This is a genomic window from Amycolatopsis sp. NPDC058340 (genome assembly GCF_042723975.1).
GTDB lineage: Bacteria > Actinomycetota > Actinomycetes > Mycobacteriales > Pseudonocardiaceae > Amycolatopsis.
The window spans coordinates 1-84,299 of sequence record NZ_JBHXIB010000004.1; the positions used below are offsets into that span (position 1 = coordinate 1).

Here is an 84,299-nt window from a genome sequence, read left to right on the forward strand (position 1 = left end):
TCCGCCGAACCCGCGATCTCCGCGGACCGGTAAAGCTCGGTGAGGGCCGTCAGTTCCGCGATCCACCGCGCGGTTTGTTCATCACTTGCCGGGGCAAACCGGCGACACTCCGACGCAGAGGGGCGGGGCTGATGACCGCGCAGCGGACGATCACGGACGAGATCGGCGAAATCGGTGTCTGGCTGATGGGCGAGTTCGGCGGCCGCTTGCCGGCGAACGTGATCAGCCGGGTGCTCAACGCGAGCAAGCGCGACCTCGAAGGCCGCATCGACCCCGAGGAGCTGGGCGAGATGTTCCATGCCCTCTGCCGGTTCCGGCTTCAGCGGATCCTGGCCTCGGACGAGCGGATCACGGTCAAGATCCCGGGCGCTCGCCTTTCGTGATGGTCTTGAGCTCGACGTACTGAGCGAGGCCCGCCGCACCGTACTCACGGCCGATGCCACTGGCCTTGTAACCGCCGAAGGGGCCGTCGAAGCCGATCGGCGCCCCGTTGACGGTCACCGTCCCGGTGCGCATCCGCCGCGCGACGGCGAGCGCCCGGTCCTCGTCGGCCGACCAGACACCGCCGGAAAGCCCGTACTCGGAGTCGTTGGCGATGCGGACCGCATCGTCCTCGTCCGTATAGGGGATGACGACCAGCACCGGCCCGAAGATCTCCTCCTTGGCGATGCGCATCGTGCTGTCGACGTCGGCGAACAACGTCGGCGTGACGTAGTTGCCCTTGTCCAGGCCCGCCGGGATCCCGGAGCCTCCGGTGACGAGGCGCGCGCCCTCGGCGACCCCGACCTCGATGTAGTCGCGCACCCGCTGTTGCTGGCCTGGCCGCACCATCGGGCCGATGAAGGTCTTCTCATCGGCCGGATCGCCGACCACGAGCGACTCCATCATCTCCTTGAGCCCGGTGACGACCTCCTCGTACCGGCCGCGCGGCGCGAGGATCCGTGTCTGCGCGATGCAGGCTTCGCCATTGTTGAGCAGCGATCCGAACTTCAGCCCGGCGATCACGTCCGCCATCACGGCGTCGGGCAGGATCACCGCCGCGGATTTCCCGCCCAGCTCCAGGCTGACCCGCTTCAGCCGCTCCCCCGCCAGCGACGCGATCCGGCGGCCGGCGGCGGTCGAACCGGTGAACGCGATCTTGTCCACGCCGGGGTGTTTCACCAGGTACTCGCTGGTCTCCCGGTCCGCGGGCAGCACGCTGATCACCCCGGACGGCAGCCCCGCCTCCGCGAGCAGGTCCGCGAGCAGGCTCATACTGAGCGAGTTCTCCGGCGAGACCTTGAGGACGACGGTGTTCCCCGCGAGCAGTGCCGGGACGATCTTGGCCATCGACGCCGAGAACGGCGAGTTCCACGGGATGATCGCGGCGACCACGCCGATAGGTTCCCGGCGCACGATCGAACGGAACGGCGCGGCAGGGTCCGAGGGCGTGAGCGTCTCTTCCCACCCGAATTCCTCCGCCGCCTTCAGGTACGAGACGGCGAGCCGTCCCACCCCGGGCTGCCCGGCCCGCGTGAACCAGAGAGCGGAGCCGTTCTCGGCCGAGATGAGCCCGGCGATCTCGTCCGCGCGGGCCTCCCTCAGCGCGTTCAGCCGCCGGAGCACCGCGATCCTTTCCTCCGGCGAGGTCCGCGGCCACGGACCTTCGTCGAAGGCGACCCTGGCCGCGGCGACGGCACGGTCGATGTCAGCGGGAAGCGCTTGGACGACGCGTCCGATCACCGACTGGTCATGCGGGGACACGATGTCCAGCCGCGTCGGATCGCTCGGCGTCGTCCACTCGCCTCCGATGAAGAGCCTGTCGTTCGTGATCACCGTTCCGCCTCTCTAACTGTCACATCAAAGTAGCACTTATGGCAGTTAACGACACAGCGGCGTGATACATTCCCGGCATGAGAGCCGATGCGACGCGCAACCTCGAAGCCGTCCTGACCACCGGCGCGCGCATGCTCGCTCACGACCCCTCGGCCAGCATCAGCGCGATCGCCACCGAAGCCGGTGTCGACAGGCGCACCGTCTATCGGCGCTTCGCCTCCCGCGAGGAACTCTTGGCCGCCATCTACGACTCGCGGCTGACCGCGGTCGAACAGGTCGTCCGCGCCGCCCGGCTCACCGAGACGGCGGTCCCCGTGGCCTTGCACCGGTACGTCGAAGGCATCATCGAAGTCAACCGCGCCTGGCCGGTCGAACTGACCCGGATGCGCGCCGAACCCTCCATCCAGGACCGACGGAACCGGCTCTCCGCCGAGGTGGACACGTTCCTCCAGCGGGCCACCGACGAGGGCTTTCTCCGCGCGGACGTCCCGGACGGCTGGGCGAGCCGTCTGCTGATCCAGCTCCTCCACCTCGCATCGAGGGAGGACATGGACGCCCCGCGCGCCGCCGATCTGCTCGTCGAGACGTTCTTGAGCGGGGTCGGTGCCCGCTAACGTTCACGCGGTTCATGCGGATTGCGTCGCGCTACTTTGCCGAGCAGCGCCGGTCCTGACCAGAGCACGAATGTTGCATGCGACGTCCTGATCAGGGCTTTCGTCATCCCGGTCCCGACCGGCCCGATACACCCGGACGTAGCGAACGTTCGACTGCTCGTCCGGCCAGGTGACCACGTCTGGACCAAGACCGAGCCGCAACCGCCTCGGCTACTCGACAGTCACCCACCCCCATGGAGCGGCGACGTCACGCAGAGTGTGCGAAGGTGGCGGCATGGCCGCTTCCCACAGGCGATTCCCCCTGTCCTGGACCACCGTCATGCCGGTCCTCGCCATAGTCGTGCTGGTGCTGAGCTGGGGCCGTGACCTGGGCGCGGTGCCGGTGATAATCGTCGCACTGGCACTCGGCGGGACGGTGCTGGCCGCGGTGCATCACGCCGAAGTGGTGGCGCATCGCGTCGGGGAACCGTTCGGCTCGCTGGTGCTGGCGATCGCGGTCACGGTCATCGAAGTCGCGCTGATCGTGACGATGATGTCCTCCGGCGGCCCCGAGGCCGGGACGCTGGCCCGCGACACGGTGTTCGCCGCGGTGATGATCACCATGAACGGCATCGCCGGTATCTCCCTCATGGTCGGCGCGCGTCGTTACGGCGAGACGCACTTCAACCCCGAAGGCAGCGGCGGCGCCCTCGCCACCGTGGCGACCTTGGCCACCGTCAGCCTCGTGTTGCCGACCTTCACCACCAGCACCCCGGGCCCGGCCTTCAACGGCACGCAGCTCACCTTCGCCGCCGTCGCCTCACTGCTGCTCTACGGCCTTTTCGTGCTCACACAGACAGTGCGCCACCGCGATTTCTTCCTGCCCGTCGACAGCGAGGGCTCGGTCAAGGAAGAGGAACACGCCGAGCCGCCGACCAACAAGGCCGCGCTCACCAGTCTCGGGCTGCTGCTCGTGGCGCTGGTCGCCGTCGTCGGCCTGGCGAAGGTCGAATCCCCCGCCATCGAAGCGGGCGTCAGCGCGGCGGGCTTCCCGCAGTCGTTCGTCGGCGTGGTGATCGCCATGCTGGTGCTGCTCCCGGAAACACTGGCCGCGACCAGGGCCGCGCGGCGCGACCGGATGCAGACCAGCATCAACCTCGCCTACGGTTCGGCGATCGCGAGCATCGGGCTCACCATCCCGACCATCGCGCTGGCGTCGATCTGGCTGGACGGGCCTCTGCTGCTCGGCCTGGGTGCGACCCACATCGTGCTGCTGGCGCTGACGATCGCGGTCAGCGTGCTCACCGTCGTCCCCGGCCGCGCGACCCGGCTGCAGGGCGGGGTGCATCTCGTCCTGCTGGCCGCGTTCCTGGTGCTCGCCATCAACCCGTGACACGTCCTCTTCGGACCGGGTTCTGTCGGAGGTCCCGGGTAATCTCAGCCCCGTGAACGCTCGGGACCGCATCCAAGAACTCGCCGATCAGATCGTCGTCCTTCGCGACGCCTACTACCGGGGCTCGCCGAAGGTGGCCGACGCCGACTACGACGCGATCGAAGACGAATTGCGCGGGCTCATCGAGGCGAATCCCGAGCTGGCACCGGAGCCGAACCCGCTCGACCAGGTCGGCGCGCCCGCCGTCCTGCACGCGCCCATCCGGCATTCGCGGCCCATGTTGTCGCTGGAGAAAGCGACCAAACCCGAGCAGGTCGAGGCGTTCTTCGCCCGGTTCCCCGGGCAGCCGGTGGTCGTCATGCCGAAGCTCGACGGCCTGTCACTCGCCCTGGTCTACGAAAACGGGCGGCTGGCCAGGGCGGTCACCCGCGGCGACGGGACCACGGGCGACGACGTGACCATGCTGGTCCGGGCGTTGACCGACGGCGTCCCGGACAAGGTCGACGCGCCCGGCCGGGTCGAGGTCCGCGGCGAGGCCGTCATGCTGCGCTCCACTTTCGCCGCCTACAACAAGGTCCACCCGGACAAGCCACTGATCAACCCGCGCAACGCCGCCGCCGGGACCTTGCGTGCGAAGGACCCGGCCACCGTCGCCGAGCGGCGTCTCCAGTTCTTCGCGTTCGACCTCTCCACCGAGCCCGACAGCGCGGAAACCGATCTCGACGGTGCGCTGCGGACGCTCGGGTTCGCGGCCGCCGACATGCGGCACTGCGAAGACGCCGAGTCGGCGCAGGCCGTCATCACGACCATCGAGCAGCAGCGCAACGACCTCGACTACGACCTCGACGGCGCGGTACTGCGCCTGGCGGATCGCGACGCCTACGCCGCCGCCGGGACCAGGTCCAGTTCCCCGCGCGGTGCGCTGGCCTTCAAGTTCGCCGCCGAGGAGAAGACCACCGTGCTCGCCGATGTCGTCTGGGACGTCGGCAAGACCGGCAAGATCGCTCCCGTCGCGTGGCTGGAGCCGGTGTTCGTCGGCGGGACCACGGTCACGCGGGCGACGCTGGCCAACCAGGAGGTCATCAAGGCCCGCGGTATCAAGATCGGCGACACCGTGCTCGTGCGCCGCGCCGGCGACGTGATCCCGTTCGTGGCCGGTGTCCTCGACGCCGCCAAGCGCACCGGCGAGGAGCGGGAGATCGTGCCGCCGTCGGTGTGCCCGTCGTGCGAAGAGCCGTTGACCGAACAGGGCAACAGCCGGGAACTGTTCTGCACCAACGTCGCCTGTCCCGCCCAGACCGTCCGGCGGCTGATCCACTGGGCGTCGCGCGCGGCCGCGGACATCGACGCGATCGGCGGCGTCTGGATCGAGCGGCTCGCCGAGGCCGGGATTCTCGAACATCCGTCGGACTTCTATCGGCTCACCAAGGAAAAGCTGCTGGAGTTCGATCGCATCGGCGACATCTCCGCCACCCGCATGATCGAGTCGATCGACGCGAGCCGTGCCGTCGGTCTGCGCCGGGCGTTGATCGGCCTCGCGATCCCGATGGCCTCCGAGGGCACCGCCGCGCGGCTGTGCCGGGCCGGGTTCGGTTCGCTGGAAGCCGTCGCGGACGCGGGCGAAGAGGGTCTCGTCGCCGTGGAGGACATCGGTCCGAAGGTCGCCGCGTCCCTGATCGAGCACCTCACCCGGCTCCGTCCCGAGCTCGAGCGGCTGCGCGAGGCCGGAGTCTCGCTGGACGTGCGCGAAGAAGACCTCCCTCCCGTCGTCGCGGCCGGCGCGCCGCTGGAAGGCAAGACGGTCGTGGTCACCGGATCGATCAGCGACCCGCGCTCCGGCGAGAAGGTGCCGCGCCCGACCTTCCAGCGGCTGTGCGAAAAGGCTGGCGCGACCATCGCGTCGTCGGTCTCGGCGAACACGGACCTGCTCATCACCGGCGCCGACGTCGGAGCGAGCAAGCTCACCAAGGCCGAGAAGCTCGAAGTCGAGGTCGTGGACCAGGGCGTGATCTGGGGTCAGTTGATCGAGGCGGGCGTCGTTTAGCGATGGGTCTCGTGAGTGGCGAGGATGGTTCTAACCGTCCTCGCCACTCACGAGACGAACGACACGCGCCGGTTCTTGGCGTCGAAACTCGGCGTGCCAGGTGGCGACGATGCAGGAATCGGGACGTTGAGTGTCCCAACTCCTGCATCGTCGAGGGGTTGCTCGGGCCCAGAAGCTTGATCACCGGAGGATTCGGGGGCGTTGCGTGCCCCGAATCCCCGCTGATCAAGGTCATGCCGAGCGGGGAAGATTCCGGACACTGAACGTCCACGACCCTCCCCACTCGCCGACATCGGCTCCGCCACGGCGCGGCAGGCCGGTGTCAAGCCGAGTGGGTAAGCAAATACCCCCCGGAAGCACTCAAATCGAGCGTTCAGTGGATTCCGTTGTCCCATGTGGACGGTGAGTTCGCGATCCGCCCGAGACCACTGCTAGTCCGCCGGCTTCGTCCGATACCGCGGGCTCGTCGAGTGCCATTCGAAACCGCCGCCCATCCAGCCCCGCAATCCGCGCATGAACCGTTGCAGTTCGGCTGACGGCACCACGCTCAACTTCTCGTGAGCGGCCTGGAAATCGCGGACGACGTCGTTGTGCAGTTCGACGGTGATCGCCGTGGCCTCTTCGATCGTGCATTTCCGGTCGTCGGCGATCAGCAGTACCGCGTTGCAGGGTGGCGACTCGTCCTCCAGATCCTTGGTCACCGAATGCACGTCGTTGACGAGCACGGCCGCCGTTCCCGCTTGGATCGCCGCCTCGCGCACCCGAGGGTCGTAGTAGAGGTTCGAGGTCAGTTCATAGCCGCCGAGGACGTCGATCAACGTCATCGACGTGTAGAAACTGTCGTGCTGCCGTGCGGCGAGATATTCCCACGCGGGCGGGTATTTCCCGCTGTGACGCCATGCCGCGTAGGCGGTCCAGCTCACGAACATCGCGAACGTCGAGTAGCAGACCCGCTGGACCTGCGCGGCCGTCCCGGATCTCCGCAGGAAGTCCGTCGCCGAGCCCAGTGCCACCAGAACCCGGTCGTTCCGCAGTGTTTCGTCGAGTTCGCGACTGAATTCGCCCAGTGACGGCACCGGGTCCATGGCGGCCATCGCCAGCGCGAGCTTCGGCGGCAGCTCGGCAGGCACGGCGCCGAGCGAGGTGTCGTCGGCGTAGAGGTCGTCGGCGGCCCACCAGGCGGCGTTGAGCTTCGCCGAGATCAACAGTCGCTCGGGATCCTCGCAGTCCGGGTGGGCGAGCATGACGAGCCTGCCGAAGCCCGCCTTCCCGATCTGCTCGCACTCCTCGTCGTCGAAACCGCACTCCCCCGCCCATCGGATCAGCCGCCGATCGACCTCCTCGGCGAGCGGGTCGTTGATCCGTTCGGTGACGGGGCAGTACAGCGGCGGCGCGGACCCGTCGCCCCACGGCCGGTACGCGTACGCCGGGTCGAGAGCGGGTTCCTCAGGTGACGGGGTCTCCTGAGGAACCGCGGTCAGCCGGGCCGCCAGCCGCGCGGCCGACGTGCCCAGCCCGCTCGGACCGGCCAGTAGCGTGGCGAGCGCACCCTGTTCGGTCATCGCTTCGCTCCGATGGTTTCGCGGGATCAGACGCGGTCCGCGGCGATCAGCAGATAGTGGAAGCTGCCTTCGCGGTACGCGTCAAGGAACGGCCCTTCGATCCCGGTCGCCACCGAAGACTTCGCCCGCAGTTCCCAGTACGGGATCGTGTCCGGCGTCAGATCCACCACCGAGATCGGCACCAGGTCGTTGGCCGTCATGGCCTTGAAGTACTCGCTGCGCGGATGGATGTTGCACGTGTAGTGCTGGTCGATCTGCGCGACGGCCTTCGACCGGCCACCGGTCACGTCGTTGTAGCACCCGGTGATGGTGACGTAGCGGCCACCGAACTCCAGCTGCCGCGCGTGCTCGGCGAACAGCTCGTGGAGGTCCACGTACATGGTGCTTTCGTTGTTCCAGATCGCCTTGCGCGAGCCGGATTCGAAGCCGGTGTCGAGCATGTTGCGGAAGTGGTAGCGCACCCGGTCGGCGACACCCCGGATATCCGCCTGGTGATTGGCGAACTCGACCTGCTTCTCCGAGATCGAGATCCCGTCGACGTGGCAGCCGAACCTCGCGTTGGCCATGATGCTGGTCCCGCCGCGCCCGCAGCCGGCGTCGAGGAGGTGGTCGTCCGGTTTGACGTCGCCGAGGTGATCGAGCAGGACGTCGGCCTGCGCCGTCTCCAGGCGATGCATTTCGGCGATGATCCGCTCGTCGCGGGTGTCTTCGGGTCCCTCCAGCACCGACCAGTCGACCTCGCCGACCCCGTAGTGGTGGTGATAGAGCCCGTCCACATCGCCCAGACGCAGGTTGACCGGGTCCTTCTCCTTGTTCCAGTACGACGCGACCGATTTCTGATACTCGGTGCGCAGAACCTTGGCGGGAGCGGGAGTACGGGCGATGGTCACGTGTGTGGTCCTTTCTGGAGCGTTGTTGTTCGTTGTCGTCGCGGGGCGAGGGATCACCGCGCGACCTCGACGTTCTCCAGTACGCCGAGCGCGTCGGGCACGAGCACGGCGGCGGAGTAGTAGGTGCTGACCAGGTAGCTGGCGACCGCCTGCTCGTTGATTCCGTCGAAGCGCACGTTCAGGCCCGGCTCGTACTCGTCGGGCAGGCCCGTCTGGTGCAGCGCGATGACGCCGTTGTCCTCCACGCCGGTCCGCATGGCGAGGATCGAGGACGTACCCCGCTCGGTGATCGGGATCTTGTCGCAGGGCAGGAGCGGCACCCCGCGCCACGCGGCGACCACCTTGCCGTCGACGGTGGTGCCCTCCGGATACAGGCTGCGGCGCGTGCATTCCCTGCCGAACGCGGCGATCGCGCGCGGGTGGGCGAGGAAGAACTTCGTCTTGCGGCGGCGGCTGACGAGTTCGTCCATGTCGTCGGGTGTCGGCGGACCGGACCGGGTCTGGAACCGCGACTTGAGATCGGCGTTGTGCAGCAGGCCGAACTCGCGGTTGTTGATCAGGTCGTGCTCCTGCCGCTCACGCAGTGCCGAAATGGTCAGCCGGAGTTGCTCCTCGAACTGGTCCATCGGCCCGTTGTAGAGATCGGTCACCCGTGTGTGCACCCGAAGCGCCGTCTGCGCGACGGCGAGGTCGTACTCGCGCGGCGAGATCTCGTAGTCGACGAACGTGCCCGGCAGCAGCGGCTCGCCGTCGTGCCCGGACGACATCCCGATCTCGGCCTCGCCCTTGGCGTTCTGTGGTTTACCCTTGTGCGCCAGCATGTCCTGCACATGGCGGCGCATCGCCTCCGACCGGCCGTTGAGATCGGCGAAGTCTTCGGCGCGAAGGGTCAGCACGATCACCGGGGTGACGGCCTTGGCGGTGAACGGCCAGTTCCGGTCGATGCCGGCGAGCATCTCGTCACCGAAATGGTCGCCATCGGCCATGCTGCCGACGGAGGCGTCGGCGCCGTACTCGCCGGGCACCACTTTGGCGATCTTGCCGTGCGCGACCAACACGACCTCATCGAGCGGAGTGCCGTGGCTGACGATCGTCTCACCGGGCTGGTACTCGTGCTGCACGAACCGGTCGGCGAGCGCGGTGAGCGTGTCCTCGTCGTCGAAACCCCGCAGCAGAGCCAATTCCGAGAGTTCCTGCGGGACGACCCGGACCTCCGTGCCGACGTTGGTGAAGCTCACCCGCCCGTCGCCGATCGCGTAGGTCAGCCGCCGGTTGACCCGGTAGGTGCCACCGGTCGCCTCGACCCAGGGAAGCATCTTCAGCAGCCAGCGCGGCGTGATGCTCTGCATCTGCGGCCGCGTCTTGGTGGTCGTCGCCAGGTTGCGCGCGGCGGCGGGGCCGAGACTGAGCCGCCGGTCGGCCTCCGGCGTCGTGGCGGTCATCCTTCGCGGCCGAGTTCGGCGGCTTCGAGGACGGCCAGCGCGTCCGGTACGAGCACGGCGGCGGAGTAGTAGGTGCTGACCAGGTAGGAGATGATCGCCTGCTCCGAGATCCCCATGAACCGGACGTTCAGCCCTGGCTCGTATTCGTCCGGCAGGCCGATCTGACGCAGGCCGACCACGCCCTGGTTCTTCTCCCCGGTGCGGATCAGCAGCACGGAGCTGGTGCTGGTCTGGCTCACCGGGATCTTGTTGCACGGCAGGATCGGGACGCCGCGCCAGGACGGCACCTTGTGCCCGCCGAGATCGGTGCCGGTCGGGTAGATGCCGCGTTTGCTGCACTCGCGGCTGAACGCGGCGATCGTGCGCGGATGCGCGAGGAAGAAGCCGGGATCCTTCCACACCAGGGCGAGCAGGTCGTCGAAGTCGTCCGGGGTGGGCGGGCCGGTGCGCGTCGCGATCCGCTGGGTGAAGTCGGCGTTGTGGAGCAGGCCGAAGTCGGTGTTGTTGATCATTTCGTGCTCTTGCCGCTCACGCAGCGCTTCGATGGTCAGCCGCAACTGCTGTTCGGTCTGGTCCATCGGCTGGTTGTAGAGATCGGACACCCGGCTGTGGACTCGGAGCACAGTCTGGGCGACGCTCAGTTCGTATTCGCGCGGAGAGGTCTCGTAGTCGACGAACGTGCCCGGCAGCAGCGGTTCGCCGTCGTGCCCGGACGAGATGTCGATCTCGGCCTCGCCGAAGTCGTTGGAGCGTCCGGAGTCCTGCGACGCCCGCTCGATCTGTGCCTGCAGCGACTCGGACTGTTCGAGGACGCGCTCGAATTCCTGGCGGGTCAGGGTGAGCACGGTGCAGGCGGTCGTCGCTTTGGCGGTGAACTCCCAGATGCCGTCATTGTCGACGAGGGCTTGCGCGCCGAAGTAGTCGCCGTCCTTGACCACGCCGAGGGCGGTCTCGTCGCCGTAGTGACCGGGGCCGGTCTTGCTGATCTTGCCGTGCGCGATGAGGAAGACCCGGTCGGCCCGGTGCCCGAATTCGACGAGCACGTCGCCTGCCGCCACTTCCTGCTGTTCGAAGCGGCGGGCGAGTTCGGCGAGGACCTCTTCGTCGTCGTATCCCTTGAGCGGTTTCAGTTCCCCGAGTTCCGCCGGGATCACACTGACCTCGGTGCCCGCCTTCGAGAAGGTCACCCGCCCGTCACCGACCGCGTAATTGAGCCGCCGGTTGACCCGGTAGGCGCCACCGTTCACCTGAACCCATTCGAGCGACTTCAGCAGCCACCGGGACGAAATTCCCTGCATCTGCGGAACGGATTTGGTCGTCGTCGCCAGGTTGCGCGCGGCGGCCCGGCCCAAGCTCAGCTGCGGATTTTCCGGCCCCTGGACACCTTCGGCGGAAGTGTCCGATTCGGTCACGGTCACAGCAAGGTCCACCCTTCGATAGTCGTGTGAACAAACAAGATCCACAAATCGCGGCGTGCCGGTCATGCCCCGAAGTGCGGCCCCGCAGGATCAACATAGCAAGGGGTTTTTCCCGCACAAGCGCACTTTCAGGTAATACGACAAGGCCACCCGAATGCCGATTTTCCCATTGCGCAGAAAAGCTTTTGTCAACGTCACCCGGCGCTTTATGGCCGCCACGCAATCGGGCCAGTAATTGTTCTGAGGTGTCACGCGGGACCGCGCCGGGACTCCCCGGCGTGCCCGCGACGCAGCCGTTGGAGTGGCCACAACGGACTCTTTCGGGTCGCCTCCGCAGCCGAGTTTGACACCGGCTTGACAGACAGCGACGAAACAGAGGGTCGCGTCCGGACACTCCGTCGGGTCATGGTTCAGCCCTTGCTGATATGTCAGCCCAGACTGTACTGTCCCGTGTGTGCTGACATGTGAGACCCAGGGTGCCGCGCTCGCCCGGCTCGGCCGTGCCCTCGCCGACCCGAACCGGTGCCGGATCCTGGTCGCCCTCCTCGACGGGGTGAGCTACCCCGGCCGGCTGGCCGATCAACTCGGCCTGAGCCGCTCGAACGTGTCGAATCACCTCGCCTGCCTGCGGGGCTGCGGGCTGGTCGTGGCGACCTACGAAGGCAGGCAGGTCCGCTACTCGCTCGCGGACGCGCATCTGGCCCGCGCGCTGCGCGAGCTCGCCCAGGTCGTACTGGCCGTCGACACCGCCGAGCCCTGTGTGGACGAGGTGCTCCGATGAGTGTCGAGAGCGGCTCCTCCGCGGACGGCTGCTGCGCCACGAACTCGACGGTGCCCCCGGATCGCCGCGCGCGGCTGTCCCGACGGGTCCGGCTCCTGGTCGCCGCGACGATCACCTACAACGTCGTCGAGGCGGTCGTCGCCATCTCGGCGGGCACCATCGCCTCGTCGACCGCCCTGATCGGCTTCGGTCTGGACTCGATCGTCGAAGTCGCCTCGGCCACGGCGGTCGCCTGGCAGTTCTCCGGCAAGGACCCGGAAGCCCGCGAACGCACCGCGCTCAAGGTCATCGCGGTGTCCTTCTTCGCGCTGGCCGCCTATGTCACCGTCGAGTCGGTACGCACCCTGTTCGGAGCCGACCCCGCCGAGCACTCCCCCGTCGGCATCGTGCTGGCGGCGGTTTCACTGCTCGTGATGCCCTTCCTCTCCTACGCTCAGCGCCGAGCCGGGCGCGAACTCGGCTCCGCGAGCGCCGTCGCCGACTCGAAGCAGACCTTGCTCTGCACCTACCTTTCCGGTGTGCTTCTCGTCGGGTTGCTGCTCAACAGCCTCTTCGGCTGGTACTGGGCAGACCCTCTGGTCGCGCTCGTCATCGCCGCCGTCGCGATCAAGGAAGGCCGCGAGGCCTGGCGCGGCGAGCACTGCTGCTGAAAGGAGCGCCATGACCCGGCCCGCGCGGTGGAACCGGTACTGGGACGGCAAATCCCGGAACTACGACCGTGAAATGCAGTTCATGGACCGGAAGCTCTTCGGCGATTCGCGGGCGTGGGCCTGCGGACAGGCCACCGGCGACGTCCTCGAGGTCGCGGTCGGGACCGGCCTGAACCTGCCGCTCTATCCCGACGGGGTCACGCTCACCGGCATCGATCTCAGTGACGGCATGCTCGCCGTCGCCCGCGGCCGCGCCGAACGGCTCGGTCATCCGGTGACGCTCCGCCGCGCCGACGCGCACGACCTGCCCTTCGACGCCGATTCGTTCGACACCGTGGTCTGCACGCTGGGGCTCTGCGCCATCCCCGACGACGGCAAGGCGTTGCGGGAGATGGCCCGGGTTCTCCGGCCCGGCGGCAGGCTCATCCTGCTCGACCACATCGTGAGTTCGTCCCGCCCGGTCCGCGGTCTGCAATGGATCGCCGAGAAGATCACCGTGCCGATGGCGGGCGAGCATTTCCTTCGGCGGCCGTCCGACAAGATCGGCGACCTCGGCCTGGCCGTCGAACAGCGGGAGCGGTTCAAACTCGGGCTGGTGGAACGGCTCGTCGCCCGCAAATGAGGCGTGTCATCGGAATTTCATCGATCCGGCCGATCCTGATGAGGTGACCTACCCCCAGCAGCAGCCGTCCATCTGGCACCAGTACCCCGTCGCGCCGCCGAAGAAGACCCTGAACACCGGACTGATCGCAGGGATCGCCGCCGCGGCGCTCGTCGTCGCCGGCGGGGCGATCGCGGTGACCGTGGCGCTCACCACCGGTGGCAGCGCTCCCGAAGTCGACCCCGACCCGTTTTCCGCGCAGGCCGGGGATTGCCTCTCGGCGGACGAAGACGCAGGCTCCAATGGCGCGTTCAGTTCCAGCGCCGTGCGGGTGCACTGTTCGGACAGCTCCGCCAACTACACGGTGATCGCACAGCTTTCGAGCGGGTCCGGCTCGGATTGCAACGCCGTGCCCGGCTACGAGTACGGCAACCCCGTCGTCTACGACTTCACGTCGGGACAGTCCCGGGAACTCTGTGTCATGCCGAAGGGTTGAGCGGCCCGGTCCCCCTGGTGAGACTCCGTACTTGCCCGGCATGCAGATCGGCCACCCACTCCCATCCGGGTTCGGCCGACGAGCCGATCCGCGGGTCGTCGGGAGTGCGGCCGTCGCGCACCGCGTGTACATAGGCCCGGTCCAGCTCGATCCGTGCGCGCGTCCGGCCTGCCCCGCCGACGGCCCCGTGGCCGGGTACGACGACGTCGATGTCGTCGGCGACCTCGTCGAGCAGGCGGAGCCCGGCGAGATAGTCGCCGATCGGGTCGGTGGTGTGGTCGAACATCGGCACCAGGACGTCGGAAAGCATGTCCCCCGCGACGAGAACCCCGCGTTCCTCGATGACCAGCGCCGCATGGCCGGGGGCATGGGCCGGATGCTCGATGACCCGCAGTTCGGGGCCGTCCCAGGGAATCCGCGTGGTTCCGGCGGGCAGAGCGGTGACGAGGCCGAACAGATCCGACGACACCTCCCCGGCGATTTCCGGCGGCAGTCCGTCGGCGAAGTCGGCCTTCCAGTTCGCCTTCGACCGCAGCTCTCGCAGGTACGCGGCGCAGCGTTCCGTGCCGTAGCGGGGAACGTCACCGAACGCGCCGTGCCAGAGCGCGTGATCCCAATCGGGATGGGTCGCGAAACCCGCCACCACGGTCCGGCCGGACTCGGCCAGGTCGTTCGCGAGGCAGGCCATTTCGTCGTCGGTGATCCCCGGATCGACGAGCAGCACACCTTTCTCGCCGTCGACGACGATCGTGTTGTTGCGGAGCAACGCGCTCTGATGGACCAGCACGCCCTCGGCGACCTGCGTCAGCATGGTCTCGTGACCTCCCAGGCCGCTTCGATCATCCGGAAGATCTCGTCCACCGCGGCCGCCGGATCGGCCGCCTCCCTGCCGAGCGAGTAGGCGTCGATCACGAACCTCGCGATCGACCGGCAGGCGGTCGCGGACCGCGCCGCCTCCGGATCGGTCGCGATGGCCGCGGCCAGGGATTCCGCGTGGCGCAGCCTCATCGAGTCCTCGTACTCCCGCAGGGCGGGCGATTCGTCGATCATGCGCCGGATCGGGGCGGCGCCGTCCGCGGTGCAATGCCGCACCATCGCGTGGATCTGACGGCGCAGCGCGGGAATGAGCGGCTCCCCCGGCGACCGTTCGGCGACCGCCCGCGTGAGACCTTGCTCGAAATCGTCGTCCTGCTCGAACACCAAAGCCTCTTTCGAAGCGAAATGGGCGAAGAGCGTCGTGACGGCGACGTCGGCCTCCGCGGCCACCTCGCGGATGCCCACCGCGTCGTACCCGCGTTCCAGGAACAGCCGCAGAGCGGTGTCGGCGATCTTCTGACGGGTCGCGGCCTTCTTCCGCTCGCGACGCCCGGTCGGCGCTGTCATGCGGTGAAGCTATCAGATAGGAAACAACAACCGTTCCAAAACACTAACCGTTAGTGCTACGGTCGGTCGCATGAAGCAAGTGATCTTCACCGAGTTCGGTGGACCGGAAGTCCTGCAGCTCGTCGACGCCGAAGAACCGCACGCGGGCCCAGGCCAGGTACGCATCGCCGTACGGGCGGCCGGGGTGAACCCCGTCGACTGGAGGATCCGCGAAGGCCAGGTCCTCGGGGCGCACCCGACCGTGCTGCCGTCCGGGGTGGGCATCGACGCCGCCGGCGTGGTGGACGAGGTGGGCGAAGGTGTCGAGGGAGTCGAGGTCGGCGATTCCGTTTTCGGCGAGGGTTCGTGCACCTATGCCGAGTTCGCCGTGCTCTCGGCCTGGGCGGGAATGCCAGCGGGGCTCACCTTCGAGGAGGCGGCCGGATATCCGTCCGTCGTCGAAACCGCGCTGCGGCTCATCCGCGAGGCCGGGGTGCGGCCCGGCGAGACACTGCTGGTCAGCGGCGCGTCCGGCGGGGTCGGATCGGCGGTGCTGCAGATCGCGCGCGAACGCGGCATCACCGTGATCGGCACGGCGAGCGCCGCGAACCAGGACTATCTGCGCGATCTGGGCGCGCTCGCCACGACCTACGGCGAAGGTTGGCCGGACCGGGTGCGGCGGCTCGGCCGGGTCGACGCCGCCCTCGATCTCGCCGGGTCAGGTGTGCTCGCCGAACTGGTCGAGCTGACCGGGGATCCGGGGAAGGTCCTCTCCATCGCCGATCTCGGCGCGCCCGAGTTCGGCGTCCGTTTCTCCGGCGTGGCCGGGAGCGTGCCGGACGCGCTGGCCGAGGCGGTCGAACTCATCTCGCGCGGGAAGCTGCACATCCCGGTCGAGAGGTCCTATTCGCTCGCCGACGCCGCGGCGGCGCACGCCGACAGCCATGCCGGGCACGCCCGCGGCCGCCGGGTGATCGTCGTGTGAGCGGGTTCAGGCGGCGGGAAGGATCACGACGCCGTCGTCGTCGGAGTAGAGCGTGTCGCCGGGGGTGAAGGTCACTCCCCCGAAGCCGACCGGGACGTCGACAGCGCCGACGCCCGCCTTGGAGCTCTTGCGCGGGTTGGTGCCGAGCGCCTTCACCCCGAGCGGGAGCCCGGCGAGCTCGGCGCTGTCGCGTACCGCGCCGTTGACGACGATGCCCGCCCAGCCGTTTTCGACGGCGGACTTCGCGATCATGTCGCCGGTGAGCGCGCTGTGCAGGGAACCACCGCCGTCGACCACCAGGACGGCGCCGTCACCCGGGGTGGCCAGGAGCTTCTTGACCAGGCCGTTGTCCTCGTGACAGGACACGGTGCGGATCGGACCTGAGAAGGACCGGTGCCCGCCGAACTGACGGAACTGGGTGTCGCAGACGCGCAGCCGATCGCCGTGTTCGTCCACGAGATCGGCGGTGGTGAAGGAATCGATCACGGCGACTGAGTGTAGGTGCCGGTCGCCTGGTTTCGCGCCTGCTCGATGAGATCCGCCACACGGCGTGCGTCCGGAATCGCCCGCAGCTCGGGTACCGGCGGCGCCCAGGCGCCACGGAGTTCGTTTTCGCTGATCCGTGAGCGGCTCCATCGGCTGCCGAAGGTGATCGTGCCGACGCCCGTCTCGTCGACCTTGACCTGCGGCGAAAGATGCAGGTACCGGACCCAGACCCAGCGGAACTCCGTGCCGCTCGGCCAGTTCGCGACGAAGATGATCCGACGGCTCGTGACCAGATAGGACAGGGCGCGGTCTCGTGCTCGCCGATCCAGCAGGCGTTGGTGAAAAAAGGCGGAGATCCCGACGAGCAAACCGATGGCCGGGAACAACGCCGCGATATGCGCACTGATGACGACGAAGAAGACGATCAGAGCCACGAGCATGATCATCTGCGTGTACTCGGGAAACCATTTTCGCGGGCGCAGCGGCGCCCCGCCCCACAGGACTTCTTCGCCCTCTTGCACCGGATACAGCTGCATCGGCCCCTCCCCAGGTGGTCACCGTGAGCACGTCCGGCCGCGGCTTTACGTTGCCTCGGAAGGGAACAAAGTGCCGAGCGCGTGGGTGAGAATGGCGGCCGGATCCGCGGCGGGGGCGACCGTCTGACGCAGCGCGAGTCCGATACCCAAGGCGCCCAGCATGACGACGGCCTGCTCCAGCGGCATGGCGGGTTCGAGACCCAGGCGCCGGGTGTGTTCGGCGAGCAGCGCGACCACCTCGTCGTCGTGGCGTCGCTGGATCGCCGCGACCAGAGCTGCGGTTTCCGGTTGCTGCGCCGTCGCGGCGAGCACTTCCGCGGCCGCCGCGCTCCACTTCGCCGCGTCCTTGTCCGCCACGTCGACGGGATTCAGCGCGGCGATCAACTCATCGCGCGAAGTGGCGTGAGCCAGCGCTTCGCGCAGTCCTCGCAGATGGCCGTCCGCGTCGGCTTCGATGATCGCCAGCCACAGCCCTTCCTTGCCGCCGAAGTGCTTGTAGACGGCGCCGCGGGTGTACCCGGCGTCGGCCGCGATCTCCTCGACAGTGGCCGCGAGGAAACCGCGTCGCAGGAAAACCTGGCGTCCGGCGGCCAGCAAGTGTTCGTGGGTGCGGCGTTGCTGCTCGGCCCGCGTCAGCCTGGTCATCGTCTCCCATTCAGTAACGATGTGTTTCTGGAAACGCGACGTTACTGTACCGTCGGCCGTATGGACCTCCTGGCACCCCTGGCGGCGTTTCTCAGCCTCCCCCTCTTTCTGGCCGGGTTCGCGTGGTACGCCGTCCGTGCCCGGCGGTGCGGTGTCAGCCAGTCCCTGCTCGCGCCGATCGAGGAGATCTGGGATCCGATCTCGCACAAGACGAATATCGAAATCCAGATCGAGGCCGAGCGGAGTCCGGAGACGCCATCCCCCGGTGACCCGCCCGACCTCAGCATCCGACGGTGAAATGCCGGTCCCGCCCCGGATTCTCGAGTTCGCCGACGATGGCGATCCTCATCGGACGGCGCTCTTCGGGGTGATCTGGCCCGCGACGATCGAGGCCAGCGCGAGCGCGAACCCGGCGAGCTGGATCAAGCCGAGCGACTGACCGAGAAGCGCGGCGCCGAGCAGCGCGGCGACCATCGGCGAGAGCAGGCCGAGCACGGCGACCGACGTGACCGGCAATGACGTGATACCGCGGAACCACAGGACATAGGCGAGCAAACCGCCGATCAGGCCGAGCCAGAGGTACCCGAGCGCGGCGTTCAGGTCGATCGCCGTCGGTGCCCCTTCGAACAGGAAGGTGACCGGCACCAGGAACAGCCCGCCCGCGGTGAGCTGCCACGAGGCGAACGCGGTCGGCCCGACGTCCGCCGGACGTCCCCACCGTTTGGTGAGCGTGACGCCGAGCGCCATCGTCGCGGCGCCGCCGAGCCCGGCGATCACACCGAGGACGTCGAAACCCGCCGCCGGCCCGAGCACCACCAGCCCGACACCCACGATCCCGACGATCCCCCAGGCGAACCGCCACGCGGACGGGCTCTGCCGCAGTACGGCCACGGCGAGGATCGCGACGAGCAGCGGCTGGGCGGCGCCGAGTGTGGCGGCGACCCCGCCGGGCAGCCGTTCGGCGGCGACGAACAGCAGCGGGAAGAACATCCCGATGTTGAGGACACCGAGCGCGCCCGCCTTCAGCCACCAGGTGCCGCGCGGGAGGGTGCGGGTGATGGCGAGCGCGATGAGTCCGGCGGGCAGGGCACGCATCAGCCCCGCGAACAACGGATGCCCCGGCGGGAGGAGTTCGGTGGTGACCACGTAGGTCGTCCCCCAGACCATGGGGGCGAAGGCGGTCAGCGCGGTACCGGCGAGACCGGCGGTGAGCGGGGTGGTCGTCAGCGTTTTCACGCTTCTCAGCTTCGGCGCTGCCGATCAATGAGTCCAACACATGTTTGTCACTTGATCCATCGTGATTCAAGATGGATCCATGGAGCTTCAGCAGATGCGGTACGTCGTGGCCGTGGCGGAGACGAACAGCTTCACGCGGGCCGCGCAACGGTGTCTCGTCGTGCAGTCGGCGCTGAGCCATCAGATCGCCCGGCTGGAACGGGAACTCGGCGCACGGCTGTTCGACCGCACGAGCCGCCGGGTGCGGCTCACCGCCGCGGGCGAGGCGTTCCTGCCCGCCGCCCGGCAATGCCTCGAGGCCGCCGAACGAGCGGGATCGGAGGTCGCCGCGGCCGTCGGCGAGATCCGCGGGCGGCTCACGGTCGGGGTCATCCCGACCGTCGCGGCGGTCGACGTCCCGGCCGCGCTGCAGACCTTCCGCGGCCGATACCCGCACGTCAGGATCGGGCTGCGGGTCGGGGCGAGCGGGCAACTGGTCGAGCAGATCAAGGACGGCGCGATCGAGGTGGCGTTCCTCGGCCTCCCGGTGACCGATCGGCCGGACGGCGTGGGCACCCGCGAACTGGGCCGCGACGATCTGATCGCCGTGGTGGCTCCCGGGCATCCGCTCGCTGTCGAGTCCGAAGTGGACTTGAAGCGGCTTTCGTCCGAAGTGTTCGTGGACTTCCCGCCGGGATCGGCGGGGCGGGCGCAGACGGACCAGGCGTTCGCTGCGGCGGGAGTGACCCGAGAGGTCGCGTTCGAGGTGACCGCCGCCGACTTCATGGCACGGCTCATCCATCAGGGACTGGGCGTGGCTCTGCTGCCGTCGAAATACGTGCCGAACCTGACCGGCGTGGTCACCGTGCCGGTGCGGGACGCGCCCGCGCGGATCGAGCACCTGGTCTGGAACCGCTTCACCGTCACTCCGGCGGCGAAGGCGTTTCTGGAGGTGCTGGGCGTCGGCGAGGAGTAAAGGACGGCAAGGTCGCATGCCGCGAGCCGGTCAAGGATCTCTACTGTCCATAAGGGACCGGAACCGCGGCCGAAGTGTCCGATTCAGGCGTTTGGCACGTCTTTGCGATCGGGTCGTGAGCGTTTGTGTCGCTCTGACACCCTTTGCTACTCACGACCCTGCGCAGCGACAGTCGGAGCCGGCAGTGTGACCGCCTCTCGCAGCTCGGCGGCGGCCTGGGTCATGAGCTGAGCGAGGGTGGTGTCCGGCTCGGCCAGCCAACGGGGCATGACGCGCCGGTGGATCGCCAGCACCACGTCGATGATGAAGCGTGCTTTGCCTGGCTCGACGCCGCGGCGCTCGAGCGCCGGCACCAGCGCGTCGGCGATGTCGGCGAGCTTGATCAGATCGCGCTCGGCCAGTGCCGGGTTGGCGGCGATCACTCTTCCCCGGCGCAGCAGGAAATCGCGTGGGCGGAAGATCTCCTCGGCGGTGCCCAGTGCGGTCAGCAGCGCCTCGATCGGAGTGAGACCCGGGTCGGCCGCCTCGACTTGGGCGACGAGGTGAGCCTCGAGTTCGTTGCCTGCGAAGAGGACTTCCCGCTTGTCGGGGAAGTAGCGATAGAAGGAGCGTTCCTTCAGACCGGCGGCGCCCGCGATCTGCGCGACCGAGGTGCGCTCGAACCCCTGCGTCTCGAACAGTTCGAGCGCCGCGCGTTCGAGCCGGCCCTGTGCGTCGGATTCCCATCGTGGCATAGCCACCAGAGTACGACAACAGAAGCTGTCATCACCTGGTACGGTCAATGACAACAGATGCTGTCATCAGCTGGGAGATCATCTTGAAGGCTCTGCAATTCGACCGGTTCGGTTCCCCGGACGTGATCGTGCTCCGCGACGTCCCACAGCCGGAGCCTGGGCCCGGCCAGATCCGGATCGCCGTGCGGGCGTGCGGCCTGACGCCTGCCGATTGGCACGTCGTCGACGGTCTCCTCGCCGACCGGCTGCCGCCGCTGCCGCGCGGGCTCGGCCTCGAGGTCGCGGGCACCGTCGACGCGCTCGGCGAGGGCGTCGACGGCGTCCAGGTCGGCGACCGCGTGTTCGGCCCGGCCACCTTCGACGGCCCGACGGCCGGCGCCGCCGAGTACGCGCTGATGCCGGCCTGGGCCCGCATTCCCGAGGGCGTCACCGCCGAGCAGGCCGCCGCGCTGCCGATGGCGGCCGAGACGGCGTGGCGCGCGCTCGACGACCTCGGCGTCCAGCCGGGCGAACTGCTGCTCGTCCACGGTGCGGGCACCACCGTGGGCGAAGCGGCGGTGCGCTTCGCGCTGCACCGGGGTATTCGGGTGATCGCCACAGCCGGGCCGACTCGGGCCGCCGTCCTGGAAGGGATCGGTGCCCAGGTGACCGCCTACGGCGAGGGCATGGCCGAGCGCGTCGGCGCACTGACCGAAGGCCCCGTGGACCGCGCCCTGGACGCCGCGCCGACCGGTGGCCGGATCGACCGCGCCGACCAGCCCAGCCCGGCAGGCGGCTCGCTACCGACCTTGATCGAGCTGACCGGGGATCCCGACCGTGTCCTCACCGTCTCGGATTTCGCCGCCGCGGCCGAACTGGGCGTCCGGATCACCACCGAGATCCGCTACGACCAGATGAACGAGTTCGCCAGGCTCGCCGGCGAAGGCGTCCTGGTCGTACCGGTCGCCCGCACCTACACACTCGACCAGATCCAGGAAGCGGCCGAGCTCAGCCGATCCCGCCGGCCCGGCGGCAAACTCATGCTCGTCCTGTGATCGGGCCCGTTCGGCAGAGCCAAGTACATGAAGGACCCCTTCCTGTTCCTAGGCGCAAGGAAGGGGTCCTTCATGTACTGGAGAGGCGAGCCAGGGGCCTTACTTGCCGTCCGCCTTGATGATTTCGAACAGGCTGGTCCACGAACTACGCCCATGCCCTGCCGCGATCGCCCGGTCGTAATGCGATTTGATCGCCTCCGGCAGGGCCAGGTCGACGCCGGCGTCCCGGCTCGCCTGGACGATGTGGTCGGCCGTCGCACCCATCATCGTGACGTTCGCGTCGTCGCCGGGGTGGTCGCCCTTCTCGATCTGCTCGGCCGCGGCGTCCAGGTAGTAATCGATCGTCTTGAAGTTGTCCTTGGCATACGGGACGAACTTCTCCACCGAAACCCCCGCCGACCGAATCAGCGCACCGGCGTGCAGGAACACCGAAAGCGAGGTCAGGAAGATGTCCAGCTGCGCCTGGTAGAACAGCTGCGCCAGCCGGACGTCCTCGCCGAGGAAATCCGGCCGCCCGATCAGCGCCAGGGTTTCGCGGTGCTTCTCGAACACCTCGGTGGGACCGCTGAAGAAGACGTACGCACCCTCCTTGCCCACCAGTTCGGCGGGCACCATCACGCCGCCGGAGACGAACCGCGCGCCGCGGGCCTCGACCCATTCGGCGGCTTCGCGGGTCTTCTCCGGGGTGTCCGAGCTGAGGTTGACGATCACCTTGCCCGCCAAGGCGTCCTCGGCCTTACCGAGGATGTCGTACATCGCGGCGTAGTCGGTGAGGCTCAGCAGCACCAGCTCCGACGCCGACACCGCGTCCGCCGGTGTCTCGGCACGCACGGCACCGGCGGCGACGACGCCGTCCGCCCGTGCGGCCGTGCGGTTCCAGACGGTCACTCCGTGGCCGTTCTCCAGGAGCACCCGGACCATGGCCTGTCCCATCGGGCCGAGCCCGATCATTGTGATCATTGTGTTTTCCCTTACTTCTTGAGGAGTTCGATGACGCCGATCAGGTCTTCGGCGCCGTGTCCGTCGGCGACCCGCTTGTCCATCAGCGACTGGAGCGGCGTGAGCAACTCGGCGCTGATGCCCTGGTCGTTCGCCGCCCGCGCCAGGTTGGGGTAGGCGGCCGCCTGCATCCCGATGTTCGACACGACATCGGTCAGGTAGTCGCCGTCGTCGATCTGTTCGGCCGAGCGCTCCAGGAAGCCGCCCATCGCGTCCAGCCAGCCGCGGAGCAACGGCGCGAATTCCCGTGCCTTGACCCCGGCGGAGCCGACCAGCGCGTACGCCTGGATGACGCCGACGAAGTACCCGTACATCCCGCTGAGCAGCGCGATGTCGTGCAGTGGCGCCAGTCCGGGGTCTGCGCCGAGGTAGTTGACGCCGCCGAAGGTGTCGAGCGCGGTGCGGGCCCGGCCGAAGACGGTGCCCGATCCGCTGTAGAAGATGAACGCCGCGGGCGTGCCGATCATCGGCGGGACGGCCATGATCCCGCCGTCCAGGTAAGCCGCGCCGTGCTCCTCCGCCCAGGCGCTCATTTCACGCGCCTGGCCGGGGGTGCCGTTGGTCAGGTTGATCAGCTGCCGTCCCTTGAGCTCGGCCGCCACCGGGTCCAGGACCTCGTGCACCGAGTCGTAGTCGAGCAGGCAGGCGATCACGATCGCGTTCTCGTCCGCCGCGAGGGCCTCCGAGACCGTCGAGGCGACCGAAGCACCCTTCGCCGCCACTGCCTCGGCCCGGCTCGCGGTCCGGTTCCACCCGGTGACCGGATGGCCTGCGGTGAGTAGTGCTTCTACGAGCGCGCTTCCCATCGCGCCCAGCCCCAGTACCGTCACCGGGGTCTTGCCGTGTTCGCTCATGGGACCACCGTGACGCGGCCCGCGCACGAATCGCTGCGGGTTCACGCACGGTCTTGTCGGTGGTCCGCGCTAACGTCGGTTTCGTGCGATTCGGAGTGCTCGGGCCGCTCGCCGCGTGGACGACCGCGGGCGAGCCCGTCGTCGTGCCCGAGGCGAAGGTCCGCCTCCTGCTCGCCGCGCTGTTGTCCCGCGAGGGCAGGGCGGCGTCGGTGTCGTCGTTGACCGACGATCTCTGGGGCGAGCACCCGCCGGGCAATCCGGGCAACACCCTGCAGACCAAGGTCTCCCAGTTGCGCCGCGCCCTGGACAAGGCCGAGCCGGGCGCCAGGGAGCTCGTGACGTACCAACCGGCCGGCTACGTCCTCGCCGTCGAGCCCGGCGAGCTGGACGTCCATCGGTTCCGCGCGCTCACCGCCCGCGCCCGCGACGCGGTCGACCCGCGCGCTCGCGCGGCGCTGCTGGCGGACGCGCTGGCGTTGTGGCGAGGGACTGCCTATGCCGGCTTCGAGGACGAGCCCTTCGCCGTCGCCGCCGCTCAGCGGCTGGAGGAGGAAAGGCTGCTCGCCGAGGAGGAGCGCGCCGAAGCCCGGCTGGCGCTCGGCGAACACGGCGTCCTCACCGGGGAACTGGCCGGTCTGGTCTCGCGGAATCCGCTGCGAGAGCGGCTGCGCGGCCTGCTGATGCGCGCGTTGTACGCGGCCGGACGGCACAGCGAAGCGCTCGAAACCTATGCCGAGCTGCGCACCCGGCTGCGTGACGAGTCCGGGCTCGAACCGGGCCCGGACCTCGCGGCCCTGCACCAGGCGATCCTCACCCGCAGCCCGGAGCTGGAGCCGGATCGCGCCGCCGAGCCGGTGCGCGGAAACCTCCCCGAGGCGCTGACCGAGCTGATCGGCCGCACGACCGCGGTCAAGGAGGTCGGTGCGCTCGTCACCGACGCGCGGCTGGTCACCCTCACCGGCCCCGGCGGCGTGGGCAAGACCCGGCTCGCCATCGAGGCCGCGTCGAAGCTCGCGATGGCCGACGGCACCTGGCTCGTCGAGCTGTCGGGCCTGGACGTCGTCGAGTGCCCGACGTGCCCGCCCGAGGATCTCGTCGCCGTCGTCGTCGCGGCCGTGCTGGATCTCCGAGAGGAGGCGACGTCCACCGGAACGCTGACCCAGTCGATGGCCGCGGCCTTACGGGACAAGGAGATCCTGCTCGTACTGGACAACTGCGAGCAGGTCGTCGAGCCGGTCGCGGCGCTGGTGGAACGGCTGCTCGCGGCGGTACCGCGGTTGCGTGTGCTCGCCACCAGCCAGGAACCGCTCGGGTTGCCAGGGGAGAACGTCTGGGCGGTACCGCCGCTCGAACTGCCCGATCAGCCGGATTTCGCCGCCGTGCGGGAGTCGAGCGCGGTCCGGTTGTTCACCGCCCGTGCCGCGGCGGCCGCGCCGGGGTTCGCGCTCGACGCGGAGAACGCGGCGGTGGTCGCCCGGATCTGCCGCACCCTCGACGGAATCCCGCTGGCCCTCGAACTCGCCGCCACCCGGGTCCGCACACTCGGCGTGCACGAACTCCTCGCCCGCCTGGACGACAGGTTCGGCCTGCTGTCCTCGGGCAGACGAGGCGGGCCGCGCCGCCAGCAGACCCTCCGCGCGATGATCGACTGGAGCTGGAGCCTCCTGAGCGAGCCCGAACAGATCGTGCTGCGCAGGCTCGCCGTCCACGCCGAGGGGTGCGGGCTCGACGCCGCCGAGTCGGTCTGCGCGGGCGGCGAGATCGCCGCCGGAGACGTCTTGGATCTGTTGTCCCGGCTCGTCGACAGGTCGCTGGTGGTCAGCAGGCCGGGCAGGTCCGGCGAACCGCGGTTCCGGCTGATGGAGTCGGTCGCGGCGTACGCCTTGGACCAAGCCGGGCGAGCGGGAGAACTCGACGACCTGTACTTGCGGCACGCCCGCTTCCACGTCGAGCTGGCCGAACGTGGCGACGCGGGATTGCGCGGCCGGGAACAGCGTCGCTGGCTCGACAGGCTGGACGCCGAAGGCGCCAACACCCGCCGAGCGCTGGAAACGCTGCTGAGACAAGGAGAACAACGGCTCGCGGCGCGGCTGGTGAACGCGACGACCTGGTTCTGGTTCCTGCGCGGACGGCTCACCGAGGCCCGGCGCTCGCTGGACCTCGTGCTCGGCACGGAGGTCGGCGCCGGCGACGAGTACGCGCAGGCGCTCGGCTGGCGCACCGGGATCGCCGTGCTCGACGGCACCGGAACGGACGCCGCCGTGGAGGACGCCGTTCGGGCCATCGCCGATCCCGGTGTCCGGGCGCGGATGTCGTGGTTCCTCGGCTACGCGTGGTCGACGGTCGGCGACCTGTGCCGGGCGGAGAAGCTCACGCTCGACGCGCTGGAAACCGCCCGCGACATCGGTGACGACTGGAGCGCGGCGGCCGCGCTGAGCGAGCGGGCGTCCCATCTGATCTCCGGTGGCGACCTCACCGGAGGTGGCAGGCTCGCCGCGCAGAGCGCCGACGTCTTCGACGGACTCGGCGAACGCTGGGGCTGGCTGCAGGCGTCGTTCGTCCTCGGCATGCTGGCGTCGATCGCCGGGGACTACGAACACGCCGCCCGCGTCCATCGGGAAAGCCTCCGCCGCGCGGAGGAGCTCGAGCTGTGGCCGGAAGTCGCCTACAAACTGTCCTGGCTGGGCCGGACAGCGCTGCTCACCGGCGACTTCGAGGAAGCGGACAAGTTCCACGAGCGGGCGAGGGTGCTGGCTGTCGAACACGGCTTCAAACCCGGTGAGGTCTACGCCGAAACAGGGCTCGCGCTCGGCGCGCGACGCCAGGGACGGTTCGACGAGGCCGAGCAGCGCCTGCTGTCCATACTGGACTGGCATCGCCGGGTGGAGTCGGAAGCGGGCAGCACCCTGGTCCTCGCCGAGCTCGGGTTCATCGCCGAACAGCGCGGAGACACGGTCGCGGCGAAACGTCTCCAGCTCGACGGCCTCGCGATCGCACGCCGCAGTGAGGATCCCCGCGCGATCGCGCTCGGTCTCGAAGGTCTCGCCGGCGCGGAAGCGGCGGCGGGCTCGTATCGCCTGGCCGCACGGCTGCTGGGGGCGGCCGCCGCTTCCCGCCGCTCGGTGGGTGCTCCCCTGCCGAAGGCCGAACGCGGCGACGTCGACCGGATCACCGGTGTCGTGGTCGCGGCGCTCGGAGAAACCGCATTCTCGGCGGAGAGCGAGGCGGGTGAGGCCACGACGATCGATCAGTTGGTGACGGACAGTCAGTAGTCATGCACCCGTATCACCACAATGGACCATGCCTTACTTCACGTCAGCAACAAACGGTGATTTCTTTCTGTTGCCCAGGCGCCTCGACCGGTAGCGTGCGTATCCATGCGGGTGAGGTGGGGGGCTCCCGGCGGGCCCAGGGTGACAATGCCGTGGCGAGCTGCTCCGAAGGCGGCACTGACCAGTCCTCTGACCTTGATCATCGCCGCGGTGACCGCGTTGCTGGCCTGTTTCCTCGGCACCGCCGCCGTCCTGCAGGCATCGGCCGCGGGCGGCGCGGCCGTCACGTACCAGTCCGAGATCGTGTGCCCGGACTACTACGGGCCCGTGTTCAGCAAGGACAACGTCCCCGCCGCGGTCGCTCCGCAGGTGATCGACTCGGTCCGCCGCAACGCGCCGGCGCACGGCTTCCCCGCGCCGGTCACCTCCCGCTACACGCCGTTCCTCTTCGGCACCGAGTTCAACGGCGACCCCAACTACAAAGTCGTCCTCGCTCACCGGGACCAGGCTCTTGAGGGCCATCTCGATCTGGCGGGCGGATCGACGGGCGCCGGATTCCTGCTCGGCACCGTCGTGGCCGGGGCCGAGCACATCAAGGCCGGCACCACCCCGAGCATCAAAGGCACCCAGATCCCCCCGGTGACCGGGCTGTACCGCGATCTTCCCGACCCCGCGCCGCGCTGGTGGTGCTCGCAACAGCGGAACGCCGTCGTCAGCAGGCTCGCCAACGACCCGCTCGACTCGGTCATGTTCGCCAACGACGGCAAGACCTTCGACGACACGATCCGCGCGCTGAACGTCCCGACGATCAAGACGCTCCACTTGTCGTTCTACGAGGCCCCGCCCAAGACGGTGAGCGAGGCCGAGGACCGGCAGGAACGCGGCAAAGCCCTCATCGCCGCCGTCAAGGCGGACCTGGGTTCCCGCGGCCTCGGCGACGCGATCATCGGCTCGCTGCCGTTCGAGCGGTCCGTGGAGATCAGCAACCAGGCGGAATCGAACGTCCTGATCTCGATCCTGCCGCTCGCGGCCATCAGCATCCTGGTCGGCTGCGCCGGGATCGGCACAGTCGCCCTGCAGTGGTACCAGCGGCGTCATCCGCAGCTGCGGTTGCTGTCGGCCCGCGGCAGCGGTCCGGGAGCGCTCGGGCTGCTCGCGGTGGCAGAGCTCGGGCTCCCGATCGTCGCGGGCGGCGTGGCGGGCGGGGTGCTGGCCCGGCTGTTGCTCGGCGTATACGGGCCACCGGGTGAACTGAACGACGGGGCGACACTGTGGGGGTCGCTCGTCGCGGCCGCGATCCTGCTCGTCTCGCTCGCGCTGCTCGCCGGCGTGATCTCCGTGCGCACCCATCGGGAGTTCGAACTCGGCCGGGTCCGCTCCGGACGCCGCAAGAAGGTGCGGCTCCTGGCGTTCTTCCCGTGGGAGCTGCTCACCGCCGGTGTCGCCCTGCTCGGCTGGAACCGGCTCGTCGACTACAGCAAGGGATCGCGGATCGGCAACCCGCTCCCCCAGGTCGATCCGCTCGCGCTCACGTACCCGGTGTTCGTCGTGCTCACCGTCGGGCTCGTCGCCGCACGGCTGGCCTGGCTCGCCCTGCACGCGTCGCATCGCGCCCGGCTGTGGTCCCGTCCCGCGCTGCAACTGGCCATCCGGCGGCTCGCCAGCGCCCGCGCCCCGGTCACCGGCGTACTCGTGATCGGCACGCTGGCCATCGGGACACTGGCCACGGGGATCGGCATCGCCCGAGGCCAGGAAGAGGCGCTGCAGACGAAGTCCGCCATCTTCGTCGGGGCCGAGACCAGGGTCGACACCGAAAGCGTCGTCGGCACCGGGAAGGTCGCGCTGCCCGCCTCGATCAGCGACAGCACCGCGATCGTCGGCGAGCTGACCGGTTCCGGCAACGTCGTACTGGTCGTGGATCCGCGGACCTTCCGGCACGCGGCCACGCTCGGCCCGCTCGACGACGCGGAGGTCGACCGGCTGCTGGGCGGTCTGTCGAGCCCCGGCGCCGGTGTCCCGGCGATCCGGATCGGGAACGACCCGGCGCAGAAAGCCACCTTGCCGTCAGGTCTCGGGGACGCCAGGGCGATCGGCGAACTGCCGATGTTCCCGATCATCGGCACCAAGGCCGGGTACGTGGTCTCCCGGGATTCGCTCAGCGAGGCGCAGCTGCGCACCGTGCCCAAGTGGAGCCTGCTGTCCAGCTCGTCGATGACACAGGTGACCGAGGCGCTGGCCTCGGTGGGGGTGATGACCGCGGTCAACCGCGTCACCCGCGAGTCCGCGCTCGACGCGCTCCCGTTCTACGTGGTGTCGTGGACGTTCTCGTTCATGGCCCTGCTCGGTGCCGTGCTCGGTGTGGTGGCGGTGCTGTCGCTCCTGGTCGCGGTCGAAGTCCGCCGTCGCCAGAACGCGCTGGCCGGGGCGCTGGTGCTGCGGATGGGGATGCGGCCGCGTGCCCTGCTGGCGAGTCACCTGATGGAACTGGGCGCGCTCAGCGGGCTCGCCGTGGTGATCGGCGTCGTCTGCGGTGTGTCGGTCGCGGGGCTTTCGGTGCCGCGCTTCGACCCGGCGACGTTCCTCCCGCCGCAGTCGGCACTGCCCGACCCGACCCCGCTCGCCCTGACCGTACTCGCCGTCGGTGTGCTCGTCGTGGCGCTGGCGGGCTGGATCGCGATGCGCTCGGTGCGCACCGCCCGGACCGCGGAGTTGATCCGTGCCTGAGAAACCGATCTTCCGGCTGCGTGGGATCGGCGTCGACTACCAGACGCCGGCGGGTACGGTCACCGGCGTCGACGACGTCACCATCGACATCCCGGCGCGCGGGATCACCGTGCTGGCGGGACCGTCCGGCTCCGGGAAGTCCACCCTCCTGCGGACGCTCGGCCTGTTCGAGCAGCCCGTACGGGGAACGATCTCCTTTCAGGGCACCGAAACCGGAAAGCTGCGGCATCGTGACCGGCGGGCGCTGCGACGGACGCACCTCGGCCTGGTGTTCCAGAACCCGACCGACAACCTGCTCGCGTATCTGAGCGTCGCCGACAATCTCCGCGCAGCGGCGGAATCGGCCGGAACCGAATGCCTTCCCGACGACATCCTCGATCAGCTGGGGCTCGGCGGAACGGGTAGCTGGCGGATCTCCGCGCTGTCGGGCGGGCAGCAGCAACGCCTCGCGTTCGGCTGCACCCTCGCCCGCCGCTCGACCGTCGTGCTCGCCGACGAGCCGACGTCCCAATTGGACGAAGCCTCGGCCGACCGGGTGCTCGACACCCTGAAATACCTGGCGGGTCAGGATTTCGCCGTCATCGTCGCCTCGCACGACGACCGGCTCATCGAACTCGGCAGCCGGGTGGCCCGGATGCACAAGGGCAGACTGGAAAAGGTCGAAGAACGGGAGGTCGTGCCGTGACGGCGGAACCCGCCCTCGAGGCCGTCGGGTTACGCCGCCGGTTCCCCCATCCCAGCGGGGACGTCGAAGTCCTGCGCGGGCTCGAACTGCAGGTGGCCGCGGGCGAGCTGGTCACCGTGTCCGGCCGGTCCGGCTCCGGCAAGAGCGCGTTGCTGGCCCTGCTGTGCGGTTTCGACTCGCCGGATTCCGGCAGCGTCCTGCTGGACGGCGTCCCGATAGCGGGCGCGCCGCCATGGCACACCTGCGCCGTCCTGCCGCAGGCGCTCGGCCTGGCGAACGAACTGACGATCGCGGAGAACGTGGCGCTACCGTTGCGGCTCCGGTCCGACGTCCCCAAACCCAGCGCGAAGGACATCCACACGCGCGTTTCGGAACTGCTGGAGGAACTCGGGATCGGCGACCTCGGCGACCGCTACCCGCTCGAGGTCTCGTTCGGGCAGCAGCAGCGGGTCGCGCTCGCCAGGGCGGTCAGCGGGCGGCCCCGGGTCCTGCTCACCGACGAGCCGACGGCGCATCTGGACGCGGGGAGCACGCCACGGGTGCTGCGGCTGTTGCGGCGCTGCGCCGAAGAGGGCGCCGCGGTCATCGTGGCGACGCACGACGACGAGGTGCACCGGATAGCGGACCGGCGGGTCCGGCTGCTGGACGGCGTCCTTTCCTGACTCGTGAGTGGTAAGGACGGTTCTAACCGTCCTTACCACTCACGAGACGCGCCGCGACACCTTCAGGGAGCGACCGGGCCCGGCTTGCCGTACAGCCCGTTTCCCGCCCAGTTCACAAGATCGTGCGAAGGCCGCGAAGGCGGTGCGGGCACGAAGTTCGCGGCGTCGTCGACGCTTCCCGTGCCGTCGTACTTGGCCTGCAGCGGATACGGGAACACGGGCCGCGTACGGAAGACCTTGCCGTCGGCGTCGCGGCCGGTGGCGATCGTCCGGTCCGGTGCGGTGCCGCGCTCGACCCAGGAGACCAGTTCCTTCAGCGGGTCGTACTCGGTCAGCTTGTCGCCGGTCGCGCAGTGGTACAGCGCGGGAACCATGAACAGCCGGGCCCAGTTCGACGTCGCGGCGGGGCCGCCGTTGGCGCGGGTGAGCCGCTCGTAGTAGTCGATGGTGCCCGCGGCGGGGATCGCCTGATCCGCCCAGCCGTGCCAGATCACGAGTTTCCCGCCCGCGCGGCGGAATTCGCGCAGATCCGTCGACATCGCGTTGGAGCGGATGCCTTCCGGGGTCAGCCGGTCGAATTCACGGGAGGTGAAGGCGAATTTCCCGACCGACGAATGCGGTGTGCCGATCGGGTAGGCCATGTACTTCAGGTAGTTGTCGGCGAGTGCGTGCGCGAACGGGATTCCACCGGTTTCCGGCGACGGAATGATCCAGCCGTACCACGAGAGTTCGGAGCCGACGGTCTGGCCGCCCGGGTACAGCTTGCGGCCGCGTTCGTCGGTCGGCGGCGCGTAGATCTTCTTCGTGGCGGCCACCTGCGCCGCGGTGAGACAGCCCGCGTTGTCGGTGCCCGGCGGGCAGGCGATCGTGGCCGGGTCGAACCGGCAGGTGCGGGGGTCGTCGATGGCGCCGTCGCCGAGCCCGTCGGACTTGTCGCAAGAGGACAGTGCGGCGGCGTGCAGCGCCGGGAGTTTGTCCGCGGTCAGGATCGGCTTGCCGTCGGCGCCGGTGTTCACCTTGGCGAGCCAGGTCTGGTACACGCCGAGCAGCGGTCCCCAGTATCCGGCCGGCGCACCGGCGACGATGCCGTCGAAGTCGTGCGGGTAGCGCTGCGCGAGCAGCAGCGCCTCGCGGCCGCCGTCGGAGCAGCCGCTGAAGTACGACTTCTTCGGCGGAGCGCCGTAGAACGCCGTGATCAGCCGTTTGGACGCCTTCGAGACCACGTGCGGCGCACGGAACGCGAAGTCGTCGCGGGCGGCCTGGTCGTTCTCGGCCCACTTGCCGTCGTCGACGATCGCGGGGGTCTTGCCGACGTGCCCGTCGTCGGTGGCCGCGACGGCGACGTCACCCCCGTGCGGGAGGCCGCAGTCGGCGAACGGCGGCGTGGTGACCACCCCGCAGAAGCCGCCGCAGCCGAACTGCAGGTACCGGCCGGCGTAGGTCTTGGTCGGCAGCCGCAGCTGGAACCGCACCGCTGGCTCCACATAGCCGCGGACGTCGCAGTTCTCCGGTTCGGTCGCTGTCGCCGGTACGACGGTCGCGGTCTCGACGTGCGTGGTCGCGCCGGGAACGTCGTAGGTCCGCACCAGGTCGGCGCAGGTGCGCACCGGGCGGATGGTCGTTTCGCCGGCGGTGGCCGCCGGAGCCGTGAGTATCGAGCCTGCCGTGATGAGCGCTGCCACGCCGAGCATGGACAACCGCCGCATGTCCCCACCCCAGTTTCCCGGATCGACTTCAGCCGTCACTTCACCCTGGCCCCGCCCCTGTCCGTTGTCCACCAGGTTTCGGGACATCCGGGTTGTCCAGTTCGGGTCAGGTTTGTCCGGGTGTCTTGACATCGATGTCACACGCGAGTTTTTCTCTCTTGGCGTCACCGGTCCCCTGCGAGAAAGCATTGGTGCAACGATGCCCCGAAGCGTCAGACCCTGGGTCTGCAGCCTTCTGAGTGCCACGGTCGTGGCGTCCGGGCTGGTAGCCCTCCCGGCCACCGCCTCGGCCGAAGAGCTCCCACCGGATTTCTACTCCTCTTTCGAACAAGGCGAGCCGGAGCCGACGTGGAGCGACACTGTCGACGTCGACCCGTCCGGCAAGCCGAAGGCCTTCGGTGTCGACGGCGCGAACGCCACCACCATCCCCGGTGACATCCGCGGCAAGGTCACCGAGGTCTCCGCCAACAGCGAGAACACCCCGAACGAGGGCGTGGCGAACCTGGTCGACGGTTCGACCGACACCAAGTGGCTGGCCTGGACCCCGACCGGCTGGGCGCGGATCACGCTGTCCGAGCCGACGTCGATCACCCGCTATGCGCTGTCCTCGGCGAACGACTTCGACAACCGCAACCCGCAGGACTGGACGCTTCAGGGTTCCGCCGACGGACAGTCCTGGACCGATTTGGACAGGCAGACCGGGCAGAAGTTCAGCGAGCCGTTCCAGAAGAAGGAGTACCGCCTCGCCGCCGCGAGCGCCGCGTACAAGTTCTTCCGGCTCGACGTCACCAAGAACAACGGCGGCCCGATCATGCAGCTCTCGGAGCTGCTGCTGGCGAACGAGGACCCGGCGCCGCCGGCGCTGCCGAACATGCGCAGCTTCGCCGACAGCGGTCCGGGCAGCGGCTACACCAGCAAGAACCGGGTCGGCTTCACCGGCCTGCGCGCGTTCCGCTACTCCGGCAGCCACAAGGCGCAGGGACACGGGTGGTCGTACAACAAGATCTTCGACGTCGACATCCCGGTGGCGGCGACCTCGGAGCTGTCGTACAAGGTGCAGCCGGAGTTCATCCGCGGCGACCTCAAGTACCCGAGCACGAACGTCGCGGTGGACCTGGCGTTCACCGACGGCACCTACCTGAGCCAGCTCGGCGCCGTCGACCAGTACGGTTTCGGCCTTTCCCCGCAGGGCCAGGGCGCGAGCAAGGTGCTCTACACCAACCAGTGGAACCTGGTGCGTTCGCAGATCGGCGTGGTCGCGAAGGGCAAGACGATCGACCGCATCCTGGTCGGCTACGACAACGCCGACGGCCCGGGTTCGCTGCAGGGCTGGCTGGACGACATCAAGGTGTCGGCCACACCGACGCCGCCGGCGAGCCTGCGTCCGTCCGACAACGTGCTGACCACGCGCGGTTCGCTGTCCAACGGGTCGTTCTCGCGCGGCAACAACATGCCGGCCACGGCGGTCCCGCACGGGTTCAACTTCTGGATCCCGACGACCGACGCGGGCACGTTGAGCTGGATGTACTCCTACCACTCGCGCAACAACGAGCAGAACCTTCCGGCGCTGCAGGCGTTCTCCGCGAGCCACGCGCCGAGCCCGTGGATGGCCGACCGGCAGACCTTCCAGTTCCTGCCCTCGACGGCGAGCGGCGTGCCGAATCCGGACCGTGAAGCGCGGAAGCTGCCGTTCAAGCACTCAAACGAGACGGCGCGGGCGCACTACTACGGCGTCGACTTCGAGAACGGGATCAAGACCGAGGTCGCGCCGACCGATCACGCGGCGCTGTACCGCTTCAAGTTCCCCGGGGCGGACTCGAACCTGATCTTCGACAACGTCAACAACAACGGCGGGCTCACCCTGGACCCGGCTGGCCGGTCGATCACCGGCTACAGCGACGTGAAGAGCGGGCTGTCGGCCGGTGCGACCCGGATGTTCGTCTACGCCACCTTCGACAAGCCGGTGACCGCCGGTTCGAAGCTGTCCACCGGTTCGGGTGACCAGAAACGGGACAACGTCCTCGGCTACCTGAAGTTCGACGCGGGTGCCGACAAGACGGTGAACATGCGGATCGCGACCTCGCTGATCAGTGTCGACCAGGCGAAGAAGAACATGGAGCAGGAGCTCGCCCCGAACGCGACGCTCGAGTCCGTCGCCGAAGCCGCGCAGAACGCGTGGGACGAGAAGCTCAAGGTCGTCGAGGTCGAAGGCGCCTCGAAGGATCAGCTGATCACGCTGTACTCCAACCTCTACCGCCTGTTCCTGTACCCGAACTCGGGCTTCGAGAACGTCGGCACCGTCGAGAAGCCGGTGAAGAAGTACGCGAGTCCGGTGTCGCCCAAGGCCGGTCAGGACACTCCGACACAGACCGGGGCGAAACTGGTCGACGGCGAGTTCTACGTCAACAACGGGTTCTGGGACACCTACCGCACGGTGTGGTCGGCGTATTCGCTGCTCAGCCCGCAAACCACGGGCAAGCTGGTCGACGGTTTCGTGCAGCAGTACCGTGACGGCGGCTGGATCTCGCGCTGGTCCTCCCCCGGCTACGCGGATCTGATGACCGGCACCAGCTCGGACGCCGCGTTCGCGGACGCCTATCTCAAGGGAGTCAAGGGTTTCGACGTCCAGTCGGCCTACGACTCGGCGATCAAGAACGCCACGGTGACCCCGCCGAACGGCGCGGTCGGCCGGAAGGGCATCGACGAGGGCACGTTCCTCGGGTACGCGCCGAACACCGCGGACCACGGGTTCTCCTGGGCGATCGAGGGTTACGTCAACGACAACGCCATCGCGAACATGTCGAAGAAGCTCTACGACGAGGCTCCGGCGAACGATCCGCGCAAGCAGGAGTACCTGGACAACTACGGGTACTTCACCGAGCGGGCCACGCAGTACGTGAACGTGTTCGACCCGAGTGTCGGTTTCTTCCAGGGCCGCGACGCGGCGGGCAAGTTCACCCGGAGCAAGGAGCAGTTCGACCCGGAGGTCTGGGGTATCGACTACACCGAGACCAACGCGTACGGCATGCGGTTCTCGGTTCCGCAGGACGGACAGGGCCTGGCGAACCTCTTCGGCGGCAAGGCGGGGCTGGCGTCCAAATTGGACGAATTCTTCGCCAAACCCGAGCAGGGGCTCAAATTCGGCACCTACCCCGGGGTCATCCACGAGATGACCGAGGCCCGCGACGTGCGGATGGGCATGTACGCGCATTCGAACCAGGCCGCGCACCACACGCTCTACATGTACGACTACGCGGGCCAGCCGTCGAAGACGCAGGCGAAGGTCCGCGAGGCGCTGGCGAGGTTGTACGTCGGCAGTGAGCTCGGCCAGGGCTACGGCGGTGACGAGGACAACGGCGAGCAGTCGGCCTGGTGGCTGTTCGGCATGCTGGGCTTCTACCCGCTGCAGGTCGGCAGCTCGGACTACGCGATCGGCTCGCCGCTGTTCACCAAGGCGACCGTGAACCTGCCCGGCGGCAAGAAGATCGTGGTCAACGCGCCGAAGAACAGCGCGAAGAACGTCTACGTGCAGGGTCTGAAGGTGAACGGCAAGGCGCAGACCTCGACGTCGCTGGCGCATTCGGCGATCGCGAACGGCGGCACGCTCGACTTCGACATGGGGCCGAACCCGTCGTCGTGGGGTACCGGCCCGGACGACGCGCCGAAGTCGATCACCAAGGGCGACGCGGTGCCGACGCCGGTGCACGACCTGACCAAGCCGGTCTCGGGCGGGGACGCGGCGTTCTTCGACAACACGTCGCGGACCGAGGCGAAGGTCAAGGCGCCGATCCAGTACCAGGTGCCGTCGACGAACGAGGCGGGTTCGTTCTACACGCTGACTTCGGGCAAGGGTGCGGGCGACGCGAAGAGCTGGGTGCTGAAGGGCTCCTACGACGGGAAGAACTGGGCGGTCGCGGATCAGCGGACCGACCAGAAGTTCTCGTGGCGGCAGCAGACCAGGGCGTTCAAGATCGCGAATCCGGCGCACTACGCCTACTACCGGCTCGAAGTCACCGCGACCACGGGCGGCGAGGCGTCGCTCTCGGAGTTCGAGGTGCTGGGCAAACCCGACGCGGCGTGCACCCAGACGATCACGGGTGAGCGCAAGGGCCCGCTGACCGTCCAGAGCGGCGTGACCTGTGTGGAGGGTGCGACGGTGTCCGGTCCGGTGTCGGTGTCGGCGGGCGCGAGCCTGATCGTCCGCGGCGGCTCGATCTCCGGTCCGGTGACCGCGAACGGTGCGGCGCAGGTCGTGCTGGACCGGACGAAGGTGGGCGGCCCGGTGGCGATCACCGGGACGACCGGGCAGGTCTCGATCGAGCTGACCGAGATCGGCGGGCCGGTGGCGTTGACGGGCAACAAGGGGCCGGTGCTGACCTCGAGCACGATCGGCGGACCTCTGGCGTGCGCCGCCAACTCCCCCGTTCCGACGGACTACGACCTGCAGAACACCGTCCGCGGCCCGGCCGCCGGGCAGTGCGCGAAACTGTAGTCTCCGGTAGCGCGTGAAGGCCCCCTTCCCTCGGCTCAGCCGAGGGAAGGGGGCCTTCACGCGGAATGCCTGCCGCGCAGGATGCCGAAGCCGACCAGTGCCGCGGAGAGCACCGTGAGGGCGAGCCCCGCGTAGCTGGTCGCCGTCAGGAAGTCGGCCGACCGCAGGGCCCCGGACAGCGCTCCCGGGAAGACCAGCGCGAGGACGGTACCGCTCAACGCGATGCCGATCCCGGTCGTGACCTCGCTGGAGGTGTCGACGAGCGCGGCTCCGATGGTGGTCCGGTCCGAGGGCAGGCCCCGCATGACGTTGGTGCCCGCGACGACGCCGACCACCCTCATCCCCGCCGCGACGAGGGCGAGCGCGACGGCGATCCCGGCGTAGCCGAGCCCGCCGAACACCGTGTAGACCGCCAGTCCGCATACGACGGCGGCGGCGCTGAGCCAGGCGGCCTTGGTGAGCCCGACGCGGGTGATCAGCGGGCGGATGAGGGCGCCGCCGGCGATGAGGACGACGACCTGGGGCAGCATTCCCAGCGCCGCTTGGGCGGGCGCCCAGCCGAGGCCGAACTGGAGGTGCAGCGTCACGAGGTAGCTCAGCCCGGCGGTCGCCAATCCGGCCGCGGCCTTCAGCGCCAGCCCGCTGGACACGAGCGGCCTGGCGACGAGTTCCAGGTCGAGCAGAGGGTGCCCGGCGGTCTTCTCGCGGAGGACGAAGCAGATTCCGGCGCCGAGGGCGGCCGCGGCGGTTCCCCAGGGCAGAGCCGATCCGGTGCCCGCTTCGATGAAGAACGTGGGGGCGAGCAGGGCGAGGACGATCGTCGCGGTTCCCAGGACGGCGCCTGCGACGTCGATCGGTTCGCGGTGCAGGCCGTCGGGATCGTCGGCGGGGATACCGGTCCGGATGCCGAGGTACGCCAACGCGGCGACGGGCACGTTCACCAGCAGCAGCGCCTGCCAGGGCGCGATGGTGAGCGCCAGCCCGCCGGCGGTGGGGCCGACGGCGAGGCCGATGAGTCCCACCGTCGAGATCAGTGTGGTCGCGCGGACGCGCAGCACGTCTTCGTCGAACAGGCGGAACGCGAGGGCGAGCGAACCCGGCGTCGTCATCGCGGCCGCGACGCCCATGAGCGCGCGGACGGCGATGAGCTGCCAAGCGGCGGTGACGAAGATCGTGGCCAGGCTCGCCACGCCGAGCAGGACGAGACCGGTGAGCATGACCTTGCGCCTGCCCACACGGTCAGCGAGCGCGCCGAACGCGAGCATGAGGCCGCCGAACACGACGGAATACGCGCCGGTGACCCATTGCAGTGTCGTCGTCGAGGCGGCGAGTTCGCGGCCGATGGTCGGCAGCGCGACGTTGAGGATCGAGTTGTCGAGCATCTCGAACAGGAACACCGCTGAAAGCCCGGCCAGCGCGGGCCACACTTCGGCGAGGGAACGGCTTTGAACAGGGGAACGCAAAGGTCGACTCCTTCGGAACGAAGGAGTGACGGTTCATTCGATACCGCGTATGCGCGTGCTCAGCGAGGAGAGCACGTTTCTACCCCGATGCCCCCATCCTACTGCACTCGTGAGTGGTAAGGACGGTTAGAACCGTCCTTACCACTCACGAGGCCCGAAGCGGCAGGTCAGGCGGCGGCGCCCCGCACCGCCAGTTTCTGCACGTCCATGTAGAGGCACCCGGCCGTCGTCGGCTGCGGCGAGCAGGGCCTGTCCGGATAGAACGACAGCTGGTTGGACGAAACGGTCAGCCGCACGAACCGCACCCCGGCCGCGCTGCCCGGAGCGAGCTGGAGCGCGGTGAGCTTGTTCAGGTCGGCGGGTTTGAAGTCGCCGGTGCCCGCCTTCACCCAGGTCGTGCCGTCCACCGAGGTCTCGACCGTGACGTCCTTGGCCGCGGCGGGCGGGTCGTCGCCGCAGACATTGGTCGGGTCGATTTCGATGGCGCTGACGTTGACCGGTTTGCCCAGTTTGATCGTGACGAACCGCGTCTCGATCTTGCCGTCGGGGCCGACGACCTTGTCGGTCGACCAGCCGCCACCGCCGAGCGCCGACGAGGCCACGAGATCGCCGGGACCACAGCCGTAGGGGGTGAAGTCCTCACCGTTGAACGCGATGACGCCCGCGCCCGCGTCGCCGGATGCCCAGTTGAACCGCAGCGCCCAGTCGACCTTGGTGGTTCCCGACCGCACCGAGACCGCGCGGGTCTCGCTGTCCGCGCCGCCTCCGGAGGCGTAGACCTTCGGATAGGTGCCGGGGAGCACGCCGGGGATGGTGTAGCCGCCCGCGGCGTCGGTGACCGCGGACAGGGAGCCGGCGAATCCGGAGTCGTGCCCGCTGAACCGGACCGCGACGCCCGCGATCGGGGTGCCGGTCTCCCGGTTGGTGACCTTGCCGGTCACCGTCCCGGTCGGGGTGCCTGCCGGCGGCGGGGTGGAGAAGTCCTCGGCGGGCGCGGTGTCGGCGCCGGTGATCGACGCGGCGAAGTACCCCATGCCGCGGGCGGCGAACGCCTTCCACAGTTTGGCGTGCGCGCGGCCGCCGTTGATCACCGTGTCGGCCTGCAGGATCGCGTTCCGCATGTCCAGAAACGACGGCGCGGCGGGCGAAAGCTCCATCGCGCGGGTGACCAGCGCCCGCGTCAACTGCACACCGAGTGCCGAGCGGATGTCCCACAGCGTGCTCGCCCAGATCTCGCCGTCGGCGTGCACCTCCGGGAAACCGATGATCCGGCCGAGGTCGCCGTAGGTGTACCCACCGGGACCGGCTCCGGGCGTGCCGGGGCACTGCGGCGCGGCGGCGCCGACCGGGCAGTCCAGCGGCTGGGTGCGGGCGAGGGGGACGCCGTTGCTGACGTAGTCGCCGCCGAGGAGTTCACCCGGTGCCGACGTGTCCTTGATCGCGTTGCGCCCGACGAGGTAGTCGAAGGCGTACCAGTCGCTCCAGGCCTCGCCCATCGAGCCGGACTGCAGGGAGCTCAGGGTGGAGTTGCCCTGCGCGTCGACGACGAGCCGGTTGGACAGACCGTGGGTGTACTCGTGGTGGATGATCGTGGCGTCGTCGGCGGAGTTCGCCGCGAGGAACGGGTCGGTCGGGTCCCTGGGGTCGCGGAACAGGAACATCCCCATCGTCGGCGCCTGGCCGTCCGGCGGGGTGCCCATGAACGCGTTGTTGTAGTAGCCCGGCGTCTCCGCGCCGAGCAGGGTGTGGACCTGGACGGCGTCGCCGTCGACCTTCTCGAAGTTGCCCGCCTGGCGGGTGAAACCGATCGGGAAGGAGGCGAGGTGGTCGTGGAAGCTCCCGACGTAGGCCAGCGCCTGCACGGCGTTCTGTTCGCGGTTCTTCGCCCACGAACCGGGCGTCTTCGGGTCCCAGGAGCAGGGCCTCGCCGCCGAGCACGGTGGGCCGACGGTGGCGTTGAAGTCGGTGAACTTGTAGCGGAAGGTGCCGTCGGTGTTCCGGCCGATCTCTTCCTGCGGCTGGAACTTCTGGTCGCCGTTGACGTCGGCGGCGACGTGCGCGACGTTGCCGTCCAGGGTCTTGGCGTCGGCGGGCAGCCAGCCCTTCTGGCTCAGGTTGACCTGCTTCTGCGGGCCGGGCTGAGCCTCCCAGGCGAGCCCCTTGGCTCCGTCTGCGTCGTTGGCGTGGTTGACCAGGTTCTTGCGGTAGAGCAGTTTCCCGGTGCCGGCGTCGGTCACTTCCTGGAACATCTGGTCCACGGCGGGTCTGGTCAGCGTGTACCAGGCGGGGCGGATCCCGTCGCCGGTAAGGAACGCGACCTGCTTCGAGCCGGGGGCGGGTGCGGCCAGCGTCGCCGCGCCGAGCGACGCGGGAAGGTCGCGCACGGGCGCGCCGTCCAGCTGGATCAGTCTGCCGTCCTTGGTGACGTGCGCCTTCAACCCGTTGCCGAATACGGGAACCCCGCCGACGGACTGGGTGAAGGACAGATGGTGCGTGCCTTCGACGTCGACGTAGTCCTTGCGCAGGTTCAGTTTCGCGGTGTCGCCTGCACTGAGTCCGACGAGGCCTTCCTTGTCCCGCAAGTAGTTCAGCACGATGTCGCGGGGTGACCCGCCGCTCGGTCCGGTGAGGAAACCGTCGGTGCGGGCCAGGATCCGGGGTGTGCCGGTCAGCTCGTCGAAGTCGAGCAGGGCCTGGTTGCCCAGTTCCGCCCGCGCCGTGGCGAGCGAGTTCGCCCGCGACGCGGCGAGCCGTTCCCGCGCGGCCAGGACGCGCGGACTGGTTCTCGCCGTGTCACGGACATCGACGTCCTTCCCGGATCTGTCCGGTGTGGTGTGCACGGCGCCCGGTGCCGGTGCCGCTCCGGCTTGGGGCGCTGTGACCAGCGCTAATACGGTGATGGCGGTCGCGGCGCACAGCGAGGCACGCGAACGCGACGAACGTGACGTCACTCCAGACCCCTCTCTCGGTGGTGACGCAGACGTTCCATTCGTACCGATACAGTCACAGTGGACGTCAGCGCCGATCAGGTACGGAAATCCCGGTGAGCGGTACCCCTGGCACGATGGTGTCCACAGTGGAATCATGAGGGATTCGTAGGGGACGATGGACAGCGCCACGGAATTCGAGCGGCTGCGGCCCGCCATGTTCGGGCTCGCCTATCGCCTGCTCGGTTCGGCGGCCGAGGCGGAAGACGCCGTTCAGGACGCCTACCCGAAATGGGCGGGCGCCGAGCGCGAGTCGATCGGCTCGCCGCGGGCATGGCTGGCGAAGGTGGTCACCAATCTCTGCCTGAACCGGCTGACCTCCGCCAGGGCACAGCGCGAGCGGTACGTCGGTCCGTGGTTGCCCGAACCGGTGCTGACCTCGACCGATGTGCTCGGCCCGTTGGAGACGGCGGAGCAGCGGGAGTCGGTGTCGCTGGCGATGCTGGTGCTGCTGGAGCAGCTCAGCCCGGTGGAGCGCGCGGTGTTCGTGCTGAAGGAGGCGTTCGCCTACAGCCATCGGGAGATCGCCGGGATCCTCGACGTCTCCGAGGTCAACTCGCGTCAGCTGCACAGCCGTGCGAGGAAGGCGCTGGACCGCTCGGATGAGCGACGGGTTTCGAACCCGCGACAGCACGAGAAGCTGGTCGAGAGTTTCCTGTCGGCGGCACGGGACGGCGATTTGCCCGCTCTGGAGAGCCTGCTCACGGCCGACGTGACGGCGTGGTCGGACGGTGGCGGCAAGGTCACCGCGGCGCGTCGTCCGGTGCACGGCGCGGCCAAGGTCGCGCGGTTGTACGCCGGGATGTTCGCCGGGGCCGACCAGGTGTCGATCGAGATCCTCGAGGTCAACGGCGGCCCGGCGGTGGTCGCGACGGCCGGTGACCTGCTGTTCGGCATCCTCGGGTTCGAGGTGGTGGACGGCCGGATCCGTGGCCTGCGCGCGGTCGCGAATCCGGACAAGCTCACGTTCCTGTCGGGCCAGCTGTCACGCTCCGGGTGGCTCGCCGGTTCTTGAGGGTGGAAGCTCTCAGGAACGGAGGATCAAGGTGGCGAACCCGATTTTGGTGACCGGCGGTACCGGCGACCTCGGCCGTGCGGTGGTGCGGCGGCTGGTGGCCGAAGATCGGCCGGTCCGGATCATGAGCAGGCGGCCGCGGCCCGCGGACGAGCCCAACGAGTGGGCCCGGTGCGATCTGAAGACCGGTGACGGTCTCGCGGAGGCGGTCGACGGTGTGTCGGCGATCATCCATTGCGCGTCGACCCTGGGCCGCGGGGACGAGCAGGTGACGCGGAACCTGGTCGAGGCGGCGAAGCGGGCGGGCGATCCGCACGTGGTGTACATCTCGATCGTCGGCATCGACGTGATCCGGTTCTTCTACTACAACGAGAAGCTGGCCTCGGAGAAGGTGATCGAGGAGTCCGGTCTGCCGTGGACGGTGTTGCGCGCGACGCAGTTCCACGAGCTCGTCGCGCGGGCGTCGTCGGCGCAGCGGCGGCTGCCGGTGACGATCATGCCGTCGGGGTTCCGGTTCCAGCCGGTCAGCACCGGCGATGTCGCGGACCGGCTGGTCGCGCTGGTGTCCGGTGAACCGTCGGGACGGGTGCCGGACATGGGCGGCCCGGAGGTGCGGAGCGCGCGTGATCTGGCGGAGGCGTATCAGCGCTCGGTGGGGCGCCGGAAGCCGATCGTGTCGTTGTGGCTGCCGGGCAAGGCGGCCAGGGCGTTCCGGGCGGGCGGCAACCTGACGCCGGAGAACGCGACCGGTGTGGGCACTTTCGAGGAGTTCCTCTCCTCACGCGTTTAGTCCTCTGGATGCGGCACACCGAGCCGGGCTCACGCGTGGGAGTTACGGTGGCCTGGTGACGATCACCGGGTTCTTCTCCTCCTTCGAAACGGGTGATCCGCAGCCGGTGGATCCGGCCTTGCGTGTCGGCACCGGACCGCGTTCGTCGCCGACGGCGAAGCCCGGCGTCGGGTTCACCGGCGCGCACGCGCTCCGCTACGAGAACACGGTGCGCGCGACGCTGTTCGAAGTGGACGTCGAGGTCACCGGCCACACCGAACTGTCCTATGTGGTCTTCCCCGAGGCCGAGTCCGACGTGCCCGGCTATCGCAGCACGTTCGTGGCGCTGGACGTCGAGTTCGACGACGGGACGTCGGCCGGGTTCAGCGCCACGGAGAAGGGGCTGGGCAAGACGCTGTACGTGGACCAGTGGAATCTCGTGCGCAGGAGGCTGGGCGAGTTCGCCGGGCGGCGGGTCACCCGGATCGTCCTGGTCAGCGAACCGCCGGACGGCGAGAGCGCGGGCTGGGTGGACGACGTCCGGATCCGCGAGCGGGTGATCGGGATCGGCGATCCGGTCGACCACGTCCGCACCACCCGCGGCACGCATTCCAGCGACAAGTTCTCGCGGGGCAACAACTTCCCCGCGACGGCGATCCCGCACGGCTTCAACTTCTGGACCCCGGTCACCGACGCGAGCGCCACCAATTGGATCTACAGCTACCACCGGCACAACGACGCCGGGAACCGTCCGGCGTTGCAGGCGTTCGCGCTGTCGCATCAGCCGAGCCCGTGGATGGGCGACCGGCACACCTTCCAGGTGATGCCGGGCATCGGGCCGGTGGAGGCCGACCGGTCCCGCCGCGCGCTCGCGTTCTCCCACGACGACGAGGTCGACCGGCCGCATCACTACGGTGTCCGGTTCGCCAACGGAGTCACCACCGACATCGCCCCGGCGGATCACGCGGCACTGTTCCGCTTCACCTTCCCGGGTGATCGCGGCTGGCTGCTGTTCGACAACGCCCGCAACCGGGGCGGTGTGCGGCTCGACGCGGCGAACGGCGTGGTCACCGGCCACACGTGGGTTCGCAGCCGGTTGTCTGCCGGGGCGCGGCGGATGTTCGTGTACGCCGAGTTCGACGTCCCGGCCGAACGCGGCGGGAGGATCCGGCGGCCGGTGTGGCGCACGGTGACCGGGTTCCTGGAGTTCGCGGCGGGCGAGGTGACGATGCGGATCGCGACGTCGCTGATCAGTCTCGCGCAGGCGAAGCGGAACCTCGATCAGGAGATCCCCGCCGGCACGAGCTTCGAGCAGGTCCGAGGCCAGGCCCGCGCGCGGTGGTCCGAGGTGCTGGACCGGGTCGAGATCGAGGGCGCGACCGAGGACCAGCGCACCACGTTCTACTCCAACCTGTACCGGCTCTTCCTGTATCCGAACTCCGCGCACGAGGACACGCCCAAGGGCGTCCGTCACGCGAGTCCGGTGATCCGCCGGTGGTGGCCGAGCACGCGGACCAGGACCGGCGCGAAGGTCGTGGACGGCGAGATGTACGTCAACAACGGTTTCTGGGACACCTATCGCACCACGTGGCCCGCGTACGCCCTGCTCACCCCCGGCCGGTGCGGGCGGATGATCGACGGGTTCGTCCAGCAGTACCGCGAGGGCGGCTGGATCTCGCGATGGTCCTCCCCCGGTTACGCCAACCTCATGACCGGCACCAGCTCCGACGTGGCGTTCGCCGACGCGTACCTCAAGGGCGTGCGCGGCTTCGACGTCGAGGCCGCCTACGAGGCGGCCCTGAAGAACGCGACCGTGACACCGAGCGGGCAGAGCGTCGGCCGGAAGGGTCTGCACGAGTCGATCTTCCTCGGGTTCACGCCGACGTCGGTCCACGAAGGCCTGTCGTGGGCGCTGGAGGGCTGCGTCAACGATTTCGGCCTGGCCAATTTCGCCGAGGCGCTCGGGCGGCACGACGACGCCGCGTACTTCCGGCAGCGTTCGCAGCAGTACGCGAACCACTTCGACCACCTGATCGGGTTCTTCCAGGGCCGCAACCGGGACGGGAGCCGCCATTTCGGTGCCGCGGGCTACGACCCCGAGGCGTGGGGCGGCGACTTCACCGAGACGAATTCCTGGAACACCGCGTTCTCCGTCCCGCACGACGGTCCCGGGCTCGCCGCGCTGCATGGCGGCACCGAAGCGCTGGAGTCCAAACTGGACACCTTCTTCGCGACTCCGGAAACCGGCCGCAAACCGGGTTCCTACGGCGGGCTGATCCACGAGATGACCGAGGCCCGCGACGTCCGGATGGGACAGTACGGGCATTCCAACCAGCCCTCCCATCACATCCCGTGGATCTACCACCACGCGGGCGCGCCGTCGAAGACGCAGCGGATCGTGCGGGAGGTCCTGCGGCGGCTCTACGTCGGGAGCGACCTCGGTCAGGGTTATCCGGGCGACGAGGACAACGGCGAGATGTCCGCTTGGTACGTCTTCGCCGCGCTCGGGTTCTATCCGCTGGCGATGGGCAGCCCCGAGTACGTCATCGGCTCGCCGCTGTTCACGAAGGCGACCGTCCACCTGGAGAACGGGAAGGACCTGGTCGTCGAGGCGCCCGGCAACACGGAGGACACCGTGTACGTCCAGGGCCTGACGGTCGACGGACGTCCGCACGAGAGCGGCACGCTCGCGCATTCCGCCCTCGCCGACGGCGCGGTGCTGAGGTTCACGATGGGCGGGCAGCCGTCGGAGTGGGGCCGCTCCCCTGCCGAGCCCGCCGCTCCGAGCCCGCTCACGGACATCACGGTGCCCGACGGTCCCCTGTTCGACGACACGACCAAGACCGAGATCACCTTCCCCGGGCGCGAACCCGTCATCGAGTTCCCTGTCGAGGACGCCTCACGCGAGGTCGTGATGTACACGCTGACCTCGGGCAGCCGCCGGGGTGATCCGCGTTCGTGGGTGCTGGAGGGCTCCGACGACGGCGAGCAGTGGACGCTGCTGGACCAGCGGGAAGGTGAGCGATTCCGCTGGCGTCGTCAGACACGGCCGTTCGCCCTCGCCGAGCCGGCGAGGCACGCCCGATACCGTCTTCGCGTCACCTCGTCCACCGCCCGGCGGGTCACCCTCGCCCAAGGAGAGCTGCTCGCCCGATGATCTCCCGCATCACCCAGGCCACGACCGACCGGCTGGTCGCCTCCGATCCCGGTCTGGTCCGGCTCCGGCTCGGTTTCTCGGCCGTGCTCAGCATCGTTGTCGCGGTGCTGGCCATCCTGCCGTTCCACCAGCCGCTCACGGTCATCCTCGTCGCCGCGATCTCCGCGATGACGTCGGCCTTCACCGTCAACGACGAGACCCCGGGGAAACAGGCGGTGACGCTGATACTGGGGCTCGCGCTCGGCGCGGCGTCGCTCACCGCGGCGAGCGTCGGTTCCGCGGTGCCGCCGCTGGACAGCGTCGTGTTCGTGTTGCTGATCTTCGTCGCGGTCTATGCCCAGCGATTCGGTTCGCGCGGGATCGCGCTGGGCTCGCTGTCGTTCTTCCTGTTCTTCTTCGCGATGTTCCTGCAGACGCATCTGAAGCAGGTGCCGGTGCTCCTGCTGGCGCTGACCATCGGGATCGCGGCCAACGCCGTGGTCCGGTTCGTCCTGCTGCGCCGGCATACCGACGCGGAGTTCCTGCGGATCCGGCGGGCATTCCGCGCCCGCCTCGCCGCGGTCGTGCGCGCGGCCGAAGACCACCTCGCGGTCGGCGGCAGCGAGCGCACCCGCAAACGGCTCCGCACGACGAACGCCCGGATGCACGAGTCCGTGCTGCTCATCGAGGACACCGCGCCGGAGGTGACCGGCGCGGATTCGGTGAACCGGCTGCGCCGCCGGGCGATCGAGGTCGAGCTGGCGGTGCAGTGGCTGACGATCACCGTGCAGCGCACCTGCGCCGAAGACCTCGACGAAGATGTCCGCGACGACCTGATCGCGCGGATGCGGCGCTTCCGGTCGCTGATCGAGCGCGACCCGCGGGAGCTGCCGCTGATCAGCGAGACCGAAGAGTTCAGCAAGATGCTGGTGGAAGGCAGCCGGATCGACGAGCACGCCGCACCCGGTGACGGCGTCCGGCGCGCGCTCGCCGAACTCGCGCTGGCCGACGTCCGCGCGCAGCGGGTCGCCGAACACGACGTCTCCGATGCCGTCGACGACCCCGAAGACCCCGAGGAGGAGAAGTCGTCGGCGTTCGCCTACGACAACCAGACACGCAGCGCCATCCAAGCCGTCGTGGGCGGCGGGCTCGCCGTGCTCGGCGGGGAACTGGTGTCGAGCCAGCGGTGGTACTGGGCGGTGCTGACCGTGTTCGTGGTGTTCATCGGCTCGTCGACCGCGGGGGCGACGTTCGTCAAGGGGGTCCGGCGGATCGGCGGCACGCTGATCGGGATCGTCGGCGGGCTGGTGCTGACGCTGCTCGTGTCCGGGAGTGTGCCGGCGACGCTGGCGCTGATCCTGGTGTGCGTGTTCGGCATGGTCTACATGGCGCGGGTTTCGCAGGTGATCATGGCGTTCTTCATCACCAGCATGCTCGGGCTGCTGTACAGCCTGCTGGGTACGTTCAGCATCGAGGTGCTGTGGATCCGGGTCGCGGAGACCGCCGTCGGCGCGGCTGCCGGGGTGCTGGCGGCGGTGGTGATCGTGCCGGTGCGCACGCGCGCGGTGATGCTCGACGACGTTTCGGCGTTGCTGGAGGAACTGGACGAGTTCGTCGAGAAGGCCGCGGGCCTGCTGTCCGGCGCGGAGAACGTGAGCGTCATCGAGAAGTCGCGGGATCTGGACCGGGCGGTGGACAAGGTCCGCACCACGATCGAGCCGCTGACCCATCCGGTGAACCTCAGCAGCCGTCGCGACTACGGCTGGCACGTGCTCACGACGGTGGAGACGATCGCCTTCCGCGCCCGGCATGTCGCGGCGCGGTCACAGGCGGGGCTGCTGCTCAACGAGGCGGACCGGCTGCGGCTGTACACCGGGCGGATCCGGGCGAACATCGCCGTGCTGCGGGAGGCGATCGGTGATCCCGGCGGTTCGGGGCACGGGACGCTGGTCCGGGACGACGGCACGCCGGTGGCGGACCGGATCGACGATCCGCGGGCGCGTTCGGTGCTGACCAGTCTCGGTCACCTCGACGAGACGGTGATCGCGCTGGGGCGGGTGTTCGGGGTGGAGGCCACGGATCCGGCGCCGTCCGGAAAGCCGTGACGTCTCGTGAGTGGTAAGGACGGTTAGAACCGTCCTTACCACTCACGAGGGTTTCAGGGGTCAGTTCTTCGGTTTGGGACAGTTCTTCCACGAGAAGTGGTACGTCGTCTTGATGGAACCGTCGGTCGAGTCCATGGTGACGAAGCTGGTGGTCTTCTTCGGATCGGAAGTGCCGACGGCGGCCCGCAGTTCCGTGTTGATGTTGAAGTTCCGGTCCTCACCACAGGGTTTGTAGACGATGGCGCCGACTTCGATGTCGTCGGTGAACTGCCAGTTGTCCTCGAACGGGCCTTTCAGATTGTGCGTGACGTACGACGTCGGCGAATTGCCTTGGAAGTAGTAGTTGGCCCGTTCCAGTCCGGTGGCTCCCGCGGCCAAGGAGGCGAATCCGCGGTAGTCGGTGCCCGCGATGCCGTAGGTGAATCCCTGCGGTACGTGGACATAGAGGTTGAGTTGACAGTTCTTCCGCAGGTCGGTCGGTTTGGCGCCGACGCCGACTTGTGCGGTGTATTCGCTGTAGGTGACGGTGAACGCGGTGTTGTCCGGTGATACGGAAACGGCCGCCGTTCCCGGTTTGCATCCGGTTCCGTTGACCGTCACGACGTCGATGACTATCTTGTCGGACGGCAATGGGGGCGGCACCCAGGCGTTCGGGGTGACGACCGAGGAGAAAAGCGTTACGGCAGCGACCAGCACGTTGAGCATGGGATCCTTCCCAAAGCTTCGACACGGCGGGATCGGCGGATTCAGCGAGACGATCTCTCCCTGCCGCCCGCCGGAAATGGGGTCGTCGAGAAGACTCGTCGCCGCCGGGCAGGGCGGCGACGAGCGGTGAAGTCCACGTTCAGAGCGGCCAAGGCCCTGACCGGGCATGGGTGGGACGGCCTTCTTCGCCGACCGGGAAGCAGGCCGTCACCCTGGAGGAGAGGTCAGGAGGTCGGGCAGGTCTTCCACGAGAAGTGGTAGGTGGTCTTGAACGCGCCGTCGGTGGAGTCCATCGTGATGAAACTGGTGGTCTTCTTCGGATCCGACGAACCCGCGCCGACCCTCAGTTCCGTGTTCACGTTGAGATTCCGGTCCTCGCCGCACGGCTTGTAGATGATGACGCCGCCTTCGGCCTCGTCACGGAATTGCCAGTTGTCCGAAATCGGGCCGTTGACGGGGTGGCTCACCTGCGCGGTCGGCGAATTCCCTTGGAAGTAGTAATTCGCCCGTTGCAATGCCTTTGCGCCGGATTCGAGCGACGCGAAACCGCGGTAGTCGGCGCTGGCGATACCGTAGGTGAATCCCTGCGGCACATGGATGTTGAGGTTCAGCTGGCAGTTCTTCCTGAAGTCGGTGGGCTTCGCGCCGACGCCGACTTGTGCGGTGTATTCGCTGTAGGTGACCGTGAACGAAGTGTTGTCCCTGGCGACGGCCACCGCGGACGAACCGGGCGGGCAGCCGGATCCGTTGACGGTGACGACGTCGATGACGACCCGGTCGGGCGGCGGTCCGGGCGGCGGGGACATACTGTTCGGCGTTATTATCGACGAGAAAAGCGATACGGCGGCAACCACTGCATTGAGCATGGGGTCCTTCCCGAAAACTTCAGCAACGGGGGGCGGGGAACTGAGCGGACTCATGCTAGCGAAATGATCATCGTGCTGCCGCCCGCCGATCGGACGAAACCGTCCCGGCAATCGGTTCATGAAAACATATTATGGACTGTAACCGTTTTCCGGGACCGAGAAGAAGGCCATCGGACCCGGAAAACACCATTCGATTCGCACGATATGAAAAATGCTTTCGCGGGTTCGCCGTTGACGATTCCGCGGAGACACGCCGGCTCAGGCGGCGACCAGGCTCGCGGCGTCGCCGAGCAACGCCACCGCGCCGGGTTCCCACGGGCCCGCGGTGATCACCACGACGTGGTCCAGCCCCCAGGACGCGAACTCGCCGCATCGGCCGGCGAAGTCCTTTGAGGACTCCCCGGCGCGAGCCGGGTCGCGATGGTCTTCTCGATCTCCTCGACGGGCCGTCCGACGTCGGCGCAGTGGCGCGCCAGGACCTCCAGTTGCGCGCGGACGGTCTTGCCGCCGTCGGGGATGTCGAAGAGGTTGCACGCGTCGGCGTACTCGGCGACCAGCCGCAGGGTCCGCTTCGGCCCGGTGCCGCCGATGAGCACCTTCGGCCGCCGCACCGGCAAGGGATTGTTCACCGGCCGCTCCAGCCGGTAATGCCTGCCGGCGAACGCCGAGGTGTCGCCGTCCCACATCCGGCGGGCGATCCGGAGGGTCTCCTCCAGCCGCTCGAACCGTTCGGGGACCGGCGGGAGCGACAGTCCCATCGCGCGAGCCTCGTCCTCCTGGTAACCGGCGCCGATCCCGAACCAGGCGCGGCCCCGCGAGAGGACGTCGAGCGTCGTGACCGCCTTCACCAGCAGGGCGGGGGCCCGGAAGGTGGCGGCGCTGACCATGGTGCCGAGCCGGATCCGTGACGTCGCCGAGGCGAGGAAGCCCAGCGTCGTGTACGCCTCCAGCATCTCCGAGTCGGGCGTGCTGCCCGGTGCTGCCTGCAGGAGATGGTCGGCGACCCACAGGGTGTCGAGACCTGTCGCGTCGGCGGCCCTGGCGATGCCGAGAAGGTTGTCCACCAGACCGCCGGGCCAGGAGAAATCGGTGACGCTGACGCTGATTCGCATGATCTTCCTCATCTTCCGGGGACTTCGGGGCGCGCGAAGGGCGGCGGCCCGCCAATCGGGCTCAGGTGGATGCCGGCGATGAGCCAGCGGTCGTCGTCGCGGACGAACACATGGGTGACGCGGAACCGGCCGTCGACCCGGTTCCCCTGATGCGTGCCCTCCTGGGCGTGCACGCCGACGGACACGGCGGCCGTGCCGTACGCGCGGACGTCGACCTCGGCCCAATCCAGCTTCTCGGTGACCAGGTCGCCGCCGCGGTAGCGCTCCAGCCATTGCGGTTTCCCGAGCACGAACCCCAGCGGCCCGACCAGGGTGAAGTCGGCAGTGGTCATCGCGTCGAGTCCTTCCGTGTCGCCGCGGACCTCGGCGTCGGCCCAGCGGGCCCCGAGGTCGCGGATCTCACTCTCCGTACTGCGCATGGCGTTTCCTCCGGTTCGTTCGATACGAACAACGTTAGATATCGAACGATTCGATGTCAAACCCTTAGATTGGTGCGCTATGCTCCGGGACGTGCAGAAACCCACCGCGGCCCCCATCGGCGTCGTCCTCGCCAAGACCGCCAAATCCGTCGGGCGCGCCTTCGATCAGGCGCTGGCCGCCGACGGCGGCTCACAGCCCGTCTGGCAGATCCTCATCACGCTGAAGACACGGCGCGTGGCCAACCAGCGCGAGCTCGCGGCCGCGGTCGGCATCCAGGGCGCCACGCTCACCCATCACCTGAACGCCATGGAGGGTGCGGGGTTGATCACCCGGCGGCGTGATCCGGACAACCGGCGGGTGCATGTCGTCGAACTCACCGACGAGGGTGAAGCGGTCTTCCACCGGCTGGCGAAGGCGGCGATCGCGCACGACAAACGGATCCGCGCCGGGTTCAGCGACGAAGAGATCACCACGCTGGCGGGGCTGCTCTCGCGACTCGCCGCGAACGTGGCCGCCGACGGCATCGATCAAGAAAACAGTGACTGGACGCACCCGAACGGCGACTCGGGACAGGACTAGCATCGCGGTACAAGTCGATGTCGCCTCAAGCTGGAGAACCGCAATGACCCAAGCCCCTGTCAACGTCACCGTCACCGGTGCGGCCGGCCAGATCGGCTACGCGCTGCTCTTCCGCATCGCGTCCGGTCAGCTGCTCGGCCCGGACACCCCGGTGAAGCTGCGGCTCCTGGAGATCCCGCAGGCGGTCAAGGCGGCTGAGGGCACCGCGATGGAACTCGAAGACGGCGCGTTCCCGCTGCTGTCGGGCATCGACATCTTCGACGACCCGAAGCAGGCCTTCGAGGGCGCGAACGTCGCCCTGCTCGTCGGCGCCCGTCCCCGCGCGAAGGGCATGGAGCGCGGCGACCTGCTCGAGGCCAACGGTGGCATCTTCAAGCCGCAGGGTGAGGCCATCAACGCCGGCGCGGCGAGCGACATCAAGGTCCTCGTCGTCGGCAACCCCGCCAACACCAACGCCCTCATCGCGCAGGCGCACGCGCCGGACGTCCCGGCCGACCGCTTCACCGCGATGACCCGCCTCGACCACAACCGCGCCCTCGCGCAGCTGTCGAAGAAGCTGGGCGTACCGGTAACCGAGCTGAAGAAGGTCGCGATCTGGGGCAACCACTCCGCGACCCAGTACCCGTCGATCGCGCACGCCGAGGTGTCCGGCAAGGCCGCGACCGAGGTCATCACCGACCAGGCGTGGCTCACCGACGACTTCATCCCGACCGTCGCCAAGCGCGGCGCGGCGATCATCGAGGCCCGCGGGCTGTCCTCCGCGGCGTCGGCCGCCTCCGCCGCGATCGACCACGTGTACACCTGGGTCAACGGCACCCCCGAGGGTGACTGGACCTCGGCGGCGGTCGTGTCCGACGGCTCCTACGGTGTCCCGGAGGGCCTGATCTCCTCGTTCCCGGTCACCGCCGCGAACGGCGAGTACAAGATCGTCCAGGGCCTGGAGATCGACGACTTCTCGCGCGCCCGCATCGACGCTTCGGTCAACGAGCTGGCCGAAGAGCGCGACGCCGTGAAGAAGCTCGGCCTCATCTGAGCCTGAACCACCTCACGAAGGCGGCCGCGTCCCCCGGGACGCGGCCGCCTTTTCGCGGCCGATGATCGTGTCGAGGTTCGCGCGAGTGGTCTCCAGCTCGCCGATCGCGTCGTCGATCCGGCTCCGCTGCTGCCGCAGCGCGTCGACCAGCTCCGGGCAATCCGGGGTCAGCCAGCCGTCCTCGTCGACGATGCAGGGCAGGATCTCCAGGATCTGCGCGGTGTTCAGCCCGGCCGCGAGCAGGATCCTGATCCGCCGCACCGCCGCCACGTCGGCGTCCCCGTAGACGCGATAACCACTCGGGCGCCGCTCCGGAGTGAGCAGGCCCTGCTCCTCGTAGTACCGCAGCGCGCGCTCGCTGACGCCGGTCCGCCGCGCGAGTTCCCCGATCCGCATCCGCACTCCCGGGCTTGACTCTCACGTCGATGTCAAGGTTTAGCTTAGCCGCCATGACCACCGTGACCGTCCTCGGACTCGGCCCCATGGGGCACGCCCTCGCCGCCGCGTTAGTCGCCGCCGACCACCCCACCCCTGTCTGGAATCGCAGTCCTGGCAAGGAAAACGGCCTCGATGCCGCCGTCGCCGCGACCGCGGCCGAAGCGATCACCGCCAGCCCGCTCGTGATCGTCTGCGTGCGGGACTACGCCGTCGCGCGATCGATCCTCGATGCCGACGCGCTCAAAGGCCGCACCCTGGTGAACCTCAGCGGCGGCTCACCGGAACAGGCCCGCGCGATGGCGACCTGGGCCGCCGAGCACCGCATCGACTACCTCGACGGCGTCGTCATGGCGACCACCGACGCCATCGGCAGCCCGGACGCGGCCCTGTTCTTCAGCGGCCCCGCCGACGTCTACGAAACACATCGGCCCACGCTGGCCGCGCTCGGCGAGAACGCGCTCTACGTCGGCGACTCCCCCGGCCGGGCCGCCGCGTTCGACGCGTCGTTGCAGGACATGCTCTGGACGTCGATGAGCGGCGTGATCCACATGCTCGCGCTCGCCAAGGCGGAGGGCATCACCGCCGCCGACATCGCCGCACACGCCAAGGCACTCCTCGGCTTCTTCCCCGCCATGATCGACCAGCTCGCCGAACAGGTCGACACCGGGAACTTCTCCGGCGACGCGGGCACCCTCGACTCCACCGCCGCGACGATGGACCACATCCTCGACGCGATCCACGCCCAAGACCTCGACAACGGCGTCCTGTCCGCCGCCCGCGCCGAGGTGCGGCGGGCCATCGAAGCGGGACACGGGGAAGACGGCTTCGCCCGCCTCGCCGCACATCAGTGAGAGCCAGGGCGAAGTGGCCTGGTCACGCTGCCGCTGTGACTGCTGGTGCTTGTGGGGCGTGTGTGGCGAGCCGGCAAGTCCGTGAAGGCCTCCTTGAGGGACCCAGAGTCCCTCAAGGAGGCCTTCACGGCACAGCAGGCCCGACACACCTTCACGACCGGAACTGCCGCGCCTTGATCCCGTACTGACCCATCTTCCGGTACAACGTCGCCCGGCCCATCCCGAGCTTCTCCGCCGCACCGACCACAGTGGACCCCGGCTCGGCGAGACAGCGCACGATCTCGTCCCGCTCCATCGCCTGCAACCGGCTCAACCGATGCCCCACCCCGGAAAACACCTCCGCCGGCAGATGCCTGCCGTCGATCACATCCGACCGCGACGCCGCCTCCCGCACCACCCGGCGCAGCTGTTTGGCGTTCTCCGGCCAGTCACAGGCGGTCAGCGCCCGCACCGCGGCCGGGGTGAACACCACCTCGCGGCCCCGGTCGCGGCGGGCGAAATGATGGGCCAGCGGAAGAACGTCGTCCGGCCGGAACCGCAGCGCCGGAACCTCGACCACGACCTCCACCAGCGGAGCGAGCGCCTCCGGGATCGCACCGGCGTCCTGTGCGGTCAGCACGAACGGCGGCGGCTCACCTTCCCGGCGAGCCTGGGCGAACAACCCCGCCAGCTCGGCGGCCGCCCACGCCGGGAGCGTGTCCACCCCCGAGACGATCACGCACGTCTCGTCCTTGAGCAGTTCCGGAGTCCACAGCGTCAGCCACGTGTCCACATCGTCCGGCGCGGGCGGACGCGCGTTGAGCACCCGGTCACGCGGCCGCGTCGCCCGCCGCGCGGCCGACGCGAGCGCCGTCTTCCCCGCACCGGCCTCACCGACGACAGCGACCACCCGCCCCCGGCTCAACGCCGACCCCACCTCGTCGAGCGCCTCCGACCAACCCGGCGACAGACTCGGGACATCGGCCGGATCGAACCGATCGGAATGCACCCGGAACACCTCACCACGCGGCGCCGGCCGCGGAGTCCGCCCCGAAGCCCGCGCCAGCATCAACGCGGCCGTGTTCCCGGCCGCCGCCTGCGCCAGCGCCAGCAGCAACTCCGACGACTGATCAGACCACGTCGTCAGATTCACGCTCCCCGCCAGCGCACCGGTCAGCGGATCCAACACCGGCACCGCCGCACACGTATAACCCCGCAATCCCGTGCAGTAATGCTCCGCCGCCCGCACCAGCGTCGGCGCGCGATCGGCCAGCGCCAAACCCAGCCCGTTGGTCCCGGCGTTGCTCTCCGCGAAGTAGAACCCCGGCGCCAGATGCACCCGATCCAACGACCGGACGATCGACGCGTCCGTGCACAGCCTGCTCAGCACCAAGCCCTCACTGTCGGTGATCATCAAGCTGACCGGCTCATTCGCCAGCGTCGCCTGCAACCCCCGCAACACCTCGTTGCCGCATTCGTACAACAGCGAACCGGTGTCCAGCGACCCGGTGAACACCGGCCGGACCTCGTCCTCGGGCGCGCCGTACCGGGCGCTGCGCTGCCAGGACGCCCGCAACCGCGGCGCGATCACCGCATTCGCGCTCTCCACATCGACCTCCCGGGACGCGACACTGCGTTCGGACCTCCGCTCAGCGTACGTGCGCGACCCGCGGCCCACAGGACGGTCGGTGTCTCAAACTGAGACACCGACCTCCTCCCTGACCTGCGCCGACGCCCCTACCGTTCACCTCCAACGTGCCAACGGCGGTCACGAACGCGGAGGAAGACCCATGTACACCAAGGACGGCGAGAGCTACTTCATCGTGGACGCGCACGTCGCGCTCTGGGACGCCCGGCCGGAGAACCAGGCCAACATCCACGGCAAACAGTTCATCGACTGCTTCTACGACTACCACCGCAACCTCAGCCCCGAATCCGAGCTGTGGTCCTACGAGGAATACCTCTACTACGGCGGCGCACGCCTGATGAAGGACCTCTTCCAGGACGGCTACGTCGACCACGCCATCTTCCAGCCCGCCCACCTCGGCGCCTTCTACAAGAACGGCTTCGGCCAAACCGAAGAGGCCTTCGCCCTCACCCGGCGGCACCCGGACAAACTCACCTACAACCACTGCTTCGACCCACGCCTCGAACAAGCAGGCCTCGACCAGCTACGCCGCGACGCCGAACGCTTCGGCCTCAAAGGCGTCAAGCTCTACACCGCGGAATGGCGCGACGACTCCCGCGGCTACAAACTCGACGACCCCTGGTGCCGCCGCTACCTGGAAGCCTGCCTCGAACTCGGCATCCGCAACATCCACGTCCACAAGGGCCCGACCATCCGCCCGCTCGACCGCGACGCCTTCGACGTCGCCGACATCGACAAGGTCGCCACCGACTACACCGACCTCAACTTCGTCGTCGAACACTGCGGGCTCCCCCGGCTCGAAGACTTCTGCTGGATCGCCACCCAGGAACCCAACGTCCACGCCGGCCTCGCCGTCGCGATGCCGTTCATCCACACCCGCCCGCGCTACTTCGCCCAGATCATCGGCGAACTCCTCTACTGGCTCGACGAAGACCGCATCCAGTTCTCCAGCGACTACGCGCTCTGGACCCCGAAATGGCTGGTCGAACGGTTCGTCGACTTCCAGATCCCCGAGGACATGACCGAATACGCGCCGCTCACCACCGACCAGAAACGCAAGATCCTCGGCCTCAACGCCGCCGCGATGTACGACCTCCCGGTACCCGCGGAACTCCAGGTCCGCCGCATCGAAACCCAAGCCGTCTCGGTGGCCTGACATGCGCGAACACGACGCCTACACCGCACTCCACGCCGTCTTCGATCCCGAACTCGACGAACCCGTCACCGACCTCGGCTTCGTCCGCTCCCTCACCGTCGAAGGAACGACGATCACCGTCCACCTGAGGCTCCCGACGTCGTTCTGCTCACCGAACTTCGCCTACCTCATGGCCTCCGACGCCAAAGACGTCCTCACCGCGCTCGACTGGGCCGACCAGGTCAACGTCGTCCTCGACGACCACCACGACTCCGACCTCATCAACCGAGGCCTCGCCGCCGACGCCGGCTACCGCGGCACCTTCGGCGACGAAGCCGAACAGGACCTCGACGAACTCCGGCTCACCTTCCGCCGCAAAGCCCACACCGCGGCCATGGAACGCGCCCTCACCCTGCTCCTGCGCGAAAACCGGGAACTGACCGAGGAAGCGCTCCACGACATCACCCTCGCCGACCTCCCCGACCACCGCACCACCCACGCACTCCTGCGACGACGGGCGTCGCTCGGACTCGACACCGCACCAGAGGCACCGGTCCTCGTCGACGACCACGGCACGCCCTACCCCCGCGAAGAAGTCCCCCTGCGGCTGCGCTTCGCCCGATCCGTCCGCATCTCGATCGACGGCAACGCCCACTTCTGCCGCGGCCTGCTCCGCACCCGCTACCCGGAATCCGCCACCGACCAGACACCACGCAACCAGGAGGTCCACGCATCGTGAAAGCGATCCAGGTCATCGGCTACCACGAAAAGCTCCAGCTGACCGAGGTCGCCGAACCCGAACCCACCGGCCCCTACGACGTCATCGTCCGCATCGGCGGCGCCGGCGTCTGCCGCACCGACCTCCACATCCTCGAAGGCCAATGGGCCGAGAAATCCGGCGTCACCCTCCCGTACACGATCGGCCACGAGAACGCCGGCTGGGTACACGCCGTCGGCAGCGCCGTCACCAACGTGGCCGAAGGCGACAAGGTCATCGTCCACCCCCTCATCACCTGCGGCCTCTGCCGCGCCTGCCGCTCCGGCGACGACGTCCACTGCGCCCAGTCGCAATTCCCCGGCATCGACACCGCCGGCGGCTACGCCGAATACCTCAAGACCTCCGCCCGCAGCGTCGTCAAGATCGACGACTCCCTCGAACCCGCCGACGTCGCCGCCCTCGCCGACGCAGGCCTCACCGCCTACCACGCCGCGGCGAAAGCAGCCCGCAGGCTTCGGCCCGGCGACCGCTGCGTCGTCATCGGCGCCGGCGGCCTCGGCCACATCGGCATCCAAGTCCTCAAAGCCCTCACCGCCGCCGAACTCGTCGTCGTCGACCGCAACCCCGACGCCGTCGACCTCGCCGTCACCATCGGCGCCGACCACGGCGTCATCGCCGACGGCACCCACATCGACCAGGTCCTCGACCTAACCGGCGGCGAAGGCGCCGAAACCGTCATCGACTTCGTCGGCGAAGGCGGCGCCACCAAAGATGGCCTCGCCATGCTCCGCCGCGCGGGCGACTACCACGTCGTCGGCTACGGCGAGAACATCGACGTCCCCACCATCGACGTCATCTCCACCGAGATCAACCTGATCGGCAACCTCGTCGGCTCCTACACCGACCTCTGCGAACTCATGGTCCTCGCCGCCCAAGGCCGCGTGAAACTCCACACCGCGCGCTACCCGCTCGAAGAGTTCCAAACCGCGATCGACGACCTCGACGCCGGACGCATCCGGGGCCGGGCCATCCTCGTCCCCTGAACACCTCGTGAGTGGTGAGGACGGTTCTAACCGTCCTCACCACTCACGACACAATGGCCCCCGTGCACCTCGACGCGCTCCTCACCGGCCAGCCCTCGGAAGTCCTCACCCGGGCCCTCGAGCTTTCCCCCACCGAGCGGAAAGCCCTCGTCCCCGAACTCCTGGCCGCCTTCAAGGACAGCCGCGAGTTCATCGAGATCAGGCCCAACACCTACGGCGCCCGCAACCCACTCAGGGGACAGCAAGCCGCGACCGCCCTCTGGACCGCCCTCCCCGCGAGCGACCCCCTGCTCCGCAAGCTCTGGATCGCCTCTCCCACCATCCTCGAACGTGTCCTGCAGGACCGGTCGCTCACCGAACGCAAGACGATCGCGCTGCGCATGATCGGCCACCACACCGCCTGGGAAGCCGTCCGCCGCATGATCCTCGACGGCGACCTCGAACCCATCCGGACACCGGAATACCACGCCGGCTGGTTCCGCTGGGCCGGACGCTTCCGCGGGAAACCACTGGCCGAACGGCTCCGGACCGAACGCGAAGCCCTCACCGAACTCTGGGAACTGCTCACGATCGAAGGCAACGGCGAAGCAAGCTTCGCCGCCTTCGACAAGTACGTCCGCGACCAGGACAAGTGGTCCACCGCGCTCCTCGAGCTCACCGAAACCGGCGAACTCGACCGCACCCGCCTCCTCGACCTCACCCTCGACGTCCTCGCCCGCGACTTCGCCGCCTTCCGCGCCCAGTGGTACGCCGCGCTCCACGAAGCGCTCGCCCCCACCCCTGACGAACGCACAGCGGCGCAGCACCGCTACGCCCGGCTGTGCGGAAGCGGCCTCCCGCGCACCGTCTCATTCGCCGTCAAAGCACTGTCCCTTGTGGACAAACACGGCACACTCGACGACGAAGCCGCACTCCAGCACCTCCCCGCCGCGGCGGCCGGACGCGGCGTCGCCACCGCCAAACTCGCGCTCAAACTCGCCGGCCGCATCACCGACCGGCGACCCGAACTCACCGACCTCGCCGACGAAGTCTTCGAAGCGGCTCTCACCCACGAAGCCTCCGACGTCCGCGCCATCGCCACCATCCGGCTCGGCGTCACCCCGGACGCGGCACCCGTCATCGAGACCGCCGAGTACCCGGAATCCACCCGGACACCATGGGAACAGCGCGAAACGCTCACCACCCCGCTCGAAATCCCCGACACCCCGGCCGCGGTCGCCGAAGCACTCTCCTCCCTGCTCGCCGACCCCGACCAGGCCGACCTCCTCCTCGCCGCCCTCGACGGCGCCCACCGCGTCGCGGACGAACTCCAGGACGCCCTCAAACCGCTGGTGAAACGCGCTGCCAGGATCGCGAACCAGAAGTACGGCGCGGCCGTCCCGAAGATGATCGCCACCCTCGTCCTCGGCCTCACCGGCCGCGACGTACCCCGCCCACCGCGGGTCGACGGCTGGCGGCGCCCACTCCACCACCGGATCACCGCCCTGCTCGAAGGCACCGCCGTCCCCGTCTCCGCCGCCACCCACCAAGGCGGCTGGCTCGATCCGGTCGTCTTCGTCGCCCGCATGCTCGAACACCCGGACGCTCCCGAAGACGACGTCGCCGACGCACTGCTCCGGCTCGCCCCGGACACCAGGCCTGCGGCCTTCGCCCTCGCCGCGGACCTCACCGGACCGCACGCCGACACCATCCGCTACGCCCTCGGCGGACCGGCCATCGACGACACCGGCTGGACCGCCCTCGCCGCGGCCCGCGCCCGGCACCCCGAATCCGCCGACCCCGCCGCCGCGCTCCGCGGCGAACCCGGACAACCGATCACCTGGACGGCGAAAGCCGGCCTTACCCACTACGGCTCGAACTCACTCGACATCGAACAAACCCCGGAACCAGTCGCACCGGAAGTCCCCTGGCTGGGAACGCCCTTCGAACGCCGGGCACCCGAGTGGCTCGGCTTCACCGAATGCCACGAAGCGGTCGCCTCCCCGTACGACCGCGACCACCTCGAAGCCGCCGTCGCCGGAAACCTGTACTCCAACGACATCGAAGTCGGCTATCCCGTCGAGAAGGCCGCACTGCCCCCGTTCCTCGACAACCCCTCGGTCCCGGGCATCCCCGGCACGATGCTCCTCGCCACCACCCTCGCACTGAAACGCCCCGCCGCCGTCCAGCTCGGCACGGACGCCGTGCTGACCCTGCTGGACCGGCGGATGCTCGGTCCCCGCGCACTCGGCGCGGCGCTGGGCATACTCGGCCCGCAGCTCATCACCACGCGGCTGGCACCGCGGCTCTCGGTCATCGCGAACGAGCACCCGATCGCCGTTCTGTCCACACTGGACACTTTGCTGCCGAAGCTGGAACCCGCCCACCGCGGCATCTTCGCGCTGCTGGAACTCGCCGCGGACCTCGTGGACCGCGGAGCGGGCACGATCAGCGCCGAAACGAAGGAGTGGCTCACCGGCTTCAAGGGCAGTTCGAAAGCGGCGAAGGCCGCGTCACGACTCAGCGGCTGACATCCGGGCCGCCAGCACATGCGAACAAGGCCCTCGGTTCTCCTGATGCTTGGCCCACCACGCGCACGTGCATCCGGCGGGCGAAAGCCGGACACGCTGCACCGAGCCGGCGCGGGTGATCTCGTAGCCACCGTCCGGCAACCTCCGGACGGCTCCGGCGGCGAGGAGCTCACGGGCCTTCGCCAGCCGACCGTTCGCCGGAGCAGCCCCGCTCGGAAGCTCACGCGGGAACCACGTGCCGACGACGACGTCGTGCCCGGCGCGCCCCGCGACGAGTTCCGGCGCTTCGAGCCCCGCCGCCAGCGCGTTCAGCCAGCCGCCCTCACCCGAGAAACCGCGCGACGGCTCCGGGGACAGCGTGACGACGAACCGTGCTCGCTCCAACCGGAGCACCCAGGTCGCGACCTCGCTGTCCGGTCGTGTGTGGACGGTCAGCCCCTGGGCGAACCGGATCAGCGGCTCGACGACCCGCAACCGATGGAGCCCGGTCGCCGGGATCGCGTCGCGTCCCGGCCGTGACGTCAACCGGAGCCCGCGGCCCGACGCCACCGCCCACGACCTGCCGACCGAAGTGGGCAGCCTCCGCAGGAAGTTCCGCGTCTCCGCTTTGCCCAGCTCCGCCTTCTCGATCGCTCCCGCTGTGACAGCGGCGACTTCGGCGAACCCCGACACCCAGCGATCCGGCAGCGGCACCAGGGACTCGTCGTTCCGACCGTCGAGAGTGCGGAGCCGGATTCCCTCGCCACGAACGGTCAGGTGCAACGGGTCCTGGCCCACGACTCCCGCGAGGACGGTCCGCGTCGCGTCGGACAGGTCCACATTGGTGCAACCCTCACCGAGATCACCCGCGTCCAGCAGATCGAGCCTGGCGTACAGACCACAGCACGGCGAGAAAGCCTCCGCTCGCAGCGTCGTCCCGTCCGCGGTGAACACCGGATCGGACTCGGCGATCAGCCGGTTCACCATCGACGGCGGCATCCAGAACCGGGTACGAGCGACCTTTCCGAGCACGAGCAGCGCCTGGGCAGCCTGTGCTCCGGGCTCCAGAAAACCCTGGAAGAGCACGGCCGCCGGGGCGTCCTCTTCCAGCTGCTCCAGCAAGACCTCGGTGATCACCGGACAACCCTAGCCAGGGCCCCCAACAGTCTTTGCTGGTTTTATGACTGGTTTGGAGTCGATCTTGTCCTCCGCCCGGCTGAATAGGTTGTTATACACTTTGAGATCAATCCAGCTGAGCCTGGCGACGACGATAGGCCCGTTGCTGACACGCCCGCGAGCAATAGTCCCGAGGCCTGCCCCGCCCTCCCCCGTCCAGCGGCTTGCCGCAGACGACGCACTCCCCTCCCCCGGTTTCGTCACTGATTACCTCACTCCCCTGGCTTTGGATGAGCGCCTCGACACCGTCAAGGGTCCGCTGCAGCCCGAATTCGAAGGCGTCGAGCGGAGCGTCCATTCCTCCGGCCTTCCACAGCTGCTCCAGAGCCGGATAGCCGTCCAGGCGCTCGAAGAGGGACTCGCGTTCGCTCCACCAGCGCTCATGGGACACCCCGGTGCGTCGCTGGAGCTCCGCGGCTTCTCCCGCCTGCCGCGCGGCCGACTCGACGAATCCGCCCACCAGGTTCACCACCGCGATCACCTGCGCCGGCGCCAGACCGCTACGTGAGGCCACGTCCAGCGCGTGGTCGTAGCCGGCCATGATGTTCGGACCCGGCAGGCGACGGGTCCCGGCGCTGTGGACCAGCCACGGATGCCGTCGGTACATCTCCCGGGCCCGCCGTGCCCAGCGTTCGAGGCCCGCTCGCCAGCCGAGCCCGTCCGAAGCGCCCATCGGGAACTCGCCGTACACCGCGTCGCGCATCAGTTCAACCAGTTCCGCCTTGCCGGGAACGTACCGGTAGAGCGACATGGTGGTGGTACCGAACCGTTCCGCGACCTTGCGCATCGACAGCGAAGTGAGCCCTTCGGCGTCCGCGACCTCGACGGCCGCCGCGACGATCCGGCCGAGGCTCAACCCGGGCCGCTCCGGCTCGGACGCTCCCCACAGCAGTTCGATCGCGCGCTCCGGATCCGGCTGCGCGTCGTCTTCCGCCACCCGCTACTCCCTTGACGCTCTTCACTGGTTCGTGTTTAGCTGATAAACCTCAGTATATCCCATATACCTCTCGCAGGAGCGCTTCAGCATGCCTGAAATCAGGTTCTTCGTATCCCCGGACGGCAGAGACGACGGGCCCGGCACCGCCGAGCAGCCGTTCGCCACCCCGAAAGCGGCGCAGAAGGCCGTCCGTGCCGCCACGTCCGCCATGACCGGCGACGTCATCGTCTCCTTCACGACCGGCGTTTACCGCCTCGACGAATCCCTTGCCTTCACTGATACACACGGCGATTCCGGCTCGAACGGGTTCCGCGTCGTCTACCAGGCACAGGACTACGGAACAGCCGGCCAGGCGAAGGTCGAACTGAGCGGCGGCCGCGAGATCACCGGCTGGGCGACCGGCGACGACGGCGTCTGGACCGCGCCGATCGGCGACCTGGCGCCGCGACGGCTCGCCGTCGACGGCACACCCGCGACAAGGGCTGCCCGCACGGACGGACTCCCGGGAAGTGTGACGAAAACATCGACCGGTTACGTCACGGACAGCGTCGAGCCCCAGTCGTGGCCGCATCCCGCCGGACTCGAGTTCGTGTACCCGGGCGTCTACCCGTGGTCCGAAGCCCGGCTCTCGGTCGCGTCGATCTCCGGCGACGCCTCCTCGACCACGATCACCATGGCTCAACCGGCCTTCGACAACGCCAAATCCCTCTACGACGCCAAGTGGTACGGCGCCGGCGGTGACGGCTCCTGGGACGGCCTCGCCACACCGTCCGTGCTGGAGAACAACGTGGCTTTCTTGACCGAGCCGGGAACCTTCGCCGTCAGCCGCACCGACGCGGGCGACCACGTTCTGCATTACCGCCCGCGTCCCGGTGAGGAGATCGGGAAGACCACGGTCGTCGCTCCGGTGCTCGAAACGCTCATCAGCGGACAAGACGTGCACGACATCGTGCTGCGCGGTTTCACCTTCACCGACGCGACCTGGACCGGCCCCGCCCGCACCGGCGGCTACCTGCACTATCACGGCAACGCACGCTACGAACGGGGCGACTTCCGGAAGATCGACCTCGGCGCGGACGTGGGCTACGTCCACGTGCCCGCGGAGCCGGTCCAGTTGCCCGCCAACGTCAGCCTCACGTCGGTCAGCCGAGTCTCCCTGGAGGGCAACCACTTCACTCGGCTCGGCGCGGGAGGACTGCTGATCGAGAACGCCACCGACGTGGCGGTCCGGGCGAACGTCTTCGACGAGATCTCCGGCAGCGGGATCGCCGTCCACACGAGCACCCGTGCCGCGGTCGAAGACAACCTCGTCCACCACATCGGCACCGAATATCGAGGTTCGCCCGCCGTCCTCGTCGTCGAGTCCGCGGAGACCTCCGTGGCGCACAACGAGATCCACGACGTGCCACACAACGGCATCGTGATCACCGGCGGCGAGCGCGCCGAGGGCACCCAGGTGGTCTCGAACCTCGTCGAGCGCAGCATGGGGAAGCTCATGGACGGCGGCGGGATCTACCTGTCGGCGCCGCAGGGCTCGTCGCACGCCGGCGGTGCACTGGTCCGCGGCAACGTCATCCGCGACGTCCTCACCTCGTACAACTTCGGCCTCTACGCCGACTACGGCGCGGCGTGGATCACCGTCCTCGGCAACATCGTCCACCGGGCCGACACCCCGATCGTGCTCCAGGTGGGCCCGCCGATGGAGAACGTGGCCTTCGTCGGCAACTTCTGGGATGCCCTGCCCGACGGCTACGACACCCCGCCCGAGTCGGTGACCGTGGCAGGGAACACGGTGCTGCCCAAGGAGAGTTTCGACGACGCCATCCGGGCGGACCCGGCGGGCGCGGACATCCTCGCGCGGGCCGGCCGCCGGGGTCTGGAACGATGATCACCGCTCCTGCCGGACGCGAGTCCGGCAGGAGCCGCTCCGGCCACGATCCCCAGAGGAGACACCGCGCGATGCCGACCCAGACCACGGAAGCACCCGGGACCCGCCGACGTCTCGCGCGGATCGCGACCGAGGTGCTCGCTCCTTGGGTCTGGGTGCTCGGCCTCCCGCTGATCGTCGCCTGGAAGGTCACCGGATACCACCTCGGCGAGACGGTGCTCTGGGGTCTCGTCGTCGGCGTCACCGGCTCGCTGATCCCGATGGCGGTGATCGTTCGCGGCGCCCGGAAGGGTAAATGGGACAGCCACCATGTCACCGATCGCACCGGACGGCTCGTCCCGTTCGCGGTCTGCATCGGCTCGTTGACCGCCGGATTCGTCGTCCTGATCGCCGGCGGCGCCCCGCACGAGATGATCGCGCTCGCGGCCGCCGAGCTCGTCTGCCTGCTCGCCGCGCTCGCGATCACCTTCGGGCTGAAGTTCAAGATCTCGATGCACGCGATGGTGGCGGCGGGTGCGGCCGTGATGCTCATCCGCGTCTACGGTCCCTGGCTCACGCTGGTCTTCCTCGGCGTCGGCTGGGTCTGCTGGTCACGGGTCGAGCTCGGCGATCACACCAAGGCCGAGGTCACGGCCGGCTTGGGCACCGGCGTCGTCCTCGGCGGTGGTGTTTATCTTTTGCTCGAAGCGGTTTTGGCCTGACCCCAGCGGTATAGGACGTTATACATTCAGCTGATCCGCCTGATGCCTTCGGCGAGTTCGGCGGCGTCGGCCGCGGCGGCGAAGCCGAGCCGAAGGAACGGTCCGGCTGGTTCGGCCGCGAAGAACCGGTCCCCCGACCCGACCACGACTCCCCGCTCCCTCGCCGCGCGGGCGACCGCGTTGGCGTCGCTCCCCGCCGGTAGCCGCACCCACAGGTGCAACCCACCCTCCGGCAGCCGCGCGACAGTCCATTCAGGACACTCCCCCGCCAGCGCCGCGGCCGCCTTCCCGCACCGCTCCCGCAATTCGGTGCCCAGTTTCCGCACGTGACGTTCCCAGGACGGCGCGCTGAGCAGTTCGAGAGCCGCCTCCTGCAACGGACGGGAGACGAAGAAGTCGTCGACCCGCCGGATCGCCTTCATCCGGTCGAGAACGGGCCCACGCGCGATGAGCGCCCCGATACGGAGGCTCGGCGCGGCGGCCTTGGTCACCGACGTCAGATGGACGACCGTGCCATCGCGGTCGTCGGTGATCAGCGGACGCGGTGCCGTGGCACCGTGCGAGAGGTGCCGCGCGAAGTCGTCCTCCAGCACGAAGGCGCCCGCCGCCCGCGCCACCTCCAGCACCTGAGTGCGGCGTTCCGGCGTCAGCACGGTCCCGGTCGGGTTGTGGAAGGTGGGTTGACAGTAGAAGAGCCGGGCGCCGGTCATCGCGAACGCCTCGGCAAGCAGATCCGGCCGGACCCCGTCGTCGTCGATCGGGACCGGTACCGGGCGGAGCCCGGCCGCCCGCGCGGCGGCGAGCGCTCCCGGATAGGTCGGCGATTCGACGAGGACCGGGCTGCCGGGCGCCGCGATCGCCCGGAACGCCATGGAGAGCCCGCTCTGTCCGCCGGCGGTGATCAGGACGTCGTCCGGCGACGCACCGGCAGGCCCCGCGAACACCGACCTCAGCGCGGCCAGTCCGGTGGCAGGGGCCCGATCCCAGGAGTCCGGGCGGCGCCCCGCCCGCGCGAGCGCCGCGCTCAGGAAGCGGGTGGCCTGCAGTGATCGGTGCGGATACCCGCCGTCGAGGAGGATCGCGCCCTCCGGCGGCGGGCCGAGGACGCCGGTGAGCGACGTGGTGTCGACGGTGCGGTCGGTCAGCGCGACGGTCTGCCAAGCCGTGTCGAGTGGTCCGGCCACCGCCGACGGCCTGGCCGCCACGTACGTGCCGCTTCCGGGCCGGGTCACGACGGCGCCCTCGGCCGCCAGGAGGGCGATCGCGCGGGAGACCGTCACCGGGCCGACCCGGTAGCGCTCGATCAGCTCACGGCTGCTGGGCAACCGGTCCCCCGCGGCCGCCGCGCGGATCAGCGAACGCAGCTGGAGCACGAGGGCGGAAGTGCTACTATCCGACATGAAAGAACATGATAGTGCTACTGGGAATCAGGCGGAATCACTACTGGACGTTCCCGCTCTGCGAGCCGACACGCCGGGCAGCGAGAAGGTCGTCCACTTCAACAACGCGGGCTGCGGGCTTCTGGCGAAGCCGGTACTGGCCGCCATGCTCGATCACCTGAACCTCGAAGCCGAGATCGGCGGTTACGAGGCCGCCGCGGCGCGGTCGGATCAGGTCGCGGGCTTCTATCGTGAGATCGCCGCGTTGATCAACGCGCGGCCCCGCAACATCGCCTTCGCGGCGAGCGCCACCCACGCCTATTCCACCGCGCTTTCCTCGATCCGGTTCGAACCCGGCGACGTCGTGCTGACCACCCGCAACGACTTCATCTCCAACCAGATCGCGTTCCTGTCGCTGCGGAAGCGGTTCGGCGTCGAGATCGTGCACGCACCGGACGCCCGGGAAGGCGGTGTCGACGTCGAGGCCATGGCGGCCCTGATGCGCACCAGGAAACCGAAACTGGTCGCGGCCACGCATATCCCGACCAACTCGGGGCTCATCCAGCCGGTCGCCGAGATCGGGCGGCACTGCCGGGATCTCGGTTTGCTGTACCTGGTCGACGCCTGCCAGTCGATCGGCCAGTACCCCATCGACGTCGAAGCGATCGGCGCCGACCTGCTCACCTCGACGTGCCGCAAATTCCTGCGCGGTCCACGAGGTTCGGGGTTCCTGTTCGTCTCCGACCGGTTCCTCGAAGCCGGGCACGAGCCATTGTTCATCGACATGCACGGCGCCCGCTGGAGCGCGCCCGGTGCGTACGAACCCGCGAAGTCGGCTTCCCGCTTCGAAGAGTGGGAATTCCCTTACGCCACTGTGCTCGGCTGCGCCACCGCGGCGAGGTATGCCAGTGAGGTCGGCCTGGAGGCGATCTCACGGCGGACCCCGGCGCTCGCGGCGAGGCTGCGGGACGGTCTCCGCGCCATCGCGGGCGTCGAAGTGCTCGACCGGGGCCCGGAACTGGGCGCCTTGGTGACGTTCTCCATCAAGGGCTGGGAAGCCGTGCCCTTCAAGGAGGCGATGGACGCCAGGCGGATCAATTCGGCGCTCAGCTACCGGGAGTTCGCGCAGTTCGACTTCGGGGACAAGGACGTCGACTGGTGCCTGCGGCTGAGCCCGCACTACTACAACACCGAGCGGGAAGTGGACGACGTGACCGCGGCCGTCGCCGAACTCGCCGCCTGAACGCGGTCGCCCCGCCTGGGCACTGGGGGTGTCCGGGCGGGGCGACCGTCAGGAGGGTCAGGCCCCGGCGAGGCCGCGGCGCTTCAGCAGCGGCTCGATCTCCGGGTCGCGGCCGCGGAACGCGCGGAAGGCGGCCATCGGGTCGACGCTGCCGCCCCGCCCGAGCAGTTCGCGGCGGAAGTGGTCGCCGTTCTCCCTGGTGAGCCCGCCGTTCTCGCGGAACCACTGCACGGTGTCGGCGTCGAGGACCTCGCTCCAGATGTAGGAGTAGTACCCGGCGCTGTAGCCGCCGCTGAAGACATGCGCGAAGTACGTGGTGCGGTAGCGCGGCGGCACCGCTTCCAGCGCGACCCCGGCCTTGGTCAGCGCCTCGGCCTCGAATCGCTGGACGTCGTCGACGTTGTCCTCCGTGCCCAGCGCGTGCCACGCCTGGTCGAGGAGGGACGCCGCGAGGTACTCGGTGGTCGAGAAACCCTCGCCGTACTGCTGGGAAGCCAGGAGCTTGTCGATCTGCTCCTGCGGCAGCGGCTCGCCGGTCACGTGGTGCTTGGCGTAGTTCGCCAGGACCTCGGGCCACAGCATCCACATCTCGTTGACCTGCGAGGGGTACTCGACGAAGTCACGCGGGACGTTGGTACCGGAGAACATCGGGTACTCGACGTCGGAAAGCAGCGAGTGCAGCGCGTGCCCGAACTCGTGGAACGCGGTGACGACCTCGTCGAAGGTCAGCAGGGTCGGCTCCCCCGCCGGCGGCTTGGCGACGTTGAGCACGTTCACCACGACCGTCTTGGTGCCCAGGAGCTTCGTCTGGTCGACGAAGTTGTTCATCCAGGCGCCGCCGCGCTTGGAGTCGCGGGCGTAGTAGTCGAGCAGGAACAGGCCGAGTTCCGAACCGTCGGCGTCGAACACCTCGAAGATCCGGACCTCGGGGTGGTACTTCGGCAGGTCTTCCCGCTCGGTGAAGCTCAGGCCGTACAGCTTCGACGCGGCGAAGAAGACGCCGTCGGTCAGCACGCGGTTCAGCTCGAAGTACGGGCGCAGCGCCGCGGTGTCCACCTCGAACCGGTCCTTGCGCACGCGCTCGGCGTAGAACGCCCAGTCCCACGGCCGCAGGATCGCGCCGGGGATGTCGGCTTCGAGGTAGCGCTGCAGTTCTTCGGCCTCCGCCTTGGCGTTGGCGACCGCGACCGGCGCGAGACGTTCCAGGAGACCGACGGCGGCCTGAGCGGTTTTCGCGGTCTCGTCCTCGATGACGTACGACGCGTGGTCGGGGAAGCCGAGCACGGCGGCCCGCTCGGCCCGCAGGCGGACGAGTTCGGCCACGACCTCGTTGTTGTCGGACTCGTTGCCCCGGTTCCCTCGGGAGACCGACGCGGTGAAGATCCGCTCGCGCAGCGCACGGTCCTCCAGCGAGGCCAACGCGGCCTGTGCCGTCGGCAGGGTCAGCTTGAGGACGTACTTGCCCTCCTCACCGGCGGTTTCGGCGGCCGTGGCGATCTCGTCCTCGCCCAGTCCCGCGAGCTCCGCGACGTCGTCGACGACAACGGCGAGCTCGTTGGTGTCCTTGAGCAGGTTCTGCTGGAAGCGGGTCGACAGCGTCGAAAGCTGCTCGTTCAGCTCGCGCAGGCGCTTCTGGTCGGCCTCGGGCAATCCGGCGCCGGCGCGGCGCACGTCGGTGTGGTGGCGCTCCAGGAGGCGGAGCGATTCGGCGTCGAGACCGAGTTCGTCCTTGCGCTCGAACAAGGAGTTGATCCTCGCGAACAACGCCGGGTTCAGGTTGATGGCGTCGGCGTGCGCGGCCAGCCGCGGCGCCATCTCGGCCTGCACGCGCTGGATCTCGTCGTTCGCGTTCGATCCGGCGAGGTTGAAGAACACGCTGGAGACGCGGGACAGCAACCTGCCGGACTTCTCGAGCGCGACGATGGTGTTCTCGAAGGTCGGCGGCTCCGCGGAGTTCGCGATCTCCTCGATTTCGGCGGCGTGCTCGGCAAGGCCCGCTTCGAAGGCGGGAAGGAAGTGTTCGTCGGCGATCCGGTCGAACGGCGGAAGGGCGTAGGGCAGCTCACTCGGCGCGGCGAACGGGTTGTCCTGCGAAATCATCGGTGTTGCTCCCGGGTCGTCGAATCTGCTGTTCAGGCCACCTTACGGGCAGTGAGGGGCCGGTGGATGCCGTCCGTGGCGTGACACCGCGGACGGGAGTGGTCACGCTCCGGTGGTACCGCCCACCACCGCGTCGGAGCTCTGTTTTCCCTTGCCACGCTTGGGTTTTCCCTTGGGCGGCGGCGGGGCGATACCGGCGAGGTCGCCGCCGTTGTCGTTGACGCGCAACACGAACGGACGAGTCTCGGTGTACCGGACGACCGAAACCGACGCCGGGTCGACCACGATCCGCTGGAAGGAATCGAGATGCTGGCCGAGCGCGTCGGCGAGGATCGCCTTGATCACATCGCCATGACTGCATAAGAGCCAGACCGCGTTCTCGCCGTACTTCGCGGTGATCCGCGCGTCGTGCGCCCGGACGGCCGCGACCGACCGTGCCTGCATCTCGGCGAGCCCTTCGCCGCCGGGGAAGACCGCGGCCGACGGATGCGCCTGCACGACCCGCCAGAGCGGTTCCTTGAACAGATCCTTGAGCGCGCGCCCGGTCCAGTCGCCGTAGTCCACTTCGGACAAACCGGGCTCTTTGACCTTGTCCAGACCGCGTGCCTCGGCCAGCTTCGCGACCGTCTGGCGGCAGCGGAGCATCGGCGAGACCACCAGCTCGGCGAGCGGGACCGGCGCCAGGCGCTCGACGAGCGCGGCCGCCTGCGCACGGCCGGTGTCGTCCAGGCCGACCTTGGGCGTGCGCCCGGCCAGGACGCCCGAACCGTTCGCCGTGGACTTGCCGTGGCGCAGAAGGATCACAGTACTCACGTGGCCCACCCTACGTGCCGTGCTTTGCCCCCTCGAAAACCTCGTGAGTGGTAAGGACGGTTAGAACCGTCCTTACCCCTCACGAGACACAGCGCTTACAGGTGCGGGCCAGCGCCAGGGTCCAGGACACCGGTGAAGATCAGGACGAACAGCAGCGCGCCGAGCACGAGCCGGTAGATCACGAACGGCACGAAGCTCTTGGTCTTGATGTAGGACATCAGCCACGCGATGACCGCGTACCCGACACCGAACGCGACCAGCGTCGCCAGGATCGTCGGCCCCCACTGCGCCGGGGCGCCGTCCTTGCCGATGTCGGTCAGCTTGTACAGGCCCGAGCCGAACACCGCGGGCAATGCCAGCAGGAAGGAGTACTCCGCCGCTTCCGCGCGGGTGTAGCCGAGCAGCAGCCCTGCGCTGGTGGTGCCGCCGGAGCGCGAGACACCCGGGATCAGCGCCAGCGCCTGCGCGAACCCGAAGCCGAGGCCGTGCGGCACGGTCAGGTGGTCGAGGGTGCGCTGCTGCTTCCCGATGCGGTCGGCCACCAGGAGGATCAGACCGAACACGATCAGTGTGGTCGCGGTGATCCGCAGGTCACGGAAGGTTTCGTCGATGGCGTCCTGCAGCAGCAGGCCCAGCACCACGATCGGCATCGAGCCGACGATGATCAGCCAGCCCAGCCGGGCGTCGGGGTCGTGCCGCCAGTCCTTCTTGTAGATCGAGAAGAACCAGGCGCGGAGGATCCTGCCGATTTTCGCCGAGAAGTACAGGATGACCGCGAGTTCCGTGCCGATCTGGGTCACCGCGGTGAACGCGGCGCCCGGGTCGTCCCAGCCGGCGAGCGCCGCGGTGATCCGCAGATGCGCGCTGGACGAGATCGGCAGGAACTCCGTGAGGCCCTGGACGAGTCCGAGGACCAGTGCTTCGAACCATCCCATCAGGCGACACCGGCCGATTCGATCGCTTCGGCGGCGACCTCGAGGGCGCGTGCGGAGCCCTCTGAATCCGGCATGGCGGGGGCGACGGTCAGCGTCGTGACGCCGGACTCCGCGAAGGCCTGCATCCGTTCGGCGATGCGCTCCTTGGGCCCCAGCAACGACGTCGCGTCGATGAACTCCAGCGGGACGGCCGCCATGGCGCCCTCGTAGTCCTTGCCCAGGTACTTCTGCTGCACGTCGGCCGCTTCACGCTCGAAACCCATCCGGCAGGCGAGCTGGTTGTAGAAGTTCTTCTCCCGGCTGCCCATCCCGCCGATGTACAGCGCCGCGTACCCGCGGACCGCGTCGGCGCAGGTCTTCCAGTCGTCACCGACCACGAGCGGGACGGTGGGGACGACGTCGAAGCCGTCGAGGGAGCGCTCGGCCTTGTCCGCCCCGGCCTGGATCAGCTTCAGCTGCTCACCGGCGTGCTCGGGCGAGTAGAACACCGGCAGCCAGCCGTTCGCGATCTCACCGGTCAGTTCGAGGTTCTTGGGGCCGATGGCGGCCAGGTACACCGGGATCTCTTCGCGCACGGGGTGCACGGTCAGGGTCAGCGCCTTGCCGGGCCCGCCGGGCAGCGGCAGCTGGAAGTGGTCGCCGTCGTACCGCACCCGGTCGCGGCTCAGCGCCTTGCGGACGATCTCGACGTATTCGCGAGTGCGGCCGAGCGGCGACGCGAACTTCACGCCGTGCCAGCCCTCGGAGACCTGCGGGCCGGAAACACCGAGGCCGAGGCGGAACCGGCCGCCCGAAAGCGTGTCCAGGGTCGCGGCGGTCATCGCGGTCATCGCCGGTGTCCGCGCCGGGATCTGCAACACCGCGCTGCCCACGTCGATCCGCGAGGTCTGCGCCGCCACCCATGAGAGCACCGTCGGCGCGTCCGAACCGTACGCCTCCGCGGCCCAGACGACCGCGTAGTCCAGTTCGTCCGCCTTCTTCGCCAATGCCAGGTTGGCCGCGTCGTTCCCCGCGCCCCAATAGCCCAAGTTCAGTCCGAGTCGCACGGCGTGAATGTATCCATCGGAGTGTCACTCCTCCGTTCAGGGTGTTGACAGCCGATGACCCGCACGGTGGTACTCGATCACGACACGCTCACCTGCTCCGCGACCCGCACTTGCCTTCCGGCTAGGCTCGCCCGTCGTGGAAAAGCGACAGCTCGGCCGGTCGGGACTTCGGGTCTCGCGGATGGCCCTCGGGACCATGACGTGGGGTGGCGACACCGACTCGGAGGAGGCGGCCAGCCAGCTGGTCGCGTTCGTCGACGCCGGGGGCACCCTGGTCGACACCGCCGACATCTACGGCGAGGGAGAGAGCGAGCGCGTCCTCGGGGCACTGCTCGGCGACCTGGTCCCCCGGGACGACATCGTGCTCGCCACCAAGGCCGTCGCCCGCCGCACCGACGGTCCGTTCGGCGGCGGAGCCTCGCGCGGTGCCCTGCTGAGCGCGCTCGAAGGGTCGCTGCGACGGCTCGGTACCGACCACATCGATCTGTGGCAGCTGCACGCCTGGGACACCACCGTGCCGGTCGACGAGACTCTCGGCGCCCTCGAATATGCCGTGACCAGCGGAAAGGCCCGCTACGTCGGCGTCTCCAACTACTCGGGCTGGCAGCTGGCGACCGCCGCGGCCCGCAGTTCGGCCGTCGCCCCGCTGGTCTCGACGCAGGTCGAGTACTCGTTGCTGGAACGCGGGGTCGATCGCGAGGTCGTCCCCGCGGCCGAGCACCACGGCGTCGGGCTCCTGCCGTGGGCGCCGCTCGGCCGGGGTGTGCTCACCGGCAAGTACCGCACCGGGACCCCCGCCGATTCACGCGGCGCTTCGAGTGTTTTCGCGGGCTATGTCGAACATCACCGGACCGATCGCGCGGCCCGGATCGTGCAGGCGGTCGCGACGGCCGCGGACGGCCTCGGCACGTCGCCGCTGGCGGTCGCGCTGGCCTGGGTCCGCGACCGGCCCGGAGTGGTCGCGCCCGTGGTCGGAGCCCGTGACACCGGTCAGCTGACCGGTTCGCTCACCGCCGAGGACATCACGCTCCCGCCCGCCATCCGCTCGGCGCTCGACGACGTCAGCGCGATCGAGGTCGGGTACCCGGAACGCGGCCTCTGAGCCGTCTCGAATACTGGATTAGGTGACTGTTGGGTGACGCTGACGTGACGTGGTGGAGTTCCAGGAGGATGCTGGACAGGTCCGTTCGACGAGTAGCAGGTGGAGGCACCAAGGTGGGTCGGCTGTCCGCCGTTTCCCGGATCGCGATCCCGCTCGCCGGTGTCCTGGTGCTCTCGTCCTGCGGTACGGACGACACGCCCAACGACTCCTTGCAGATCGTGCAGAACCCCGTCGCGGCGACCGCGGCGGTCTCCCCCGCCGTGACCGTGAAGCCCGCCGGTTCGGTGTTCGCGGTGCCGGGCGTGCGGGCCCTGGTGACCGACGAGGCGAGCAAGTCGCTGGTCGTCGCCGTTTCGGAGCCGCCGTCGCTGCGAATCTACGATCTCGCCGCCCTGGACGCCCCCAAGACGACCGTGGCCTTGCCCGGTCCGGCCGAGCGGCTGACGGTCTCGGGCTCCCAGGTGCTCGCGAGCGTTCCCGGCAAAAGCCTGCTGGCGAAGGTCTCCCTGCCCGGTGGCGCGCTGGAGACGGTGCCGGTCGCGGGGCAGCCGTCGGCCGGTCTCGCCGACGGCGACGCCACGCTGGTGTCCGTCCGGGACCGCAAGGCCGTCGAGGTGCTGTCGAAGAACGCGGGACCGAGGACCATCACCGGCCAGATCTACAGCGCCGACGACGTGCTGAGCACCGGTGACGGCGTGGTCGTGCTCGACAAGCTCCGCACCGCGCTGTTCGCCGTCGACCTCGCCGAAGGCAAGATCGGCGAGGGCCTGCGCGCCGGCGACGGCGCGGCCAACGCGGTCACCGACGATCTCGGCCGCGTCTTCGTCACCGACGCGCGCGCGGGCGCCCTGCTGGCGTTCTCCACGACGCCTCTGCTCCTGCGCCAGCGCTATCCCGTTCCCGGCGGGGCGTACGGCATCGCCTACGACCGCACCCGCGGCCTCGTCTGGGTCACGCTCACCGAACGCAACGAGGTCGTCGGTTTCGACGTCCGCGGTGGAGAGCCGATCGAGAAGCACCGGTTCCCCACCGTGCGGCAGCCAGATTCGGTCACCGTCGACGAGCAAGGCGGCCGTGTGGTCGTCGGCTCGGCCATCGGAGAAGGGATCCAGGTGATCACGCCATGACAGTGGTGGACGAGGCGGTGGTCGAAGGGGATTGGGAGTACCGGCGGCTGCAGCTGCCTCCCGGTGTTTCCCGGCGGGCGGCGGCGACGCAGCTGTCGATCCACGCCGAGTTCGCCGGCTGGGAGCTTTCGACCGTCCGGCTCTACTCGGACGGGACCCGGAGGGTGTGGTTGCGCCGCAAGCGCACCGCCACTCCCCTGCCCGGCCTCATCACCTGAGCTGAAGGGGACTTTCCCCGCATGCGATGCGGCAAAAGCGTCCTTCAGCTCTTGCACACCAGGGCGAGCCAGTCGGCCGCCGGGACCGAACCGCGATCTCGCGTGATCCGATGGACGACACGCGTGATTGGAGGGACGACACACGTGTCGTCCATCTGGACACGCGTGTCGTCCTGTCCGTCACGTGTGTCGTCCATCGGATCACGCCGTGCGATGCGGCGAAAGGTCCCTTCAGTTCTTGAAGACCCGGCCGAGCCACTCGGCCCAGAGCGCGTCCTGTTCCGCGGGATCGACGTCGCCGAACAGGTGATGCATCGCGCACATCGGCCCGGCGAACCCGCGCACGAAGCGCAGGAACGAATCCGCGGTCCGGATGCCGACCGTCTGCGCGTTCGCGAAGTAGACCTCGCCGTCCACAGTGGACACAGGACCGGTGGAAATCCGGACGCGGTCCCCCGTTTCCGGCCGCCCGGCGAGGCCGAGCTCCCGGCCCAGCTTCAGCCACGCGCTGTCCCAGTCCCCGATCATCGGCCCGAACACCGTCACCGGCACGGCCTTCCGGCCGGCGAACCGGTTGAGGTACTCGACGAGGGTGCGGAGGAACAGCTCGCCACCCGTGGTCATCGCCTCGAACTCGTCTTCCCAGTCGTCGCCGGGCAGGAAGCCGCTCGTCACGGTCCGCAGCACGGTGCTGCCGCCGGAGCGGCCCTCGATGAGGAATTCGTAGGCGACGAACCGACCGTCCGGCGCGGGTTCCGTGCCGTAGACGAGCCGCTCCAGCGGATCCCACGAGGTGATCGCCGACGTGGGTTCGTAGCCGCCGAACGCGGTCTTCACGGTTCCGCCGACACCGCCGTCGACCTCGTTGCGGCCCATGAACCACGACGTGATCCCCGGTCCGGTCGCGATGGCGTCCCAGACCTGTTCGGGCGTCGCCTCGACCTCGAGGCGGTCGGTGATCTCGAATTCGTGGCCCACTCAGCGCTCCCCGGGCTCGGTTTTGACACTCGGATGGACGGCGACGACGATCCGGTGATCCCGGCCCTGTTCGGCGCCTTCGTCGTGGTATTTGCTCACCAGGTTCGTGATCGCGACGGTGAGCTCTTCGGCGAACGCGGCCCGGTCCGCGGCGGAGGAGAACCGCACCTCGCCGTCGATCGCGAACGTCGCGACCCGTTTGCGCGCCTTGGTCGCGCCGGTGATCAGCAGGCCGACGTCGCGTACCAGCCTGCCTGCCACCGCGAGCAGCCAGCGCGCGGACAGGCGGTCCGGTGACTGCGCAGGATCCGGTTGCACGGCCGAGAGCGCCGTCGGCGAGATGACGTACGAGGACGCCGTCGCGCGCATCATGCGCTCCGTGACGTTGCCCTTCCGCCGCTCCTCGACGAGCTCGACCAGACCGTGTTTCTCCAGGGCGCGGAGGTGGTAGTTCACCTTCTGTCTCGGCAGGTCCACCCGCGCGGCCAGCATCGTGGCCGACGCAGGCTCGGCGAGTTCGGCGAGCAGCCTGGCCCGGACCGGATCCAGCGACACTTCGGCCGCTTCCGCGTCCTCGATCACCGCAACGGAGAACATGGTACGAAGGTGTCACCGAAAAGAGTTTTTGTCAAGGACGTCAGTCTTGTCGGTAGGCCCGGTTCGCCAGGGCCAGCAGGCGGGGCACCACCTGCGGTGCGGCCTCGAGCGGGACGACATGCCCGACGCCGGGCAGCACCACGGACGTCCCGTTCAGCACCGCGCCAGCCAGTTCCTCGACGTCCGCCGTGGGCACGAGCTTGTCGCGCTCCCCCACGATCGCGATCACCGGCACCGCGCCGACCTGCGACAACGCCGATTCCCGCGTGTAGGCGTCCAGAGCCGGACGGAACGCCGACACCGTCTGCGGCCAGTTGCCGCGGATCATCCGCACCGTCAGTTCGACGTCCGCGGGCACCGGGTCGTCACCGAAGAGCCACCACCGCAGACCGGCGGTCACGGCCTTGCTCGTGTGCTCCCGCACCAGGCCGATCAGTCTGGTCCCGAAGACCATCTCCAGGTCACGGCCGAGTTTGCCGAGCGCGTTCGGCCAGATCGCGTCCGGGGTGACACCGCCCGCCGACATGGCGAGCAACCCGATTCCCGCCACCCTCGCGGCGAAGACGCCCGGATGGCGCTGGGCGAGCGACAGGATCGCGAGCCCGCCCATGTCGTGACCGACCAGGACGATCTTGCCGTCGGGAACCACCTTCTCCAGCACCTCGGCCAGATCGTCGGCGAGGTGTCCCATGGTCGCCGACGCGGCCCGGACCTCACCGGATTCCCCGTGCCCGCGCTGGTCGTAGGCCAGGACCGAAATCGGTTCCTCCGATGACTCGGCCGCTTCGGCGAGCACCGGCGCGATGGCACGCCAGCTCCGCCTGTCGAGCGCGTACCCATGCAGGAGCACGACGGTCACCGGCGCCGACGGATCACCCCAGCGCTCGAAGTGCAGGGGTGTCCCGTCGGCGGCCAGCAGACCGGGCATCAGGCAGAGCGGAGGAAGCGGTCGAGCACGCGCACGCCGAACTTCAGCGCGTCGACCGGGACACGCTCGTCGACGCCGTGGAACAGGGCCGAGAAATCGAGGTCCGCGGGCAGCTGCAGCGGGGCGAACCCGAAGTTGCGGATCCCGAGCGACTGGAAGGACTTCGCGTCGGTGCCGCCGGAGAGCATGTACGGGAGCGTGCGGGCGCCCGGGTCCTCGGCGAGGACCGCGTTGGTCATGGCATCGACCAGGGCACCGTCGAAGGTCGTCTCGACCGGCGGCAGCTCCATCCACTCCTTCTCGATGTCCGGGCCGAGGATCTCCTCCAGCTCGGCGTTGAACGCCTCGAGACGGCCGGGAAGGATCCGGCAGTCGACCGAAGCCTCCGCGACCGAGGGGATGACGTTCGATTTGTAGCCCGCGGTCAGCATCGTCGGGTTCGCCGTGTCACGCAGGGTCGCGCCGATCATCCGGGAGATGTTGCCGAGTTTCGCGACGGAACCCTCGATGTCGTCCTCGGGGAAGTCCCAGCCGGTGATCTCGGTGACGCCGTCCAGGAACTCGCGGACGGAGTCGGTCATGACCAGGGGGAAACGGTGATTGCCGAGCCTGGCGACGGCCTCGGAGAGCTTGGTGACGGCGTTGTCGCGGTGGATCATCGAGCCGTGACCGGCGGTGCCGCGCACCCGCAGCTTCATCCAGCGGATGCCCTTTTCGGCGGTCTCGATGAGATACGCGCGGACGTTGTCCTTCAGCGTGATCGAGAAGCCGCCGACCTCGCTGATCGCCTCGGTGACGCCCTCGAACAGCTCCGGCCGGTTCTCGACCAGCCACTGCGCGCCGTACTTGCCGCCCGCCTCTTCGTCGGCGAGGAACGCGAAGACGAGGTCACGCGGGGGGACGATGCCGTTGATCTTGTAGTGCCGGGCCAGCGCGAGCGCCATTCCGCACATGTCCTTCATGTCCACGGCGCCGCGGCCCCAGACGTAGTCGTCCTGGATGGCGCCGGAGAACGGGTGGACCGACCACTCCGAGGCGTCGGCGGGGACGGCGTCGAGATGACCGTGGATCAGGAGCGCGCCGCGCGAGGGGTCGGCGCCCGGCAGCCGGACGATCACGTTGTGGCGGTCCTTGCCGCCGGACTCGACATAGGTGATCTCGTAGCCCGCGTCAGTGAGCTTCTCGGCGACGTACTCGGCCGCTGCGCGTTCACCGACCAGCGTGTCGGGGTCACCGGTGTTGGTGGTGTCGATACGGATCAGTTCACTGGTGAGGGTGACTGCCTCTTCGGCTGCTGCTTCGATCAAATTCGGTTCGGTCACCAGGCATTCCTACCATTGGTGGAGCCCGCCGACCCGTTGCCACCGTGTGGTGGACGGCGTGTGACCGCCCACTCCATCGCGAGCTCGGTGATCTGCTCTCTTCGAGTGGTTGTGTTTTCAGGTACTGCGGGCGGCGAACCGCGGACGCTAGCGTCGGCTGGGCCGGCGGCTCACCGCCGCCTCAAAGGGGGATTTCCGCATCATGCAAAGAAACCTCTCGCGGCCTTCGCTGAGAATTCGCCTCGTGGCTGTGCTCACGGCAGCCGGCCTGATCGCCACCACCGGCACCGCGCTCGCCGACGCCGGCGCCGACCGCAAGGTCGTGCAGGAGGCGCTGGACCAGATCACCACGAGCGGCGGAGCGCTCGGCGCGCAAGCCAGGGTGACCGACGGCCATCAACGCTTCACCGCGCGCTCAGGCAAGGCGGAACTGGGTTCCAACCGCCCGGTCCCGGAGAACGGCCGGTTCCGCGTCGGCAGCATCACCAAGACGTTCGTGTCGACGGTGCTGCTGCAGCTCGCGGGCGAAGGCAAGCTCGACCTGGACGCGCCGGTCGTCCGCTACCTTCCCGGTCTGATCGACGGCCGCATCACCGTCCGCCAGGTCCTGCAGCACACGAGCGGCCTCTACAACTACACCGACGCGTTGCCGCTCGACCCCGCCGAGTTCGAGAAGATCCGCTACAAGCACTGGACACCGCAGGAACTGCTCAAGATCTCGACCGGCAAGCCGCTCGACTTCGATCCCGGCACCCGGTGGAGCTACTCCAACACCAACTACGTGGTCGCGGGTCTGCTGGTGGAAAAAATGACCGGCAGGCCGTACGCGAAGGCGGTCGAGCAGCGGATCCTGAAGCCGTTGCGCCTGCACGACACCGAAGTTCCCGGCGACGACGTCGACATCAGCGGCCCGCACGCCCACGGTTACGTGTCCATAGCCGGCAAACCGAGCGACATCACCCGTCTCAACCCTTCGGTCGCGTGGGCCGCGGGCGAGATCATCTCCACGACCCGTGACCTGGACACTTTCGGCGTGGCGTTGGCCGGCGGCAGGCTGCTCGAACCCGCGCAGCAGCAGGAGATCGTCAAGACGACCGAGGTCAGCCCCGAATACGGCCTCGGCCTGCAGGTGCAGACCTTGCCGTGCGGCACCAGGGTCTTAGGCCACGGCGGCGGTATCCCCGGGTATTCCTCGCAACTGCTGACCACGCCGGACACCCGTAAGCGGCTGGAGCTTTCGGTCACGAGCGCGCCGGCCGGAGGTGATCCGAACCCGGCGTTCGTCAAACTGCTCACCGAGGTCTTCTGCTGACGTCTCCCGGCTGGAACGGCAATTTTGCGCTCATGCCGTGGCTGTTCCCCAGCTAGTTTCCTTCCCGGAGAGGCCGGGGAACCGGTCATCGGATCGACGGGATCGGAGACGACCGGCGTGAAAGCCACCGTCATCGGGCGCGCGACGGGGGCGATGGTGCTCCTGCTCGCTGCTGGATGCAGTACTCCCACGACAACCCCTCCCCACACTCCATCGTCGTCTCCGGCGAGCACGGCGCCGACGAGCACGACGCCGACGGTCGATCTTTCGTCGCTGCGCCAAGGCAAAATCCCGGCCGACTATCCCAAACCGGACCTGAGCGGACTGCCGCCCAAACCCGCGGCCTCCGCACCGCTGCGAGAGCGGATCGCCTGGGAGGCGCTGAAGAAGGTGACCGACTTCGCCCACCGCGTCGACCCCGGAGCACGCTCGTCCTGCCCCGCGTTCGACCCCGGCCGCACCACCACGGTGACCTGCACGGTCACCTATCTCGGCGAGGGCTACGACTACGTCCTGCGCGACATCAAATTCCAGGGCACCGGGCTGACCAACGGCCGCACCGAACAAGGCACCGTCTCGTACAAGGCGGACCTCACCGCCGGGCCGATCGTCCGCGACCAGGCCGAGTCGGTGCTGCGCTACCAGAACAGCACCGAATACGCGGCCTGCGACATGGCCGAGCACGTGCGCTTCGGATTCGACTCCACCCGGCGACGCCCCTCCGGGTCGTCGGTCGTCGGCGAGTGGATCCACGTACCCGGCATCTCCTGCCGCTACCTCGACCCCACGGCCCGGACGGTCAAGACGCTTCCCCTGGAGCTCTACGAATCGGGCGCGCCCATCCACCCCTCATCGCGGATCGGCGGCTGATTCCTCATTCGCCGGTTCGCGGCGAGACAGAAAGCGGAACTCGCGTGACTGAAGGCGTGACTCGCGTGTTTGAAGGCGGAACTCGCGTGTGCGGTGTCTGATCACGCGAGTTCCGCCTTCAATCACGCGAGATCGGCCATCCAGCACGGGCAAGAGTGGGCACCTGGAGAGAACCCGCTTCCGTCACCCGTATCGGTGATTCTCGCCGATTCACCATTCGTGGCAACCGGATCACCGGTTCGTGTCACGGCCCCGCCCACTTGCCGTAGCGGAGGCTCGGCTTCCACATCGGCTCGCCGCAACCCCGCTACACACGGTGTCAGCGCTCGCGAAACCGACCCCTGGCGCAAAACACGAAAGACTTACGTGTTTATCGTAGGAAGATTCACGACCCGCCGACCGCCCGGGAAATCGTTTTTTGACAGGGTGCCAACGTGGTGAAAATCTTCGATCGCTCCTCGCGAGAGCACAACCGAACACGAAATCCGAACAAGGAGCCCCTCAATGCAGATGTTCACCCAGCACGTGCACCACGGTCACGACCTCATTTCGGGTCTGCTCGCGCACCTGGCCCACGTGCTCGGATGGCTGGTCTGACGCTCTAAGCACAGGGATTGACGGGGGCCAATCTGTTGGCGCGGGTCGGCCCCTCGTGTTTGCGACCCGGTAGAGGGGCACAATCGTGTCCCTTTACCGGGTTCCGGTTTTTCAAGCAGGCTGAAGCGCGAATCCCAATTCCCTGCCCCGCGTCACGAGTTCTTCACGGGCCGAGGGATGCGCGACCTGGCCGACGATCTGACGCGCCTGCTCGTTCGCGTCGTTGCCCCAGATGGTCGCGACACCGTGCTCGCTGACCACGAAACTGTGCTGGAACGAAGTCACCGGACCGGCCAGCCGCGGCACGACCGTCGAAACGTCGGCCTTCGGATGCCAGGACGGCAGCGCGATGATCGCCCGGCCACCGGGTGAATGCAACGCCCCGACCACGAAGTCGGTCTGCCCGCCGAACCCCGAATAGATCGCCCCTCTCACCCGGCTCGCGTTGGCCTGTGCGAACAGGTCCACTTCGAGGGCGCTGTTCACCGAGACCAGCCCGCGCTGCCGGGCGATCACGGCGGGATCGTTCGTCTTTTCCGTACGCAGCAGCCGGATCCGCGGATTGCGGTCGAGCCAGCGGTACAAATCCGCGCTGCCGAACACGAACGACGCCGTCACCGGTTCCGCCGGATCGAGGGCGCCGGCACGGTCGAGCGCGAGCACGCCGTCGCTGAACATCTCCGACCAGATCGCGAGCCCGCGCCGTCCGGTCACCGCCGCGAGAGTCGCGTCGGGGATCCCGCCGATGCCCAGCTGCAGGGTCGCGCCGTCCTCGACCAGCCCGGCCACCCGCTCGCCGATGGTCCGCGCCGTGTCCCCGACCGGCCGTGGGACCGGCGACAGCAGCGGTTCCACCACCTCGATGCCGTAGTCGATCTCGTCGACCGGCACGAGGCCGTCGCCGTAGGTGAACGGCATCTCCGGGTTGAGCTGCGCGATGACCAAGCCGCCGCGTGCCCGCACCGCCTCGATGGCCGCCGGCAGGATGTTCACCTCCGTACCCAGCGACACCACGCCGTCCACCGGGGCCGAGGTGTGCAGCAGGACGACGTCCGGCGGCAACGAGTGCTTGAGCAGCTGCGGCACCAGCGACAGCCGGGATGGGAAGTACCGCAGCCCGGCGCGGCCGCGCATACCCGCGCCCACGAACGGCGTCTCCAGCAGCACACCCTCGCGGTCCGGCATGCCTGCCTGCGCGTTCAAGGCGAACAAGCGGTACTCCGCCAGTGCCGCGTCCAGCACCTTCAGCGCCCGCATCGGCGTGGCGAAATTCCCGCTCACCACCACTCGCGGACGCGAGGCGGGAACGCCCGTGAGAACGGAACCGAGCTGGCTCTCCGACAAGACGCGCATGAGCCGATCATGCCCGAGGAACCCCTCGCCGGCGCGGGCCGGACCCCCAGTGGGAACCCGCCCGCGCCCCGCGCCGCCCCCCCCAGGGGGGGCCGCGCCCCGGGCGCGCGCCCGGGGGGCGGGGGCCCCAATAA

Annotated in this window: 71 protein-coding genes; 36 read left to right on the forward strand and 35 right to left on the reverse strand. The window is 68.9% G+C overall.

Annotated elements, in window-relative coordinates; all coding sequences use genetic code 11:
- Window positions 1–131 precede the first annotated feature (131 nt).
- Window positions 132–383 carry a hypothetical protein gene (locus tag ACFWIW_RS06695; protein ID WP_378367509.1) on the forward strand — a complete coding sequence of 84 codons (252 nt, stop codon included), beginning with the start codon at window positions 132–134 and terminating at the stop codon, window positions 381–383.
- Here the strand turns inward: ACFWIW_RS06695 and ACFWIW_RS06700 are convergent.
- Window positions 355–1,815 (reverse strand): aldehyde dehydrogenase, encoded by a 1,461-nt coding sequence (locus ACFWIW_RS06700; RefSeq protein ID WP_378367510.1) that lies wholly within the window; start codon window positions 1,813–1,815, stop codon window positions 355–357. The two genes, ACFWIW_RS06695 and ACFWIW_RS06700, sit on opposite strands and share 29 nt — an antisense overlap.
- A gap of 77 nt (window positions 1,816–1,892) precedes the next feature.
- Here ACFWIW_RS06700 and ACFWIW_RS06705 point away from each other — a divergent pair, with 77 nt between their 5' ends.
- From ACFWIW_RS06705 to ligA, 3 genes are all read left to right on the forward strand, one after another.
- Complete coding sequence (locus ACFWIW_RS06705; protein WP_378367511.1) at window positions 1,893–2,429, forward strand: TetR/AcrR family transcriptional regulator; 537 nt, start codon at window positions 1,893–1,895, stop codon at window positions 2,427–2,429.
- A gap of 274 nt (window positions 2,430–2,703) precedes the next feature.
- A complete protein-coding gene (locus ACFWIW_RS06710; protein WP_378367512.1) occupies window positions 2,704–3,801 on the forward strand; it encodes a calcium:proton antiporter in 1,098 nt (365 codons plus the stop codon).
- 52 nt (window positions 3,802–3,853) lie between these two features.
- Entirely contained in the window at window positions 3,854–5,845 is a 1,992-nt protein-coding gene (ligA, locus tag ACFWIW_RS06715; protein ID WP_378367513.1) for an NAD-dependent DNA ligase LigA, read from the forward strand.
- A 431-nt stretch (window positions 5,846–6,276) separates the two neighbouring features.
- On the opposite strand, the gene ACFWIW_RS06720 is transcribed toward ligA, so the two are convergent.
- The 4 genes from ACFWIW_RS06720 to ACFWIW_RS06735 are packed head-to-tail and all read right to left on the reverse strand — an operon-like array spanning window position 6,277 to window position 11,157.
- Window positions 6,277–7,407, reverse strand: a complete 1,131-nt coding sequence (locus tag ACFWIW_RS06720; RefSeq protein WP_378367514.1) for a family 2 encapsulin nanocompartment cargo protein terpene cyclase — start codon at window positions 7,405–7,407, stop codon at window positions 6,277–6,279.
- 26 nt (window positions 7,408–7,433) lie between these two features.
- Window positions 7,434–8,297, reverse strand: coding sequence for a geranyl diphosphate 2-C-methyltransferase (locus ACFWIW_RS06725; RefSeq protein ID WP_378367515.1), 864 nt, complete (start codon window positions 8,295–8,297; stop codon window positions 7,434–7,436).
- A gap of 53 nt (window positions 8,298–8,350) precedes the next feature.
- Complete coding sequence (locus ACFWIW_RS06730; protein ID WP_378367516.1) at window positions 8,351–9,739, reverse strand: family 2B encapsulin nanocompartment shell protein; 1,389 nt, start codon at window positions 9,737–9,739, stop codon at window positions 8,351–8,353.
- Window positions 9,736–11,157 carry a family 2B encapsulin nanocompartment shell protein gene (locus tag ACFWIW_RS06735; RefSeq protein ID WP_378367517.1) on the reverse strand — a complete coding sequence of 474 codons (1,422 nt, stop codon included), beginning with the start codon at window positions 11,155–11,157 and terminating at the stop codon, window positions 9,736–9,738. The genes ACFWIW_RS06730 and ACFWIW_RS06735 overlap by 4 nt, the downstream gene beginning before the upstream one ends.
- A 454-nt stretch (window positions 11,158–11,611) precedes the next feature.
- Between ACFWIW_RS06735 and ACFWIW_RS06740 the strand changes: the two genes are divergently transcribed.
- The 4 genes from ACFWIW_RS06740 to ACFWIW_RS06755 are packed head-to-tail and all read left to right on the forward strand — an operon-like array spanning window position 11,612 to window position 13,685.
- Window positions 11,612–11,938 carry a helix-turn-helix transcriptional regulator gene (locus ACFWIW_RS06740; protein ID WP_240598453.1) on the forward strand — a complete coding sequence of 109 codons (327 nt, stop codon included), beginning with the start codon at window positions 11,612–11,614 and terminating at the stop codon, window positions 11,936–11,938.
- Window positions 11,935–12,588, forward strand: coding sequence for a cation transporter (locus tag ACFWIW_RS06745; RefSeq protein ID WP_378367518.1), 654 nt, complete (start codon window positions 11,935–11,937; stop codon window positions 12,586–12,588). Before ACFWIW_RS06740 ends, ACFWIW_RS06745 begins: the two co-directional genes overlap by 4 nt.
- A gap of 10 nt (window positions 12,589–12,598) precedes the next feature.
- Window positions 12,599–13,210 carry a class I SAM-dependent methyltransferase gene (locus ACFWIW_RS06750; protein ID WP_378367519.1) on the forward strand — a complete coding sequence of 204 codons (612 nt, stop codon included), beginning with the start codon at window positions 12,599–12,601 and terminating at the stop codon, window positions 13,208–13,210.
- Window positions 13,211–13,253: 43 nt separating this feature from the next.
- Window positions 13,254–13,685 (forward strand): hypothetical protein, encoded by a 432-nt coding sequence (locus ACFWIW_RS06755; protein ID WP_378367520.1) that lies wholly within the window; start codon window positions 13,254–13,256, stop codon window positions 13,683–13,685.
- On the opposite strand, the gene ACFWIW_RS06760 is transcribed toward ACFWIW_RS06755, so the two are convergent.
- Entirely contained in the window at window positions 13,669–14,496 is an 828-nt protein-coding gene (locus tag ACFWIW_RS06760) for an MBL fold metallo-hydrolase (RefSeq protein WP_378367521.1), read from the reverse strand. The genes ACFWIW_RS06755 and ACFWIW_RS06760 overlap by 17 nt on opposite strands.
- Complete coding sequence (locus tag ACFWIW_RS06765; RefSeq protein WP_378367522.1) at window positions 14,490–15,068, reverse strand: TetR/AcrR family transcriptional regulator; 579 nt, start codon at window positions 15,066–15,068, stop codon at window positions 14,490–14,492. The genes ACFWIW_RS06760 and ACFWIW_RS06765 overlap by 7 nt, the downstream gene beginning before the upstream one ends.
- Window positions 15,069–15,138: 70 nt before the next feature.
- Here ACFWIW_RS06765 and ACFWIW_RS06770 point away from each other — a divergent pair, with 70 nt between their 5' ends.
- Window positions 15,139–16,032 carry an NADP-dependent oxidoreductase gene (locus ACFWIW_RS06770; RefSeq protein WP_378367523.1) on the forward strand — a complete coding sequence of 298 codons (894 nt, stop codon included), beginning with the start codon at window positions 15,139–15,141 and terminating at the stop codon, window positions 16,030–16,032.
- Window positions 16,033–16,038: 6 nt separating this feature from the next.
- Here the strand turns inward: ACFWIW_RS06770 and rraA are convergent, their stop codons facing one another.
- From rraA to ACFWIW_RS06785, 3 genes are read right to left on the reverse strand one after another with little or no spacing between them, the layout of a single operon-like run.
- On the reverse strand, window positions 16,039–16,518 hold the full coding sequence (rraA, locus tag ACFWIW_RS06775; protein ID WP_378367524.1) for a ribonuclease E activity regulator RraA: 480 nt from the start codon (window positions 16,516–16,518) through the stop codon (window positions 16,039–16,041).
- Entirely contained in the window at window positions 16,515–17,054 is a 540-nt protein-coding gene (locus ACFWIW_RS06780; RefSeq protein ID WP_378367525.1) for a hypothetical protein, read from the reverse strand. Before ACFWIW_RS06780 ends, rraA begins: the two co-directional genes overlap by 4 nt.
- A gap of 45 nt (window positions 17,055–17,099) precedes the next feature.
- On the reverse strand, window positions 17,100–17,699 hold the full coding sequence (locus tag ACFWIW_RS06785; protein WP_378367526.1) for a TetR/AcrR family transcriptional regulator: 600 nt from the start codon (window positions 17,697–17,699) through the stop codon (window positions 17,100–17,102).
- Between the two features lie 60 nt (window positions 17,700–17,759).
- Between ACFWIW_RS06785 and ACFWIW_RS06790 the strand changes: the two genes are divergently transcribed.
- Window positions 17,760–17,996, forward strand: coding sequence for a hypothetical protein (locus ACFWIW_RS06790; RefSeq protein ID WP_378367527.1), 237 nt, complete (start codon window positions 17,760–17,762; stop codon window positions 17,994–17,996).
- A gap of 48 nt (window positions 17,997–18,044) precedes the next feature.
- Here the strand turns inward: ACFWIW_RS06790 and ACFWIW_RS06795 are convergent, their stop codons facing one another.
- Window positions 18,045–18,935 carry an EamA family transporter gene (locus ACFWIW_RS06795; RefSeq protein WP_378367528.1) on the reverse strand — a complete coding sequence of 297 codons (891 nt, stop codon included), beginning with the start codon at window positions 18,933–18,935 and terminating at the stop codon, window positions 18,045–18,047.
- A gap of 79 nt (window positions 18,936–19,014) precedes the next feature.
- Here ACFWIW_RS06795 and ACFWIW_RS06800 point away from each other — a divergent pair, with 79 nt between their 5' ends.
- Complete coding sequence (locus ACFWIW_RS06800) at window positions 19,015–19,890, forward strand: LysR family transcriptional regulator (RefSeq protein WP_378367529.1); 876 nt, start codon at window positions 19,015–19,017, stop codon at window positions 19,888–19,890.
- 146 nt (window positions 19,891–20,036) lie between these two features.
- Here ACFWIW_RS06800 and ACFWIW_RS06805 read toward each other — a convergent pair whose 3' ends face one another.
- On the reverse strand, window positions 20,037–20,624 hold the full coding sequence (locus tag ACFWIW_RS06805; RefSeq protein WP_378367530.1) for a TetR/AcrR family transcriptional regulator: 588 nt from the start codon (window positions 20,622–20,624) through the stop codon (window positions 20,037–20,039).
- Window positions 20,625–20,707: 83 nt separating this feature from the next.
- On the opposite strand from ACFWIW_RS06805, the gene ACFWIW_RS06810 reads away from it, so the two are divergent.
- A complete protein-coding gene (locus ACFWIW_RS06810) occupies window positions 20,708–21,658 on the forward strand; it encodes an NADP-dependent oxidoreductase (RefSeq protein ID WP_378367781.1) in 951 nt (316 codons plus the stop codon).
- A gap of 99 nt (window positions 21,659–21,757) precedes the next feature.
- Here ACFWIW_RS06810 and ACFWIW_RS06815 read toward each other — a convergent pair whose 3' ends face one another.
- Both ACFWIW_RS06815 and ACFWIW_RS06820 read right to left on the reverse strand, forming a co-directional pair.
- Entirely contained in the window at window positions 21,758–22,618 is an 861-nt protein-coding gene (locus ACFWIW_RS06815; protein WP_378367531.1) for an NAD(P)-dependent oxidoreductase, read from the reverse strand.
- An 11-nt stretch (window positions 22,619–22,629) separates the two neighbouring features.
- Complete coding sequence (locus ACFWIW_RS06820; protein ID WP_378367532.1) at window positions 22,630–23,511, reverse strand: NAD(P)-dependent oxidoreductase; 882 nt, start codon at window positions 23,509–23,511, stop codon at window positions 22,630–22,632.
- A gap of 83 nt (window positions 23,512–23,594) precedes the next feature.
- Here ACFWIW_RS06820 and ACFWIW_RS06825 point away from each other — a divergent pair, with 83 nt between their 5' ends.
- The 4 genes from ACFWIW_RS06825 to ACFWIW_RS06840 all read left to right on the forward strand — a co-directional run bounded on the left by ACFWIW_RS06825 (window position 23,595) and on the right by ACFWIW_RS06840 (window position 30,854).
- Window positions 23,595–26,783 carry a BTAD domain-containing putative transcriptional regulator gene (locus ACFWIW_RS06825; RefSeq protein ID WP_378367533.1) on the forward strand — a complete coding sequence of 1,063 codons (3,189 nt, stop codon included), beginning with the start codon at window positions 23,595–23,597 and terminating at the stop codon, window positions 26,781–26,783.
- A 147-nt stretch (window positions 26,784–26,930) separates the two neighbouring features.
- Window positions 26,931–29,507, forward strand: coding sequence for an FtsX-like permease family protein (locus tag ACFWIW_RS06830; protein WP_378367534.1), 2,577 nt, complete (start codon window positions 26,931–26,933; stop codon window positions 29,505–29,507).
- Window positions 29,500–30,192, forward strand: coding sequence for an ABC transporter ATP-binding protein (locus ACFWIW_RS06835; protein WP_378367535.1), 693 nt, complete (start codon window positions 29,500–29,502; stop codon window positions 30,190–30,192). The genes ACFWIW_RS06830 and ACFWIW_RS06835 overlap by 8 nt, the downstream gene beginning before the upstream one ends.
- Complete coding sequence (locus ACFWIW_RS06840; protein WP_378367536.1) at window positions 30,189–30,854, forward strand: ABC transporter ATP-binding protein; 666 nt, start codon at window positions 30,189–30,191, stop codon at window positions 30,852–30,854. The genes ACFWIW_RS06835 and ACFWIW_RS06840 overlap by 4 nt, the downstream gene beginning before the upstream one ends.
- A 62-nt stretch (window positions 30,855–30,916) precedes the next feature.
- On the opposite strand, the gene ACFWIW_RS06845 is transcribed toward ACFWIW_RS06840, so the two are convergent.
- A complete protein-coding gene (locus ACFWIW_RS06845; RefSeq protein WP_378367782.1) occupies window positions 30,917–32,545 on the reverse strand; it encodes a tannase/feruloyl esterase family alpha/beta hydrolase in 1,629 nt (542 codons plus the stop codon).
- Window positions 32,546–32,759: 214 nt separating this feature from the next.
- Between ACFWIW_RS06845 and ACFWIW_RS06850 the strand changes: the two genes are divergently transcribed.
- A complete protein-coding gene (locus tag ACFWIW_RS06850) occupies window positions 32,760–37,052 on the forward strand; it encodes a GH92 family glycosyl hydrolase (RefSeq protein WP_378367537.1) in 4,293 nt (1,430 codons plus the stop codon).
- Window positions 37,053–37,108: 56 nt separating this feature from the next.
- Here the strand turns inward: ACFWIW_RS06850 and ACFWIW_RS06855 are convergent, their stop codons facing one another.
- The gene (locus tag ACFWIW_RS06855; protein WP_378367538.1) at window positions 37,109–38,515 is read right to left on the reverse strand and encodes an MFS transporter; all 1,407 of its coding nucleotides are present in this window, start codon (window positions 38,513–38,515) and stop codon (window positions 37,109–37,111) included.
- Between the two features lie 167 nt (window positions 38,516–38,682).
- Window positions 38,683–41,466: a M36 family metallopeptidase gene (locus tag ACFWIW_RS06860; RefSeq protein WP_378367539.1), complete on the reverse strand. Its 2,784-nt coding sequence runs from the start codon at window positions 41,464–41,466 to the stop codon at window positions 38,683–38,685.
- A gap of 154 nt (window positions 41,467–41,620) precedes the next feature.
- Between ACFWIW_RS06860 and ACFWIW_RS06865 the strand changes: the two genes are divergently transcribed.
- Genes ACFWIW_RS06865 through ACFWIW_RS06880 form a run of 4 tightly spaced genes read left to right on the forward strand, consistent with a single transcriptional unit; the run spans window position 41,621 to window position 48,527 of the window.
- Window positions 41,621–42,517 carry an RNA polymerase sigma-70 factor gene (locus ACFWIW_RS06865; protein WP_378367540.1) on the forward strand — a complete coding sequence of 299 codons (897 nt, stop codon included), beginning with the start codon at window positions 41,621–41,623 and terminating at the stop codon, window positions 42,515–42,517.
- A 31-nt stretch (window positions 42,518–42,548) separates the two neighbouring features.
- A complete protein-coding gene (locus tag ACFWIW_RS06870; protein WP_378367541.1) occupies window positions 42,549–43,307 on the forward strand; it encodes an SDR family oxidoreductase in 759 nt (252 codons plus the stop codon).
- A gap of 55 nt (window positions 43,308–43,362) precedes the next feature.
- A complete protein-coding gene (locus ACFWIW_RS06875; protein WP_378367542.1) occupies window positions 43,363–46,443 on the forward strand; it encodes a GH92 family glycosyl hydrolase in 3,081 nt (1,026 codons plus the stop codon).
- Window positions 46,440–48,527, forward strand: coding sequence for an FUSC family protein (locus tag ACFWIW_RS06880; RefSeq protein ID WP_378367543.1), 2,088 nt, complete (start codon window positions 46,440–46,442; stop codon window positions 48,525–48,527). Before ACFWIW_RS06875 ends, ACFWIW_RS06880 begins: the two co-directional genes overlap by 4 nt.
- Before the next feature lie 60 nt (window positions 48,528–48,587).
- Here the strand turns inward: ACFWIW_RS06880 and ACFWIW_RS06885 are convergent, their stop codons facing one another.
- From ACFWIW_RS06885 to ACFWIW_RS06900, 4 genes are all read right to left on the reverse strand, one after another.
- Window positions 48,588–49,232: a DUF4360 domain-containing protein gene (locus tag ACFWIW_RS06885; RefSeq protein ID WP_378367544.1), complete on the reverse strand. Its 645-nt coding sequence runs from the start codon at window positions 49,230–49,232 to the stop codon at window positions 48,588–48,590.
- Window positions 49,233–49,456: 224 nt separating this feature from the next.
- Complete coding sequence (locus ACFWIW_RS06890) at window positions 49,457–50,038, reverse strand: DUF4360 domain-containing protein (RefSeq protein WP_378367783.1); 582 nt, start codon at window positions 50,036–50,038, stop codon at window positions 49,457–49,459.
- 389 nt (window positions 50,039–50,427) lie between these two features.
- The gene (locus tag ACFWIW_RS06895; protein ID WP_378367545.1) at window positions 50,428–51,210 is read right to left on the reverse strand and encodes an LLM class F420-dependent oxidoreductase; all 783 of its coding nucleotides are present in this window, start codon (window positions 51,208–51,210) and stop codon (window positions 50,428–50,430) included.
- Between the two features lie 8 nt (window positions 51,211–51,218).
- Entirely contained in the window at window positions 51,219–51,629 is a 411-nt protein-coding gene (locus tag ACFWIW_RS06900) for a nuclear transport factor 2 family protein (RefSeq protein WP_378367546.1), read from the reverse strand.
- 91 nt (window positions 51,630–51,720) lie between these two features.
- Between ACFWIW_RS06900 and ACFWIW_RS06905 the strand changes: the two genes are divergently transcribed.
- Together ACFWIW_RS06905 and ACFWIW_RS06910 are read left to right on the forward strand one after the other, a co-directional pair.
- Window positions 51,721–52,209 carry a MarR family winged helix-turn-helix transcriptional regulator gene (locus tag ACFWIW_RS06905; RefSeq protein WP_378367547.1) on the forward strand — a complete coding sequence of 163 codons (489 nt, stop codon included), beginning with the start codon at window positions 51,721–51,723 and terminating at the stop codon, window positions 52,207–52,209.
- A 43-nt stretch (window positions 52,210–52,252) separates the two neighbouring features.
- Window positions 52,253–53,242, forward strand: coding sequence for a malate dehydrogenase (locus ACFWIW_RS06910; RefSeq protein ID WP_037338241.1), 990 nt, complete (start codon window positions 52,253–52,255; stop codon window positions 53,240–53,242).
- Between the two features lie 12 nt (window positions 53,243–53,254).
- On the opposite strand, the gene ACFWIW_RS06915 is transcribed toward ACFWIW_RS06910, so the two are convergent.
- A complete protein-coding gene (locus tag ACFWIW_RS06915; protein WP_378367548.1) occupies window positions 53,255–53,638 on the reverse strand; it encodes a MerR family transcriptional regulator in 384 nt (127 codons plus the stop codon).
- Between the two features lie 53 nt (window positions 53,639–53,691).
- Here ACFWIW_RS06915 and ACFWIW_RS06920 point away from each other — a divergent pair, with 53 nt between their 5' ends.
- Window positions 53,692–54,531 carry an NAD(P)-dependent oxidoreductase gene (locus ACFWIW_RS06920; RefSeq protein ID WP_378367549.1) on the forward strand — a complete coding sequence of 280 codons (840 nt, stop codon included), beginning with the start codon at window positions 53,692–53,694 and terminating at the stop codon, window positions 54,529–54,531.
- Between the two features lie 151 nt (window positions 54,532–54,682).
- On the opposite strand, the gene ACFWIW_RS06925 is transcribed toward ACFWIW_RS06920, so the two are convergent.
- Entirely contained in the window at window positions 54,683–56,119 is a 1,437-nt protein-coding gene (locus ACFWIW_RS06925; protein ID WP_378367550.1) for a helix-turn-helix domain-containing protein, read from the reverse strand.
- Window positions 56,120–56,300: 181 nt separating this feature from the next.
- Here ACFWIW_RS06925 and ACFWIW_RS06930 point away from each other — a divergent pair, with 181 nt between their 5' ends.
- The 4 genes from ACFWIW_RS06930 to ACFWIW_RS06945 are packed head-to-tail and all read left to right on the forward strand — an operon-like array spanning window position 56,301 to window position 61,564.
- A complete protein-coding gene (locus tag ACFWIW_RS06930) occupies window positions 56,301–57,314 on the forward strand; it encodes an amidohydrolase family protein (protein WP_378367551.1) in 1,014 nt (337 codons plus the stop codon).
- A 1-nt stretch (window position 57,315) separates the two neighbouring features.
- A complete protein-coding gene (locus ACFWIW_RS06935) occupies window positions 57,316–58,032 on the forward strand; it encodes an iron-sulfur cluster assembly protein (RefSeq protein ID WP_378367552.1) in 717 nt (238 codons plus the stop codon).
- Entirely contained in the window at window positions 58,029–59,054 is a 1,026-nt protein-coding gene (locus ACFWIW_RS06940) for an NAD(P)-dependent alcohol dehydrogenase (RefSeq protein ID WP_378367553.1), read from the forward strand. The genes ACFWIW_RS06935 and ACFWIW_RS06940 overlap by 4 nt, the downstream gene beginning before the upstream one ends.
- A 53-nt stretch (window positions 59,055–59,107) precedes the next feature.
- A complete protein-coding gene (locus ACFWIW_RS06945; protein ID WP_378367554.1) occupies window positions 59,108–61,564 on the forward strand; it encodes a DUF6493 family protein in 2,457 nt (818 codons plus the stop codon).
- Here ACFWIW_RS06945 and ACFWIW_RS06950 read toward each other — a convergent pair.
- Both ACFWIW_RS06950 and ACFWIW_RS06955 read right to left on the reverse strand, forming a co-directional pair.
- The gene (locus ACFWIW_RS06950) at window positions 61,547–62,680 is read right to left on the reverse strand and encodes an SWIM zinc finger family protein (protein WP_378367555.1); all 1,134 of its coding nucleotides are present in this window, start codon (window positions 62,678–62,680) and stop codon (window positions 61,547–61,549) included. The two genes, ACFWIW_RS06945 and ACFWIW_RS06950, sit on opposite strands and share 18 nt — an antisense overlap.
- 106 nt (window positions 62,681–62,786) lie before the next feature.
- Window positions 62,787–63,656 (reverse strand): TetR/AcrR family transcriptional regulator C-terminal domain-containing protein, encoded by an 870-nt coding sequence (locus ACFWIW_RS06955; RefSeq protein ID WP_378367556.1) that lies wholly within the window; start codon window positions 63,654–63,656, stop codon window positions 62,787–62,789.
- Between the two features lie 88 nt (window positions 63,657–63,744).
- Between ACFWIW_RS06955 and ACFWIW_RS06960 the strand changes: the two genes are divergently transcribed.
- Both ACFWIW_RS06960 and ACFWIW_RS06965 read left to right on the forward strand, forming a co-directional pair.
- On the forward strand, window positions 63,745–65,544 hold the full coding sequence (locus ACFWIW_RS06960; RefSeq protein WP_378367557.1) for a right-handed parallel beta-helix repeat-containing protein: 1,800 nt from the start codon (window positions 63,745–63,747) through the stop codon (window positions 65,542–65,544).
- Between the two features lie 71 nt (window positions 65,545–65,615).
- Window positions 65,616–66,245 (forward strand): hypothetical protein, encoded by a 630-nt coding sequence (locus tag ACFWIW_RS06965; protein ID WP_378367558.1) that lies wholly within the window; start codon window positions 65,616–65,618, stop codon window positions 66,243–66,245.
- Between the two features lie 26 nt (window positions 66,246–66,271).
- Here ACFWIW_RS06965 and ACFWIW_RS06970 read toward each other — a convergent pair whose 3' ends face one another.
- Window positions 66,272–67,645 (reverse strand): PLP-dependent aminotransferase family protein, encoded by a 1,374-nt coding sequence (locus ACFWIW_RS06970; protein ID WP_378367559.1) that lies wholly within the window; start codon window positions 67,643–67,645, stop codon window positions 66,272–66,274.
- Here ACFWIW_RS06970 and ACFWIW_RS06975 point away from each other — a divergent pair.
- A complete protein-coding gene (locus tag ACFWIW_RS06975) occupies window positions 67,644–68,867 on the forward strand; it encodes an aminotransferase class V-fold PLP-dependent enzyme (protein WP_378367560.1) in 1,224 nt (407 codons plus the stop codon). The two genes, ACFWIW_RS06970 and ACFWIW_RS06975, sit on opposite strands and share 2 nt — an antisense overlap.
- 57 nt (window positions 68,868–68,924) lie before the next feature.
- On the opposite strand, the gene ACFWIW_RS06980 is transcribed toward ACFWIW_RS06975, so the two are convergent.
- From ACFWIW_RS06980 to ACFWIW_RS06995, 4 genes are all read right to left on the reverse strand, one after another.
- On the reverse strand, window positions 68,925–70,967 hold the full coding sequence (locus tag ACFWIW_RS06980; protein WP_378367561.1) for a M3 family metallopeptidase: 2,043 nt from the start codon (window positions 70,965–70,967) through the stop codon (window positions 68,925–68,927).
- Window positions 70,968–71,069: 102 nt separating this feature from the next.
- On the reverse strand, window positions 71,070–71,780 hold the full coding sequence (locus tag ACFWIW_RS06985; protein WP_378367562.1) for a histidine phosphatase family protein: 711 nt from the start codon (window positions 71,778–71,780) through the stop codon (window positions 71,070–71,072).
- A 95-nt stretch (window positions 71,781–71,875) separates the two neighbouring features.
- Complete coding sequence (locus ACFWIW_RS06990) at window positions 71,876–72,715, reverse strand: undecaprenyl-diphosphate phosphatase (RefSeq protein ID WP_378367563.1); 840 nt, start codon at window positions 72,713–72,715, stop codon at window positions 71,876–71,878.
- Window positions 72,715–73,761 (reverse strand): LLM class F420-dependent oxidoreductase, encoded by a 1,047-nt coding sequence (locus ACFWIW_RS06995; protein ID WP_378367564.1) that lies wholly within the window; start codon window positions 73,759–73,761, stop codon window positions 72,715–72,717. The genes ACFWIW_RS06990 and ACFWIW_RS06995 overlap by 1 nt, the downstream gene beginning before the upstream one ends.
- A gap of 136 nt (window positions 73,762–73,897) precedes the next feature.
- Here ACFWIW_RS06995 and ACFWIW_RS07000 point away from each other — a divergent pair, with 136 nt between their 5' ends.
- From ACFWIW_RS07000 to ACFWIW_RS07010, 3 genes are all read left to right on the forward strand, one after another.
- Window positions 73,898–74,863 carry an aldo/keto reductase gene (locus tag ACFWIW_RS07000; protein ID WP_378367565.1) on the forward strand — a complete coding sequence of 322 codons (966 nt, stop codon included), beginning with the start codon at window positions 73,898–73,900 and terminating at the stop codon, window positions 74,861–74,863.
- 113 nt (window positions 74,864–74,976) lie between these two features.
- Window positions 74,977–75,990 (forward strand): YncE family protein, encoded by a 1,014-nt coding sequence (locus tag ACFWIW_RS07005; RefSeq protein WP_378367566.1) that lies wholly within the window; start codon window positions 74,977–74,979, stop codon window positions 75,988–75,990.
- Window positions 75,987–76,208 (forward strand): DUF5703 family protein, encoded by a 222-nt coding sequence (locus ACFWIW_RS07010; RefSeq protein WP_016334446.1) that lies wholly within the window; start codon window positions 75,987–75,989, stop codon window positions 76,206–76,208. Before ACFWIW_RS07005 ends, ACFWIW_RS07010 begins: the two co-directional genes overlap by 4 nt.
- A 231-nt stretch (window positions 76,209–76,439) precedes the next feature.
- Here ACFWIW_RS07010 and ACFWIW_RS07015 read toward each other — a convergent pair whose 3' ends face one another.
- Genes ACFWIW_RS07015 through ACFWIW_RS07030 form a run of 4 tightly spaced genes read right to left on the reverse strand, consistent with a single transcriptional unit; the run spans window position 76,440 to window position 80,033 of the window.
- Window positions 76,440–77,186, reverse strand: coding sequence for an SRPBCC domain-containing protein (locus ACFWIW_RS07015; protein ID WP_378367567.1), 747 nt, complete (start codon window positions 77,184–77,186; stop codon window positions 76,440–76,442).
- Complete coding sequence (locus ACFWIW_RS07020) at window positions 77,187–77,783, reverse strand: winged helix-turn-helix domain-containing protein (protein ID WP_378367568.1); 597 nt, start codon at window positions 77,781–77,783, stop codon at window positions 77,187–77,189.
- 40 nt (window positions 77,784–77,823) lie between these two features.
- Window positions 77,824–78,711, reverse strand: coding sequence for an alpha/beta fold hydrolase (locus tag ACFWIW_RS07025; RefSeq protein WP_378367569.1), 888 nt, complete (start codon window positions 78,709–78,711; stop codon window positions 77,824–77,826).
- Window positions 78,711–80,033: a M20/M25/M40 family metallo-hydrolase gene (locus ACFWIW_RS07030; RefSeq protein ID WP_037338283.1), complete on the reverse strand. Its 1,323-nt coding sequence runs from the start codon at window positions 80,031–80,033 to the stop codon at window positions 78,711–78,713. The genes ACFWIW_RS07025 and ACFWIW_RS07030 overlap by 1 nt, the downstream gene beginning before the upstream one ends.
- A 202-nt stretch (window positions 80,034–80,235) precedes the next feature.
- On the opposite strand from ACFWIW_RS07030, the gene ACFWIW_RS07035 reads away from it, so the two are divergent.
- Together ACFWIW_RS07035 and ACFWIW_RS07040 are read left to right on the forward strand one after the other, a co-directional pair.
- Window positions 80,236–81,345, forward strand: coding sequence for a serine hydrolase domain-containing protein (locus ACFWIW_RS07035; protein WP_378367570.1), 1,110 nt, complete (start codon window positions 80,236–80,238; stop codon window positions 81,343–81,345).
- Between the two features lie 117 nt (window positions 81,346–81,462).
- Window positions 81,463–82,215, forward strand: a complete 753-nt coding sequence (locus ACFWIW_RS07040; protein ID WP_378367571.1) for a hypothetical protein — start codon at window positions 81,463–81,465, stop codon at window positions 82,213–82,215.
- 708 nt (window positions 82,216–82,923) lie between these two features.
- Here ACFWIW_RS07040 and ACFWIW_RS07045 read toward each other — a convergent pair.
- Complete coding sequence (locus ACFWIW_RS07045) at window positions 82,924–84,165, reverse strand: acetyl-CoA hydrolase/transferase family protein (RefSeq protein WP_378367572.1); 1,242 nt, start codon at window positions 84,163–84,165, stop codon at window positions 82,924–82,926.
- Window positions 84,166–84,299: the final 134 nt, after the last annotated feature.

What these genes read in the sequence shown, in the direction of transcription:
- ACFWIW_RS06695 (WP_378367509.1), top strand. Translation starts at nt 132, where the DNA reads ATGACCGCGCAGCGGACGATCACGGACGAGATCGGCGAAATCGGTGTC.
- ACFWIW_RS06705 (WP_378367511.1), top strand. Translation starts at nt 1,893, where the DNA reads ATGAGAGCCGATGCGACGCGCAACCTCGAAGCCGTCCTGACCACCGGC.
- ACFWIW_RS06710 (WP_378367512.1), top strand. Translation starts at nt 2,704, where the DNA reads ATGGCCGCTTCCCACAGGCGATTCCCCCTGTCCTGGACCACCGTCATG.
- ACFWIW_RS06720 (WP_378367514.1), bottom strand. Translation starts at nt 7,407, where the DNA reads ATGACCGAACAGGGTGCGCTCGCCACGCTACTGGCCGGTCCGAGCGGG.
- ACFWIW_RS06730 (WP_378367516.1), bottom strand. Translation starts at nt 9,739, where the DNA reads ATGACCGCCACGACGCCGGAGGCCGACCGGCGGCTCAGTCTCGGCCCC.
- ACFWIW_RS06745 (WP_378367518.1), top strand. Translation starts at nt 11,935, where the DNA reads ATGAGTGTCGAGAGCGGCTCCTCCGCGGACGGCTGCTGCGCCACGAAC.
- ACFWIW_RS06750 (WP_378367519.1), top strand. Translation starts at nt 12,599, where the DNA reads ATGACCCGGCCCGCGCGGTGGAACCGGTACTGGGACGGCAAATCCCGG.
- ACFWIW_RS06760 (WP_378367521.1), bottom strand. Translation starts at nt 14,496, where the DNA reads ATGCTGACGCAGGTCGCCGAGGGCGTGCTGGTCCATCAGAGCGCGTTG.
- ACFWIW_RS06765 (WP_378367522.1), bottom strand. Translation starts at nt 15,068, where the DNA reads ATGACAGCGCCGACCGGGCGTCGCGAGCGGAAGAAGGCCGCGACCCGT.
- ACFWIW_RS06770 (WP_378367523.1), top strand. Translation starts at nt 15,139, where the DNA reads ATGAAGCAAGTGATCTTCACCGAGTTCGGTGGACCGGAAGTCCTGCAG.
- ACFWIW_RS06780 (WP_378367525.1), bottom strand. Translation starts at nt 17,054, where the DNA reads ATGCAGCTGTATCCGGTGCAAGAGGGCGAAGAAGTCCTGTGGGGCGGG.
- ACFWIW_RS06785 (WP_378367526.1), bottom strand. Translation starts at nt 17,699, where the DNA reads ATGACCAGGCTGACGCGGGCCGAGCAGCAACGCCGCACCCACGAACAC.
- ACFWIW_RS06790 (WP_378367527.1), top strand. Translation starts at nt 17,760, where the DNA reads ATGGACCTCCTGGCACCCCTGGCGGCGTTTCTCAGCCTCCCCCTCTTT.
- ACFWIW_RS06800 (WP_378367529.1), top strand. Translation starts at nt 19,015, where the DNA reads ATGGAGCTTCAGCAGATGCGGTACGTCGTGGCCGTGGCGGAGACGAAC.
- ACFWIW_RS06805 (WP_378367530.1), bottom strand. Translation starts at nt 20,624, where the DNA reads ATGCCACGATGGGAATCCGACGCACAGGGCCGGCTCGAACGCGCGGCG.
- ACFWIW_RS06815 (WP_378367531.1), bottom strand. Translation starts at nt 22,618, where the DNA reads ATGATCACAATGATCGGGCTCGGCCCGATGGGACAGGCCATGGTCCGG.
- ACFWIW_RS06820 (WP_378367532.1), bottom strand. Translation starts at nt 23,511, where the DNA reads ATGAGCGAACACGGCAAGACCCCGGTGACGGTACTGGGGCTGGGCGCG.
- ACFWIW_RS06830 (WP_378367534.1), top strand. Translation starts at nt 26,931, where the DNA reads ATGCCGTGGCGAGCTGCTCCGAAGGCGGCACTGACCAGTCCTCTGACC.
- ACFWIW_RS06845 (WP_378367782.1), bottom strand. Translation starts at nt 32,545, where the DNA reads ATGCTCGGCGTGGCAGCGCTCATCACGGCAGGCTCGATACTCACGGCT.
- ACFWIW_RS06850 (WP_378367537.1), top strand. Translation starts at nt 32,760, where the DNA reads ATGCCCCGAAGCGTCAGACCCTGGGTCTGCAGCCTTCTGAGTGCCACG.
- ACFWIW_RS06865 (WP_378367540.1), top strand. Translation starts at nt 41,621, where the DNA reads ATGGACAGCGCCACGGAATTCGAGCGGCTGCGGCCCGCCATGTTCGGG.
- ACFWIW_RS06880 (WP_378367543.1), top strand. Translation starts at nt 46,440, where the DNA reads ATGATCTCCCGCATCACCCAGGCCACGACCGACCGGCTGGTCGCCTCC.
- ACFWIW_RS06885 (WP_378367544.1), bottom strand. Translation starts at nt 49,232, where the DNA reads ATGCTCAACGTGCTGGTCGCTGCCGTAACGCTTTTCTCCTCGGTCGTC.
- ACFWIW_RS06890 (WP_378367783.1), bottom strand. Translation starts at nt 50,038, where the DNA reads ATGTCCCCGCCGCCCGGACCGCCGCCCGACCGGGTCGTCATCGACGTC.
- ACFWIW_RS06895 (WP_378367545.1), bottom strand. Translation starts at nt 51,210, where the DNA reads ATGCGAATCAGCGTCAGCGTCACCGATTTCTCCTGGCCCGGCGGTCTG.
- ACFWIW_RS06900 (WP_378367546.1), bottom strand. Translation starts at nt 51,629, where the DNA reads ATGCGCAGTACGGAGAGTGAGATCCGCGACCTCGGGGCCCGCTGGGCC.
- ACFWIW_RS06910 (WP_037338241.1), top strand. Translation starts at nt 52,253, where the DNA reads ATGACCCAAGCCCCTGTCAACGTCACCGTCACCGGTGCGGCCGGCCAG.
- ACFWIW_RS06915 (WP_378367548.1), bottom strand. Translation starts at nt 53,638, where the DNA reads ATGCGGATCGGGGAACTCGCGCGGCGGACCGGCGTCAGCGAGCGCGCG.
- ACFWIW_RS06920 (WP_378367549.1), top strand. Translation starts at nt 53,692, where the DNA reads ATGACCACCGTGACCGTCCTCGGACTCGGCCCCATGGGGCACGCCCTC.
- ACFWIW_RS06930 (WP_378367551.1), top strand. Translation starts at nt 56,301, where the DNA reads ATGTACACCAAGGACGGCGAGAGCTACTTCATCGTGGACGCGCACGTC.
- ACFWIW_RS06935 (WP_378367552.1), top strand. Translation starts at nt 57,316, where the DNA reads ATGCGCGAACACGACGCCTACACCGCACTCCACGCCGTCTTCGATCCC.
- ACFWIW_RS06945 (WP_378367554.1), top strand. Translation starts at nt 59,108, where the DNA reads ATGGCCCCCGTGCACCTCGACGCGCTCCTCACCGGCCAGCCCTCGGAA.
- ACFWIW_RS06960 (WP_378367557.1), top strand. Translation starts at nt 63,745, where the DNA reads ATGCCTGAAATCAGGTTCTTCGTATCCCCGGACGGCAGAGACGACGGG.
- ACFWIW_RS06965 (WP_378367558.1), top strand. Translation starts at nt 65,616, where the DNA reads ATGCCGACCCAGACCACGGAAGCACCCGGGACCCGCCGACGTCTCGCG.
- ACFWIW_RS06975 (WP_378367560.1), top strand. Translation starts at nt 67,644, where the DNA reads ATGAAAGAACATGATAGTGCTACTGGGAATCAGGCGGAATCACTACTG.
- ACFWIW_RS06970 (WP_378367559.1), bottom strand. Translation starts at nt 67,645, where the DNA reads ATGTCGGATAGTAGCACTTCCGCCCTCGTGCTCCAGCTGCGTTCGCTG.
- ACFWIW_RS06980 (WP_378367561.1), bottom strand. Translation starts at nt 70,967, where the DNA reads ATGATTTCGCAGGACAACCCGTTCGCCGCGCCGAGTGAGCTGCCCTAC.
- ACFWIW_RS06990 (WP_378367563.1), bottom strand. Translation starts at nt 72,715, where the DNA reads ATGGGATGGTTCGAAGCACTGGTCCTCGGACTCGTCCAGGGCCTCACG.
- ACFWIW_RS07010 (WP_016334446.1), top strand. Translation starts at nt 75,987, where the DNA reads ATGACAGTGGTGGACGAGGCGGTGGTCGAAGGGGATTGGGAGTACCGG.
- ACFWIW_RS07020 (WP_378367568.1), bottom strand. Translation starts at nt 77,783, where the DNA reads ATGTTCTCCGTTGCGGTGATCGAGGACGCGGAAGCGGCCGAAGTGTCG.
- ACFWIW_RS07025 (WP_378367569.1), bottom strand. Translation starts at nt 78,711, where the DNA reads ATGCCCGGTCTGCTGGCCGCCGACGGGACACCCCTGCACTTCGAGCGC.
- ACFWIW_RS07035 (WP_378367570.1), top strand. Translation starts at nt 80,236, where the DNA reads ATGCAAAGAAACCTCTCGCGGCCTTCGCTGAGAATTCGCCTCGTGGCT.
- ACFWIW_RS07045 (WP_378367572.1), bottom strand. Translation starts at nt 84,165, where the DNA reads ATGCGCGTCTTGTCGGAGAGCCAGCTCGGTTCCGTTCTCACGGGCGTT.